The sequence below is a fragment of the Brevibacterium iodinum ATCC 49514 genome (genome assembly GCF_900169265.1).
In the GTDB taxonomy this organism is placed as follows: Bacteria; Actinomycetota; Actinomycetes; order Actinomycetales; family Brevibacteriaceae; genus Brevibacterium; species Brevibacterium iodinum.
Window position 1 is genome coordinate 1 of record NZ_FXYX01000001.1, and the last position, 115,343, is coordinate 115,343.

97 protein-coding genes, 1 pseudogene and 1 riboswitch (1 of these 99 running past the window's edge) are annotated in these 115,343 nt (G+C 65.8%); of the genes and pseudogenes, 28 read left to right on the forward strand and 70 right to left on the reverse strand.

Going from position 1 to position 115,343, the window contains the following annotated elements:
* Positions 1-146: 146 nt before the first annotated feature.
* The 7 genes from deoC to BI49514_RS00035 all read right to left on the reverse strand — a co-directional run bounded on the left by deoC (position 147) and on the right by BI49514_RS00035 (position 8,060).
* Positions 147-794 carry a deoxyribose-phosphate aldolase gene (gene deoC / locus BI49514_RS00005; protein ID WP_101543250.1) on the reverse strand — a complete coding sequence of 216 codons (648 nt, stop codon included), beginning with the start codon at positions 792-794 and terminating at the stop codon, positions 147-149.
* A gap of 154 nt (positions 795-948) precedes the next feature.
* Entirely contained in the window at positions 949-2,280 is a 1,332-nt protein-coding gene (locus tag BI49514_RS00010) for a thymidine phosphorylase (protein ID WP_101543252.1), read from the reverse strand.
* Positions 2,264-2,770 carry a cytidine deaminase gene (locus BI49514_RS00015; protein ID WP_101543254.1) on the reverse strand — a complete coding sequence of 169 codons (507 nt, stop codon included), beginning with the start codon at positions 2,768-2,770 and terminating at the stop codon, positions 2,264-2,266. The genes BI49514_RS00010 and BI49514_RS00015 overlap by 17 nt, the downstream gene beginning before the upstream one ends.
* 74 nt (positions 2,771-2,844) lie before the next feature.
* Positions 2,845-4,128: an ABC transporter permease gene (locus BI49514_RS00020; RefSeq protein ID WP_101543256.1), complete on the reverse strand. Its 1,284-nt coding sequence runs from the start codon at positions 4,126-4,128 to the stop codon at positions 2,845-2,847.
* 1 nt (position 4,129) lies between these two features.
* On the reverse strand, positions 4,130-5,362 hold the full coding sequence (locus BI49514_RS00025; protein ID WP_101543258.1) for an ABC transporter permease: 1,233 nt from the start codon (positions 5,360-5,362) through the stop codon (positions 4,130-4,132).
* Entirely contained in the window at positions 5,359-6,918 is a 1,560-nt protein-coding gene (locus BI49514_RS00030; RefSeq protein WP_101543259.1) for an ABC transporter ATP-binding protein, read from the reverse strand. Before BI49514_RS00030 ends, BI49514_RS00025 begins: the two co-directional genes overlap by 4 nt.
* A 74-nt stretch (positions 6,919-6,992) precedes the next feature.
* Positions 6,993-8,060, reverse strand: a complete 1,068-nt coding sequence (locus BI49514_RS00035) for a BMP family lipoprotein (RefSeq protein WP_244195172.1) — start codon at positions 8,058-8,060, stop codon at positions 6,993-6,995.
* 326 nt (positions 8,061-8,386) lie between these two features.
* Between BI49514_RS00035 and BI49514_RS00040 the strand changes: the two genes are divergently transcribed.
* The 4 genes from BI49514_RS00040 (at position 8,387) to BI49514_RS00055 (ending at position 13,419) form a co-directional block, all read left to right on the forward strand.
* A complete protein-coding gene (locus BI49514_RS00040; protein WP_101543260.1) occupies positions 8,387-10,243 on the forward strand; it encodes an ABC-F family ATP-binding cassette domain-containing protein in 1,857 nt (618 codons plus the stop codon).
* 64 nt (positions 10,244-10,307) lie between these two features.
* Complete coding sequence (locus BI49514_RS00045; RefSeq protein WP_101543262.1) at positions 10,308-10,817, forward strand: TraR/DksA family transcriptional regulator; 510 nt, start codon at positions 10,308-10,310, stop codon at positions 10,815-10,817.
* Entirely contained in the window at positions 10,772-12,148 is a 1,377-nt protein-coding gene (locus BI49514_RS00050; RefSeq protein ID WP_101543263.1) for an acyltransferase family protein, read from the forward strand. Before BI49514_RS00045 ends, BI49514_RS00050 begins: the two co-directional genes overlap by 46 nt.
* A gap of 221 nt (positions 12,149-12,369) precedes the next feature.
* Positions 12,370-13,419 (forward strand): homocysteine S-methyltransferase family protein, encoded by a 1,050-nt coding sequence (locus BI49514_RS00055; RefSeq protein ID WP_101543265.1) that lies wholly within the window; start codon positions 12,370-12,372, stop codon positions 13,417-13,419.
* Positions 13,420-13,874: 455 nt separating this feature from the next.
* Here BI49514_RS00055 and BI49514_RS00060 read toward each other — a convergent pair whose 3' ends face one another.
* From BI49514_RS00060 to rsmA, 3 genes are all read right to left on the reverse strand, one after another.
* Positions 13,875-15,017 carry a pyridoxal-phosphate-dependent aminotransferase family protein gene (locus BI49514_RS00060; protein ID WP_101543266.1) on the reverse strand — a complete coding sequence of 381 codons (1,143 nt, stop codon included), beginning with the start codon at positions 15,015-15,017 and terminating at the stop codon, positions 13,875-13,877.
* Between the two features lie 464 nt (positions 15,018-15,481).
* Positions 15,482-16,429, reverse strand: coding sequence for a 4-(cytidine 5'-diphospho)-2-C-methyl-D-erythritol kinase (locus BI49514_RS00065; RefSeq protein WP_244195173.1), 948 nt, complete (start codon positions 16,427-16,429; stop codon positions 15,482-15,484).
* Positions 16,426-17,361: a 16S rRNA (adenine(1518)-N(6)/adenine(1519)-N(6))-dimethyltransferase RsmA gene (gene rsmA / locus BI49514_RS00070; protein ID WP_101543267.1), complete on the reverse strand. Its 936-nt coding sequence runs from the start codon at positions 17,359-17,361 to the stop codon at positions 16,426-16,428. The genes BI49514_RS00065 and rsmA overlap by 4 nt, the downstream gene beginning before the upstream one ends.
* Before the next feature lie 114 nt (positions 17,362-17,475).
* On the opposite strand from rsmA, the gene BI49514_RS00075 reads away from it, so the two are divergent.
* The 3 genes from BI49514_RS00075 (at position 17,476) to BI49514_RS00085 (ending at position 20,887) form a co-directional block, all read left to right on the forward strand.
* Positions 17,476-18,693: a class I SAM-dependent methyltransferase gene (locus tag BI49514_RS00075; protein WP_101543269.1), complete on the forward strand. Its 1,218-nt coding sequence runs from the start codon at positions 17,476-17,478 to the stop codon at positions 18,691-18,693.
* 47 nt (positions 18,694-18,740) lie between these two features.
* Positions 18,741-19,574 carry a sulfurtransferase gene (locus BI49514_RS00080; RefSeq protein ID WP_101544001.1) on the forward strand — a complete coding sequence of 278 codons (834 nt, stop codon included), beginning with the start codon at positions 18,741-18,743 and terminating at the stop codon, positions 19,572-19,574.
* Positions 19,575-19,957: 383 nt separating this feature from the next.
* A complete protein-coding gene (locus BI49514_RS00085; RefSeq protein WP_101543271.1) occupies positions 19,958-20,887 on the forward strand; it encodes a C40 family peptidase in 930 nt (309 codons plus the stop codon).
* A 126-nt stretch (positions 20,888-21,013) separates the two neighbouring features.
* Here BI49514_RS00085 and BI49514_RS00090 read toward each other — a convergent pair whose 3' ends face one another.
* Entirely contained in the window at positions 21,014-22,651 is a 1,638-nt protein-coding gene (locus BI49514_RS00090) for a glycoside hydrolase family 3 N-terminal domain-containing protein (RefSeq protein WP_244195174.1), read from the reverse strand.
* 89 nt (positions 22,652-22,740) lie between these two features.
* Between BI49514_RS00090 and BI49514_RS00095 the strand changes: the two are divergent.
* Positions 22,741-23,373 (forward strand): annotated as a pseudogene (locus BI49514_RS00095) (ABC transporter ATP-binding protein); the annotation flags it as partial.
* Positions 23,374-23,471: 98 nt separating this feature from the next.
* The gene (locus BI49514_RS00100) at positions 23,472-24,599 is read left to right on the forward strand and encodes a glutamate--cysteine ligase (protein WP_101544005.1); all 1,128 of its coding nucleotides are present in this window, start codon (positions 23,472-23,474) and stop codon (positions 24,597-24,599) included.
* A gap of 160 nt (positions 24,600-24,759) precedes the next feature.
* Here BI49514_RS00100 and BI49514_RS00105 read toward each other — a convergent pair whose 3' ends face one another.
* From BI49514_RS00105 to BI49514_RS00120, 4 genes are read right to left on the reverse strand one after another with little or no spacing between them, the layout of a single operon-like run.
* Positions 24,760-25,353, reverse strand: a complete 594-nt coding sequence (locus BI49514_RS00105) for an NUDIX domain-containing protein (RefSeq protein ID WP_101543275.1) — start codon at positions 25,351-25,353, stop codon at positions 24,760-24,762.
* Positions 25,340-26,419 (reverse strand): tRNA (adenosine(37)-N6)-threonylcarbamoyltransferase complex transferase subunit TsaD, encoded by a 1,080-nt coding sequence (gene tsaD / locus BI49514_RS00110; protein ID WP_101543276.1) that lies wholly within the window; start codon positions 26,417-26,419, stop codon positions 25,340-25,342. Before tsaD ends, BI49514_RS00105 begins: the two co-directional genes overlap by 14 nt.
* Positions 26,416-27,009 (reverse strand): SRPBCC family protein, encoded by a 594-nt coding sequence (locus tag BI49514_RS00115; protein ID WP_101543278.1) that lies wholly within the window; start codon positions 27,007-27,009, stop codon positions 26,416-26,418. The genes tsaD and BI49514_RS00115 overlap by 4 nt, the downstream gene beginning before the upstream one ends.
* Positions 27,006-27,953: an aldo/keto reductase gene (locus BI49514_RS00120; RefSeq protein WP_101543280.1), complete on the reverse strand. Its 948-nt coding sequence runs from the start codon at positions 27,951-27,953 to the stop codon at positions 27,006-27,008. The genes BI49514_RS00115 and BI49514_RS00120 overlap by 4 nt, the downstream gene beginning before the upstream one ends.
* Positions 27,954-28,108: 155 nt before the next feature.
* On the opposite strand from BI49514_RS00120, the gene BI49514_RS00125 reads away from it, so the two are divergent.
* Positions 28,109-28,747, forward strand: coding sequence for a biliverdin-producing heme oxygenase (locus BI49514_RS00125; RefSeq protein WP_101543282.1), 639 nt, complete (start codon positions 28,109-28,111; stop codon positions 28,745-28,747).
* A gap of 18 nt (positions 28,748-28,765) precedes the next feature.
* Here the strand turns inward: BI49514_RS00125 and BI49514_RS00130 are convergent, their stop codons facing one another.
* From BI49514_RS00130 to alr, 4 genes are read right to left on the reverse strand one after another with little or no spacing between them, the layout of a single operon-like run.
* On the reverse strand, positions 28,766-29,272 hold the full coding sequence (locus tag BI49514_RS00130) for a GNAT family N-acetyltransferase (RefSeq protein WP_101543284.1): 507 nt from the start codon (positions 29,270-29,272) through the stop codon (positions 28,766-28,768).
* Positions 29,269-30,003 (reverse strand): tRNA (adenosine(37)-N6)-threonylcarbamoyltransferase complex dimerization subunit type 1 TsaB, encoded by a 735-nt coding sequence (tsaB, locus tag BI49514_RS00135; protein WP_101543286.1) that lies wholly within the window; start codon positions 30,001-30,003, stop codon positions 29,269-29,271. Before tsaB ends, BI49514_RS00130 begins: the two co-directional genes overlap by 4 nt.
* The gene (gene tsaE, locus BI49514_RS00140; RefSeq protein WP_101543289.1) at positions 30,000-30,605 is read right to left on the reverse strand and encodes a tRNA (adenosine(37)-N6)-threonylcarbamoyltransferase complex ATPase subunit type 1 TsaE; all 606 of its coding nucleotides are present in this window, start codon (positions 30,603-30,605) and stop codon (positions 30,000-30,002) included. Before tsaE ends, tsaB begins: the two co-directional genes overlap by 4 nt.
* Entirely contained in the window at positions 30,602-31,816 is a 1,215-nt protein-coding gene (alr, locus tag BI49514_RS00145) for an alanine racemase (protein WP_101543291.1), read from the reverse strand. The genes tsaE and alr overlap by 4 nt, the downstream gene beginning before the upstream one ends.
* Positions 31,817-31,968: 152 nt before the next feature.
* Between alr and BI49514_RS00150 the strand changes: the two genes are divergently transcribed.
* Positions 31,969-32,646 carry a L,D-transpeptidase family protein gene (locus tag BI49514_RS00150; RefSeq protein WP_101543293.1) on the forward strand — a complete coding sequence of 226 codons (678 nt, stop codon included), beginning with the start codon at positions 31,969-31,971 and terminating at the stop codon, positions 32,644-32,646.
* A gap of 15 nt (positions 32,647-32,661) precedes the next feature.
* Here BI49514_RS00150 and BI49514_RS00155 read toward each other — a convergent pair whose 3' ends face one another.
* From BI49514_RS00155 to glmS, 4 genes are all read right to left on the reverse strand, one after another.
* Complete coding sequence (locus tag BI49514_RS00155; protein ID WP_101543294.1) at positions 32,662-34,191, reverse strand: bifunctional ADP-dependent NAD(P)H-hydrate dehydratase/NAD(P)H-hydrate epimerase; 1,530 nt, start codon at positions 34,189-34,191, stop codon at positions 32,662-32,664.
* A gap of 106 nt (positions 34,192-34,297) precedes the next feature.
* Positions 34,298-35,605 carry a M20 metallopeptidase family protein gene (locus BI49514_RS00160; protein ID WP_101543296.1) on the reverse strand — a complete coding sequence of 436 codons (1,308 nt, stop codon included), beginning with the start codon at positions 35,603-35,605 and terminating at the stop codon, positions 34,298-34,300.
* Between the two features lie 76 nt (positions 35,606-35,681).
* Positions 35,682-36,152, reverse strand: coding sequence for a holo-ACP synthase (locus BI49514_RS00165; protein ID WP_101543299.1), 471 nt, complete (start codon positions 36,150-36,152; stop codon positions 35,682-35,684).
* Between the two features lie 73 nt (positions 36,153-36,225).
* Positions 36,226-38,100 (reverse strand): glutamine--fructose-6-phosphate transaminase (isomerizing), encoded by a 1,875-nt coding sequence (glmS, locus tag BI49514_RS00170; RefSeq protein WP_101543301.1) that lies wholly within the window; start codon positions 38,098-38,100, stop codon positions 36,226-36,228.
* Positions 38,101-38,361: 261 nt separating this feature from the next.
* On the opposite strand from glmS, the gene coaA reads away from it, so the two are divergent.
* Both coaA and BI49514_RS00180 read left to right on the forward strand, forming a co-directional pair.
* Positions 38,362-39,399 (forward strand): type I pantothenate kinase, encoded by a 1,038-nt coding sequence (coaA, locus tag BI49514_RS00175; RefSeq protein WP_025779539.1) that lies wholly within the window; start codon positions 38,362-38,364, stop codon positions 39,397-39,399.
* A gap of 249 nt (positions 39,400-39,648) precedes the next feature.
* Positions 39,649-41,511: an ABC transporter ATP-binding protein gene (locus BI49514_RS00180; protein WP_101543303.1), complete on the forward strand. Its 1,863-nt coding sequence runs from the start codon at positions 39,649-39,651 to the stop codon at positions 41,509-41,511.
* A gap of 81 nt (positions 41,512-41,592) precedes the next feature.
* Here the strand turns inward: BI49514_RS00180 and glmM are convergent, their stop codons facing one another.
* From glmM to rplM, 3 genes are all read right to left on the reverse strand, one after another.
* Positions 41,593-42,945, reverse strand: coding sequence for a phosphoglucosamine mutase (gene glmM, locus BI49514_RS00185; protein ID WP_101543305.1), 1,353 nt, complete (start codon positions 42,943-42,945; stop codon positions 41,593-41,595).
* Between the two features lie 493 nt (positions 42,946-43,438).
* A complete protein-coding gene (rpsI, locus tag BI49514_RS00195) occupies positions 43,439-43,948 on the reverse strand; it encodes a 30S ribosomal protein S9 (RefSeq protein ID WP_025779545.1) in 510 nt (169 codons plus the stop codon).
* Positions 43,949-43,980: 32 nt separating this feature from the next.
* Entirely contained in the window at positions 43,981-44,424 is a 444-nt protein-coding gene (gene rplM, locus BI49514_RS00200; RefSeq protein WP_101543309.1) for a 50S ribosomal protein L13, read from the reverse strand.
* 416 nt (positions 44,425-44,840) lie between these two features.
* Between rplM and BI49514_RS00215 the strand changes: the two genes are divergently transcribed.
* Positions 44,841-47,159, forward strand: a complete 2,319-nt coding sequence (locus BI49514_RS00215; protein WP_145996163.1) for an alkaline phosphatase family protein — start codon at positions 44,841-44,843, stop codon at positions 47,157-47,159.
* Complete coding sequence (locus BI49514_RS00220) at positions 47,156-49,408, forward strand: hypothetical protein (RefSeq protein WP_244195175.1); 2,253 nt, start codon at positions 47,156-47,158, stop codon at positions 49,406-49,408. Before BI49514_RS00215 ends, BI49514_RS00220 begins: the two co-directional genes overlap by 4 nt.
* Before the next feature lie 190 nt (positions 49,409-49,598).
* Here the strand turns inward: BI49514_RS00220 and BI49514_RS00225 are convergent, their stop codons facing one another.
* From BI49514_RS00225 to BI49514_RS00235, 3 genes are all read right to left on the reverse strand, one after another.
* On the reverse strand, positions 49,599-52,217 hold the full coding sequence (locus tag BI49514_RS00225) for a bifunctional metallophosphatase/5'-nucleotidase (RefSeq protein WP_101543316.1): 2,619 nt from the start codon (positions 52,215-52,217) through the stop codon (positions 49,599-49,601).
* 254 nt (positions 52,218-52,471) lie between these two features.
* Positions 52,472-53,326, reverse strand: a complete 855-nt coding sequence (gene truA / locus BI49514_RS00230) for a tRNA pseudouridine(38-40) synthase TruA (RefSeq protein ID WP_101543317.1) — start codon at positions 53,324-53,326, stop codon at positions 52,472-52,474.
* A complete protein-coding gene (locus tag BI49514_RS00235) occupies positions 53,323-53,943 on the reverse strand; it encodes a LemA family protein (RefSeq protein WP_115614084.1) in 621 nt (206 codons plus the stop codon). The genes truA and BI49514_RS00235 overlap by 4 nt, the downstream gene beginning before the upstream one ends.
* 242 nt (positions 53,944-54,185) lie before the next feature.
* Between BI49514_RS00235 and BI49514_RS00240 the strand changes: the two genes are divergently transcribed.
* Positions 54,186-55,328: a glycosyltransferase family 4 protein gene (locus BI49514_RS00240; RefSeq protein ID WP_101543320.1), complete on the forward strand. Its 1,143-nt coding sequence runs from the start codon at positions 54,186-54,188 to the stop codon at positions 55,326-55,328.
* Positions 55,329-55,340: 12 nt separating this feature from the next.
* On the opposite strand, the gene BI49514_RS00245 is transcribed toward BI49514_RS00240, so the two are convergent.
* The 9 genes from BI49514_RS00245 to BI49514_RS00285 form a co-directional block, all read right to left on the reverse strand.
* Positions 55,341-55,907 (reverse strand): cysteine hydrolase family protein, encoded by a 567-nt coding sequence (locus BI49514_RS00245; protein ID WP_101543321.1) that lies wholly within the window; start codon positions 55,905-55,907, stop codon positions 55,341-55,343.
* Between the two features lie 401 nt (positions 55,908-56,308).
* The gene (locus tag BI49514_RS00250) at positions 56,309-56,959 is read right to left on the reverse strand and encodes an energy-coupling factor transporter transmembrane component T family protein (protein WP_244195177.1); all 651 of its coding nucleotides are present in this window, start codon (positions 56,957-56,959) and stop codon (positions 56,309-56,311) included.
* Positions 56,956-57,684 (reverse strand): energy-coupling factor ABC transporter ATP-binding protein, encoded by a 729-nt coding sequence (locus BI49514_RS00255; RefSeq protein ID WP_420808566.1) that lies wholly within the window; start codon positions 57,682-57,684, stop codon positions 56,956-56,958. The genes BI49514_RS00250 and BI49514_RS00255 overlap by 4 nt, the downstream gene beginning before the upstream one ends.
* Positions 57,681-58,337, reverse strand: a complete 657-nt coding sequence (locus BI49514_RS00260; protein ID WP_101543323.1) for a biotin transporter BioY — start codon at positions 58,335-58,337, stop codon at positions 57,681-57,683. The genes BI49514_RS00255 and BI49514_RS00260 overlap by 4 nt, the downstream gene beginning before the upstream one ends.
* 184 nt (positions 58,338-58,521) lie before the next feature.
* Positions 58,522-60,105, reverse strand: a complete 1,584-nt coding sequence (gene guaA / locus BI49514_RS00265) for a glutamine-hydrolyzing GMP synthase (RefSeq protein ID WP_101543324.1) — start codon at positions 60,103-60,105, stop codon at positions 58,522-58,524.
* A 121-nt stretch (positions 60,106-60,226) separates the two neighbouring features.
* A complete protein-coding gene (locus BI49514_RS00270) occupies positions 60,227-60,664 on the reverse strand; it encodes a DUF3817 domain-containing protein (RefSeq protein ID WP_101543325.1) in 438 nt (145 codons plus the stop codon).
* Between the two features lie 2 nt (positions 60,665-60,666).
* On the reverse strand, positions 60,667-61,593 hold the full coding sequence (locus BI49514_RS00275; RefSeq protein ID WP_244195178.1) for an SURF1 family protein: 927 nt from the start codon (positions 61,591-61,593) through the stop codon (positions 60,667-60,669).
* 55 nt (positions 61,594-61,648) lie between these two features.
* The gene (locus BI49514_RS00280; RefSeq protein WP_101543327.1) at positions 61,649-62,782 is read right to left on the reverse strand and encodes a GuaB3 family IMP dehydrogenase-related protein; all 1,134 of its coding nucleotides are present in this window, start codon (positions 62,780-62,782) and stop codon (positions 61,649-61,651) included.
* 135 nt (positions 62,783-62,917) lie between these two features.
* Entirely contained in the window at positions 62,918-63,823 is a 906-nt protein-coding gene (locus BI49514_RS00285) for a LysR family transcriptional regulator (protein ID WP_101544011.1), read from the reverse strand.
* Between the two features lie 200 nt (positions 63,824-64,023).
* On the opposite strand from BI49514_RS00285, the gene BI49514_RS00290 reads away from it, so the two are divergent.
* The gene (locus BI49514_RS00290; RefSeq protein WP_244195179.1) at positions 64,024-64,779 is read left to right on the forward strand and encodes a LysE family translocator; all 756 of its coding nucleotides are present in this window, start codon (positions 64,024-64,026) and stop codon (positions 64,777-64,779) included.
* Positions 64,780-64,853: 74 nt separating this feature from the next.
* On the opposite strand, the gene panC is transcribed toward BI49514_RS00290, so the two are convergent.
* On the reverse strand, positions 64,854-65,765 hold the full coding sequence (gene panC / locus BI49514_RS00295; protein ID WP_101543331.1) for a pantoate--beta-alanine ligase: 912 nt from the start codon (positions 65,763-65,765) through the stop codon (positions 64,854-64,856).
* The gene (panB, locus tag BI49514_RS00300) at positions 65,765-66,751 is read right to left on the reverse strand and encodes a 3-methyl-2-oxobutanoate hydroxymethyltransferase (RefSeq protein ID WP_101543332.1); all 987 of its coding nucleotides are present in this window, start codon (positions 66,749-66,751) and stop codon (positions 65,765-65,767) included. The genes panC and panB overlap by 1 nt, the downstream gene beginning before the upstream one ends.
* A 329-nt stretch (positions 66,752-67,080) precedes the next feature.
* Here panB and nadA point away from each other — a divergent pair, with 329 nt between their 5' ends.
* The 6 genes from nadA (at position 67,081) to BI49514_RS00330 (ending at position 73,004) form a co-directional block, all read left to right on the forward strand.
* Complete coding sequence (gene nadA / locus BI49514_RS00305) at positions 67,081-68,364, forward strand: quinolinate synthase NadA (protein ID WP_101543333.1); 1,284 nt, start codon at positions 67,081-67,083, stop codon at positions 68,362-68,364.
* Positions 68,364-70,037 carry an L-aspartate oxidase gene (gene nadB, locus BI49514_RS00310; protein WP_101543335.1) on the forward strand — a complete coding sequence of 558 codons (1,674 nt, stop codon included), beginning with the start codon at positions 68,364-68,366 and terminating at the stop codon, positions 70,035-70,037. The genes nadA and nadB overlap by 1 nt, the downstream gene beginning before the upstream one ends.
* Entirely contained in the window at positions 70,031-70,885 is an 855-nt protein-coding gene (gene nadC / locus BI49514_RS00315) for a carboxylating nicotinate-nucleotide diphosphorylase (protein ID WP_101543336.1), read from the forward strand. The genes nadB and nadC overlap by 7 nt, the downstream gene beginning before the upstream one ends.
* Position 70,886: 1 nt before the next feature.
* Positions 70,887-72,104 (forward strand): cysteine desulfurase family protein, encoded by a 1,218-nt coding sequence (locus tag BI49514_RS00320; RefSeq protein WP_101543338.1) that lies wholly within the window; start codon positions 70,887-70,889, stop codon positions 72,102-72,104.
* A 128-nt stretch (positions 72,105-72,232) separates the two neighbouring features.
* Positions 72,233-72,448, forward strand: coding sequence for a hypothetical protein (locus tag BI49514_RS00325; RefSeq protein ID WP_145996164.1), 216 nt, complete (start codon positions 72,233-72,235; stop codon positions 72,446-72,448).
* A 31-nt stretch (positions 72,449-72,479) separates the two neighbouring features.
* Positions 72,480-73,004, forward strand: coding sequence for a DUF1648 domain-containing protein (locus BI49514_RS00330; RefSeq protein WP_101543341.1), 525 nt, complete (start codon positions 72,480-72,482; stop codon positions 73,002-73,004).
* A gap of 6 nt (positions 73,005-73,010) precedes the next feature.
* Here the strand turns inward: BI49514_RS00330 and BI49514_RS00335 are convergent, their stop codons facing one another.
* From BI49514_RS00335 to BI49514_RS00405, 15 genes are all read right to left on the reverse strand, one after another.
* Complete coding sequence (locus tag BI49514_RS00335; protein ID WP_101543342.1) at positions 73,011-73,751, reverse strand: TenA family protein; 741 nt, start codon at positions 73,749-73,751, stop codon at positions 73,011-73,013.
* A 101-nt stretch (positions 73,752-73,852) separates the two neighbouring features.
* Positions 73,853-74,719 (reverse strand): bifunctional hydroxymethylpyrimidine kinase/phosphomethylpyrimidine kinase, encoded by an 867-nt coding sequence (gene thiD / locus BI49514_RS00340; protein ID WP_101543344.1) that lies wholly within the window; start codon positions 74,717-74,719, stop codon positions 73,853-73,855.
* Positions 74,719-75,477 carry a thiamine phosphate synthase gene (gene thiE / locus BI49514_RS00345; RefSeq protein WP_101543345.1) on the reverse strand — a complete coding sequence of 253 codons (759 nt, stop codon included), beginning with the start codon at positions 75,475-75,477 and terminating at the stop codon, positions 74,719-74,721. Before thiE ends, thiD begins: the two co-directional genes overlap by 1 nt.
* Positions 75,474-76,388, reverse strand: coding sequence for a hydroxyethylthiazole kinase (gene thiM / locus BI49514_RS00350; protein WP_101543346.1), 915 nt, complete (start codon positions 76,386-76,388; stop codon positions 75,474-75,476). The genes thiE and thiM overlap by 4 nt, the downstream gene beginning before the upstream one ends.
* Positions 76,376-76,494, reverse strand: a riboswitch (TPP riboswitch). Its footprint overlaps the gene before it by 13 nt.
* Positions 76,495-76,645: 151 nt before the next feature.
* Positions 76,646-77,857 (reverse strand): sugar ABC transporter permease, encoded by a 1,212-nt coding sequence (locus tag BI49514_RS00355; RefSeq protein ID WP_101543348.1) that lies wholly within the window; start codon positions 77,855-77,857, stop codon positions 76,646-76,648.
* On the reverse strand, positions 77,854-78,678 hold the full coding sequence (locus tag BI49514_RS00360) for an ATP-binding cassette domain-containing protein (RefSeq protein ID WP_101543350.1): 825 nt from the start codon (positions 78,676-78,678) through the stop codon (positions 77,854-77,856). Before BI49514_RS00360 ends, BI49514_RS00355 begins: the two co-directional genes overlap by 4 nt.
* 96 nt (positions 78,679-78,774) lie before the next feature.
* Positions 78,775-79,869 (reverse strand): substrate-binding domain-containing protein, encoded by a 1,095-nt coding sequence (locus BI49514_RS00365; RefSeq protein ID WP_101543352.1) that lies wholly within the window; start codon positions 79,867-79,869, stop codon positions 78,775-78,777.
* Between the two features lie 92 nt (positions 79,870-79,961).
* The gene (locus tag BI49514_RS00370) at positions 79,962-81,080 is read right to left on the reverse strand and encodes a LacI family DNA-binding transcriptional regulator (RefSeq protein ID WP_101543354.1); all 1,119 of its coding nucleotides are present in this window, start codon (positions 81,078-81,080) and stop codon (positions 79,962-79,964) included.
* 110 nt (positions 81,081-81,190) lie between these two features.
* Positions 81,191-81,592 carry a hypothetical protein gene (locus BI49514_RS00375; protein ID WP_101543356.1) on the reverse strand — a complete coding sequence of 134 codons (402 nt, stop codon included), beginning with the start codon at positions 81,590-81,592 and terminating at the stop codon, positions 81,191-81,193.
* Positions 81,593-81,961: 369 nt separating this feature from the next.
* The gene (locus BI49514_RS00380; protein ID WP_101543357.1) at positions 81,962-84,592 is read right to left on the reverse strand and encodes a GNAT family N-acetyltransferase; all 2,631 of its coding nucleotides are present in this window, start codon (positions 84,590-84,592) and stop codon (positions 81,962-81,964) included.
* Complete coding sequence (locus BI49514_RS00385; RefSeq protein ID WP_101543359.1) at positions 84,589-85,989, reverse strand: lysine N(6)-hydroxylase/L-ornithine N(5)-oxygenase family protein; 1,401 nt, start codon at positions 85,987-85,989, stop codon at positions 84,589-84,591. The genes BI49514_RS00380 and BI49514_RS00385 overlap by 4 nt, the downstream gene beginning before the upstream one ends.
* A complete protein-coding gene (locus BI49514_RS00390; RefSeq protein ID WP_338063748.1) occupies positions 85,986-87,638 on the reverse strand; it encodes a pyridoxal phosphate-dependent decarboxylase family protein in 1,653 nt (550 codons plus the stop codon). Before BI49514_RS00390 ends, BI49514_RS00385 begins: the two co-directional genes overlap by 4 nt.
* Before the next feature lie 500 nt (positions 87,639-88,138).
* Positions 88,139-89,665, reverse strand: coding sequence for an IMP dehydrogenase (guaB, locus tag BI49514_RS00395; RefSeq protein ID WP_101543362.1), 1,527 nt, complete (start codon positions 89,663-89,665; stop codon positions 88,139-88,141).
* Positions 89,666-89,790: 125 nt separating this feature from the next.
* Positions 89,791-90,453, reverse strand: a complete 663-nt coding sequence (locus BI49514_RS00400) for a GntR family transcriptional regulator (RefSeq protein WP_025776861.1) — start codon at positions 90,451-90,453, stop codon at positions 89,791-89,793.
* Positions 90,454-90,462: 9 nt separating this feature from the next.
* On the reverse strand, positions 90,463-91,554 hold the full coding sequence (locus BI49514_RS00405; RefSeq protein WP_101543364.1) for a pseudouridine synthase: 1,092 nt from the start codon (positions 91,552-91,554) through the stop codon (positions 90,463-90,465).
* A 205-nt stretch (positions 91,555-91,759) separates the two neighbouring features.
* On the opposite strand from BI49514_RS00405, the gene BI49514_RS00410 reads away from it, so the two are divergent.
* Positions 91,760-92,212, forward strand: a complete 453-nt coding sequence (locus BI49514_RS00410; protein WP_145996165.1) for a hypothetical protein — start codon at positions 91,760-91,762, stop codon at positions 92,210-92,212.
* A 147-nt stretch (positions 92,213-92,359) separates the two neighbouring features.
* On the opposite strand, the gene BI49514_RS00415 is transcribed toward BI49514_RS00410, so the two are convergent.
* Positions 92,360-94,081, reverse strand: coding sequence for an acyl-CoA dehydrogenase family protein (locus tag BI49514_RS00415; protein ID WP_101543368.1), 1,722 nt, complete (start codon positions 94,079-94,081; stop codon positions 92,360-92,362).
* Entirely contained in the window at positions 94,078-94,680 is a 603-nt protein-coding gene (locus BI49514_RS00420) for a TetR family transcriptional regulator (RefSeq protein WP_101543370.1), read from the reverse strand. Before BI49514_RS00420 ends, BI49514_RS00415 begins: the two co-directional genes overlap by 4 nt.
* Positions 94,681-94,863: 183 nt before the next feature.
* On the opposite strand from BI49514_RS00420, the gene BI49514_RS00425 reads away from it, so the two are divergent.
* Positions 94,864-96,381, forward strand: a complete 1,518-nt coding sequence (locus BI49514_RS00425; protein ID WP_101543371.1) for a class I adenylate-forming enzyme family protein — start codon at positions 94,864-94,866, stop codon at positions 96,379-96,381.
* Between the two features lie 71 nt (positions 96,382-96,452).
* On the opposite strand, the gene BI49514_RS00430 is transcribed toward BI49514_RS00425, so the two are convergent.
* Both BI49514_RS00430 and BI49514_RS00435 read right to left on the reverse strand, forming a co-directional pair.
* Positions 96,453-97,874, reverse strand: coding sequence for an FtsX-like permease family protein (locus tag BI49514_RS00430; protein WP_101543373.1), 1,422 nt, complete (start codon positions 97,872-97,874; stop codon positions 96,453-96,455).
* On the reverse strand, positions 97,871-98,647 hold the full coding sequence (locus BI49514_RS00435; protein ID WP_101543375.1) for an ABC transporter ATP-binding protein: 777 nt from the start codon (positions 98,645-98,647) through the stop codon (positions 97,871-97,873). Before BI49514_RS00435 ends, BI49514_RS00430 begins: the two co-directional genes overlap by 4 nt.
* 150 nt (positions 98,648-98,797) lie before the next feature.
* On the opposite strand from BI49514_RS00435, the gene BI49514_RS00440 reads away from it, so the two are divergent.
* Positions 98,798-99,187, forward strand: coding sequence for an SRPBCC family protein (locus BI49514_RS00440; protein ID WP_101543377.1), 390 nt, complete (start codon positions 98,798-98,800; stop codon positions 99,185-99,187).
* Positions 99,188-99,482: 295 nt separating this feature from the next.
* Here the strand turns inward: BI49514_RS00440 and BI49514_RS00445 are convergent, their stop codons facing one another.
* From BI49514_RS00445 to BI49514_RS00495, 11 genes are all read right to left on the reverse strand, one after another.
* On the reverse strand, positions 99,483-101,051 hold the full coding sequence (locus BI49514_RS00445; protein WP_145996166.1) for a polysaccharide pyruvyl transferase family protein: 1,569 nt from the start codon (positions 101,049-101,051) through the stop codon (positions 99,483-99,485).
* Positions 101,052-101,334: 283 nt separating this feature from the next.
* On the reverse strand, positions 101,335-102,927 hold the full coding sequence (gene groL, locus BI49514_RS00450; RefSeq protein ID WP_101543381.1) for a chaperonin GroEL: 1,593 nt from the start codon (positions 102,925-102,927) through the stop codon (positions 101,335-101,337).
* 36 nt (positions 102,928-102,963) lie between these two features.
* The gene (gene groES, locus BI49514_RS00455; RefSeq protein ID WP_039209993.1) at positions 102,964-103,257 is read right to left on the reverse strand and encodes a co-chaperone GroES; all 294 of its coding nucleotides are present in this window, start codon (positions 103,255-103,257) and stop codon (positions 102,964-102,966) included.
* Between the two features lie 351 nt (positions 103,258-103,608).
* On the reverse strand, positions 103,609-104,910 hold the full coding sequence (locus BI49514_RS00460; RefSeq protein WP_101543383.1) for a resuscitation-promoting factor: 1,302 nt from the start codon (positions 104,908-104,910) through the stop codon (positions 103,609-103,611).
* Positions 104,911-105,188: 278 nt separating this feature from the next.
* Positions 105,189-106,160, reverse strand: a complete 972-nt coding sequence (locus tag BI49514_RS00465; protein WP_101543385.1) for a TatD family hydrolase — start codon at positions 106,158-106,160, stop codon at positions 105,189-105,191.
* On the reverse strand, positions 106,160-107,875 hold the full coding sequence (metG, locus tag BI49514_RS00470; protein WP_101543387.1) for a methionine--tRNA ligase: 1,716 nt from the start codon (positions 107,873-107,875) through the stop codon (positions 106,160-106,162). The genes BI49514_RS00465 and metG overlap by 1 nt, the downstream gene beginning before the upstream one ends.
* A gap of 164 nt (positions 107,876-108,039) precedes the next feature.
* Complete coding sequence (locus tag BI49514_RS00475) at positions 108,040-109,104, reverse strand: hypothetical protein (RefSeq protein ID WP_145996167.1); 1,065 nt, start codon at positions 109,102-109,104, stop codon at positions 108,040-108,042.
* A 298-nt stretch (positions 109,105-109,402) separates the two neighbouring features.
* Positions 109,403-110,275, reverse strand: coding sequence for a 16S rRNA (cytidine(1402)-2'-O)-methyltransferase (gene rsmI, locus BI49514_RS00480; RefSeq protein WP_101544014.1), 873 nt, complete (start codon positions 110,273-110,275; stop codon positions 109,403-109,405).
* A 128-nt stretch (positions 110,276-110,403) separates the two neighbouring features.
* A complete protein-coding gene (locus tag BI49514_RS00485; RefSeq protein WP_101543391.1) occupies positions 110,404-110,835 on the reverse strand; it encodes a DUF4190 domain-containing protein in 432 nt (143 codons plus the stop codon).
* A 142-nt stretch (positions 110,836-110,977) separates the two neighbouring features.
* Positions 110,978-111,535: a DUF4190 domain-containing protein gene (locus BI49514_RS00490; protein ID WP_101543393.1), complete on the reverse strand. Its 558-nt coding sequence runs from the start codon at positions 111,533-111,535 to the stop codon at positions 110,978-110,980.
* 239 nt (positions 111,536-111,774) lie between these two features.
* Positions 111,775-112,497 carry a DUF4190 domain-containing protein gene (locus tag BI49514_RS00495; protein ID WP_244195180.1) on the reverse strand — a complete coding sequence of 241 codons (723 nt, stop codon included), beginning with the start codon at positions 112,495-112,497 and terminating at the stop codon, positions 111,775-111,777.
* A 187-nt stretch (positions 112,498-112,684) separates the two neighbouring features.
* Between BI49514_RS00495 and BI49514_RS00505 the strand changes: the two genes are divergently transcribed.
* Positions 112,685-114,739 carry a dolichyl-phosphate-mannose--protein mannosyltransferase gene (locus tag BI49514_RS00505; protein ID WP_244195181.1) on the forward strand — a complete coding sequence of 685 codons (2,055 nt, stop codon included), beginning with the start codon at positions 112,685-112,687 and terminating at the stop codon, positions 114,737-114,739.
* Between the two features lie 440 nt (positions 114,740-115,179).
* A protein-coding gene (locus BI49514_RS00510; RefSeq protein WP_244195182.1) for an acylneuraminate cytidylyltransferase crosses the window boundary here: on the forward strand, positions 115,180-115,343 show its 5' portion. The gene runs 1,330 nt beyond the window's last position; the window shows 164 of its 1,494 coding nt (coding positions 1-164); its start codon is at positions 115,180-115,182; its stop codon lies off the right edge, out of view.

A 115,343-nucleotide genomic window follows, 5' to 3' on the forward strand; every position in this document is an offset into this window, starting at 1 on the left:
AGGGCAAGACACCACGGTGTGGGTCAGCGCGAGGTGGAGTCACGATCACTGGACGGAGAGGCCAACACCTACTCTGCCAGCCAGTCCCAGACCAGCCACTGTCAATACTCACAGCGCGAGGTTGCTGGGCCGCCGTGAGGTAGTAATTAGAGGGAGTTGAGGATTGCGGCGCTGCCGGAGAGGCCCAAGCGGGACGCGCCGGCGGCGATCATCTCCTCGGCGGCCTCGGCGGTGCGGATTCCGCCGGAAGCCTTCACTCCCAGGCGGTCGCCCACGGTCTCGCGCATGAGAGACACAGCATGAGCGCTGGCGCCTCCGGCCGGGTGGAACCCGGTCGACGTCTTGACGAATCCGGCTCCGGCGGCCTCCGAGCGGCGGCAGGCCTCGACGATCTGCTCGTCGCCCAGCGCCGCCGACTCGATGATGACCTTGACGAGGGCGTCCCCGCTGGCCTCGACGACGCCGCGGATATCGGCCTCGAGTCCGTCGAAGTCCCCGGCGACGGCCTGTCCGATGTTGATGACCATATCGACTTCGGCAGCACCGTCGGCGACGGCCTGAGCAGCCTCGGCGGCCTTGATCTCCGGCTTCACCTGGCCGGAGGGGAACCCGACGACGGTCGCCACGACAAGCTCACCCGGATCCGTGACAGGCAGCATGGACGGTGGCACGCAGATCGCGAGCACGCCCAGCTCCTTCGCCTCCGCCACGAGGGCATCGACGTCGGCGCGGGTCGCTTCGGGCTTGAGCAGGGTGTGGTCGATGATGTTCGCGACATCGGTGCGGCTGGTCATTCGGTCCTCCAGAAGTGGTCGTGCAAGGTTGCGTGGTCGAGCAAGGTTGCATGGTCGTGCATGGCTGCGCGTGCAGATGACGCGCGAAGAGTCGTCAGGTCCAGCGTAGCGAGGCCAGCGGCCGCGCGGCAGTGCTGAGAGTGTGCGATTCGGCTCAGGTGATCGTGTCGAAGACAATCGATTCCGGCACCGAGGCGGCATCCCCGCCGATCTCGACCGCGGACTCCAAAGCCTCGATGGCGCGCTCGAACCGTTCCGGGGTCGCCGTGTGCAGTGTCATGAGCGGCTGACCGGCCGTAACGGTGTCCCCGGGTTTGGCGTGCAGTTCGATTCCCGCGACGTCCTGGACCGGATCTTCCTTCCGTGCCCGTCCGGCGCCCAACCTCCACGAGGCGACTCCCACCGACAGCGCATCGAGCTTCGTCAGCACCCCGGAATCGGTCGCGGTGACGACCTCGGTGTGCTCGGCCACCGGCAGAGAGGCGTCCGGATCACCGTGCTGGGCTCGGATCATCTGCTTCCATTTGTCCATGGCCCGACCGTCGGCCAGGGCGGCTCGAACATCGACATCGGTCTTGCCTGCCAGGCGCAGCATTTCCTCCGCCAGAGCCACGGTGAGATCGACGACGTCGGCGGGTCCGCCGCCGGCGAGGACCTCGACGGATTCACGGACCTCGAGGGCATTGCCGACGGTCAGGCCCAAGGGCGTGGACATATCGGTCAGCAGCGCCGAGGTGTTGACGCCCGCGGACTTGCCGAGCTCGACCATCGTCTGCGCGAGTGTGCGAGCCTTCGCCAGGTCCTTCATGAACGCCCCGGAGCCGACCTTGACGTCGAGGACGAGCCCGGAGGTGCCCTCGGCGATCTTCTTCGACATGATCGAGGAGGCGATGAGCGGAATGCAGTCGACCGTCGACGTGATGTCGCGCAGGGCGTAGAGCTTCTTGTCCGCCGGCGCCAATCCGGATCCGGCGGCGCAGATGACGGCGCCGACGTCCTCGAGCTGGTCGACGATCGCCTCGTTGCTCAGTCCCGCCTGCCAGCCGGGAATCGATTCGAGCTTGTCCAGGGTGCCTCCGGTGTGGCCGAGGCCGCGACCGGACAGCTGCGGGACGGCCACGTCGAACACGGCGACGAGCGGAGCCAGTGGCAGGGTGATCTTGTCCCCGACTCCCCCGGTCGAATGCTTGTCCGAAGTGGGCCGGGACAGGGACGAGAAGTCCATGCGCTCACCGGAGTCGATCATCGCCTGCGTCCAGTGCGCGATCTCAACCGGTGCCATGTCGTTGATGAAGATCGCCATGGCCAGGGCCGCCATCTGCTCTTCGGCGACAGCACCCCGAGTGTAGGCGTCGATGACCCAGTCGATCTGCTCCTTGCTCAGGGCTCGGCCATCTCGCTTCGCGGCGATGACGTCGACGGTGTCGAATGCTTCTACGCTCACGGTCTCAATCCTTCGTTGTCGTCGATCAGTGCTTGGCCTCATGGCCGTCGCGCGCCGCTGCCAGGTGGTCGGGTCCGAAGGCTTCGGGCAGGACCACGGACATCGGGGCGCGTCCGCTCGGCATGTTGATGAGGAGGTCGTTGCCGCCGTGTTCGAACAGCAGCTGTCGGCATCGCCCGCAGGGAACGAGGGTGTTGCCCTCTCCGTCCACGCAGTCGAAGGCGACGAGGCGGCCCCCGCCGGTCATGAACAGCTCGGACACCAATGAGCATTCCGCGCACAGCGTCATCCCGAACGAAGCGTTCTCGATATTGCAGCCGCCGACGATGCGACCGTCGTCGACGAGTCCGGCGGCTCCGACAGGGTAGTCCGAGTACGGCACATAGGCGCTCGCCATCGCCCGTGTCGCTTCGGCTCGCAGCAGCTCCCAGGTGCCTTCGCTGAGGTCTTCGGGGCTCACCGGGGTGGGTTCCTCGCTCCAGACCGGGTCGGTCGACTCGGGTGCGGATGCGCGGGGTTCGGGGGCAGTCATGGGGATATCTCTTCCTTCGGGTGGTGACTGTGGGATGTTCGAGGGGAAATGCAGATGCATCGCCGAGGCGGGGCTCACTTCACGTAGGGCACACCTTCCGCGGCCGGCGGGCGGACCCGACCGACGAATCCGGCGACAGCGAAGACGGTGACGATGTAGGGCAGCATGAGCAGCAGCTCGTTGGCCACCGGGGTGCCGATGGACTGCAGAGTGTTGCCGAGGCTCTTGGAGAATCCGAACAACAGGGCCGCGAACAGCGCACCCTTCGGGTTCCACTTGCCCAGGATCATCGCGGCCAGGGCGATATAGCCCTGTCCGGCCGACATCTCCTTGCCGAACGCCAGTCCGGAGCCGACGGTGAAGAAGGCACCGCCGAGGCCGGCGATGGCACCGGCGAGCAGCGTATTGCGCACGCGGGTGAAGTTGACCTTGATGCCGACGGTGTCTGCGGCCTTCGGGTGCTCACCGACGGCGCGCATCCGCAGACCCCACTTCGAGCGGAAGACGAAGATCTGCAGGGCGATGACGACGACGTACATGATGTAGACGAGGATGTTCTGGTCGAACAGCACCCGTCCGAGCACCGGAATGTCCGAGAGCAGCGGGATCGGCAGGTTCGGCAGCTTCTGGCGGGAGTTCCACAGTCCCGGGTCCTGGGTGAGAACCGTCGAGTAGAGGAAGCTCGTGATGCCGACGACGAGGACGTTGAGGACCACGCCGATGATGATCTGGTTGACCCAGTACTTCACCGCGAAGAAGGTGAGCACCACGGCGACCAGGGCACCGGCGATGGGAGCGGCGAGCAGTCCCGCGTACGGGTTCTTCACCACCGAGGCGACGACCGCAGCGAGGAACGCACCGGCCAGCAGCTGGCCTTCGATGGCGATGTTGATGATGCCCGAACGTTCTCCCACGAGACCGCACATGGCGCCGAAGATCAGCGGCACGGACAGTGCCAGGGCACCGGCGAGCAGCGTCGTCAGCGGGATGACGCCACCGGATCCGCCGCCGGCCCAGGCAAGGAATGAGAGGACGAAGATGACGCCGAAGAGCATCGGGAACCAAGAGCCGAGATCGATGCGCTTGATTGCCACGTAGATGGACATGGCGGCCATGATGACGAGCAGGATGCCCAGCGTCAGCCCCGCCGCGGTCGAGGATACGGCGAAGTCGGGGATGGCGAAGAAGTCTCCGCCGGTGGCCACCCGGAAGGTAGTCTCCCCGTCACGGCCGATGAGGCCGAAGAAGATGAGCGAGACAAGAGCGAGGATCGTATAGACGATCGGGAACTTCCAGGCGATCGGCGCAAGCGCCTTGACCTGGGTCGAAGGTGTCTTATCCATGGTCTGAGCAGTCATCTCAGTCCTCCTTCCGCTTGAGCACCGGTGAGGGCAACCGGAAGATCGACCTCACCAGGGGCGCGGCCGCGATGAGCAGCACGATGACGGACTGGACGACGAGGACGATGTCGATCGGCGTACCGGTCTGGGACTGCATGAGGTAGCCGCCGGCCTTGAACGCGCCGAAGAGCAGGCCCGCGAGAAACGTTCCCAGCGGTTTCGACCGACCCAGCAGGGCGACGGTGATGGCGTCGAAGCCGATCGATCCGCTGATTCCGCCGGTGAGTTTGTATTCGGTGCCGAGTACCTGAGCGGCTCCGCCGAGTCCGGCCAGGGCACCGGCGACGATCATGACGAGGATCGTCACCTTCGACACGGAGATGCCTGCGGTCCGGGCCGCGTGCGGGTTCGCGCCGACTGCCTTGAACTCGAAGCCGATCGTCGAGCGCTCAAGCAGCCACCACACGAAGATCGTGGCGAGGATGGCGGTGACGAACCCGAAGTGGAGACGGAACGGCGGCGGCAGCAGCAGGAACATCTGTGCGGAGTCGTCGATGACGCGGGACTGCGGGTTCGCCGAAGTCGTGTGCGTGAACCAGTTCTGCTTGAGCAGGTAGCCCAGTGCGTAGCCGGCGATCGAGTTGAGCATGATCGTCACGATCACCTCGTTGGCACCGGTGCGTGCCTTGAGGACACCGGCGATTCCGGCCCAGATCGCACCGCCGATGATTCCGCCGATCGCGGCCACGAGCATGTGGACGACGGGAGGCAGCGGCAACGCGTAGCCGAGGAATCCGGCGATGGTCGCGCCGAGGATGACCTGACCCTGTCCGCCGATGTTGAACAGACCGCAGCGGAAGGCCAAGGCGATGCCGAGACCGGTGAGGATGAGCGGGGTGCCCGAGACCATCGATTCGGTCAGGGGGCGGATGGCGCGTTCGGTAGTGCGTGCGTCCCAATCGAAGACCGCTCCGCGGAACAGCGCCGAATAGGCGTTGCCGACGGTCTGGAAGAGCGTGGCGAAGAACTCGCCGGGAGCGGCGAAGAAGTTCTCGGCCGCCGCGACGACCTCCGCATTCGACACGGCGATGAGGACACCGCCGAACAGAAGTGCGAGAACGATCGCCAGCAGCGAGACCAGCCAGGATCCCGACATGATCTGCTGGAGCAGAGTCTGTTCCTTGCCGTCCTCGGTCTCGGACTCCGGCGGCGGTGCCGCTGAAGGAGCGGCCGGTGAGATATCAGTCGTCATTTGGTCTCCTCCGCCGAGGTGGTGGCTGAGTCGTCGTCCGTTGCTTCGAGGGCTTCGTCGGCGGGAACGCCGGCCATCATCAGGCCCAGTGCCTCGCGGGAGGTCTCGGGCCCCACGATGCCGACGATGCGCCCGGCGTACATCACGGCGATGCGGTCGGCAAGGCCGTAGACCTCGTCGAGTTCGGTCGAGACGATGATGCAGGGGGTGCCGGAATCGCGTTCGGCGATGACGCGCTTGTGCACGAATTCGATCGATCCGACGTCGAGTCCGCGGGTGGGCTGGCTGGCGATGAACAGTCGCAGATCGCGGCCGAGCTCGCGGGAGAGCACCACTTTCTGCTGGTTTCCGCCGGAGAGGGTCGAGATCGGGTCGGAGACGCTGCCGAGGCGGATGTCGAACTCCTCGACCTTCTTCTTCGCCTCTTCGCTGATGACCTTCGACCGCATATTCAGGCCCTTGGCATAGGGCTCACGATCGTAGACGTCGAGGATCATGTTCTCCCGGATCGCAAACTCCGCGATGATGCCGTCGGTCGACCGATCTTCGGGAACGAACCCGATACCGGCACCGAGGCGGTCCTTGACCGAATCCCCGACGAGCTTCTTCCCGTCGAGGGTGATCGTGCCCAACCGCGGTTCGGTGAGACCGATGATCGTCTCGGCCAGTTCGGTCTGCCCGTTGCCCTGAACGCCCGCGACGGCGAGGATCTCGCCGCGACGGACGTCGAAGGACACATCGTCGACGACGACGTTCTCAGCCTTGTCGACTACGGTCAGTCCGCGCACCTGGAAAGTGGCATCGCCGGGATCGGCGGCCTCCTTCTCGGTCGTCAGAGACACGGCTCGGCCGACCATCTGGCTGGCCAGCTCGGTCTCGGTCGACTCCGGCGAGGCCTCTCCGACGATCTTTCCGCGGCGGATGACGGTGATCGAATCAGCGATCGCACGGACCTCACGGAGTTTGTGGGTGATGAAGACGATCGATGTGCCCTGCTCCTTGAGCTGGCGCATGATCGAGATGAGTTCGTCGGTCTCCTGCGGGGTCAGCACGGCCGTGGGCTCGTCGAGGATCAGGATCTCGGCATCGCGCGACAGGGCCTTGATGATCTCCACCCGCTGCTGGGCGCCGACCGGCAGGTCCTCGATGAGGGCGTCGGGGTCGATATTGAAGTTGAAGCGCGACGAGATCTCTCTGACCTTCTTGCGCGCCTCGTTGATGTCGAGGAGTCCGAGGCTCTTCGTCGGTTCGTAGCCCAGCGCCACGGATTCGGCGACGGTGAACACGGGCACGAGCATGAAGTGCTGGTGGACCATGCCGATGCCCGCGGCGACGGCGTCGCCCGGCCCGGAGAACTTCACCGGCTCGTCGTCGATGAGGATCTCTCCCCCATCGGCTTCGTAGAGTCCGTAGAGGACATTCATCATGGTGGATTTGCCGGCGCCGTTCTCACCGAGCAGAGCGTGGATCTCGCCCGGCTGGATGGTGAGATCGATGTGGTCGTTGGCCACGAACGATCCGAACACCTTGGTCATCCCGCGAAGCTCGAGTTTCACTGCTTCCGGTTCTCCTCACAAACTTGAAAACTGCAGGGCCGAAAGAACTCGGCCCTGCAGTTTAACCGACGAGCTTACTTCGGTGTGCTCTCAGACTCGACGACCAGGCTGCCGTCGACGATCTGCTTCTTCAGATCCTCGACCTTCTTCTTCACGTCTTCGGGAACCTTGTCTTCGAAGTCGTGGTACGGAGCGAGGCCCACGCCTTCGTTCTCGAGCGTGCCGACGTAGGGCTCATTAGAGAAATTGTCCTCGGTGCCTTCCTTGATGGTGTCTTCGACGGCCTGCGAGATCTGCTTGACCACCGAGGTGAGGATGATGTCTCCGTATTCGGTCGACTCGTAGCCGTCGGAGTCGACCCACACGAGGTTGACGTCGCCGGCTTCCTTCGCCGCCGCCGCGGCACCGAGGCCGACGGGTCCGGCCACGGGCATGATCACGTCGGCGCCCTGCGAGATGAGCTGCTTGGTCAGCTCCTGGCCCTGGCCCTGGTTCTCGAAGTCACCGGAGAACGATCCGTCCTGCTTCTCCTTGTTCCAGCCCAGCAGCTTGACGTCCTTCTTGTTGTCCTCGTTGAACTTGTCCACGCCGTCGGCGAAGCCGTCCATGAAGATCGTCACCGACGGAATCTGGATGCCGCCGAAGGTGCCGACCTTGCCCGACTCCGAGGTCGCGGCCGCAACATAGCCGGCCAGGTACGCGGCCTCGGCGGTGTTGAAGACGACTGCCTTGGCGTTGTCGATCGTCACCGGCTTGCCGTCGGCGTCGGAGAATGTGGAGTCGATGAGCGCGAAGTTGAGGTCCGGGTTCGCTTCGGCGGCTTCCTGGATCGTGTCCTCGAGGAGGAATCCGACGCCGAAGGTGAGGTTGCAGCCCTGCTGCACCATGTTGTCGACGTTCGGCCCGAAGTCCGCGTCGCCCTGCGATTCGGCGAGCTTCTCTTCGATTCCCAGGTTCTTCTTCGCGTTCTCCATGCCCTCCCGACCGGACTGGTTGAAGGACTGATCGTCCCAACCGCCGGAGTCGGAGACCATGCAGGCGAGGTAATCCGAACCGGATGCGCCTCCTTCGCCTGAACCGCAGGCCGAGAGGACGAGGGCGGATGCGGCGATCATCGACACCGCTGAAGCGAGCTTCTTCACGTTTTCTCTTTTCTGATACAGACAGTGCACACGGATGAGGGCCCTGTCTGCCCCTACCGAAAATGTGAAACCACTGGACGAACTGTCATATTTTAATGAGTTTCGGCTAGTCTAATGTACCGAAATCGTTTCAGCGGCTCCGCTAGCACCGCAAACGCGGACACCGATATGAAAAAGAAATAATCCGTCATGCATGACCCTTTTCGGTCCGCGATGCGAACGCGGAGGCCTCTGACTTTGAGACAGAAAGACGACGAACGAAGTAGGTGGACCGCCGGACCGACGGCGAAGAAGACGAACCGCGGTGAACTAGGCTAGAGACTGCTATGGCACATCTCCTCGGGGCAGAAGCCCTCCACCTCGAATACCCCACGCGCGTCGTCTTCGACTCGGTCACTCTCGGCGTCGAGTCCGGCGACATGATCGGCATCGTCGGCCGCAACGGCGACGGCAAGTCGAGCCTGCTCGGCATGCTCGCCGGCACCATCGAACCCGATTCCGGACGCGTGACATATCGCGGCGGGCTGCGACTGGGCATGCTCGGCCAGCGCGATGACCTCGATGACGAGGCGACCGTGGGCTTCTCCGTCGTCGGTGATGCCGCCGATCACGAATGGGCAGCCGATCCGCAGGCCCGTGACATCATCTCCGGCCTCATCGCCGATCTCGATTGGGATGCGCAGATCTCCTCGCTCTCCGGCGGTCAGCGCCGCCGGGTGGCCCTGGCGGCTCTGCTCATCGGCGACTGGGACATGCTCATCCTCGACGAGCCGACGAACCACCTCGATGTCGACGGCATCGCGTGGCTGGCGAAGCATATGCGCACCCGGTGGCCGAAGAACTCCGGCGCCCTGCTGCTGGTCACCCACGACCGGTGGTTCCTCGACGAGGTGTGCACGAAGACCTGGGAGGTCCACGACCGCATCGTCGAGCCCTTCGAAGGCGGTTATGCCGCCTACGTCCTCCAACGCGTCGAACGCGACCGGATCGCCGCCGCCACCGAGGCGAAGCGACAGAACCTCATGCGCAAGGAACTCGCGTGGCTGCGACGCGGCGCTCCCGCCCGGACGTCGAAGCCGAAGTTCCGCATCGAGGCGGCCAACCAGCTCATCGCAGACGTGCCTGAGGTCCGTAATCCGATCGAGCTGAAGAAGATGGCCACGGCCCGCCTGGGCAAGGACGTCGTCGATCTGCTCGACGTGTCCAAGCACTTCGGTGAGACCACGATCCTCGACGATGTCACCTGGCGCATCGGTCCCGGCGAACGCACCGGAATCCTCGGCCCCAACGGCGCCGGGAAGTCCACCCTGCTGGGTCTGATCTCGGGAGAGCTCGACCCCGATGCCGGACGGGTCAAGCGCGGCAAGACCGTGCAGATCGGTGTACTCGATCAGCAGTTCAAGGATCTGGCCCGCATCGCCGACTCCCGTGTCCGCGAAGTCCTCGCCGAGTCGAAGACCTCGTTCACCATCGAAGGTAAGGACTTCACTCCGGCCCAGCTGCTCGAACGGCTCGGCTTCGCGAAGGAACATCTGTCCGCACGGGTCAAGGAGCTCTCCGGCGGACAGAAGCGCCGCCTCCAGCTTCTGCTGCTGCTCATGGCCGAACCCAATGTCATCATCCTCGATGAGCCGACCAACGACGTCGATTCGGACATGCTCGCGGCTATGGAGGATCTCCTCGATTCCTGGCCGGGCACCCTCATCGTCGTCTCCCACGACCGGTACCTGCTAGAGCGCGTGACCGATCAGCAGTACGCGATCCTCGATCACGGACTGCGCCATGTTCCCGGCGGCGTCGAAGAGTACCTGCGACTGCGCGCCGAACAGGAACGCCGGGGTGCCGCCGGTGCGAACAAGGCGTCCGGCGGTTCGAACGGGGCCGCGACGCGATCCGGCGGGGACGGTTCCGGTGGGGCCGCCTCGGCGAGCGAGGGATCCTCGTCGGCTCCGAGACTGTCCGGTGCGGAAGCCCGGGCGGCGAAGAAGGAAGTGTCCGCGATCGAACGGCGGATGGACAAGCTGAACACTCAGATCGCGCAGAAGCACGAGGAGATGGCCGCCCACGACCAGACCGACTTCGAAGGACTGGCGGAGCTCACGGCAGCGATCCGCGAGTCCCAGGACGAACTCGACGAGCTCGAGATGCGCTGGCTCGAAGCGTCCGAGGCGCTGGAAGCCTGAGGGTTCGAGGCGACGAACGACGATAACGCAGGACGACGGACCAGTCGAAGCCGAGGAGACGACGATGATCGATGAAGCGACGATGCGGCAGCGGCTAGAGGATGAGCGGGCGGAGACGCAGGCGCTCATCAGCCGCCTGACTCAGGGAATCGATGAGGTCTCGGCCGCTCGCCAGGGCGACAACAGCGACGACGAACACGATCCGGAAGGGGCGACGCTCGCCTTCGAACGGTCGCAGGCCGCGACGTTGCTCGAACAGTCCGAGGACCGTCTCGAGGAGATCGCCGAGGCGGTTGACCGCCTGAACGCTGGCACGTTCGGGACCTGCATCGGCTGCGGCAGACCCATCGCCGAGGCGCGGCTGGAGGCCCGCCCCTACGCGGCGAAATGCGTGAATTGCGCCGCCCGCGACTATTCGTTTCCATCCCTGGTCGCACACGCGAGGCCAGCGTCCCATATGACCGGGCGACCACCTCGGCGATGGTGTGATCTTTCCCCAAAGCCTGCCGGGTGCGGTAGTGTATCGGCGTGTCAACACGGGACTATCGCATCGACCGCGCCAAGGGAATACTGATCTTCCTGGTGGTTTTGGGCCACCTTCTCGCTCGAACCTCTCCGTGGGAGTCGCCGATCCTGGGCGCACCGATGTACTTCATCTACATGTTCCACATGCCGGCGTTCGTCTTCCTCGCCGGAATCACGGCGAAGTCGAACAAGCTGGCCGAGCGGGTGCTCACCTACTTCGTTCTCCTCGCCACGGTGCTGCCGCTCATGTGGGGGTGGATGTGGCTCTTCGGGCTCAATCCCGACTACGACTTCCTCAGACCGTTCTGGTACACGTGGTTCTTGCTGTCGATGGCGTGGTGGATGATCACGGTCCCCTTCATCGAGCGCTTCCCGCGCACGATGCTCGTCGCCTCGCTCGTCGTCGGTCTCTTCGGCGGACTGCTGCCGATCCTCGACACCGAACTCTCCGCGGCTCGGACGATGGCGTTCTGGCCGTTCTTCGTCATCGGCAAGCTCTACGGCAAGCAGATCATCGACTGGGCGGGCAGCCTCGCAATCTGGCAGAAACTCTGCCTCAGTGCCGCAGCCCTCGCGGCCGTCGGATATTTCTTCCTCGACCAAGTCGACTACAACTGGCTCTACGGCAGCCTCAACTTCGCCCACTTCGACGTCAGCGTTCCCGAAGGCGTGGGACTGCGACTCATCGTCGACATCGGAGCGGTGCTGCTGACACTGGCCCTGTTGTCGTGGCTGAGCAATACCAAGGACACGATCGCGACGATCGGCAAGAACAGCCTCGCTGTCTACATCCTCCACGGATTCGTCGTCCGCGGTCTTCAGCCGGTCCTCGACGACAGCCGCAACGTCCTCCACGACGCCGTCGTCCTCCTCATCTGTGTGGCCCTGGCCGTGGCGTGGACTGGTCTGCTGGCTTGGTCGCCCTTCGAACGCGCTCTGCGCTGGTGGTCCTCGACCGTCACGGGGCTGCTGCTCAAACCGTTCCCCTTCCTGTGGCGTGAAGAGTCCGACCGGCGCAGCGAGCGTGGCCGCGGCGAGCGAGGTCGCCGTGGAAATGCCGTCAATCCCGGCGACACCTATCACCCCGGGGACGCCTACAGCGAGGGCGACGGACCGGACCGGCAGGGACTCGGCCTGCAGCCCATGCCCGGAGTCGGCTACCAGCACTCCCCCGGCTACGAACAGCACCCGGGTCAGCAGCAGTCCTTCGCCTCCCCCGCGCCGGTTGCGGGCGAGCCGTATCCGCTGCCGGGTTCGCACGAGGTTCCGCAGAACAACGCCACCTACGAAACCACCCAGGAAGTTCCCGCCGGCGCCGCCCAGCGAGCAGTGCGCTACCGTCGGCTGCCGGTCTATCTCAGCGGCGACGAGGACCGCTGACGAACGGACCGCCTCGGCGGTCGCTTCTCCTACCGTGCCGCGGCGGAACCCAGCTATGCAGGCTTTCGGTCGGACCTCCTCGGCGTAGGTCGTGTCCTTTCGTGGCGATCAGCGTCGATTTATGTCGATGTGACGGACCTCGTTGCGCCGCTTGATGGTGTGATACCCAGGTTCGGGCCGTTTGCCCGGGTTCGGCCACATCATCGAATCGGAGAGCATCCATGACCGCGACCAACGCCCTGACCCAACGCCTCGATGCCGGCCCCGTGATCTGCGCGGAAGGCTTCCTGTTCGAGCTCGAGAAGCGCGGATATCTGTCTGCCGGCGAGTTCGTCCCCGAAGTGGCCCTCGAGTTCCCCGACGCCCTGCGCTCCCTCCACGTCGACTTCCAGCGAGCCGGCTCCGACATCGTCGAGGCCTTCACCTACAACGGGCACCGCGAGAAGATGCGCGTGATCGGCAAGGAAGATCTGCTCGAACCGCTCAACCGCGCCGCCCTCCAGATCGCCCGGTCCGTCGCCGACGCCAAGCCCGGGAACTTCATGGCCGGCAACATCTCGAACTCGAACATCTGGGACCCCGCCGACGAGTCCAAGCAGGCCGAGGTGCGGGCGATGTTCGCCGAAATGGTCGCCTGGGCGGTCGAGGAAGGTGCCGACCTCATCATCGGCGAGACCTTCTACTTCGCCGGTGAGGCCATCGCGGCCGCCGAGATCGCCAGGGCCAGCGGCCTGCCCGTCGTCCTCACCCTCGCCCCGATGGCCTTCCAGGAGATGGCCGACGGGGTCGGGATCGTCGAGACCGCGCAGCGCCTCGAGCAGCTCGGCGTCGACGTCGTCGGCCTCAACTGCTTCCGCGGTCCCGCGACGATGCTGCCGTGGCTGAGGGAGATCCGCGCGTCCGTGTCCTGTCACGTCGGCGCCCTGCCGATCCCCTACCGCACCACGGAGGAGGAGCCGACGTTCTTCAACCTCTCCGACCCCCGCGCCGAAGTGGCCTCCCCGCACGGACGCACGTTCCCCACCGCGCTCGATCCCCTGCAGACCAACCGCTACGAGATCGGCGCGTTCGCCAAGGAAGCCTACGACCTGGGCGTCAACTACCTCGGAGTGTGCTGCGGCGCGACCCCGATGCACATCCGCGAGGTTGCCGAGGCGGTCGGACTGACCACCGATGCCAGCCGCTTCTCCGAGAACATGGCCAACCACTTCATGTACGGCAGCAACGAACGGCTCGCCGACAACGTCGTCGCCCTAGGAGACACTGCCTGAGGCCCGTCCGTCTGCGGCTGGTGCGCGGCACTCACGCGGGCCACGGGACCGGCACTTCAGGTCATGAGCCACGGGCGGGCCACCGGCCATGAGCATTGTTGGGGCGATCCGCGGTGTTCTGAAGTCGAAAACCACCGTGGATCGACCCAACAATTCAGGCACAAGAGCCGCGCGAGACCGTTCAGTACCCGCGGCGACTGGTTCCGAAACGTGACCTCAGCCGATTTCCGTGTCCGGAGACGAGTGAGCATTGCTCACCGCTCGGCGGACGAGGGTTCTGAGCACCCCTCACCGTCAGGGCCACCACATACAGTCAGCGCCATAACCCCTCGCAGGAACGGGAGGGTATGGCGCTGATTGTATGTGCTGCGACTACCGGTAGGCAGTGGCACTGTCGGTGCGTGATGCTTCCCAGCGTTCTGCCTGTAGGCAGTGCCGGTTACGGTGCGTGATGCTCAGGCTTCGGCGGTCACGCCGATCGAGTCGAGAGCGGCCTCGAGGCGAGCGATCGTGCCGTCGATGTCGCCGAGCTTGTCGAGGCCGAACAGGCCGATGCGGAAGCTCGAGAAGTCCTCGGGTTCATCGCACTGCAGCGGCACGCCGGCAGCGATCTGCACGCCGACTTCCTTGAAGCCGGCGCCGGTGGCGAGCTGCGGGTTGTCGGTGTGGACGACGACCACACTCGGCGAGGCGAACTCGTCCGAAGCCACCGAGGGCAGTCCGCGTTCGGCGAAGACCGCGCGCACGCGCTGTCCGAGTTCGGCCTGCGCAGCGGCGAGCTTGTCGAAGCCGCGCTCCTCGCTTTCGGCCATGAGCTTGGCATTGTGCGCGAGAGCATCGGTGGGCATCGTCGCGTGGTACGGCGCACGGCCTTCTTCGTATTCGTCGGCGATGAACAGCCACTTCTTCAGATCCATCGCGAAGCTCGTCGAGGTCGAGGCTTCGACGGCGGCACGGCCGGCCTTGCTGAGCATGACGTATCCGGCGCACGGCGATCCGCTCCAGCCCTTCTGCGGAGCGGAGATGAGCACATCGACGCCGAGGTCGGTCATCGACGCCCACACCGCGCCCGAGGCGATGCAGTCGAGAACGAAGATTCCGCCGACCGCGTGCACGGCCTCGGAAACCTGGCGGACGTAGTCATCGGGCAGGAGCATCCCCGAGGCGGTCTCGACGTGGGGAGCGAACACGACAGCGGGCTTCTCGCGCTCGATGGCGGCGACTACCTCGGCGACGGGGGCCGGCGACCACGGCGACTGGTGCTCGGCACTGTCCGGGGAGGCCTTGAGCACGGTCGTCTCCGAGGCGATGGCTCCGGCGTCGAGGATCTGCGACCAGCGGAAGGAGAACAGACCGTTGCGCACGATCAGCGCCTTCTTGCCGGTCGCGACCTGACGGGCAACGGATTCCATGGCGTAGCTGCCGCCGCCGGGGACGATGGCAGCGGAATCGGCATCGTAGGCCGAGCGCAGGATCCGGTTGATCTCCTGCATCACGGACACGAACCGCTGCGACATGTGGTTGAGCGATCGGTCGGTGAAGACCACCGAGTATTCGAGCAGTCCGTCCGGGTCAACATCTTCGTGTGGCAAAGTCATGGCTCTAACATATCGACAGTCCGCCATCCGGGCCACCGGAGTCGATCAGTGAGATCGCAGTGACCCTCGCCGAGGCGGCCCATTCGGTGAGGTGCCCCGTCACCGAGGCGGCCCATTCGGTCAGGTGCCCCGTCACCGAGGCGGCCCGGCTATCAGATTCCGACTTCGATGCGATCCCCCGACCACAACGTATGGAAGGTCCCGGGACGCTCGGTGCGCACTCAGGTGTGCGAACCCAAGCGATGACGCTCGGCCCGGATGATACACCCCGCCCGCCAGATTCCTGCGAGCGCCCGAGGGCGATGCCCCAACCGGGTTCGACCGCCCCCACCGCGATCGCATGGAAGCCCTGGACATAGGCCATCCCCTTGCCCGGCAGCAGAGCGCCGCTCTCCTCGGTGATGAGCGGGTCGCGCAGCGTTTCATCGGGCCTGCCGCGATTCTCCGGGCCCGATTTTGGACGGTCAGCCTTCGTCCACGATATGCGCTCCGGGGGCGGGCCCGGTGGTGCGCAGCGCTTCGTTGACGCCTCTCGTGGCCTGCAGGAGCACGGCGAGGTCGAGGGCGTGGTGGGCGTCGCGGGCGAGGAATCCGATGGTCGGCCCCGACCCGCTGAGCAGGGGCAGGACGGCGCCGGCGTCCCGGCCGGCCTCCATCACCTCGGCGATTTCGGGCATGAAGGACACGGCAGCCTCGGTGAGATCGTTCGCCGCGGATTCCGCGAGCGTGTCCGGGTCACCGGCGGCGAGCGCCGTGAGCACCCGGTCAGGGACGGTCGCGGGCGCCGGGTCGGGGTTGAGTTCGTCGAAGCGGGCGTAGACGTCCGGGGTGGGCAGGGGCGACGCCGAGGTGGCCATCACCCAGTGGAAGGTTCCGCGGGTGAGCACGGGGCTCAGCTTCTCCCCGCGTCCGTGGCCGATGGCCGTGCCCCCGCGCAGGAGGAACGCGACGTCGGCCCCGACGGCGAACGCGCATTCGTGGAGGATCGCCTCATCGACTCCGCCGACGAGGTGAGCGGCTCCGACGAGGGCGGCGGCCGCATCGGCCGATCCCCCGCCCATTCCGCCGGCCACGGGCACCTGCTTGTCGATGACGATGTCGAGGTCGCGCAGCACATCGACATCCCGGTCGCCCTCGAGCGCGGCGATGAGGAGGTCGACGGCGCGTCTGGCGAAGTTCGAGTCATCACGTGGGACCGCGGCATCCGCGTAGCGGCCCTGGACGATGATCGTTCGTGTTCCGCCCGGAATGAGAGTGAGGGTCTCGCCGAGGTTGAGCGCTTGGAATACGGTCGCGAGTTCGTGATACCCATTGTTCGCCGCACCCACACCGAGGTGGATGTTGATCTTCCCCGGCGCCTGCACTTTCACCGGGGCCGGGATCGTCATGCGCGGATGCAGCGGGACGGTCATGGTGAGGGATCCTCGGCGGGCGGGGCCGGTGCAGCGGCATCTCCGTTTGCGGCGACGGCAACGGCGGCGAGGCGTTGGAAGTCGGCGACGGTGAGGGCCTCGCCGCGGGTCTTCGGGTCGATTCCGGCAGCTGTCAGCAGGTCTTCGGACCGCTGGGGGCTGCCGGCCCACCCGGACAGGGCTGCGCGCAAGGTCTTGCGGCGCTGAGCGAAGGCGGCGTCGATAAGAGTGAAGAGACGGCTGCGCACGGCCGGGTCGCGGTCGGTGCGGGTGACGTCGATGCGGACGAGTCCGGAGTCGATGTTCGGGGCCGGCCAGAACACGTTCTTGCCGATCTTGCCCGCGAGCTGCACGTCCCCGTACCACTGGGCTTTGACGCTGGGGACGCCGTAGGTGCGGGAGCCGGGTGCGGCGGCGAGCCGTTCGGCGACTTCGAGCTGGACCATGACGAGGACGGTTGTCAAGCTCGGGAAGGTCTCGAGGAAGTGCAGCAGCACGGGCACGGCCACGTTGTAGGGCAGGTTCGCCACGAGCGCATCGGGCTGGTTCGCGGCATCGGGCCGATCGTCCGCGGGTTCGGTGGTGTGCTGCGGCGCGGGCAGCGTCGTGACGCGCAGGGCGTCGGCGTTGACCAGCTGGAACGGGGCATCACTGCCGGCGAACCTGTCGACGGTGCTCGGCAGCTTATGCGCGAGCAGTTCGTCGATCTCGACCGCGGTGACCCTGTGACCGGCTTCGAGCAGGCCGAGAGTGAGCGAACCGAGCCCCGGACCGATCTCGACGACGTTAGAGTTCTCTTCGAGACCTGCGTCGGTGACGATCGAGCGCACGGTATTGGGGTCGATGACGAAGTTCTGGCCCTTCTGCTTCGTCGGGCGCAGACCGATGTCAGCGGCTAATCCGCGGATATCGCGGGCGGTCAATAACGTCACAGCCAACAACTTACCGCACCACCCAGCCGTCACAATCACCGCAGCGGCCCGGCGGTTCGGGTGGGCCGCCTCGGCGAGGGGAAGACCCCACCGTGCAGGCGATAGGGTGAAGCCATGGATCCGCAGACACTGACCGAACTGCTCGACGTCGCCGTCCTCGAACGTCTCGACCGCATCGACGACCTCGAAGGCGATGAGCTCGCCCGATCCACGGCCCTGCGCAAGGAGGGCTTCTCCGCCGAGGTGACTGCGGCCCTGCTCACTCAGGCCCGGCTGCGTCAGGAGGCGGCAGCGAAGCTCGGACCCTTCGCGGAGGACATGCTCTTCACCCGTGACGGACTGGCCCAGGCCACGCGGCTGCCGGTCGCCGCTCATCATGCGGGTCGCCTCATCGGCGACGTGGCCGAGGGTGAGTCCTTCCGCATCGCCGATCTCGGATGTGGGATCGGCGCGGATTCGGTCGCCTTCGCCGGAATGGGCGCGCAGGTCTCGGCCGTCGATGCCGACGAGGTCACCGCAGCCATCGCCGCCTTCAACCTCCGCCATCTGCCCGATGCCGAGGTCGAACACGCACGCGCCGAGGATGTCGACTTGGACGGATTCGATGCCCTCTGGTTCGATCCGGCTCGGCGGACCATCGGCAAGGCCGACAAACGCGGATCGACTTCCCGCATCACCGACCCCGAGGCGTTCTCACCTTCTCTGTCATGGGTGATCGAGCAGGCGAGCGCGGCGAAGGCGGCCGGGGTGAAGCTCGGCCCGGCGCTCGACCACGACCTCGTCCCCGAGGACGCCGAAGCCCAGTGGGTCTCCCATAACGGAGAGGTCGTCGAGGTCTGCCTCTACTTCGGTGCGGCCATGCAGCGACCCGGACGCGGAGCTCTCGTCATGGGCGAACGCACCCTCCTCGTCCACGAGGACAACCTGCCCGACGAGGACGAGTCGGGCATCGGGGAGCTCGGGAAGTATCTGCTCGAACCCGACGGGGCGATCGTGCGTGCCGGACTCGTCGAAGCGTTGTGCCCACCGTTGCAGGCCCGCAGACTCCACCCGAAGATCGCGTATCTGACCACCGACGTCGAACCGAGCGGCCCGGCCGCCGCAGGCGTCACCACCTACGAGGTCGTCGACGTACTGCCCGCGAAGGTCCCGAGCCTGCGCAAGGAGCTCGTCTCTCGCGGAATCGGCTCGGTCGTGATCAAGAAACGCGGGGCCGACATCGTTCCCGACCAGGTCCGACGCCAGCTCAAACTGCCCAAGGGCGACACAGCCACGCTCGTATTCACCCGGCTCGGTGACAAGCACGTCGTGCTCCTCACCCAACCTGTGTGACCCTTTCAACCTGTCCGTGAAGAAATCCGTCCGTGAAGGAGATCGAATTGTCCCGCTCCGACGTTCTCATCAGCGCCGATGAACTGCTCACCCGAATGGCCGACTCCCCAGCGCCGAGGCTGCTCGACGTCCGCTGGACCCTGCCGAAGCCCGATGGCCGCGACGACTTCGCCGCCGGACACATCCCCGGTGCCGTCTATGTCGATCTCGACACGGAGCTCGCCGACCACGGCACCACCGATCCGACGGCCGGTCGCCACCCACTGCCGAGCCCCGAAGCCTTCCAGGAGACGGTGCGCTCCTGGGGCATCGACGAAGGCACCGAGGTCGTGGTCTATGACGACAATTCCTCCCTCGGCGCGGCCAGGGCCTGGTGGCTGCTGCGCTGGGCCGGGCTGAGCGCGCGAGTCCTCGACGGCGGGCTCGCAGCGTTCCGTGACGCCGGCGGGACGCTCGAGACCGGCGGCTCCCCTGAGGTCACGCCGAGTGCGGTGGAGATCAGCCCGGGTCGACTGCCCGTCATCGACGCCGAGGCGGCAGCCGGTTTCGATGGAGTCCTGCTCGATGCCCGCGCCGGTGAGCGCTTCCGCGGAGAGACCGAACCGCTCGATCCGCAGGCCGGTCACATTCCCGGGGCGAAGAGCGCCCCGGCCACGGACAACGTTCCTGCGGGGACGTTCCTGGCCGAGGCGCTGCTGCGCGAACGCTTCGATGAACTGGGTGCCCTCGATGGTCCCGTCGGCGTGTACTGCGGTTCGGGAGTCACCGCCTGCCACAACGCTCTGGCGCTGGCGACCCTCGGTGTCGAGGCCAGCCTCTACCCCGCGAGCTGGTCCGGTTGGTCATCCGATCCCGACCGCCCCGTCGAGACCGGCAGCTGAGCGTCACCCGGCACCGCCGACGGACGCTCAGTCACCACCGCACGTGCGCACCACCGCATCCGCGCGCGATAAAACGCCGTCGGCATTCTTGGGTCGATCCACGGTGGTTTGGCCACGAATAACGCCGCGGATCGACCCAAGAATCACGTCTTGCGAATGCCACGAAACGTTATTCAAGGCTGAGACTGAGCTCTGAATCACAGTCACATCCAGGCGGAACCACAGCCCACTACCAGCCATTCTTGTCGAACCTGACCCTGTGACCTGCGATTATGCTCTCGAACCCGCCCGAGAATCCTTTTGTAACAAAAACGTGACAGAAGATCACGAATTCGTTACAGTGGAGGACATCGTCACACTCAGACAGGCAACGAGAGGAAATCGTGGCATCTAAGCAGCACGGCCGCCGCGCCGCGAACGCCAAGGCAAAGACCCCACTGACCGAGCTGAGCGAACTGCTCGCTTCGAACTCCGGCGCATTCGGCCGCCGTGCCGCAGTCGTCGCCGCCAGCGGCGGACTGCTCACCGCAGCGATCATGCCCGCGGCAGGGCAGGGAACCGACGACGAAGCAAAGGTCGCAGCCGAGTCCGAGAAGCAGGCACCCGTCGAATTCAAGAACCAGACGCCGACCATCGATGCCGGCGGTTCCTCGAAGAAGGGCGATCAGGAGGCTGAAGTCACCGTCGATACCGACGTGGTCACAGCCGAGGCCGCCCCTAAGCCGAAGCCCAAGCCGAAACCGAAGCCTCAGCCGAAGGAAGAGCCGGAGGAGACCGTCGCAGAACCGGCGCCCGCTGAGGAGCCGAAGGAAGAGCCGGAGGAGACCGTCGCAGAACCGGCGCCCGCTGAGGAGCCGAAGGAAGAGCCGAGCGACAACTCTGACGATGACTCCGACAGCCCAGACGCGGGCTCGAAGGATGAGAGCCCGAAGAAGGATACCGGCGGCTCCGACGACTCGGGCCCGATCGATGGGTCCAAGGCCGAGCAGGTCCTCGGCTGGGCAGAGAAGGGCGTCGGTACCCCGTACGTCTTCGGCGGAACGTCGCAGAGCGGCTGGGACTGCTCCGGCTACACCTCCTGGGTCTACAGCCACGTCGGCGTCGACCTGCCCCGTCAGTCGGGAGCTCAGAAGGAATCCGGAACGGTCGTGTCCGAGTCAGAGGCGAAGCCCGGCGACCTCATTTGGCACCCGGGACACGTCGGCATCTACGCCGGCGACGGAAAGATGTACGACGCTGGTTCGCCCGGATCCGGAACATCGAAGCGCAGCTACAGCTGGATGGGCGACGTCACGTTCATCCGCGTGCTCTGAGCCCCATCTCGGAACCGAACCACAGAGATCCCCTCGTCGGCACAGTGCCGGCGAGGGGATCTCTTATGTGCGCCGCTCGTTCACGGCCTTGGCTCGTTCACAGCCATAATCGCAGCTGCCTAGTTGTCACCCGCAGTCGGGAGCTTTGTCGCTTCCGTCGTATTCGGCAGGCAGCTGACCCGATGCCTCGAGGTCGCCTTTCAGCCACTTCGCCACGGCCCGCAGCGCGTACGGGTTCGAATCGTACGCGGTCACGGCGGACTTCGCCGCGGTGCTGCGCATCGTCCACGGAGCAGCGGTGCCCACGGCCACCTCGGCGGAGGTCGACGGGCTCAGGCTGACCGAGGTTCCACCGGATCCGACGGTGAGGTCCTCGGCTTCGGCCGCTTCCTTCAGAGCCGCCTTCTCCTTGTCGCTGCCGCCGACGATCGAGATCGAATCGGTCCCGGTGAAGGAGCATTCGCCCTTGAGCACGGTCAGCGACCGATCGGCGACCTCGGTGAGGACCTTCTTCGGATCCTTCGCATCCGAGTCCCCGGCCTGCACGCTCTTCTGAGCCTCGGCGGTGGCCAGCTGTGCGGCGACGACGCGTTCGGACTTCTCGACGAGGTCCTTCTTCTCCAGTGTCCCGTCCCCCATCGCCTTGACGATCGCCTTTTGCGCGGCCGCCGAATCCGGGGGCATGAGCGCGATATCGGCTCCAGCTGCGAGCGCCTTGACCGTCTCTCCGCCCCTGAGGTTCTGCGGCACGGCCTTCATATTCAGTGCATCCGTGGTGATGACACCGTCATAGTCGAGAGTCTCCCGCAGCGCCGAGTAGGCCTTCTTGTTCAGCGTCGCGGGCGTCGTCTTCGCATCGGGCAGACCGATATGACCCATCATCACCATCGGCACACCAGCCTTGACCGCGGACTTGAACGGCAGGAGATCCGTGTCCTCCATCTCCTCGATCGACTTCTCCGACACCGGCAGGCTCTCGTGCGAATCCACGCCGAGGCGGCCGTGCCCCGGGAAATGCTTCGCCGAGCTCGACACTCCCCCGGACCGGTACCCCTCGACGGCGTCGGCGACGACCTCGGCGACATCCTCGTGGTCGGTGCCGCCCGAGCGGACGTTGATCCCTTTGTCCTTCGGCCCGACCGTGACGTCGGAGTCCGGAGCGAAGTCGATGGTGAAGCCCAGATCGGTGAGGTTCTGCCCCTGCACGGTCGTGGCGTCGATGATGAGGTCGGAATCGTCAGTCGCGGCCAGGCCCATGAGCGGCGGGAACAGCAGCGCTGCGGTGCCGAGGCGTGACACCGGGCCGCCTTCCTGATCGACGCCGATCGACACTGGCTGACCCTTCGACCGTGCCCCGGAGATCTGACCAGTCAGTTCCGTGACCTGGTCCTTCGTCGGGTTCTCGGCCAGGTTGTAGCCCATGACGATGACCCCGCCGAGGTGGTTCTGCTTGACCATGTCCACCGGGGTCTGCGTGTCCGTGCCTTCCCAGGTGCCGATGATGAGTGACCCGGCGAGCTCCTCGTCAGAGAAGTCTCCGACGATGCCCGCGGCCTCGTCCTTGAAGTCAGCAGGATCGGCGTCGGCGGGGTCATCCAGGGACGATTCGGTCTGGGCCTCAGACTGCGCTTGGGTCTGAGAACCCGACTCGGCGGAGGACTTCTGTTCGGCCGTGGAGGATTCGGGGGCTGACGCTCCGCCGGAACAGCCGACGAGCGCGAGAGTCGTGGTCAGGGCCAGGAGGCTCAGGCGAGAACGCAACATGTCTCCATGCTAGACGTTCCCGCCTGCTCGCCGCCTGTTCAGAGTTCTTCGTGAGCGGCCAGACGGCGGGCGGTCTCCTTTACCCGTAGGTCTTCCTCATGGACGAGCCGCTGTCGAACCTCGATGCGAAGCTGCGGGTGCAGACCCGCGCACAGATCGCATCCCTGACCCGCCGCCTCGGCGTCACCACCGTCTACGTCACCCACGATCAGGTGGAGGCGATGACGATGGGCGACCGGGTCGCGGTCCTCGCCGATGGCAGGCTGCAGCAGGTCGACACTCCCGCGAACCTCTACGATCGACCGGCGAACCTCTTCGTCGCGGGCTTCATGGGCTCGCCGGCGATGAACCTCGTCGGGGTGCCGGTCGAGGGAACGTCGCTGCGCCTCGGCGATGTCGAACTGTCCCTGACTGCGCAGCAGCGTGAGCAGGTCACCGGTGAGACGGTCACCGTCGGCATCCGTCCGGAGGATCTGCAGGTCACCGAGGCCCAAGGCCTCGAGGTCACCGTCGATCTCGTCGAAGAGCTCGGCGCCGATGCATACGTCCATGGTCGAGCAGTCCTGGCCGCGGGCGAGAAGACAGTGGTGGCTCGCGTCGCCGGCCGCTCGACGATCCGCCGCGGGGACACCGTGCGCGTCGCTCCCGATGCCGCGCGCCTGCACCTCTTCGACACCGATTCGGGCAGCCGATTGGCCGAGGATGCACGCCGCGCCGCGTGATCGGCGGGGCCGCCTCGGCGGGGGAATGCGGGGCATCACACAGCTCGAAAGTCGCCGCTGAGTCAGGGGAATCGGGCGTGCGCGATTATGATCGGATCATGGTCGATTTCGCACGCTCTCCCCGCTCCACCCTCGGTGTCGAGTGGGAACTGGCTCTGCTGGATTCTCGCAGCCTGGATCTGACCCCGGCTGCCGAGACTCTGTTGGCGGATGTGGCCGAGCATGCGCCCGAGTACGAGAAGCACATCGTCGGAGAGATGCTGACGAACACCATCGAGCTCGTCACGGGCGTGCACAACCAGGTGTCGACCGTCGCTGAGGATCTGGCCACCTCGATCGGGGCGCTGCGGAAGCTGACCGAGGCACGCGGTGTCGAACTGATGTCGGCGGGCACCCACCCGTTCGCGCAGTGGCAGTCGCAGGAGGTCCGGGCGAAGGACCGCTATCTCGAACTCGTCGATCGCACCCAGTGGTGGGGTCGGAACATGCTGATCTTCGGCGTCCATGTCCACGTCGGCATCGACTCGCGCGACAAGGTGCTGCCGATCGTCAACGCACTGCTCGCCTATGTCCCGCACCTGCAGGCACTGTCCGCGTCGTCACCGTTCTGGGGCGGCACGGACACCGGCTATGCCTCGAACCGGGCGATGATGTTCCAGCAGCTCCCGACGGCCGGTCTGCCGTTCCAGTTCGGTCAGTGGGCGGATTACGAGAAGTACGTCGACGATATGCTCACCACCGGGATCATCGACAACATCAACGAGATCCGCTGGGACATCCGCCCCGCGCCGCACTGGGGCACCGTCGAGGTCCGTGTCTGCGACGGACTGCCGACGCTTGAGGAGATCCTCGCAGTCACTGCGTTTATCCAGTGCGTCGTCGATGACATGTCCGAGCGCCTCGACGCCGGTGAGACTCTGCCGACGATGCCCGATTGGTTCCACAACGAGAACAAGTGGCGCGCCGCCCGCTACGGCATGGACGCGATCATCATCGAAAACGCCGCGGCCGACGAGCGTCTCGTCACCGAGTGCCTCGCCGATGAGATCGAGCGCCTCTCGCCCGTCGCCGAACGTCTCGGCTGTGTCGACGAGCTGCACTCGATCAACTCGATCATCGAACGAGGCGTGCCCTACCAGCGCCTGCAGAAGGTCTTCGGAACCACCGGTTCGCTCACCGAGGTGACCCGCTCGCTCATCGGCGACCTCCGCAACTCCTACAGCTGAGGCTGTTCTCCCGGGTTCGATTGCGCCCACCCGCGGCCGCATCAGTCCCTCATGCGTCCTAGGGGTGGATCCACCACGATTCGCAAGGAGATTTCGAGACGGATCCACCCACAGGAGACACGTGGGCCCGCAGGCACGGCACCGCCGGCGGGGTGCCCACTCACAGGTGAGGTCGGAGCAGCTCCAGCAGCGTCGGCAGCGCGGAGGCGACTCCCGGGTGCAGCTCGTAGTCGCCGAGTTCATCGAGCGGCACCCACGACAGCTGGATGCTCTCGGGGTCATTGATGACAGCGTCGAAGCGGCGCAGGGTCTTCGCGATCACCGTCGTGTACGACCAGGTATCCAGGTCAAGGACATGCGTCTCGAGGATCTCGATGCCCGACCCGTCCTGGTCAGGCACCCCGGCCTCTTCCCACGACTCCCGGACCGCGGCCTCGACCGCCGACTCGCCAATATCGCGGGCACCGCCGGGGAATCCCCAGGTCCCACCTTCGACCGACCACAGCGCCCGGTGCTGCATGAGCACCCCGCGCTCGGGATCGACGAGCATGAGCCCCGCGGCCCCGTTGAGACCCCAATGCTTCTTCCCATCAGACCCATACGTCCACCCGTCACCCGATCGCCGAGGCGGCCGACCGTCGGGCAGGCGCGTGGACTTCGCCGCCTGTGCGTTCCGCTCGGCGGCGCTGTCGGAAGTTGCGCTTTCGGAGGCAGCACCTGCGGCAACATTCGGGTCGTTCTCAGACGAGGACATGATCAACATCCAATGAGGACACAGCGGCGAAGGACAGATCGCTCGGCCCGATTCCGCGGGAGACGAGCTCCGCACCGAGAGCTGCGACCATGGCTCCATTGTCCGTGCACAGTGTCAAGGGCGGCACGCGCAGAGTCACGCCCGCCTCGGCGCAACGAGCCGAGAGCACTTCACGCAGGTGCGAGTTCGCGGCCACTCCACCGCCGAGGACGACGTGGTTGATACCGGTGTCGGCGGCGGCGAGCAGAGTCTTGGTCACGAGCACGTCGACGACGGCGTCTTCGAAGCCGGCGGCGATATCAGCCACCCGCAGGTCCGCGCCCAGGGTCTCGGCCTTCGTCACCTCACGCAGGGCTGCGGTCTTCAGCCCGGAGAACGAGAAGTTATACCGACGCGCGGGGTCGCGCAGGTCCTGCTTCTTCGCGAGTCCGCGTGGGAATCTCACTGCCTTCCGGTCTCCGGGCACGCCGGTGCCATCGAGCAGGCCGAGAGCAGCCTTCGAGATGTTCGGTCCGCCGGGATAGTTGAGCCCCAGCAGGCGCGCGGTCTTGTCGAAGGCCTCACCTGCGGCATCGTCGATGGTGGCGCCGAGGAGTTCGATGTCCTCGACGAGGTCGCCGATGCGCAGAATCTCGGTGTGCCCACCGGAGACGAGCAGGGCGATGGTCGGTGTGGTCAAACCGTCGACATCCTCGGCGACGAGGTCGACGGCCACGTGCGCGGCCAGATGGTTCACTCCGTAGAGCGGTTTGCCCAGCGCCGCGGCAAGCCCTTTGGCCGCGCCGACCCCGACCATGAGTGCACCGGAGAGACCCGGTCCGGCGGTCACGGCGACGGCGTCGATATCGGACAGCTCCACCTCGGCGGTCTCACAGGCAGAGGCGATGGCCGGGCCGATGGCCTGCACATGGGCGCGGGAGGCGACTTCGGGCACGACCCCGCCGAAGCGCACGTGCTCGTCCATCGACGAGGACACGGTGTTCGTCAGCAGCGTGCGGCCGCGGACGATGCCGACCCCGGTTTCGTCGCACGAGGATTCGATGCCGAGGATGAGTGGGTCGCTCATGATCCGGCCCCATCAGCCGAGGCAGCGCCCGCGCCGTCCCCGGAATCCGCCATCTCGAGGTCAAGGTCGGAGTAGATGGACACGAGTTCCGGTTCGGTCACCTCGGCGATATCCATGCCGAGGGTGCGGGCGAACAGCCGCAGATGCGTGTCCCACATCGGCCCCACCTCGGCGGCCTGACCGCGGGCGGTATCGGCATCAGGCGCGGTATGAGTGAACACGAGCAGGGTCTCCTGACCGGTCTCCCCCTCGATCGGCAGCACGCGGATGCCGAGCACTCCGAAGTCGTCGAGCTCGAGCAGCACGTGATCGAAGTCCTCGCAGCTGAGGACAGATCCATTCAGATCGATGTCCTCGAGCGCGAACGTGATCGGCCGGGCTGCGGATCCGTCCGAATCAGCTTCGTCAGCCGCACCGGACTCCCCCGCAGCCGTCTCATCGCCGAGGCGGAACGGCGCGAACCAGGCCCGTGCGCTCTCGGCATCGGTCAGTGCGTTCCACACCGTTTCGACGTCACGCTCGAGGAGCACCTCGATGACGAGGTCGGTGCCGTTCTCCCAGGTGGCCAGGCGCGGGCTGGTCCCACTCATGCTTCCACCCAGGCTCCGTCGAGAGCGGCCTTCTCATCAGGACTCAGCTGCATCTGCGTTCCGGCGAGCAGCTCGGTGAGCTGTTCGGGCACGCGCGCCGAGGCGATCGTCGAGGGGATGAAATCGTGAGTGAGCTGCCAGGCGATGGCTGTGGCCGTCATCGTTGCACCGTGGTCGGCGGCGACGTCGTGGAGGACCTCGAGGGCACCGAGGGCCTTCTGGTCGTCGACGAAATCAGCCACGCGGTCACCGCGGACGCTGCCGGTGGCGTCGCCGCCGGTGTGCTTGCCGGTGAGGAATCCGGAGGCCAGTGAGTGGAAGGGCAGTTCGGCGATGCCCTCAGATCGCAGGTACGCCTGCTTCTGCGGATCGACGGCGGCACGGGAGACGAGATTGAACCGGTCTTGGACGACTCGATAGCAGGCAAGCGAGAACTTCGTCGAGATCTTCCGAGCCTTCTGCAGTCGCTCGAGGCTGAAGTTCGATGCCCCGAGGTAACTGACCTTGCCGGAGCGGACGAGCGCGTCGAAGGTCTCGGCGACGGCGACCTGGTCGACGTCGTCATCGTCTCTGTGGGCATAGTAGACGTCGATGTGGTCGGTGCCGAGCCGGCGCAGCGAGTCGTCGACGCAGTTGCGGATATTCGCCGGGTCAAGGCCCTTGCGCTTGGGATGCATGCCGACCTTGGTGGCGATGACCATCTCGTCGCGATTGCCGCGAGCCTTCATCCATTCGCCGATGATCGTTTCGGACTCTCCGCCCGAGTTCCCCTCGACCCAGGCCGAATACGCGTCGGCGGTGTCGATGAAGTTTCCGCCGGCCTCGGCATAGGCATCGAGGACAGCGAAGCTCTGATCCCGATCCGCACCCCAACCGAAGGGGTTGCCGCCCAGCTGAAGAGGGTGAACGAAGAGATCGGTATCTGCCAATTGCACACGTGTCATACCATACAGACTACCCGTTTGACCTCCACGGCTTCGGGGCAGGACCGTCTCCCGGAACTCAGGTTAGGCTAAGCTATAGATATGCAATGATGCCGATCACACCGCCTCGGCGGCAGACCAGCATTCGGTTGGCCGCACTCCCCCAAGGAAACATCATGTCTGAACCGTTCTCCGCTCGCCTCAAGGCCAGCACCGCCACCATCCACGACGAGGTCGAACACACCACGTTCATGGTCGACCTCATGGAAGGACGGCTCGACGCAAGGGCCTACGCTCTCCTGCTCAAGCAGTACGACGTCATCTACGGCGTGCTCGAGTCGAAGTCACGGGAGTTCGCCGAGGATCCGGTCTTCGCGCCGTTCTTCGACGCCCATCTGCTCCGGGCCGACCGCATCGCCGCCGACCTGGCCGCGCTCGACGGCACCGAGCTGCCTGTCATGCCCAGTGCCACCGCCTATGCTGCGCACTTGGCGGGGCTCGAACGGGCCGAGCAGGTCATCGCCCACCACTACACGCGCTACCTCGGCGACCTCTCCGGCGGTCAGGCGATCGGCACCCTCATGGGCCGCCACTACAGTCTGCCGGCGACCTCGCTGACGATGTGGGATTTCGCCGAGCTCGGCAAGACGAAGCCGTACAAGGACGCCTACCGCCGACTCCTCGACCAGGTTGCGGCGACCGGCGGCGATGAGCAGATCGTCGTCGACGAGGCGATGGAAGCGTTCCGACTCAACGGAGCGCTGCTCGTCGACCTCACCGAGGCGACCGAGCAGCGCACGGTTCCCGTCGCCTAGGGTGCCATTTGAGAAGGATCAGTCGCCGATCCGCAGGCGCATGAGAATTCCCGCGGCGCCCGGATAATAGTCCGGGCGCCGTCCCCATTCCTCGAACCCGAAGGATGCGTACATCCCCAGCGCCGCAGCATTGCGTTCGTCGACCTCGAGGTGGACGACCTCGCAGCCGCGTTCCTTCGCCCAATCGATTCCCGCCTGCAGCAGAGCACTGCCGATGCCGGTGCCGCGTGCCGCCTCGGTGGTGGCGATCGTCATCACATCGGCTTCCGCACCGGCGCCGGACATGACGATCCACCCGGCCAATTCCCCCGCCGAGGCGGCGAACTCACTGTTCGTGGCCGCGCCGTCGACATCCGTTCCCGCCGCCGAGGCAGTCCTGGCGGCGAGCATGACCGTGCCGTTCTGCGCCTTCACCGACCAGTAGTAGCCGAGCGTCCATGCGGTCGGACCGAAGATCGCCGCGTCGTGGTCGGCCACCTCGGCGAGGTCCCACCAGGGAAGCTCGGCGATGGTCAGGGAGGTCATTTCAATGAGCTCTCGCGTACCGGGGTCGCTTTCGCATCGGGTTCGCGCAGGTATTCGGGGATCGGGTCGGCTAGGTCTCGACCGGCGGCGAGTTCCCGTGCCGCGGCGAGGGCAAGATATTCGGCACGAGGATCGGTGATGGACTCGGTGCTCGACGCTCCGAGGACGTCCGGATAGAGGAGGCAGCCTCGGCCGAGCTTCTGATCGATCGTATCGAGCCGGTAGCCGTTGTCGGCGAGGACTGAAACGACCTCGGCCGGTTTCGCCACGAATGGTCCGGCGCTCAAGGTGGCGTCGACGGAGTCGTAGACGCTGAAATAGACCTCTTTGCGGCGGGCATCCGAGGCGATGAGGACGGGACCACCGGATGCGTCCGAGGCGGGCGACGCGAGCTTCGGCCCAGACGCCGAGGGGCCTTCTGCCCTGCGGAGGAACTCTTCGGCGATCGCGGCTTGGGACAGCAGTCCCTTGACGGGAATCCCGCGGGCCTGACCGACGGCGATTCCGGCGGCGATGCCCACCCGCAGACCGGTGAAGGGTCCGGGTCCGATGCCGACGACGACGAGTTCGGGTCGGGCATCCTCGGCGAGCACGCCGGCGAGCGCAGGACCGATGAACTCAACGTGTCGACGCTGGTCATCGGCCTGTTCAGCGGCGATGACCGAATCGGCGTCCGTATCCACGAGGGCTACAGAGGCCGACTGCGAGGTGTCGATGGCCAGAATGATCATGATACGTCTCCCTCATCCGCCGAGTCCTCGGCAGACAGATTCGCAGAGGCCGGGTCGTCGACTCGCACGCCTGCCAGCGCCGAGACAGCGGCCTCAACCGCCGGCATGCGTTCGATCCATGCATCCCCGCGGCCGGTGAGGTCAACGGTGCGCCGTTCGTCCTCTACCTCGTCCTCGTCGTCCACACCGACCGACTCATCGTCCCCCGCGGATTCATCCCACACCGGGGTGATGGTGATGTCGAGGTGATCGCTGCTGAGCTGCTCGGCCAAGCCGGCTCCCCACTCGACGACCGTGATCGACTCGTCCAGTTCGGAGTCGAGGTCGAGATCTTCGAGCTCCTCCCCGTCGGCCAACCGATACGCATCGACGTGAACGAGGGCGGGTCCGCCCGAGCGCGACGGGTGCTCGCGGGCGATGACGAACGTCGGCGAGGTGATCCGCCCGGCCACATCGAGGGCTTTGCCAAGCGACTGCGTGAACGTCGTCTTCCCCGCACCGAGGTTGCCCGTGAGGATGAGCAGGTCGCCGGCGCGCAGATGGTCGGCCAGGGCCGCAGCGAACGTGCGCATCTGCTCCAAGGACTCGAGATGGACCCTCATCGGTCGTCTCCCTTCCGGGCGACCCGGTCGACGCGGGCGCTGAGCTGGGTGACGATCTCGTAGTTGATCGTATTCGCCCAGGTCCCCCATTCGGCCGCGCTCGGCCCACCGGGACCGAAGATGACGACCTCGTCGCCGATGGCCACCTCATCGTTGCCGGCACCGATGTCGATGATCATCTGATCCATGGCGATACGCCCGACGACGGGATAACGACGACCCCGGATGGCCACCTCGGCGCGATTCGATGCCGCCCGCGGCAGCCCGTCCCCGTACCCACCGGGCACGAGCGCGAACCGGGTATCGGTCGCGGCGGTGAACGTCAGCCCGTAGGAGGCGCCGTGACCTGCGGGAATGTCCTTGAGATTGATGACGCTGGAAGTCAGCCGCATGACCGGCCGGAGCCCGAGAGCCGCCGGATCCCCGTCTTCGAGCGGGGACAGACCGTAGAGGGCGAGCCCCACCCTCGCCGAGGTGCCCGGGCACGGCCCCAGAGTGAGCGCTCCCGGTGAGTTCGCAATGTGCACATCCAGGTCATCCGATTCGCCGAGGCGGCCGTCCGCGGCGTCGAGCACGGCCCGAAGCTGCCCGTGGGCGGAGGAGAAGACCGCGCTCTGCGCAGCGGTCTCGGGGCGTTCGGGTTCGTCGGCGACGGCGAAGTGGCTCATGATTCCGACGATGCGGATATCGGCTCCGGCCTCGGGGTTCCCAGAGTCATCGGTGTGGCTGTCTTCGACGTGGCGGCGCAGCCAGTCGAAGGCTCGGACGAGTGCTTCCGGGGACAGACCGTTGCGGCCGAGTCCGGTGTCGATCTTGAGATGGGCTCGGGCTGTGACGCCGGTGCGGCGGGCCGCCTCGGCGAGCCGGTCGAGGGCGCCGACCGTCGAGATTCCCAGTTCGATGTCAGCGCGCACCGCCTCGTCGAGGTCGGTGGTCGGTCCGTAGAGCCAGGCGAGGATCTGCGCTTCGGGGCCGAGCAGGCTGCGCAGACGAAGGGCTTCGGGGATCGTGGCCACACAGAACTCGCGCCAGCCTGCCGAGAAGAGAGCGGGTGCGACGAGGTCGATGCCGTGACCGTAGGCGTTGGCTTTGACGACGCATTTGAGGCGGGCGGGTGAGAGGCGATCGGCAAGGACGGCGGCGTTGTCGCACAGGGCCGCCTCGTCGATCTCGGCCCGGACGAGAGCCTCGGGGATGTCGAAAGATGTCACTGGATAAGACTACCGCCGACCCCCGCCGACCAGCACCTTCGTTACGCTGATCCCCCGCGACGTTCGGCTCCGGTGCCGGTGTCGCAGGTGCAGCCGACGACGTGTTCGGCGAAGACCGGCTCGACGAGCCATTCGATGAAGAAGGAGACATCATGCACACCACACCAGCCCGCATCCTCGCGATGGTGATCGCGTCCGTCCTGTTTGCGATAGGCCTCACCGTGATCGGACAGACCGGTCCCGCCGAGGCGGCCGCGAAGCACTGCACCGGCGTCGAGTCGAACAGCTCGGTGACGGCTGCGAAGGCCATCGAGGTCAAGCAGCGGTCGACGATCACCGCCGATATCTACCTGTGCAAGAAGTCCGGCGACCGGTACGTCCGCGACAGCGGCCCGTTCAAGGCCCGCCTCGGCTTTGACGGCACCACGTCGGGCAAACGGGAAGGCGACGGCAAGACCCCGAAGGGTGTGTTCTGGATGCGCGATGGCTTCGGCACCTCGGCGAATCCCGGGCTGGGCAAGCCGTGGACGAAGGTCACCCGCGATCATGTCTGGGTCGATGGTGACGCGACGAAGGCCGAGGGGTACAACACGATGCAGCGGAAGTCCGAAGGGTACGAGGGCGAACCCCTCTACCAGCCGAAGCCGTACAAGTATGCCCAGGTCATCGGCTACAACGAGGCTCGCACACCGGGGAAGGGATCGGCGATCTTCCTGCATGCGAACACGGAGTCGATGAAGACCGCCGGCTGTGTGTCGATGTACGAGGCCAGTCTCGTCAAGGCGATGAAGTGGGAGGGCACGACGAAGACGCAGATCCTCATCCACTGAAGTGGATGAGCAGATTCAATCGGTGCCGTGGATGAGTTCGCCGACCACCTCGGCGAGGGCATCGGCGAGCCCGGACGCGGTCACCGCGCGCCGGCCGGCCTCGTTGTGCAGCAGCACTCCGAGTCCGGCCAGGCGAGCCCACTCGCGGGGTGGACGTGTCCGGTCCTCGCTGTCGTAGCGGCCGTGGGCGGCGGTGATCGCGGCGAGCGTGCCGAGGATCCCGGCGAGCACGTCCCCGGAGCCCGCCGTGGCGAGGGTGCCTGGCCCCGGTGCAGGCAGAACGACGTGCCCGTCGGGGGCGGCGATGACCGTGTGATGGCCCTTGAGCAGGACGATCGCGCCGGTCAGCTCCGCGGCTCGCTGCGCCCACCGCATCGGGTTCGCCCCGATCCGACCGGCGGTGATGATCTCGCCGAGGAGGCGGCTGAGCAGCCGCGCCAGCTCGGCGGCGTGCGGGGTGATGATGAGCGGGCGGTCGGCCAGCCAGGTGCCTGCCATCGATTCCGCGCGGGCGATCATGTCGAGGCCGCCTGCGTCGACGACGACCGGTGTGCGGTTGCCGGCCAGCGCCTCGGCGACGCCCTGCACGAATTCGGACTCGGGATCGCCCGGGCCGAGGACGACGGAGTCGATGCGGCCAGAGGCGTTGACGACCTCGGGGTGGAGACCGAGGACGTGTTCGGCGACGAGCGGAGAGCCGAGATAGCGGACCATCCCCGCTCCGGTGTTCACCGCCGAGGTGGTGGTGAGCACGCCCGCACCGGGGTAGTCCTCGGAGCCGGCGAGGACCCCGGCGACACCGCGGGAATATTTGTGCCCGGTCGCATCGGGGCGGGGGAATCCGGCGACGAGATCATCGCGATCGAGCAGCTCTGCAGCGGCCAAGCGGGGGTCGGGGCCGAGGCCGATATCGATGACGTCGATGGTCCCGGTGAACTCGTCCACGCGCGGATCGATGAGTTCGGTCTTGAGGCCGCCGAAGGACACAGTGTGGTCGGCGTGGAGTCGTTTCTCTGCACCCGTGTGGTTCGGGTCGAGGTCGGAGGGGACGTCGACGGCGATGAGGCGGCCGGTCCGGTGCGGTGCCCAGTCGGCGATGAGTTTGGAGATGTGGTCAGGCAGTCCGCGCCGACCGCCGGTGCCGAGGATGCCGTCGAGGACGAGGTGGGCGCGGGCGAGTTCGCGCAGAGCGTCGGCCCGGGCCGCATCGGCCTCTGGCGAGTCGAACGCGATCACCTGCGCACCTGCGCTGCGTGCCGCAGCCAGTCCATCGTCGTGAGTGCGATCGAAGAGGGTGATGACCGTGACGGCGGCGCCGCGCCTGCCCAATGTCGCCGCGGCGAAGAGTGCGTCCCCGGCGTTGTTGCCCGGCCCGGCCAGTACGCTCACGCGAGTGCCGGTGACCTGTCCGTGGTCGGCCTTCAGCATGGCGGCCGCACTGTTCGCGAGCGCTCGGGCCGCCCTGGCCATGAGCGGGATGCCGGCTTCGAGCAGCGGCTTCTCGGCCTCCCTGATGGTTTCACTCGGGTAGGCGAACACGCTCATCGACTGCTCCTCTGCACAAATCTGTTCCTGATACGACGTCGCCCTGCGCGGGGCCTGTCCCTGCACCGTATGCCGTTTCCACCGTCCGGGCCAGGGGTCGGGCGGATCAGCCCTCGGACAGCTGCGCCAGCCGGCGCCCCGCCAGATGGGCGAGGAACAGAGCCTGGTCGGCGAGGCCGTCGTCGCTGTGGCGGGCGCGAGGGGAATGATTGGCTTCGCGTTCTTCGACCGGCAGATTCGGCAGGGCGACTCCGAAGTGTCCATAGGCTCCGGGCACGGCGTCGAGCACACGGGAGAAGTCCTCGGAACCGGGCAGCGGATTCGCCTTGCGCACGGTCCGCTCCTCGCCGAAGAGGTCGGTGAAGGTGGAGAGGAAGAACTCGGCTTCGGCGTCGTCGTTGATCGTCGGCGGCAGGATCTGCTCGTACTCGACGTCGGCCGACTGGCCGTGGGCGGCGACGAGATCACGAACGAGCTGAGGCAGCTCCGCCTCGGCGCGGGAGGTCACAGCTTCCGAGAACGTGCGCACACTGACGACCAAGGTCGCGAAGTCGGGGACGACGTTGGGAGCGGTGCCGCCGTTGAACTGGCCGACGGTGACGACGAGCGGGTCGAAGATGTCGAAGCGGCGGGTGACGTATTCCTGCAGCTGGCCCACGAGCATGGCCCCCACCTGGATGGGGTCCTTGCCGGTGGCCGGGCGGGAGGCGTGCGTGCCCTTGCCGTTCACGGTGATCGTCATCTTCGAAAACGCCGCCATGTACGACCCGGGGCGGGAGCTGGCGACCCCGAGGTCGGCGTCGGCGGAGACGTGGATGCCGAAGGCGGCTTTGACGCGGGGACCCGCGGCGTCGAGGACGCCTTCGTCGATCATCTTTCCGGCCCCGTCATAGCCCTCTTCGCCGGGTTGGAACATGAACACGACGTCGCCGGTCAGGGAGTCGCGGTCGCGGTGGAGGAGTTTGAGTGCGCCGACTAGCCCGGCGGTGTGCAGGTCGTGGCCGCAGGCGTGCATCCTTCCCGAGGTGGCCGCGAAGTCGAATCCGGTCGCCTCGGTGACGGGCAGTCCGTCCATGTCCCCGCGCAGGAGCACGGCGGGCACGACCCCGGTGGAGTCCTCCTTGCGGGCACCGCCGCGCAGGACGACGACGATCGACGACAGCCTCTCCCCCGTGCTCACCTCGACGTCGAGGCCTTCGCTGGCGTCGAGGACGAGTTTCTGCGTCACCGGCAGGTCGAGTCCGACCTCGACTTTCTCGTGCAGGGCACGGCGCAGGGTGACCAGGCCGGGTGCGATGTCGTTCGCGTCATCGGCGGTGGGCAGGTGCACTTCGCGTGCTGCTGCAGCGGCTGTGGGAGTGTTGGTGTCGTTCGCGGTGGGAGTGACGTCGGCATCGTTGGGAAGTGAGCTCATGCCCTGAGTCTATTACCACCGGACACCGCAGCAGGATGGACGTCGATCCTGCTCACCAGCCTGCGCCCCGGAACAACTACTGCTCCGGCATCTCGCCGAGGCGCGCGCCCTTACCGTACATCGAGTGGGTGAAGTGCTCAGCGGCACCTTCGATGCCGGGGCTCAGGGACGGCCCCTCCCCCTCGGCGATGACGAAGGTCATCGTCAGGTGCGCATCGTGGGTGATCGACAGGTGGATGTTCGTCCCGCCGATGGCACGGAAGTGCTCGAGCACGAGCCCGCGCAGACGGAAACTCGGCGCACCGGACCTGGCGGGGACCACCTCGGCGGACTGCCACGGCAGCCATCCGGGGAAGCCGATCGCTTTCTTCAGCGCCTCCTTCGCGGAGAACCGCGCCGCCAAGGAGGCATCCGTCCGGCGTTTGCCGTTGCGTTTGAGCTGCTCACCGGGAGTAAGCAGACGATCGAGCAGCTCGGGCACGCGTTCGATGTGCTCGGCGAAGCGCGGCACGTCGGCAATGTCAGTTCCGATGCCTAAAATCGCCACAATCGAACCTCCTCAGATACCCGACCGACTCAGATGCCGGACCGACCATTGTCGTGCCCGGCACCGAGGCGGATCATTCGACAGTGACCGACTTCGCGAGGTTGCGCGGCTGGTCGACGTCGAGGCCCTTGGCCGTGGCCAGCTCCATCGCGAAGATCTGCAGCGGAACCGTCGTCAGCAGCGGAGCCATGAGCGTCGTCGTCTCGGGCACGTAGATGACCTCAGAGGCGAACTGATCGACCTCTTCGTCGCCTTCCTCGGCGATGACGACGGTGTTCGCACCGCGGGCACGGACTTCCTGGATGTTCGAGATGACCTTCGCATGCAGCGAATCCCGGCCGCGTTTGGACGGCACGACGATGATGACGAGCTGACCGTCGTCGATGAGCGCGATCGGTCCGTGCTTGAGCTCACCGGCGGCGAAGCCCTCGGCATGGATGTACGCGAGCTCCTTGAGCTTGAGCGCGCCCTCCATCGCCACCGGGTAGCCGACGTGACGGCCGAGGAACAGCACCGAATCGACGTCCTGATTGCGGTCGGCCAGGGCCAGGACCTGCGACTTCGTCTCGTCGAGGATGTGCTGGATCTTCGCAGGGATCGACTGCAGCTCGCCCAGGATCGTGCCGATCTCGTCGCGGAATTTGTTCCCCCGCAGCTGGGCGAGGTAGAGGCCGAGCAGGTAGCAGGCGACGACCTGCGACAGGAAGGCCTTCGTCGAGGCCACGGCGATCTCCGGGCCGGCGTGGGTGTAGAGGGCGGCATCGGATTCGCGTGGGATCGTCGAGCCGAAGGTGTTGCAGATCGCGATGACCTTCGCACCCTGCTGACGTGCGTGGCGGACGGCCATGATCGTGTCCATAGTCTCCCCGGACTGCGAGATCGCCACGACGAGCGTCTTCTCCGTGACCACCGGATCCCGGTAGCGGAATTCGTGGGCCAGCTCCACCTCGGTGGGGATGCGGCACCAGTGCTCGATCGCGTACTTCGCGACCTGGCCGGCGTACGCTGCGGTGCCGCAGGCGATCACGACGATCTTGTCCACGGACTTGAGCACGTTCTCATCGATGTGCATCTCGTCCAGCGTCAGGCGGCCCTCGGTGTCGAGGCGGCCGAGCAGCGTATCGGCCACGGCCTGCGGCTGATCGTGGATCTCTTTGTCCATGAAGGACGCGAAGCCGCCCTTCTCCGCCGAGGCGGTGTCCCAGTCGACCTCGAACTGCTCGCCCTCGACAGGGTTGCCTTCCGTGTCCGTGATCGTGACCGTCTCCGGGGTGATGGTGACGACTTCGTCCTGGCCGATCTCGACGGCTGTGCGAGTGTAGTCGATGAACGCGGCGACGTCGGAGCCGAGGAAGTTCTCCCCCTCGCCGAGGCCGATGACCAGCGGTGAGTTCCGGCGTGCGGCGACGACCTGACCGGGAGCATCGGCGTGGACGGCGAGCAGGGTGAACGCACCTTCGAGTTCGGTGGCGGTCTTGCGCATCGCGGCGGTGAGGTCGCCGGTCGCCTTGTAGTTCTTCGCCAGCTGGGCGGCGGCCACCTCGGTGTCGGTCTCAGAGAGGAACTCGACGCCCTCGGCGACGAGTTCCTTCTTCAGGTGGGCGAAGTTCTCGATGATCCCGTTGTGGATGAGCGCGAGCTTGCCGCCGTCGGCCAGGTGCGGGTGGGCGTTGAGGTCGGTGGGTCCACCGTGGGTGGCCCAGCGGGTGTGGCCGATTCCGGTCTGCGCAGCAGGCAGCGGGTTGGCCTCGATCTCCTCGGTCAGGGCGGAGAACTTTCCGGCCTTCTTCGCCGAGGCGAGCTGACCGTCTTCGGTCACGAGCGCGACACCGGCCGAGTCGTAGCCGCGGTATTCGAGCCTCTTCAGGCCGCCGAGCACGACATCGAGCGCCGAGTGGTCGGCATTGTCAACGGGGGCCTTTGATACATAGCCAACGATTCCACACATGAGGGAGATTTTACGCACTGATAGCCGATCTGGGGTATTTCGGCGAGTCACGATCGGGTCAACGTGACGAACTGCACGCGCACGCGGGCGCGGGAGTACGCGGTTGGGACCGGCAGACCCGACGGAGCCCGAGACGGAACGGCCTCCTCGGCGGGGTGGGGGGGGGGGCGCCTCGGTGAGGGTGGCGGACTTTCGCCGACCTGGGGCGGGTGGCGAAGACCTGACGCGGGTGGCGAACATGACGCATGACACAATGGGAGAATGAGCCATGTCGACCCTCAATTGGACCGTGCGCGCAAGCTCGCCGGACTCAATACCGCCCGGCGCAGCGAACCGGACACGACGTCCCCATTCTGGGAATTCGACCGGGAGGTGTGGGGCACGCTCGCCCAGGCCACGCCGCTTCCGCTGAAGCAGCGCGACATCGAACGGCTGCGCGGACTCGGCGATCGGATCAACCTCGACGAGGTGGCCCAGGTCTATCTGCCCCTGTCACGGCTGCTCAACCTCTACGTCTCCGCACGGAGAGCGAAGCACGACCTGACCAGGGAGTTCTTCTCTCCGCTGCACGAACGCGGGCTGGAACCGCAGGATGCCAAGCGCACGCCCTTCGTCATCGGCGTCGCCGGATCGGTCGCCGTGGGCAAGTCGACGACGGCACGTGTGCTGCGCGAACTGCTCGCCCGCTGGCCCGACACTCCGCGCGTCGAGCTCATCACCACCGACGGATTCCTCTACCCCAACGCCGAACTCGACCGTCGCCGCCTCAACGGGCGGAAGGGGTTCCCCGAATCCTACGACCGGCGCAAGCTGCTCAAATTCATCTCAGCCGTGAAATCCGGGGCTCCCGAGGTCCGTGCACCCGTGTATTCGCACCACACCTATGACATCGTTCCCGGCGCCGAGGTGGTCGTGCGCTCCCCCGATGTCCTCATCGTCGAGGGCCTCAACGTCCTCCAACCCGCCCGCCCCCGTCAGGACGGGACCGTGGGCTTGGCCATCAGCGACTACTTCGACTTCTCCGTCTACGTCGATGCGCGCTCCCGCGATATCCGCCAGTGGTACATCTCGCGGTTCCTCAAACTCAAGCACGGCGCGTTCCAGGACGAGGACTCCTACTTCCACCGGTACTCGCAGCTCGACGATGACGAAGCGATCACCTTGGCCACGGAGATCTGGGACTCCATCAACTTCCCGAACCTGCGCGAGAACGTCCAGCCCAGCCGCGGCCGAGCCGACCTCGTGCTCCACAAATCCTCCGACCACACCATCCGGAAGGTGCAGCTGCGGAAGCTGTGACGGGGGTCGCCGGGTCGGAGCATCAGGACTTGGCGGCCGCCTCGGCGAGCTTGTAAGCGGACCTGTGACGGGAGTCGCCGGGCGGTGGTGAAATAGTTTCACCGCTCTGGCGGTTGCACAGTATGCACTGAACTACTCACCGCCGGCAGGCCACCCGCCCACGGCGGCGACCGGATGCGAGCGATCCTCGCACCGTCACGGGATCCCCCGTGCATGCTCGGTCGTTTCGGCAGCAGAAAGGGACCCAGTATGAGCGTGCCATCCGCACATCACCTCATGTACTCCTCGGTCAAGAGCAAGAAGACCCCCGAGACGCGCATCCAACCGGGCATCTACAAGCGGATCGCCGGGTATGCGACCCGGCACAAGCGCAAACTCATCATCTTCCTGCTGCTGTCCGTGCTCACCGCGGGCATCGGCGTCCTCAACCCGGTGCTCGCCGGCGACGTCGTCAACGCGATCACCGGCGGCGGCCCTGTGTCCACGGTCGTGTGGCTGGCCGTGGCCATCGGCGGGTTGGCCATCGCCGATGCGGCCATCTCGATCACGAACCGGTACCTGTCCTCACGGATCGGTGAGGGACTCATCTTCGATCTGCGCACGGCCGTCTACGATCACGTCCAGTCGATGCCGATCGCATTCTTCAACCGCACCCGCACCGGCGCCCTGGTCTCCCGGCTGAATACGGACGTCATCGGTGCGCAGCGAGCGTTTTCGAACACCCTGTCCGGCATCGTGTCGAACTTCGTCTCCCTGGCCCTGACCGTCGGCGTCATGGTCACGATCTCCTGGCAGGTGACCGTGCTGTCGATCCTGCTGCTGCCGCTGTTCATCATCCCCACCCGAATGCTCAGCGGGAAGCTCGCATCCCTGCAGTTCGAAGCGGCCAACAATTCCGCAGACATGTCGACCCGCATGACCGAGCGCTTCTCCGCCGCCGGTGCCACCCTGGTCAAACTCTTCGGCAATCCTCGCCAGGAGAACGAGGAGTTCGCCGACCGCGCCGGCCAGGTCCGTGACATCGGCGTCAAGGTTGCGATGCTGCAGTCGACGTTCGTGTCCTCGCTGACTCTGGTCTCTGCCTTGGCGCTGGCTCTCGTCTACGGCGTCGGCGGTGCACAGGCCGTCGTCGGCAACCTCAACGCCGGTCAGGTCGTCACCCTCGCCCTGTTGCTCACCCGCCTCTACACTCCGCTGACGATGCTCGCGAATGCACGCCTGGACATCCAGAGCGCCGTGGTGTCGTTCCAGCGGGTGTTCGAGATCCTCGATCTCGTGCCCTACTTCAAGGAGCCTTCGCAGCCGAAGGCCCTGCCCACCGGTGGGTTGGATGTGCAGTTCGATCACGTCGACTTCGCCTACCCCAGCGCCTCGCAGGTCAGCCTGGCCAGCCTCGAAGACGTCTCCGTGCTCGACACCCGAGGCGGCGATCAGGTTCTCCACGATCTGAGCTTCACGATCCCCGCCGGGCACACCGTTGCCCTCGTCGGATCCTCGGGTGCGGGAAAGTCGACGATCGCGTCACTGCTGCCGCGGCTCTACGACGTCACCGGCGGCACGATCACCATCGGCGGAGTCGATGTTCGCGATCTGTCGTTCGCCGATCTGCGCGAGGCCGTCGGCGTCGTCACCCAGGACGGTCATGTCTTCCACGAATCGATCCGCGCCAACCTGGCGCTGGTCAATCCCGATGCCACCGAGGAGCAGATGCTCGATGCCATCGAACGGGCACAGTTGAGAAGCGTCATCGATGCGCTTCCCGATGGACTGGACACCGTCGTCGGCGAACGCGGGTACCGACTCTCCGGAGGCGAACGTCAGCGCCTGACCATCGCCCGGATGCTGCTGGCGTCTCCGGAGATCGTCGTGCTCGATGAGGCCACCTCGGCGCTGGATTCGACGAATGAGGCCGCGATCCAGCGTGCCCTGGCCCAGGCGATGCACGGGCGGACGGCTCTGGTCATCGCCCACCGTCTGTCGACGATCCGGCAGGCCGACACGATCCTCGTCGTCGAGGCCGGTCGCATCATCGAGAAGGGCACTCACGACGAGCTGGTCAGCCGCGGCGGCCGCTATGCCGAGCTCTACGCCACCCAGTTCGCCTCGAGCTGAGCGTCGATCAAGGGCCCGCCCGAATATGCTGCGGAAGACCGCGACATATCCGAGCGAGCCCTTGATCGAGCGATAGAACGCTTACAGCGCGAGGTGTTCCTTGACTGACGCGGCCAGGCGCTCGGCCTGGGCGGAGGCGGCATCCTCGGTGGCGGCTTCGACCATGACCCGGATGAGCGGCTCCGTACCCGAGGCGCGCAGCAGCACGCGCCCGGTGTCGGCGAGTTCGGCCTCGACAGCGGCCACCTCGGCGGCGACCTGCGGGTGATCGACGTTGTTCTTGTCCACGCCCTTGACGTTGACGAGCGCCTGCGGCAGCTGCGGGATCTCCGCGGCGAGGTCGGCCAGGGTGCGCTTGGCATCGGCCATCCGCTTCATCAGATGCAGGGCGGTCTGCACTCCGTCGCCGGTGGTGCCGTGATCGAGCATGAGCACGTGTCCGGACTGCTCCCCGCCGAGCGCATACCCGTCGGCGAGCATCCGCTCGAGCACATACCGGTCGCCGACAGCGGTCTGCACGGTCTCGATGCCGTATTTGTCCATCGCCTGCTTCAGACCCAGGTTCGACATGACGGTCGTGACGAGGGTGTTGCCGCGCAGTTCACCGAGCTCCTTGAGCCCGATCGCCAGGATGCCCATGACCTGGTCACCATTGACGACCCGCCCCAGCGAATCCACGGCCAGGCAGCGGTCAGCGTCACCGTCGAAAGCCACGCCCAGATCGGACTGGGTCTCGACGACGAGGCGCTGCAGCGGTCCGAGGTGGGTCGATCCCACACCGTCGTTGATGTTGAAGCCGTCGGGTTCGGCGGCGGAGACGATGACTTCGGCGCCAGCCTGGCGCAGGGCGGCGGGTCCGACGATGGACGCCGCACCGTGAGCGCAGTCGACGACGACCTTGAGTCCCGACAGCGGGCGCACATTGTCGGCGTCGACACAGCGCACCAGGTGTTCGGTGTACTCGTCGGCAGCGGCCGGGTAGCGCGAGATGCGGCCGACGTCCGCGCCGGTCGGACGGTCCCAGTCCTCATCGAAGATCGCGAGGATCTCGTCTTCGACTGCGTCGTCGAGCTTCGTGCCTCCCGCGGCGAAGAACTTGATGCCGTTGTCGGGCATGGGGTTGTGGGAGGCGGAGATCACGACTCCGAAGGCGGCGCCGGTGTCTTTCACGACCTGGGCGATGCCCGGCGTCGGCAGCATGCCCGCGTCGAGGACGTCGACTCCCGTCGAGGCTATTCCGGCGCTCAGTGCGGCGGAGAGGAATTCGCCGGACACGCGCGTATCACGTCCGACCACGGCGAAGGGGCGCTTCTCACCCGTCCAGCCGCGGCTGAGCACGCGTGAACCTGCGACCGAGAGCTGGAGCGCGAGTTTGGCCGAGATATCGTGATTGGCCAGTCCGCGCACTCCATCGGTGCCGAAGAGTCGAGACATAGTGGAGATCCTTTCGTCAATGTCGGAGTCGATCTTAGTCGATCCGCTGTGTGTCGCTCGTGATGTCGGCACCCTCGCCGAGGCGGCCGGCCGCAGCCACGACCGTTGTGATCGATCGCGGCGTCGCGAGTGTCCGTTCAAGGCCGAGCGCGCTTTTCGTGCCGTGCCCAGCTCGAAATATGTGCTTCGCCTTGAACGACGGGAACGAGCGGAAGGTGATCGGTTCGTTCAAGGCGGAGCGCACTTATCGTGCTGTGCACCATGCGATATTCGCGCTCACGCATGAACGACGGACTATGCGCCGAGGCGACACACCCGACCGCAGCCGCGGTCACGCGCAACGCCGGCCACGTCAGTGGCCGTGTGAGACGAGTCCGGATATGAGAATGCGGTCCCGAACCTGGTTCGGGACCGCATTCTCATGTTCATGATGCTGAACTGTCGATGACTGCGACTCAGTGGCAGACCAGCCGCAGTCGGTTCGCCAGCGAGATCAGCGCTTCGAGAACTGAGGTGCCTTGCGGGCCTTCTTGAGACCGGCCTTCTTGCGCTCAGGAACGCGAGCATCGCGGCTGAGGTATCCGGCCTTCTTCAGCTCGGCGCGGTTGGACTCCGCGTCGATCTGGTTGAGCGAACGAGCCACGCCCAGGCGGACGGCGCCGGCCTGGCCGGAGGGTCCACCGCCGGAGATCCGGACGATGACGTCGAAACGTCCGCCCAGGTCCAGCAGGGTGAAGGGCTCGTTGACGAGCTGCTGGTGCAGCTTGTTCGGGAAGTACTCTTCGAGAGTACGCCCGTTGATGGTCCACTCACCGGTGCCGGGGACGAGGCGCACACGAGCAATTGCCTGCTTGCGGCGGCCGACTCCGTTGCCGGGAGCGGTCAGGGACTGTCCACGTCCACCAGCGGTGCTTTCGCCCAGGCCAGCGGATGCGGGGGTCTCGGAAGTGTATTCGGTGATCTCTTCTTCGACAGTTTCTGTCGCGTTGGTGGTATCAGCCACGGTTCTCCTCGGTATGTCTAGGGCTCAGGCGCTTACTGCGCGACCTGGCTGAGTTCGTACGGCTGCGGATTCTGAGCGGCGTGCGGATGCTCGGCACCTGCATAGACCTTCAGCTTCTGCATCTGGGCACGTCCGAGACGAGTCTTCGGGACCATACCGGCGACAGCCTTTTCGACTGCACGCTCGGGGTGGGTGGCGAGGAGCTCGGCGTAGTTCACGCTCTTGAGGCCGCCGGGGTATCCGGAGTGGCGGTAAGCGCGCTTCTTCTCGAGCTTCGCACCTGTCAGCGCGACCTTGTCGGCGTTGATGATGATGACGAAGTCACCGGTGTCGGTGTTCGGGGTGAACGTGGTCTTGTGCTTGCCGCGCAGGAGGCGTGCAACCTGCGAAGCAAGGCGACCGAGCACCTGGTCAGTGGCGTCGATGACGTGCCACTGGTGCTCAACGTCACCGGACTTAGCTGTATACGTACGCAAAAGTAGCCTTCTTTTCGTATCTGTGTTCAGTGCAGCGCCGGATCCTCATCGGGTCGTGAGTCCAATGGGTCTCAAGCGCTGGTTGTCTTCAATCGGGTGAACCTATCGACGCATTCCCCTCACCTACGGGCCTGCAACGCATGAGGCTATGTAAGGGAGTGCGACAAGCACACACAACGACAATCAAATATACATGCCCTCAGGCCCGGGGAGCAAACGCCCAGAGCGGTCTCAGGGCCAGCTGAAACCCGAGCCGATAGTATTGATCTGTGCCGACTCACTCCAGCCTGCCCTTCCGACTTCCCGCATTGAGAATCCTGATGCTGGGTCTCCTGGTCGGGCTCCTGACAGTAGGCCTCGGACTCGGCCCCTCCTCCGCATCGGCATCGACCGACGGCTCGGCATCAACGGACAGCATGGCACCGACCGACGGTTCGGCCAACGCGAATGCGTCCTCCGCGCAGTCCACTGACACCACCAGGCCCCCGGCCGGGCAGACGGTCGTCTTCGGCATTCCGGGTCTGACCATCGATGATATCGACCCCGAGCGCACTCCGAACCTCTTTCATCTGCTCTCCGAGGGCGCGGCAGCGAACCTCAACGTGCGCACGATCGGCTCCGCCACCTGCCCCGCCTCCGGCTGGCTGTCTTTCGGCGCGGGCGCCCGCGCGCAGGCCGGCCCCTCCCCCATCGCCGAGGATGCCGACCCCGATGACTCGGCCCGCTGCCCTACGATGATCGCCCCCACCACGGACGGTTCCGTGGACGCCGAGGACGGGGCCGCCTCGGCGAAGGAGACCACGAACAGTGATGAAGCTCATGGCGACGAATCCGCGGCCAGCACGACGACGGCTCGGATCGAGGGCTTCGATGCGGTCAAGGAGCCCAATATCGGCTCCGGCTACTCCGTCGACTACGGCATGCTCGCGCGCGCCGTCACAGAAGCCGGCAGCACCGTGCCCGCCGGCACCGACGCGGCCGATGCGGACTCTCTGCTCGAACCCTGCGTCGCAGCCGAAGGTCCCGGCGCAGCCTATGCGGCCGCGGACGAAGACGGGGTGGTGACGAACTTCACGGAGGATGCGTTGGCCACGGACTGCCGCCTCGGCGTCGTCGACCTCGGCGCGATCGGCATCCGCTCCTGGCTGTTCGACCCGATCCCGAACTACTCCTATACCGTTCCGCCGAACTACGACCGGGAGACCCGCGTCGCTGAAGCCGACCGCCGCCTCGGCGTGCGTCTGCAGGAAGTGCGGGAGAACGCGAAGGACGGGGCCGCGGATCCGACGATCATCGTCGCCGGCCTCGGTGACAGTTCCGGTCTGCCGCAGCTGCGCGTGTTCATCGCGTCCGGGCCCGGCTTCGAACCCGGTTCCCTGTCCTCGGCGACGACACGCACCCCGGGGCTGTTGCAGATCACCGATCTGGCGCCGGGCATCCTCGATGTCCTCGATGTCGATTCCCCGCGCGCCGTCGGCTTCGACTCCACCCCGACCGATGATGATCCGCAGCAGCGCATCGACGATCTCGTCGCCGAGGCGCAGAAGTCGACGACGATCCGTCAGAATCTCTCGACGTTCTCCATCACCCTCGACGTCATCTTCTACATCCTCTTCATCGCGTGCGCGGTCCTGCTCAACCGCTCCATCCTCGGCCGCCGAGGCGGTGCCACCCGAGCGTCCCACGTCCACCGATTCCTCGGCTGGGTGTCCCTGGGCGTCGCGTCACTGCCGATGGGAGCGTTCCTCGCCGGGCTCCTCCCCTGGTCGAGGATGGCCGACCCCGGCCTCGGTCTGTTCCTCTCGGTCATCGGCACCGCCGCCGTTCTTTTCGTCCTCGCCCTCATCCCGCCATGGGGTCGGACCTGGCGAGGACGGGTCGGCGCCCTGGCCGGGGCGAACCTGCTCATCCTCGCCGCCGACCTGGCCACCGGGTCCCATCTGCAGGCGAACTCGCTGCTCGGCTACAACCCGATCGTCGGCGGCCGTTACTACGGACTCGGCAATCAGGGTGCGGCGATCTTCATCGTCAGCCTCTTCATCTTCCTTGGGCTGATGGTCTCGTGGCTGCGGGCGCGCGGCCACCGAAAAGCCGTGATCATCGTGCCGGTCGTCGTCGGGGTGGCCGCCGTGTTCGTCTCCGGCAACCCATCCTGGGGTGCGAAGTTCGGCGGCACGATCGCCATCCTCGCCGGTCTCATGGTCCTGCTGGCAATGCTGTCGAAGATCCGACTGACTCTGCTGCGCCTCGCCCTCATCGGTCTGTCTTCGCTGGCCGTGCTCATCGGCATCGCCTTCCTCGACTGGCTGCGCCCGGCCGGGGCACGCTCACATTTCGGCACGTTCTTCGACCAGATCGTCACCGGTGAGGCCCTGCAGGTCGTCGGCCGCAAGCTCGGCGCGAACCTCCACATCATCCAGGTCAACCCGGCGCTGGCCATCGTCACCCCGCTTGCGGCCGTCGCGATCCTCGTCTTCCTCCGCTACCTCCTCCACTTCCCCCGCGTCCACGCCGGCAGCCGGACCGGGCGCCTGGTCAACAAATGGCGCGGACGGCTCCCTCAGCTTTTCACCGATTCCGACCTGCACTTCGGTTTCCTCGCCGCCGTCACCGGACTGGGCGTCGGGCTCGTGCTCACCGATTCCGGGGTCGCCGTGCCCTCGACCGGAGCCATGGTTCTGCTGCCCTTCCTGCTGGCGCTCAGTGCTGAGCACGCCGAGGAGGCTCACCGATGAGAGCCCCCGTGACCTCCCCCGCCGCTCGGGTTCTGCTCGGGATCCTGGCCATCGTCCTGTTCGTCCTCGGCCTGCCCCAAGCCGGGCAGGCGGTCCCGGGCGCGGGCTCGAACACGGATGCTGCTGCGGGCGCGAATGCGGCCGCGGGTGCGTCGGCTCGAGCCGACGTTCAGGCAGCGGGCGGGAGCGGTGGCACGGCTCGGGCTACGGAAGACGCCGACGGTGGGGCCGCCTCGGCGAATCCCGGGGTCGTGTCGATCAACGTCTCCGGGTTCAGCTTCGAGGACCTCGATCCGCGCACCACACCGCACCTGTGGGTGATGATGAAGGGCGGGCAGATCGGGACGATCACGCCGCGCAGCGTGCGCTCGACGAGCTGCCCGGTCGACGGCTGGCTGGGGCTCGGATCCGGCCGACGCGCCGCCGACGAACCCCGTGACCAGTGCCGCGAACCGGCGCCTCCGCTCGACGGCTGGGTCGCCGATTGGGACGTGTACGCGCAGGTGGCACGCGGTGACAACTACGATGCCTCCCTCGGGGCGCTGGCCGAGGCAGTGCCCGATATCCGCGCATTCGGCAACGGTGCCGCCATCGCCGCGGCCACCCCGACCGGCCGTGTCGAGAACTGGTCGCCCGTCGGATCCGACCTGGGCGCGGACGTCGCGAGATCGACCGCAGACGGCGAGCTCGCGCTCGTCGACCTCGGCAATACCACCGCCGACGGCTACTCGCTGAAGAATCTCGACGCTCAGGTCGGGGACATCCTCGAATCGACCGGATGGATGAGTGCGGATCAGCCGAACCGCCTCGGCGAGGGTCGTGTTCCCGTGGTGTTCTCCTCGATCGCCGACGGAGCGCATGAAGGTTCGTCGATGCAGGCGACGATGATGGTCGCGCCGGGCGGGCAGGCGGGACTGCTCACCTCGTCGTCGACGCGGCAGCCGGGACTGGTGCAGGTGCCCGACCTGGCACCGACGCTCGTGGCACTGTCCGGTGCCGAGGAGATGGACAATGCGGCCGGTGCACCGATGACCTCGGGGGCGCACGGGTCCGATTGGCATTCGCGCTATCAGGCGGTGCTCGACCGGCAGGTTGCGGTGAAGACGCAGAACGATCTGTCGACGTGGTTCTTCCCCGTGGTCGCCGCGCTCATGATCGGACTGTTGGCCTTGGCGTGGTTCATGCGGAAGAACCACCGGGAGCTCGTCCATTCCGGGGCGTACCGCCTCGGTGTCGTGTTCGCGGCGATGCCGATCTCGACGTATCTGGTCAATACCGTGCCGTGGGAGCGGGCGACGAATCCGGACATCGCGATGCTCGGAGCCTTGGCCGGGTGGGCGCTGCTGCTCGGGGTGCTGGCGCTGCTCGGCCCCTGGCGGCGGCATAAGTTCGGGCCGGTGCTCTTCGTGTCCACCGTGACCGTGGCCGTGCTCGCCTACGACGTCGTCACCGGATCCCAGCTGCAGATGTCAACGCTGTTGGGTGAGCCTCTGCTCATCGCCTCCCGGTTCTACGGGATCGGGAACTCGGCGCTGGCGCTGTACTGCTGTGCGCTGCTTTTGGCGGTCGCAGGGTTCGCGTCTCTGGTGACCAAGCCGCTGCATCGGGTCCTCATCGTCACTGTTCCCGTGCTCACCTCCTGCGTCATCCTCGCAGCACCAGGTCTGGGCACGAAGTTCGGGTCCGTACCGACCCTCATCATCGGAGTCGCCTACCTCGTGCTGTCCGCGGCGAGCATCCGGTTCTCGCTCAAACGGCTGGGGCTGACGGTGGGCATCGCCGGGTTCGTCATGCTCACCGTGCTGTTCCTCGACTGGCTGCGCCCGGCTGATCAGCGCACCCATTTCGGGCGGTTCTTCGACTCGATCATCAGCGGTCAGGCGCTCAGCGTTCTGGCTCGAAAGATCGGGATGAACATCGACATCCTCACCCAGTCGTGGATGACTCTGGTGCTGCCGCTGGTCATCATCGGCGTGTTCTGGATGGCGCTCGACCCCGCGCGCTTCCGACTGCACGGACTTCAGGACACCTACCTGCGGATCCCACTGCTGAGGGCGGCGATGATCAGCCTCGCGATCCTGCTGGGAGTCGGCACTCTCATCAACGACTCGGGCATCGTCGTGCCGGCCGTCGGCATCCTCTTCCTAGTCCCGGTGCTCACTCACCTCGAGACCTTTCGCGCCGGTCGCCCGCCGGTCCCAGCGACGCAACGCAGCACTCCCGATACTGCGGGCAGCACGCACCGGTAGCGTCACCACCCACCCTTCCTCGCAAACCGCGCCCGCAGGGACAAGACGCCCCTTTGCATCGGTGCACATTGCGGCCACCGGGTGAGGATGACGCTACGGGCGCGGGATGGCTCCCCGAGAAATGTGCCTGTATACGACGGCGGGCCGGAGAGAAGAACTCTCCGGCCCGCCGGTCTGATGCCAGTCTGACTCAGCTCTCGAGGCTGAGCTTGCGGCGGCGAGCCACCGTCACTGCGGCACCGCCGGCCACGATGAGCGCGAGGGCCGCTGCAACGATGTTGAAGGTCTCGAGGCCGGTGCGCGGCAGGTCGCCGCCGTCCTTCGAACCGTTCGCGTCAGCCCCGGAGCCATCAGCCGAACCGCCGTCTGCCGAGGAATTCGCACCGCCGGCATTGCCACCGTCCGCGTTTCCGCTGGCAGCACTGTCGCCTCCGTCAGCTGCACCACCAGCTGCGCTGTCGCCGCCATCCGCGGCACCACCGTCGGCGCTTCCACCATCGGCAGAACCGTCATCGCCGGCACCAGCGTCCGCGTCGTCACCGACAGCAGCGGTCGCCTCGAACTCATGAGCCAGCGGCAACGGGTTGTCATCCCACCACGGACCATCGGCATTCGCCTGGACGCTGACCTTGACGGTCACGTCACCCGACGCATCCTTCGGCGCGGTCACGGTCACCGGGATCTCGGACTCCCCTGCCGGGATCGAATCGAGGGTGATCGTCTTCGCGGCCGCCTCGGCGCTCACTTCAGGGGCCTTGCCCTTGGCGGCCTTCGCGGAAGCCGACTGAGCTCCGGACTGCGGGGCCACCTCGGCGGTATAGCCATCCGGCAGATCGACGGTGACCTCGATCGGACCTGCGACCTCGGATTTCGCGTTCGTCTTGAGGGCGAACTCGGCGCTCTCACCCGGCTTGATGGTCTTCGGCCCGGTCAGTTCGGCCTTGAGATCACCGTTGTTGATGACGTCCTTGGCCGCATCGGCCTGACGCTCATTCTTGTCCGGGGTGACGTCCTTGCCCTCGGCCTGGTGCTTGTTGAAGTAGTTCTCCCAGGTCTCGAAGTCGGTGAGTCCCGATTGTTCGAAGTCGCCCTTGGCGAAGGAGGAGAAGTTGTCGCCGCCGGCGGCGAGGAAGCTCAGCGTCGCGACCCGGTAGTCCTTGCTCGGGTCGATGTCCTCGCCATCGACCTTGACGGACTTCACGCGCTCTCCCTTGTCGGCGTTCGAGTCGTAGACGACGTCGAGGTCATCGGAGATGCCCAGGTGGAGGAACGGCCGGGACGCGCCGTCGGGCTGCCACTGCTCCTCGAAGAGGCCGATGACGTCCTCACCCTTCATCGTCACCACGCCGTGGTCATTAGCGAAGGGAAGCACGCTGTTGAGCTCGGCGACGGTGACTTCGCACTTTTCTTCAGTGTTGTAGATGTCGTCGCAGAGCAGGTCGGTGCGCAGCCCGCCCGGGTTCGTGATGCCGAAGTCGGCTTCCTCGAGCTGGGTCTCCTCAACGCCTTCCTTGAGCGCATCGGCAACGAGGTTGCCGAGCGTGGACTCGGCACCGCGGTCCTCCGCGCCGTCCTTCTTCGCTCGGGTGATGTCCTCGCTGATCGTGCCGGTGACCTCGGAGCCGAGCTCCTTGGCATTGGCTTCTGCGTCGCTGACGATTCCGGCGACCTTGTCGACGACCTCGGAGTCATAGCTCTTGTCCGCGGTTTCGATGAGGTTGATGCCGCTCGCCTGCCACTCGCTGTTGCCGTCGACGCGCATGGTCACTTGGCCGACGTATTCGCCGTAGCTGCCGGCCTCGATGACGGGGCGGGTGCGGTCGGGTTCCCCGGGCACCGGTGCCTCGAAGGCGTACGGAATGTGAGTGTGGCCGGTGAACATGGCGTCGACCGAGGCATCGGCCTCGGTGACGAGCTTGTTGAACTCGGCATTGGACGCCTTCGCATCCTCGAGGCTCTTATCCGATGATGCGCCGAGGTGGGCCTCGACGACCGTCATATCCGGTCGTTCGTCTTCCGGCAGGTTCTCGAGATCCTCGGCGACGCGGTTGACAGCGTCCGTCGGATCACCGAAATCGATGTCGGCGATGCCGTCGGGTGAAACCAACGAGGCGGTGTCCTTGGTGACGACACCGATGACGGCGATCTTGACCCCCGACACGTCCACGATCGAGTATTCGTCGATGCCGTCGACGACGTTCTCGGTTCCCTTGTCGTAAACATTGGCACCCGAGTACGGGAAATCGGATTCATCGCTCACACGCCCGGTGAGATCGTCGAGGCCTTTGTCGAATTCGTGGTTGCCGACCGCTGAAGCCTCGACGCCCATGGCATTGAGGACATCCAAGGTAGGCGTGTCGTTCTGCGACGAGGAGGTGTAGGTCGATGCGCCGATGTTGTCACCGGTCGACAGCAGCGCGGTGCCCCTGTTGTCACCACCGGTGCCGAACTTCGCCCGTTCGTCCTCGACCACGGAAGCGACCTCAGTGCCGGCTTCGGAGATGCGTCCATGGAAGTCGGTGATATTGAGCAGCTGGACCTTGGTGCCCTCGGGCGCTGACTGCGCATCGCTGCCGGCGTCCTGTTCGCTGCCGGAGCCCTCTGAAGCCGCGGACTCGCCACCGGTGGTCGAGTCGTTCGTTGATTCTTCAGCGCCACCGGGAGCTGCTTCGCTCGGCGCAGCAGCGCTGTCTTCTGCGGAGTTTCCGTTGCCCAGAGAGGGTGCCGCGATGACGGACGAGAAGCCGGGCAGTGTCAGCATCGACACCGCGGCGCCCGTGGCCAGCACTTTGGTCACAAGTTTCGACATAGATTCGGTTCCTTCGATCGTTCAGTGAGGCGCACATCAACCGTGCTGGTGGGGACGAAGACGGATTCCATCCTGCAGTGCCAATGCGAACTGAAAGTTACTTAAGTGTGAATCTACACAGGATTCTCACACCTGGAAAGAGGAATTCTCACATGATCGCAACATTTGTCGCATAAAGACGGCTTGATGACTCTGCCGATGCGGCACTCGGCACGGCTGCCAGCGCCGGCCGCCCCACTCCCCGAACCGCCGACCTATTCTTGATCGCGGCGAGCCATCGTCTGAGCGTTCCGAGCCGCATACTCCTCTGGTGCCGGGTATCCGACGGCGATGAGGACGAGCCCTTCGGCGGGCGTGACGAACATGGGCACATCTGGGGTCAGTCCGGCGTCCGCCTCGGCGATGAGCTCGGCCGGGCGGGTCACCGCCCAATTTCCGGACCCGACCTTGATCAGCCCGCCGACCAACGCGCGGACCATGTGATGGCAGAAGGCATCGGCACACAGGTCGATGGTGATGACAGCATCCTGATCCCGCTCGACGCGCAGTTCGTGGAGGGTACGGATCGTCGTCGCCCCTTCGCGCGGTTTGCAGAACGGCAGGAAGTCATGGAGTCCCTGGACTTCGCGGGCCGCCTCGGCCATAGCGTCGACATCGAGCTCACCCTTGTGACGTGGAGTCACCTGGGTCAGCAGCGGATCGATGAACGAACGATGATCGGCCAACCGGTACTGGTACGACCGCCACAGCGCGGAGAACCGGGCATCGAAATCCTCGGGTACCTCGGTCACGGAATGGATGACGATATCGAAGAACTCACCGGCCGCGAGGACTCCGCGCAGACGCGACAGCAGGGCCACCTCGGCGGATCGATTCGACTGGCCCACCAGCTTCGCGATCGCCGCATCGCTGATATCGATGTGGACGACTTGGCGACGGGCATGGACTCCGGCGTCGGTGCGGCCGGCGACGACGGTGGCCACCTCGGTGCCGGTGATCCGCTGGAGCCCGGATTCGACGGCGGCCTGGACCGTGCGCAGCCCCGGCTGCTTGGCCCAGCCGTGGAAATCCGTGCCCCGGTAGCCCAGGTCGATGCGGAACCGGGTCACGGGGTCATCCTCGCCGAGGCGGGGCCCTCCACGGCGGGTCCCCCGTCGTCGTGAACCGCCTCGGTGAAGGGGACGCGGGACTTGAAGACCTTCTTGAAGAGGCGGGAGATCGGGCGGTTCCGCTGCCGGTGATAGCGCTCGACATTCGTATTGTAGAAGCGCGCACCCGCGATGATCCGCTCTGTCAGCACTTGCAGCTGACCGTGCAGGAGCTGGATCGTCGTGTCGATCTCCTCATTCACCGCCGCCTGCTGGGAACGGGCAAAGTCCGAGGTCAGAGCTCGTTCCGTGACGGCTGTAGGAATGAGAGCGGCATCGTCGATGGCTGCGGTGAGTGCGTTTTCGGCGGCAGCACCGCGATGATCGAAGGAGGCGCGTTCGGCTGAGGCGAGCGCGAGTTCGAGACGGGACAGATCCTGGCCCGGGCTCTGGCCCAGAGTGCCGATATAGGACGGCACGAGTGCGTGCCGGGCACGGATCTCACCGATGAGCTGACGTTTGGCTTCATCGCAGACGGAGCGCGCCATGGACAGCTGGTTGAACCGCAGCACGGTAAGGATGACGAGGACGATGACGAGGGCGGCGAGCACACAGCCGCCGACGATGAACCAGACCACGCCCACTCCCCTCGCTCGCTCAGCAGCGCACACGTTTTCGACACCTCAGTTTACGCGGGGTTCAGACTCGTCGCGAACAGGACACCGTCCGGACGTCGAGGGCGAGTGGCAGCGGCCGCGACCCGAGCGATTTCGGCCAGATGTCGCCGACCTGTCGCCTTCGGGTCACACAGCAGTCACCCTTCAGGCATTAGCTGGGGCATGTGAGAGTAGCGATCATTGCAGAATCCTTCCTCCCCAATATGAATGGGGTCACCCACTCACTCCTGCGGGTCCTCGACCATCTGGCCGACCGCGGCGACGAGGTCCTCGTCATCGCACCGGGCACTCGCAGAGACGGTCCGAAGGAGGTCGCCGGCGCTCGCATCGTCCGAGTCCCCTCGATCGCCTTGCCGAAGTATCGCCGCATCCGCGTCGCACCCGGTGGGGTCACCCGCATCCGGCGGCTGCTGCAGCGTTTCGCCCCGGACGTCGTCCACTTGGCCAGCCCCTTCGTCCTCGGTTGGCGCGGGGTGCTCGCCGCCCAGGCGCTCAACCTTCCGACCGTCGCGATCTACCAGACCGAGGTTCCCGCCTACGCCGCCCGGTACGGCATGCACGGCATCGAAGCCATGCTGTGGAACCACGTCCGCAACATCCACCAGCATTCCTCCCTCACGCTGGCCCCATCGTCGTACACGATCGATCAGTTGGAAGGGCTCGGAGTCGCCGAGGTGGCTCTGTGGGCCCGTGGGGTCGATTCCTCCCGCTTCGACCCCGGCCACAGGTCCGAGCCATGGCGGCGAAGCGTGGCCCCGAACGGGGAGAAGATCATCGGCTTCGTCGGTCGTTTGGCTGCGGAGAAGCAGGTCGAGGATCTCGCCGGACTGACCGATCTGCCGGGAGCGAAGGTCGTCATCGTCGGTGACGGTCCGTGGCGGGCACGGCTGCAGCGGCTGATGCCGAACGCTCATTTCACCGGGTTCCTCGGCGGGGATGCTCTGGCCCAGGCGGTGGCGAGCTTCGACCTCATGGTCGCCCCGGGAGAACTCGAGACCTTCTGCCAGACGATCCAGGAGGCGATGGCCTCCGAGGTTCCCGTCATCGCCCCTGCCCGAGGCGGCCCCCTCGACCTCGTCGATTCCTCGCGGACCGGGTGGCTCTACGCGCCGAAGGACCTGGGCGCGATGCGGGCCCACGTCAACGACCTCCTCGGCGATGAGGCGAAGCGTCGGGCGTTCGGCGTCGCGGGGCGCGAACAGGTGCAGGCCCGGAGTTGGAAGAGTGTGTGCTCGCAGCTCGTCGGCCACTATTCGCGGGCGATCGAGAATCCGGCCCCGCAGGTGCTCGGCCGCACGTTCAGCTCGATGATCCACACCGGCCTCGAAGACACCCTCCCCTACTGAAGCCTCACCGGCTCAGCCGAGGCCGGCGGTCCAGTCGGCGACAGTGACCACTTTCGCCTGCTTGGGAAAGACCTTCTCCGTGAGCACTCGGTGGACCTCGGGGTCGCGGTCGGCGCAGGCGTCGGAGAGCACCGTGAGTTCGAAGTCGAGGTCAGCGGCCTGACGCACCGTCGAGAGCACGACTCCGCTCGTCGCGACTCCGGCCAGCACGAGCGAACGCGCCCCATAACCGCGCAGCAGCACCTCGAGGTCGCTGCCGGTGAAGGCGCTGATGCGCCGCTTCGTCACAATCGGCTCTCCCGAATGCCGCCCGAGGGTTTCGTGGATACTCGTCGACGCGTGTGTCTCATCCACATCTCCATGGGCGGCGATCTGCGCGAACGAGGCGGTTGCCGCCAACTCCGGATGCCCCTCACGCAGTGCCACCCGCACCCACACGACGGGAATGCCGTGCTCACGAGCTGCAACGACTGCGTCACGGGCGCGTTCGAGCACACCGGTTGAGCCGAAGGCTTCGTCACCGGCGATGCCGTTCTGGAAGTCCATGGCCAACAGGACTGTGTTCTTCGTGCCCGTCATCATGTTTCCTTCGGTTCGGGCGGGGGTTCGTCCCCGCTGTCGCCGAGGCTACTCCTCCCACCAGGTGTTCTGCTGAGACCAGTCTTCAGATGCGCTGGGTCTCCGGGTTCACCGGCTGATTCCCCTCCGAGGCTGTTCCCTGAAAGCACGGATCTGGCGTAGGAGATCACGGCTCACAGACTGCCCTGATGCGAACAGATCACCTTCTGAAGCCGCATTGCAATACCTCCGGGAAAGGAGCACCCGCGGGTTCAAGATGCATACGCACTGATCACAATCACCACGTATGAACTTTGAAGCCGCTCATACGCGCTTCCCCTCGCCGACCGCTCAAGTCCTCATCGTTGCATCAAGCTATGCGATGAGCGATCGACGGCACCTCGAGCGGTCGATCGAGACGGTCAGTCCACGATGCCGCGGGCGTCGAGGGCTCGTCCCGTGTCCTGCGCGTATTTCACCGACCGCAGGATCGCCGGCACCACGCGGGCCTTGATGCTCGAATCCAATCCCCTGGCGCGGGCGGCACGTTCAGCCTCTCCGAGCAGTCCGGAGATATGCGAGATCGCCCGGACCATCAGACCCGCCGTCAACGCGATCGCTTCGGTGTTCGCCCCGAGGAATCGCAGAGGCGAGACGATCACCGTGAACGCATCGAGCAGCTGCCCGACCGAGGTCGTGAGCGTCAGCATCAACGCGGCCTGCACGCACGCGAAGATGGTCCCGCCGACGGCCAAACCCGACCCGGTGGACCCGAAGAGATACTGCAGCCCCATGATGATGGCCACGAGCACGGCCACATAGACCCACGTCACCAGGAAGTGCTTGAGCCGCAGTCGGGCAGTGAATCCGATGACGACGAGAACGGCGAACATCGACCAGTTGACCGTCGCGTCCCGGAAGATGAGCGCCACGATGCCGATGACGGCGATCATCGCCAGCTTCACTCCCGTCGGCACCGAGTGCAGCCATCCCCGAGGATGCGCTACCTTTCCGAACAGCTGCGGGCGGGCTTTGATGCCCGCCTTCTTCCGCCACGTCTCCTGCTGGGTCATGGCGTATCGCTCATGATGATGTTCCGGTAGGCGGCGACCGCCTCGGCGGGGGTGGAATCGGCTGCGATTCGACCGTCTTCGACGACCACGGCGCGCTGGGCGATCTGTGCGAACTCCAGATCATGGGTGGTGAGGATGATCCGCACTCCGCGCCGCGTGACGAGCTCCTGCAGATGAAGGCGCAGGCGCTCCTTGTTGCGCAGATCGAGCAGAGTCGTCGGCTCGTCGAGGACGAGGATCTGCGGATCCACGGCGAGCACCGCTGCCAGAGCAACGAGCTGGCGCTGACCGCCGGAGAGTTCGTAGACACTGCGATCGGCGAGGTCGGCGATGCCGAGCTCATTGAGGACCGCCAGCGCCGCGGCCCGACGTTCCCTCTTGGGCACAGATTTGCGCAGGGACAGTTCGATGTCCTCGATCGCGGTCGGCATGACCAACTGCGCGGCCGGATCGGTGAAGACGAAACCGACGCGCGATCGCACCTTCGCTGCCTGGCGGCGCGGGTCGAAGCCGTCGACGAGGACTTCGCCCGCATTCGCTGTGACCAAACCGTTGAACAGCTGCAGCAGGGTCGACTTGCCCGAGCCGTTCGCGCCGATGACGGCGACGATGTCTTCGGTGAGGGTGAGGTTGACGTCTTTGAGGATCGGGCGCACGACATCGCCGTCGGGTCCTTCGTCGAGGACTCCGACGCCGACGTCGTTCAGCCGGATCTCCCGTGTCACTTGGCGTCCTGCTCCTGACGCACCGACACCGATTCCACGCTGACGCCGCGACGACGCAGGATGTCGGGGAACGCACGGTGGATGAGGAGGGCCACCGAGGCGGCCAGAATGTTCTTCACAATGTCACCGGGCCAGTAGATGAGGTCCGCGGCCGCTGCCGCACTCAGCGGCAGGTCGCCGTTGATCGACATGCCGAGGATGCCCAGGGGGTGGTTGAGCAGGATGCTGCCGCCGAATCCGCCGACGAACAGTGCCACACCGAGCCTCATCCCCTTGAAGCGACGCACGGCCCAGTGAGCGGCAAGTCCGGCGACGAGGGCGTAGAGGGCGAAGGAGACGATGTAGCCGGCGCTCGGCCCGGCGAGGATGCCGATTCCGCCGCGCATCCCCGAGAAGATCGGCAGGCCGACGAGACCGAGCACAACGTAGAGCAGGGTGGCCGCGAATCCGCGCCACGGCCCGAGCACCATTCCACACAGGGCGATCGCGAAGGTCTGCAGAGTGATCGGCACACCGAGGGGCCCGACCGGGACCGGGGGCATCATCGCAAAGGCCGCGATCAGCGCCGCGAAGACCGCAATGAGAGCGATATCCGTGCCGGCAGAGCGGGGGCGGGTGATTCCCGCCGAGGTCGTGCTGTGAGTCGGTGTCATGAGTACTCCATTGTTCGTGGTTCGTCCGGCTCCGGACCGGGGAAAGCTCGAGGCGGCCCCGAGCGCCCCTCAACTGTAGCTGAACGGTGTTCAGGAGCAGTACTCGGGGGTCTTATTCGAAGCCGCCTCGGTGAGGGTGTGCCCACGTTTCCGTACGCAGGGACCCGTCAACGATCGTGGAGGATCACTCCCATTCGATGGTGCCTGGAGGCTTCGAAGTGACGTCCAGGACGACGCGGTTGATGTCGTCGACCTCGTTGGTGATGCGGTTGGAGATCACGGAGAGCACATCGTAGGGGATGCGCGTCCAGTCTGCGGTCATCGCGTCCTCGCTCGAGACCGGACGCAACACGACGGGGTGGCCGTAGGTGCGGCCGTCGCCCTGGACGCCGACGGAGCGGACATCGGCGAGCAGGACGACCGGGCACTGCCAGATCTCTCCGTCGAGGCCGGCCTTCGTCAGCTCTTCACGAGCGATCGCATCGGCCTTGCGCAGGATGGTCAGGCGCTCCTCGGTGACTTCGCCGATGATGCGGATGCCCAGTCCCGGTCCGGGGAACGGCTGGCGGGAGACGATGACCTCGGGCACGCCGAGTTCGCGTCCGATGGCGCGGACCTCGTCCTTGAACAGGGCGCGCAGCGGTTCGATGAGCTGGAACTGGATGTCGTCGGGCAGGCCGCCGACATTGTGGTGGCTCTTGATGTTCGCGGTGCCCGATCCGCCGCCTGATTCGACGACGTCGGGGTAGAGGGTGCCCTGGACGAGGAAGGCGATCTCTTCGCCGTCGCCTTCCTGGGCTTGAAGGACGAGGTCGGCGGCAGCGGATTCGAAGGTGCGGATGAATTCGCGGCCGATGATCTTGCGCTTCTCCTCCGGGTCGGTGACTCCGGCGAGCTCGCCGAGGAACTGCTCCCGGGCATCGACGGTGACCAGGCGGACGCCGATCGAGTCGACGTAGTCCTTCTCGACCTGTTCGCGTTCGTCCTGGCGCAGCAGACCGTGGTCGACGAAGACGCAGGTGAGCTGGTCGCCGATGGCTTTGTGGACGAGGGCCGCGGCCACGGAGGAGTCGACTCCTCCGGACAGGCCGCAGATGACCTTCTTGTTCCCGACGCGGGCGCGGATGAGCTCGACCTGCTCGTCGATGACGGATTCGTTCGTCCAGTCGGCGCTGAGCCCGGCGACGTTGAAGAGGAAGTTCTCGAGGATCTTCTGCCCGTTCTCCGAGTGGAGGACCTCAGGATGCCACTGCACTCCAGCGAACTTCTTCGCTGCGCATTCGAAAGCGGCGACCGGGGTGTCCGGTGTGGAGGCGAGGACGTCGAAGCCTTCCGGTGCCTCGGCCACGGAGTCCCCGTGGGACATCCAGACCTTGTAGGCCTCGGGGGTGTCGGCGAGCAGAGCGCCGGGCTGCGCCACGGAGACCGGGGTCGATCCGTATTCGCGCTTATCGGTCTTGGCCACGCGGCCGCCGAGGGCGGTCGACATGAGCTGGAAGCCGTAGCAGATGCCCATCGTGGGCACGCCGAGGTCGAACACTGAAGTATCGAAGCTCGGGGCCGCTGCGTCGTTGACGCTCGAAGGCCCACCGGAGAGCACGATGGCCACGGGGTTCTTCGCCGCGAACTCCGACGCCGGGGCGTCGTGGGCGATGATCTCTGAGTACAGACCGGCTTCGCGGATGCGGCGCGCGATGAGCTGGGCGTACTGGGCGCCGAAATCGACGACGAGGACAGGGGGCACCTGCGTGCTCTGGGTTTGCGTCATGCTCCAATTCTAAGCGTCGGCGACCAGAGCCTCGAATCGGCCCACCCGACCACGAGAGGACGGGTGCGCACGGACCGTGCGGCCGCCTCGGGGAGGGGATCCGGATACCGGATCCGGGCGGTCAGGACTTGGGGGCGACGACGACGGCGGCTTCGAGCTCCGCGTCGACCTGGCGGTGGATGCGGCGCTCGAGGATGAACGACATCACGGGCACGACGCCGGCGAGCGCGAGGATGAGGTAGCGGCCGAGGGACCAGCGCATCTGCTGGTTGAGCCAGAAGCAGCCGATGAGGTAGACGACGTAGCACCAGCCGTGGCAGATCGCGATGGCCGCGGCGAGGTTGAAGCCGCCGAAGTTCAGGGCCGTGGACGGGTCGGCGGCGATGAGGTACTTGTAGATCATCTCGACCGTGAGGATGAGCAGCATCGTGCCGGTGATGAACGCCATCACGCGGTAGAACTTCAGCGCATTCCGGGCGGAGGTGAAGCGTTTGACGCTCCACACGTTGTTCTCGTCGAAGTCGGGGCGGGAGTCCAAGGACTCGTGTTCTTCGCTCACGCTCAGTTTCCTCCGGTCGTGGATGTATCGGTGTTTCGGGTGTCGGCGGTCTTGCTTCGCTTCTTCCCCGGTTTGGCTCCGCCGTGGCGGTGGGCCGGCAGTCCGGTCAGCCCGGACATCACCTCGGGGTCGATCGTCGCATCGCCTGCGGGCTTGACGACAACATACTCGACGGTCTTCGCGGAATCCTGGGAATCCTCGCCGAGGCGGCGCCGGAGGTAATCATCGCGCAGCAGCTGGAACCACATGTAGAGGGCCATGGCTGCGAAGATGATCCATTCGAGAGCGTAGACCGCCGACTGCAGATCGAATCCGCCCTCGTCGCGGGTCGTCGTGGTCGGGACCTGTGCGAGTCCGTCGGTGCCCACCGAGGCGGCGGCGCCGGTGGCCTTCTCCGGGATGAGGAATCCGGAGTAGGTGAGCAGGTCGGGGAACATGTTGATGATCTGCGAGGTCGAGACCGTGTGCACCTGCCCCTCGGGCAGATCATTGCCCTCAACGGGGCCTTCGATCGGTCCGATGCGCGCGGTCAGCTCGACCTGGCCGTCTCGAGCCTCAGACGTCATCGCCGTGTCCTCGTCGGTGGTGAAACCGCGGACGACGGGAATCGCGATCGTCTTCTCGTCGGCGTTCGCGGCCTCGACGCCTTCACCGAGGTGACCGCCGTCCGGAGCGAACATCGTGACCACCCAATAGCCGGACTCATCATTCTGTATGCGGCCGGGGATGACGATCTGCGCCTCGGGGATCCAGTGTCCGGACAGGCTGACGCGCTGGTCGGCGAGGATGCCGGGCATCGGAGCCTGGGCATCCATGACGTCGTTGAAGTCCTTGAGCTCATCGACTCCGGAGGACGCAGCGACGTCGTTCTTGTGCTGGGCCCGGTCGACCTGCCACGCGGAGAGTCCGACGAAGCAGGTGACGAGCACCAGGACGAGGAGCAGGGACCCCAGCCATTTGGGAGTCAGCGCCAGGCGGAACAGTTCAGACCACCGAACCGGTCTGGTAGGGCGAGACGGTGACGTCGACGCGTTGGAATTCCTTGAGGTCGAGGTATCCGGTCGTGGCGAGCGCTCGGCGCAGGGCACCGGCGAGGTTGAGTTCGCCGATCGCGGTGCGGCCGGGGCCGAAGAGCACCTGCTCGAGGCTGCCGACGGTGCCGAGTTCCACGCGGTGGCCGCGCGGCAGATCCGGGTGATGAGCTTCGGCGCCCCAGTGCATTCCGAGGCCGGGTGCTTCGGTCGACCGGGCCAGGGCGGTGCCGAGCATGACGGCGTCGGCGCCGACCCCGAAGGCCTTGACGATGTCGCCGCTGGTGCCGAGTCCGCCATCGGCGATGACATGGACGTAGCGGCCGCCGGATTCGTCCATATAGTCCCGCCGGGCGGCGTGGACGTCGGCGACGGCCGTGGCCATCGGGGCGTGGATGCCCAGGGTCTTGCGGGTCGTGGCCGCCGCTCCCCCGCCGAAGCCGACGAGGACGCCGGCGGCACCGGTGCGCATGAGATGCAGTGCCGCGGTGTAGGTGGCGGCTCCGCCGACGATGACGGGCACATCGAGTTCGTAGATGAACTGCTTGAGGTTGAGCGGTTCGGTGTGGGTCGAGACGTGCTCGGCCGAGACCGTGGTGCCGCGGATGACGAAGATGTCGACTCCGGCGTCGACGACCGTCTTGTAGAACTCCTGAGTCCGCTGCGGGGTCAGGGCACCGGCGACAGTGACTCCGGCTTCACGGATCTGCTCGAGGCGGGCGGTGATGAGTTCGGCCTCGATGGGTGCGGAGTAGAGCTCCTGCATCCGGGCGGTCGCCATCTCAGACGGAAGCTGCGCGATTTCGGCCAGCTGCGGGGTGGGGTCCTCGTACCGGGTCCACAGGCCTTCGAGGTCGAGGACGCCGAGGCCGCCGAATTTGCCCAGAGCGATGACGGTTTCGGGTGACATCGCCGAATCCATGGGGGCGCCGATGAACGGCAGCTCGAACTGGTAGGCGTCGATCTGCCAGTTCAGGGACACGTCTTCGGGGTCACGGGTGCGCCGAGCGGGGACGATGGCGATGTCGTCGAGCGAATAGGCGCGACGGCCGCGCTTGCCTCTGCCGATTTCGATTTCAGAACTCACCCCAACAGCCTATCCCACCGCCCTTGGCACAAGGTCTCAGCCCACTATGAGGAACAGCGCATCTCCCCTCCCAGGACTACCTGACGGGGGCCCAGCAACCTGGCGCCAGGTTGCTGGTCCGCCGTCGGGTAGCAATTAGGGGGTGGTGAGGTGGGTTGCTACTGCCTCTTCCGTGGCTGTGGCGAAGGCGCGGACGTGGGGTAAGTGCGCGTCTCTGTCGCGGATGTGCATGACGACCCGGCGCATCGGGACGGGGTCGGTGAGGTCGACGGCGACGAGGCCGGGCGGCAGCTGCAGAGTCGAGAGCCGTGGGAGGACCGTGATGCCCATGTTTGAGGCAACGAGAGCCAATGCCGCGAAGTCGTCCTCGCAGGCGGCGAAGCTCCTGCGTTCGAATCCGGCCGCGGCACACGCATGGTCGACGACCTTGCTCGAGGGTCCGGCCCACATGTCGTAGTCGACCCAGTGCTCGCCCTCGAGGTCGATGAATGGCACGGACTCCCGGCCTGCGAACCGGTGCCCCTCGGGGACGACGACCCGGTAGTCGTCTTCGAAGAGCGGGATGCGCGTCATCTCCGGCAGATGGTTCTCACCGTCCTGCGGAACCTCGGCGCGGATCTCGATGAGGCAGTGCCCGCGCCGGTTCTTCGCCGGCTCGTTGAGTTGGATGTCGAACCGCAGATCCGGATGATCCAGGGCCACGGCATCGATGATGCCCGGCAGCAGACGCGCATTGAACGAAGTGAACGCCGCAATCCGCAGCCGGGGCCTGCTGATGGTGCGGAAGCCTTCGACCAGATCGTCGAGGCGGCCGACCGCGGTGAAGACCTCCGCCGAATCATCGGCCAGACGTCGGCCGAGCTCGGTGATCTCAATGCCGCGCCCCGACCGCCGGTAGAGCGGCGCCCCGACGGCCTTCTGCAGGGTGGTGATGTGCTGGCTGACGGTCGCCGGCGTGTAGTTGAGGTTCTTCGCGGCCGCGACCACGGAGCCGGTGGCGACGACGGCTCGCCATATTCGGAGTCGATTGAGATCCCACATGTGTGCATCGTAGCCGTTAACCATTCGGTTCTGCCTGATGATCGTTCACGATCAGTTGCTTTTCCCGATTGTTCGGCGCAGGCAGAATTGAAGAGCGGGACATCCACGTCGCCCGGCCGGCAGGTCCGATGACCGCGGCCGACGCCGCCCCGACCCGCGTATCTGTCAGAACCCGATCCCCAACCGTTAGAAGGAGTGCTGTGACCGGACCCGAGATCTTGACCATCACCGGCGCTGCCGCCGCTCTGGCGATCACCCCCGGCCCCGAGACGATCCTCACGATCCGTCTGTCCTCCCTGCGCCGCAAGGCCGGACTCGTCTACGCCCTCGGCACGGCCACGGGCACCGTGATCTGGATGGTGCTGGCGCTCACCGGGGTCTCCGCCCTGCTCACGGTTTTTCCGGCCGCCGTCCAGGTGCTCAAGATCGTCGGTGGGCTCTATCTCTGCCTCCTCGGGCTCCTCGCCGGGCGGCAGGCGCTGCGGCTGCGTCGCGAACTCCGCACCGCCTCCGCGGATTCCGATTCCACACAGGCGTCCGACCCCGGGGACACACTCGATCCCGCGTCGAGCGCCACCGCCGAATCCCCCGCCGAGGCGGCCGCCGGCCCGGTCAGCGAGATCGCCCACGTCATGGAGTCGACTTCGTGGGGCCACTTGCGCTCGTTCGTTTCCTATCGCCGCGGCATCATCTCTTCGCTGTCCAACCCGAAGGTCGGCCTGTTCTTCCTCGCGATCCTGCCGACCCTCGTCCCCGCATCCCCGACCGGCACCGACTACACCGTGCTCGTCGCGCTGATCCTCGGCGTGCTCCTGTCGTACCAGCTTGTCCTCGCATGCCTGGCCAGCCTCGCAGCGTCGGCGATGGCCCACCGCTGCGCTGATTTCTTCATCGAGGCCGCCTCCACGCTCATCCTGCTCATCATCGGCATCGCCGTCATCGCGATCCCCATCTGAGCCGCTCCGAACAACGAAAGGCCGGATGCCGAGGCTAATCGTCGCCCGGTGCGTTCAGAGGCGCACCTGCGTGATCAGAATTCCAGCGGCAGATTGTCGATGAGATGAGTCCCACCGACCGTCGCGGAGACGAGCAGCAGAGCCGGTCCCGTGAAGTCCGGTGGGCACGGCCGAAGGGTCGCGGCCTCGACGAGGCTGCAGTAGACGATCTCGAGATCCCCACGTTCAGCGGCCGGCTCCAACTCGGCGAGCGCGGCCGCCTCGACGGCAGCGGGCAAGCCAGCAGAAACATCACTGGGGCCGGCCCCAGAGTCAGAACTGCCACCGATGCCGGACTCCGCCGTCTCACGGCTTCGCTCGGCCACCTCGGCGGCGGCGTCGAGGGCCCGCGGAATCGCCAGGGCACGTTCCCGATCGGATCCGGTGAGGTATTCGTTGCGGCTCGACATGGCCAGGCCGTCGGCGTCCCGGACGACGGGCAGGCCGATGAGTTCGATATCGAAGTTGAGGTCGGCGATCATGCGTTTGACCAGGACGAACTGTTGGATGTCCTTGAGCCCGAATACCGTGACGTCGGGGGCGATGAGGGTGAAGAGCTTCGCCACGACGGTGAGCACGCCGTCGAAGTGCCCGGGCCTGGCCGCGCCTTCGAACACGGCCCCCATGCGCCCGGCGACGACCCGCACTTCGGGTGCGGACGGGTACATCTCGGCCAGCGCCGGGGCGAAGACGAAGTCGACGCCGGCCTCTTCGCACTTCCCCAGATCCTCTTCGATAGGCCGCGGGTACTGGACGAAGTCCTCGTCGGCACCGAACTGGAGAGGATTGACGAAGATCGAGGCCACGACGAGATCGGACTCTGCGCGGGCACGCGTCATCAGCGCCTGATGCCCGGAGTGCAGGGCGCCCATCGTCGGGACGAGACCGACACGGCCCGACTGCTCGGCCCGCCACCGGCGCAGTGCCTGGATGCCTCCGACCTCCATCAGTCGAAGCTCCTCTCGGGTTCGGGGAAGACCCCGGACTTCACTTCGTCGACATAGGTGCCGACCGCCTCGGTGAGCACGGAATGCAGGTCGGCGTAGCGCTTGACGAAGCGCGGGGCCCTCCCGGTGCGCAGACCGGCCATGTCCTGCCATACGAGGACCTGGGCGTCGCAGTCCGCACCGGCGCCGATTCCGACGGTGGGGATCGTCAGTTCGGATGTGACCTGGCCGGCCAGCCCGGAGGGCACCATCTCCATCACCACGGAGAAGGCTCCGGCTTCTGCCACGGCGCGGGCATCGTCGAGCAGGGCGCCGCCTGCGTCGCCGCGGCCCTGGACCTTGTAGCCGCCGAGGTTGTGCTCGGCCTGCGGGGTGAAGCCGATGTGCGCCATGACCGGGATCCCCGCCGTCGTGATCGCCTTGATCCGCGAGGCCATCCGCGCCCCGCCTTCGAGTTTGACCGCGTGGACTCCGGCTTCCTTCATGAACCGCACGGCCATGGCCACGGCCTGTTCATCCGAGATCTCGTAGCTGCCGAACGGAAGGTCGGCGACGATGAGCGCCCGGCTCGTCGCCGAGGCGACTGCTCTGGCCAGCGGGATGAGTTCGTCGACGGTGACCGGCAGGGTCGTCGCGTGGCCATAGACGTTGTTCGCCGCCGAATCGCCGATGAGCAGGGCCTCGACACCTGCCTGTTCGAACAGGGCCGCCGTGTACTGGTCGTAGCTGGTCAGCATCGCCCACCGCCGGCCTTCGGCCTTGGCCTTGATGAGGTCGAGGGTCCGGATTCGCCGAGGCGGCGCTGCCGGAGCGGACACCGGACCGCCGTACGGGGCCGGCTGTTCCGCCGAGGCGGCCCCCGCCGTCGCGCCGGGGCTGGCCGTCGCGTTGGGGCCGGCCGGGGCATTGCCACCGGCAGCAGCGTTGCCCGCAGCGTCGGTGGCGGAGGAGGACGTGAACTGGTTCGAGTGTGCCGCTTCGGGCATGAGAATCCTTCAGATATGCGATGTCGTCGGTGCCGGCGCGGGCGGGGCGAGACCGACGCTTCGGTCCGAAGCCTCGGCAACTCTCACGGGGAGTCCACCGCAGTGCGCATCGACTCGGATTGCGAGCCAGACCACAGCCTATTGCATCCCCGGGCACAGAGCCATCGACCGTCACAACGCAGAGCCATCGACCGCCGAGTTGTACATTGCCCACCCTCAGGATTAAGCTCAAATCTGCGCAAACAAATAAACGCACAAGTGCGCAAAACATTTCGGGCGGTTTCACCTCGCGCGAGGCGCGGGTCCCGCCCACCGAGCGAAGGACGATGATGACCACGACAGCTTCGATCGAACTCATCCTCAAGGACATCTCTGCCTCGGGAGCGAACGACGATATGTGCTCGACGGAGCTGCTCGATGCACCGTGGGACGTCGACGAACGCCCCGGCTACGGTCCCGGTTCCTCGATGGCCGACCCGATCCCGGTCGCCGCTCCACGTCAGGGCGACATTCCCGACGAATACAAGCAGGCATCGCCTGAAGAGCTCGACGCCCGCATCCGGGCTGCCAAGGCCACCCTCGGCGATCGCGTCGTCATGCTCGGCCACCACTACCAGCGAGTCGAGGTCGTCGAACACGCCGACTACATCGGCGACTCGTTCATGCTCGCCCAGGCCGCCCAGAACCATCCGGAGGCCGAGGCCATCGTCTTCTGCGGCGTCCACTTCATGGCCGAGACCGCCGACCTGCTGTCGAAACCGGAACAGTCGGTCATCCTGCCCAACCTCGCCGCCGGCTGTTCGATGGCCGATATGGCCAGCATCGATCAGGTCGAGGACTGCTGGGAGCAGCTGACCGAACTCTTCGGCACCGAACCCGATGTCGACGGTCGCGTCCCGGTCATCCCCGTCACTTACATGAACTCCTCGGCAGCGATCAAGGGCTTCTGCGGCCGCAACGGCGGCATCGTGTGCACCTCCTCGAATGCCGAGGTGGTTCTGGAATGGGCCTTCGAACGCGGACAGCGTGTCCTGTTCTTCCCCGACCAGCACCTCGGCCGCAACACCGCTGTGAACATGGGCATCGGTCTGGACGAGATGCCGCTGTGGAACCCCGCCAAGCCACTGGGCAACAACGACGAGCAGACGCTGCGTGAGGCTCGCGTCATCCTGTGGCAGGGATTCTGCTCCGTGCACAAGCGCTTCACCCCCGCCCAGATCGACAAAGCCCGCGCGGATCATCCGGATGTGCGCGTGATCGTTCACCCCGAATGCCCGCGTGAGACCGTCGAAGCCGCCGATGAGGCCGGATCGACCGCGTACATCACGAAGGCCATCGAACAGGCGACCGAACCGACGACGTTCGCCATCGGCACCGAGATCAACCTGGTCCAGCGGCTGGCCGCCGAACACCCTCAGCACGAGATCTTCTGCCTCGACCCCGTCATCTGCCCGTGCTCGACGATGTACCGCATCCACCCCGGCTATATCGCCTGGGTCCTCGAATCGCTCATCGACGGACAGGTCGTCAATCAGATCTCCGTCGACGCCGAAGTGGCCGAACCTGCCCGTTTGTCCCTGGAGCGGATGCTCGCCGCGAAGCCGCGGATCTGATGAGCCGCGTCATCGTCGCAGGCTCCGGGATCGCGGGGCTGACCGCGGCACTGCGCCTGTCCGGCCGTCACACGGTGACCCTCGTGACGAAGGGCCGCCTCGGCGAGTCGAACACCGAGTGGGCGCAGGGCGGCATCGCCGGTGTCATCGGCACCGACGACACGGTCGATTCCCATATCGCCGATACGCTCACCGCCGGCGCCGGGCACTGTGATCCGGAGGCCGTGCGCTGCCTGTGCGAAGCCGGTGGGGACGCGATCGTCTCCCTCGCCGAGGCAGGGGTGGACTTCGACACCGACCCGACCGGATCCTGGGCCAGGGGTATAGAAGGGGCGCATTCCTATCCGCGCATCTTCCATTCCGGAGGTGATGCGACCGGTCGGGCGATCAGCACCGCTCTGGCGCAGAAGCTGCGCATCGAGGTCGTCGCAGGGCGAGTCACCCTGCTCGAGGACACGACGCTCGTCGACATCCTCACCGACGATCACGAGCGTAGACCGGGTCGAGCCACCGGAGTCACCGTGCTCCGCGACGGCCGTGTCGAGGCCCTGGCTGCTGATGCGATCGTGCTCGCCACCGGCGGTGCCGGGCAGCTCTTCGCACACACGACGAACCCGGCGGCTGCCACCGGGGACGGTTTGGCCGCTGCCATTCGCGCCGGTGCTGTTATCTCCGATCTCGAATTCTTCCAGTTCCATCCCACCGCCCTTCCAGGTCCCGGCTTCCTCATCTCCGAGGCCGTCCGGGGGGCCGGTGCCCTCCTCCTCGACGAGCACGGCCACCGGTTCATGAGTGACATCGACGATCGCGCGGAGCTCGCCTCCCGTGATGTCGTCGCCCTCGCCCTGCATCGCCGCCAGGCGGCTCAGGACGGACGTCCCTGCTTCCTCGATGCGCGGGCCGTCCCGGATGCGACGGCAAAGTTCCCGAGCATCACCGCGGGGCTTGCCGCTCGCGGCCTCGATCTGTCCCGGGACCTCATTCCCGTCACTCCTGCCGCCCACTACTTCATGGGCGGGGTGGCCACGGATCGCGATGGTCGCACGAGTATAGAGGGACTCTTCGCCGTCGGCGAGGTCGCGCGCACCGGAGTGCATGGAGCCAACCGGCTGGCCTCGAACTCTCTGCTCGAGGGCGCGGTCTTCGCCGCCCGCGCCGCCGCAGCGATCGACGCACGCCCGACTCACACGACCGCAGCAGATCTCGCCACGCACAGAGCAGACCTCCGCTCCGAGGCCTCGGAGTCACTGAACCGTGAACATCACCTCCCACTCCCCCAGTTCGATCCATTCCACCAGACGGCACGGACACGGACTGAGCTGCAGGCTCTGACCTGGGCTCATCTGGGCGTGGAACGCACGGCCGCGGGCCTGCGGACCCTGCTCGACCGCCTCGGCGAAGACGGCACCGACAAAGGCCACACTGACAAAGGTGGCCCCGACGAACGCGACCACGGCAAGGATCGCAACTGCGACCCAGCAGTGAGGAGCGTCGAAGCACTCGAGACCGCGAACCTCGCCCTCATCGCCGAACAGATGGCTCGGCATGCCCTGGCCCGGGAGCACAGCCTCGGCGCGCATACCCGCACCGATACGACGCTCGCCTCGTCGACGACCGCGCCGTCCACCGCCACTTCGCCCACCGCTCTGCTTCAGGAGGCCACCGCATGCTGACCGCTTCAACCATCGATTCCGCACTGCGTGCCGCCCTCGACGAAGACGCTCCCTGGGGAGATATCACCGGCGAAGTCTTCATCCCCGCCACCGCCTCGGCGAGGGCCGAACTGCGTGCTCGCGAAGACGGGGTGCTCGCCGGAATCGAGGTCTTCGCCCGCGCTTTCACACTCGTCGACCAGAGCGTCACGGTCGACCTCGCCGCCGCCGATGGAGACGCTTTCACCGCAGGTCAGGTGCTCGCCACGGTCGCCGGCCCCGCTCGAGCAGTGCTGCAAGCCGAACGGATCGCATTGAACTTCTGCCAGCGCATGAGCGGAATCGCCACCCAGACCCGTGCCTATGTCGAGGCCGCCGCTGGGCGTGCTCGCATCGTCGACACTCGCAAGACGACGCCCGGGCTGCGCGCGTTCGAGAAGCACGCGGTCGTCTGCGGCGGCGGACACAATCACCGCTTCGGCCTCTCCGACGCGGTCATGGCCAAGGACAATCACCTCGCCGTGCTCACCAGTGAGGGACTCAGCGTCGCCGAGGCGATCCGCACCGCCCGTGCCCGTCTGCCACACACGACGATGATGATCGAGGTCGAGGTCGACCGGCTCGACCAGGTGCCCGCGGTGCTCGACGGCGGCGCCGATATCATCATGCTCGACAACTTCACCCTGGCTCAGCTGCGCGAAGGCGTCGAACTCGTGGACGGCCGCGCCGTCATCGAAGCCAGCGGCAACGTCACCCTGGAGACGATTCCGGAGGTCGCCGCCACCGGCGTCGACGTCATCTCCTCGGGCGGGCTGACCCACAGCGTCCGCGCGATCGACCTCGGTCTCGACCTCTCCCTCGAGGTCTGAGATGACCGGGCGCCTCTACCTCGACACCGCGGCCGCGGCCCCCGTGCGCAGGGAGGCCCTCGAAGCCGCTTGGCCGTATCTGGCCGGGGCGTTCGGCAACCCGTCGAGCCACCACGAATTCGGGCGCGGACCCGCCGAAGCCCTCACTGATGCCCGTGCTCGCGTGGCTAAGGTGCTCGGCATGCGCGCCACGGACATCACATTCACCAGCGGCGGCACCGAGGCGGACAACCTCGCGATCATCGGCATGGCCCTCGGCGCTCGGACTCAGGGTCGGGCTCAGTCCCAGGGTCGGGCCGGGACCGCGGTGCCGCCTCGGCGACATATCGTCACTTCCCCCATCGAACACGAAGCCGTACTCGCCTCGGTGGAGTTCCTGGCCCGCGTCCACGGATTCACCGTCACCGAGGTGGCCCCGACCTCCGATGGGACAGTGACCCCCGAAGCCCTCACAGCGGCGATCCGCCCGGACACCGTGCTCGTGAGCTTGGGATATGCGAACAATGAGATCGGCACCGTTGCGGACATTCCGACCCTGGCCGGCATCGCCCACGAGGACGGTGTCCTCTTCCATACAGACGCCGTGCAGGCGGCCGGGTGGCTGCCGCTGAGCGGGTTGGGCGTCGATGCGCTCAGCCTGGCCGGGCACAAGGTCGGAGCGCCGAAAGGCATCGGTGTGGCCGCGATCCGCGCTCGCGTCCCCGTCGAACCGCTCATCCACGGCGGCGGGCAGGAGTCAGGCCGACGCTCGGGCACGGAGAACGTGGCTCTGGCCGTCGCATTCGCCACGGCCCTCGAACTCGCCGAGGCGGAGCGGCATGAGGCCGCCGACCGTGTCCGGGCCATCCGCGATGAGTTCATCGCCGTGGTTCTCGGCAATGTGCCTGGGGCGTTCCTGACTGGCGCGCAGGGCACGGCCGGCCCCGATGGCCGGCCGGCTCGAACTCCGAACCATGCGTCGTTCTGCTTCTCGAACACCTCCGGTGAGGCAGTGCTGCTCGAGCTCGAACGCCGCCGGGTGACGGCCTCGAGCGGTTCGGCCTGTGCAGTCGGCTCCGATGAGCCTTCCCATGTGCTCACGGCCTTAGGAGTCGCGGCCGAAGTCGCCCAGACGAGTGTGCGCTTCACCTTCCCGTCCTCGATCACCTACGACCAGGGACGCGCGGCCGCCCGAGCCGTCATCAGCGCTGCCGAGAGCCTCGCCTCGTCCTTTGCATGAACGGCGTCTCACACCCGAGTTGATTTTGATCACCTTCACGCTCACCAAGTGGGATAGGCCTATCTTTCTCTGTAGTTTGGGGCGAGGCTGAAAGTGAGGCATTCGTATCAGGATGTGAGGGGGCCGCCATGGATCTTTTGATTCTGTTCATGATCGCAGTGATGTTTGCGACCGTTGTGTTCTTCATCGGTCGGTTCGCCTGCCCGAAGCACGACCGAGTGCCCCTCATCGAGGTCGATCACGTGCTTCTGTGGACGACTCTGCGCCGCGGCTGGCATGCGCTCGGATCGTTCGGTCCGCTCACTCATTACCCGGATGGTCCATCCGGAGCGTCTCGCGCCTGAGGCTGCTGACGGCTGTTGTTAAGGTGACAACATGCCTTCCTCTGCACAGCCGCACCGGAACCCACCGAGTGAGATCGCCGCGCTCGTCTTCGCGGTCGCCTCGATCCTCGTCTTGCTCGGGGTCTGCGTCTGGTTCTGGGTGCAGGCGCCCGCTAACGTGGCCACCCATTTCGACTCCGGTGGCCGGCCCGATGACTGGACGTCGAAGGCCGGTCTCCTCGGGATCTTCGTGCCCGTAGGCGTCGGTCTGCCCGCTCTGATGTCGATCAGGCCGCTGTTCGAGAAGCTGCCGGCCTCGCTCATCAATGCCCCGCACAAGGAGTATTGGCTCGAGCGCGGCGAGAAGACCTACCTCGTCGACTGCCTCATGGAGCTGCTGCGCATCACCGCGGGGCTCACCGCGCTGCTCATCGCAGCCATCCTCGTCATCATCGCCGAGGGGACGCGTTCGGCAACGATGCCGGAATGGCTGACGTTCGTGCCGACGGCCATCTTCCTCGCCGCCACGGGACTCGCCGTCTGGCGTTTCTACCGCCGGCTCACCCCACCGAGGTGACCGCGCTCAGACGGTGACTTCCTGGGGCAGGAACACGGAGACGTCCCAATTCTGCATGGCGTGTGCCGAGGCCCAGAAGTGGAGTTCGTAGACGCAGGCCTGTTCGAAGGCGGCGCGCATGCGGGCGGCTTCCTCGCTCGGGGCCTTCGCGAGTTCCTGTTCGAGGATCTGCACGGCGTGGCGGGTCGATTCGTCGAAGTCGGGAGAGTCGTAGGTCTGCACCCAGGTGCGGTAGGGGTGGTCGTCGGCCATCTGCCCGGCCCGGTCGACAAGCACCTTGCCCATATGGGCGTACACCCAGAAGCAGGGCAGCACTGAGGCCACGCCTTCGCCGTAGGATCGGCTGGCGGCGTTGGCGACGAGGAAGGACACGTAACCCAGCGTCGTCGGTGAGGCCTTGAAACGGGAGCCTTCCGCGGTGAGTTCTTCCAGCGCCGAGGCGAGTCGGGCGTCGGCGAGCAGCTCTGCGTGCATCTCCTCTTCGACGGTGATCGCCTCGGCGGCAGATCCGGCCCAGAATCGGGATTCGTCACGGTCGACGGTCTTCGCGGCCAGGAACGACATGGCCTTGGCATATCCGTTCAGGTAGAGGCTGTCCTGCGAAATGTAATTGACGAAGGCCTTCGGATCGAGGCTGCCGTCGGCGAGCTGGGCGAGGAACGGCAGCTCTTCGATCTGCTTGACGATGGGGCCGACGCGGTCCCACAGCTGGGTGGTCAGTGGGCCGGCGGTAAAGGTGACGGTCATGGGAACTCCTTTGTGCTGGTGTGACGTGGTGATTCGTATGACGTGGTGGTTCGAGTGAGTTGGCGGTTCCGGTGAGGTGGTGGTCAGGCGGGATGGATATCTCAGGCGGGTCGACCGCGGACGATGTCGACCTGGTGGTCGACCGGTCCGTGGGCGCCCTCCGGATTCAGGCTCAGCTGCCAGTCCGCAGCCGAGGTGAGAGCGCGAGCAAGATAGTCGAGGGCATTGCCGACGGCCTCGCCGAGGATGTCCGAACCGATCTCTGTGTGTTCGCGGCCGAGGACGGCCACCTCGGCGGTGATCGCGGCCGACAGGGTGCACCCGGTTCCGTGCGTATTCATCGTCGTCACCCGGGGGTGGGTGAACTCGCGAACCTGGCCATCGGCGGTGGCGAGGATGTCGATGACCTCTTCCTCGCTGCCGTGTCCGCCCTTGAGCAGGACCGCTCCGGGCCCGCGTTCGAGCAGACGCCGTGCCTGGTCACGCATGGCTTCAGTCGTCTGCGCTTCGGGTTCGTCGTCGGAGATCAGCAGGGCCGCCTCGGGGAGGTTGGGGGTGATGAGGTCGGCGACGGGCAGCAGGTGGGTGCGCACGGCGTCGACGGCATCGGTCTCGAGGAGGCGGTGGCCGGAGGTCGCGATCATCACAGGGTCGACGGTATAGAACCCGAGCCGGCCTTCGGCGGCGCGGGCGACGACGAGTTCGACAAGGTCACGGCTGCCGAGCATCCCCGATTTCGTCGCATCGACGGGCAGGTCGCCGAGCACGGAGTCGAACTGTTCGGCGACGAAATCGACGTCGATCGGATAGACCCGGGACACACCGTGCGTGTTCTGCGCAACGAGGGCCGTGATGACGGTCGTGCCCATGGTCTTACGCGCGGTGAAGGTCTTGAGGTCGGCGTGGATTCCAGCACCGCCGGAGGGATCTGTGCCGGCGATGGACAGGGTGATCGGCGGGCGGGTCATCACTCGCCGCTCCCGGTGAAAGCGGCGAGCAGCTCCTCGGCTGCCGTCTTCGGGTCGTCGGCCATGCAGATCGCCGAGACCACGCAGATCCCGATCAGCCCCCGTCCCTTCAGGTTAGGGGCACGGTCAGCGTTGATGCCGCCGATCGCGACCGCGGGGATGCCCGCTTCTGCCACCAGTTCCCCGAGGCGCTCCGGTCCGATTCCGTCGGGGGCGTCGGCTTTCGTGGAGGTGTCAAAGACCGGTCCGATGCCGACGAGGTCGACGACTCCGGAGTCGCGGGCGGCGGCGAATTCGTCGCTGTTCGCGGCCGAGAGACCGATAAGCGGTTCCGCACCCAGGGCGGCACGCACCTCGGCGACGGTGGTGTCAGTTTGGCCGACGTGGATGTGCACGTTCTCGCCTTCGTCGATGAGGCGGCGGGCCACCTCGACGCGGTCGTTGAGGACGACGGGGACCGTGCGGTCGGTGTCGCGGGTGGCGGCGTCGCCGGCGGCGATGACTTGGCGGGTGAGCGAGTAGAAGTCACCGTCGTCGATGTCTTTGTCGCGGACCTGGACGATGCCCACTCCCCCGGCGACGGCGGCCTGCACGGTCTCGGCGACGCTGCGACCGGCGGCCTCGCATTGCGCGGAGTCGGTGACAAGGTAGAGGCGCGTGTCGATTCCGGCGAAGCGGTCGGTCGAGCCGTCTCGGTCGTTCACGGTCGCGCTGTCATCAGCCGAGTTGTCAGCGATGTGGGCGGATCCGGCGGTCATGCCCGGACGCCTTCGCCGGCGGTGAGCGTGTCGAGGCCGATTCTCGCCTGTGCGAGTCGGTCACCGTCGACGGCGTGGAGTGCGTCGAGGAAGTTCACCGAGTAGCTGCCGGGCCCCTTCGCGCCATCGGCGGCGAGTTCCCCGGCGACCGCGAAGTGGGCGTGGGCGGCGACGACGGCTTCGAACTTCGCCGAGGCGGCCCCGCCGATCGCGGACTGCTCGGGGGCGCTGATTGCTGAGACGTCGGCGTCGGGGTCGGCCAGTCCGGCACGGGCGGCGGCCAGGTATGCGACGGTGACGGCGCCGAGTGAGCAGCCGGTGCCGATGACCAGCGGCATGAATTCGTGTCCGCCGGAGATCCGGGCGACGTGATCGGTGCCGTCGATGTGGGCGACGACGGCGTCGGTGGGTCCGGAGACCGCGACGATCGCGCCGGTCTTTCGCGACAGTTGAGCCGCGGCGGGAAGGACGGCATCGACTTCATCGGTGGATTCGACTCCACGACCACCGAGTCCGACTCCGGCGAGTGCTGCGATCTCGGAGGCGTTGCCGCGGATGGCAGTCGGGTGATCGGCGGCGGCACGGCGGATACGGGAGGTGCGGAAGTCGACGGCGCCGACGCTCACGGGGTCGAGGACCCAGGGCTTGCTGGCGGCATTCGCGACGTCGATGGCTGCGTCGGCGGCGAGCAGCTGATGGTTCGAGGCGGTTCCGAAGTTGACGAGGATTCCGCTGGCGATTCCGGCGAACTGTCCGGCGTCGGCTTCGTGGTCGAGCATCGCCGGGGAGGCGCCGATGGCCAGGAGCACGTTCGCGCTGAACTGCTGCACCACGGTGTTCGTGATGCACTGGATGAGTGGATTGCTTGCGCGCAGTCGCGCATTCGCAGAACGCAGGTCGAAGTCAACCATGACGATCCCTTCGCTAGTATGGCCCAGATCAGGTTCGATGGGTGTTCTCTCAGCCTCGCCGATCTCCGCCTGAGCGGATCGTCATGAGGCACCCCATGTCATTGGCTCCGACTGTATCAGCCCGGTCGGACACGGGCGACTCCATACTCTGCTTGGATGCTCAGCACCGACCGCTCGACTTAACGTCGCTGTATCAAGCTATGCATTGCGCGCTCGATGCTAAGGCGAGCGGTCGGCAGAGGGAGCTTCGCGCCCCACTACCCCCGTCCGACGTACCTCTGGCCGCGGCGGCTCAGCGCATCGATGACGACGGCGGTGAGCAGGACGAGTGCGGTGATGATCTGCTGTGCATCGGAGTTGAAGCCGATGAGGTAGAGACCGTTGTTGATCGCACCGACGACCAGAGCACCGAGCACGGCTGCCCAGGCGGTTCCGCGACCGCCGAACAGCGAGGTACCTCCGATGACGGCTGCAGCGATCGCATTGAGCAGGTCCTGCGTGCTCACCAGCGTCGATCCCGCATTCGTCGTCACTCCGGTCTTGATGAAGCCGAACAATGCGGCGAGCACTCCGGCTGCCATGAACACGCTGATGCGCACCCAGGTCACGCGGATGCCGGCGCGCCGTGCAGCTTCGACCTTGCCGCCGACGGCGTAGATCGACCGGCCGTAGCGGGTCTTTCGCAGCACGAGATCGATGATGATCGCGATGACGATCATGAGGAAGAAGGGCATCGCCAGACCGAAGTCCTGATTGACGAGGATGAGGAACCCGAACACGATCGCGGCCAGGAGCACGATCCGCACGATCACGGAGGTCCAGCTCGGAGCACTGAGACCCTCCCGGTGGCGGCGCAGCTTCGAATAGATGATGCCGCCGCCGAAGCCGATGATCGCGACGGCGCCGAAGATATAGGCCCAGATCGCCGGGAAGTAGAAGCTCGCAAAGTCGAACGCGAAGGTGTCCGACATCGATAGGTTCTTCTGCGTGCCAAGAGTCGTCAGGGTCAGACCGGTGAATGCGAGCAGACCGGCCAAGGTGACGACGAACGCCGGGATGCCGACGACGGCGAAGAACCAACCCTGAATCGCACCGACGACCAGGCCGAGCAGCAGCATGATGATCAGTGCCAGGGCCGGCGGCACACCTTGTCTCACCACCAGAACTCCGAGCAGCGAGGCGGCCAGACCGCCCAATTGCGCCAGAGACAGATCGATCTCGCCGAGGAGCAGGATGAGGTTGATGCCGAGAGCCAGGATCGCGAGGAACGCGACCTGAGTGGAGAGATTGACGAGGTTGGCCGGAGAGATGAAGTTCGAGTCGGCCGACTGGAACACGATGACGATGACGATGAGGGCGAGGATGACCGGGAACGACCCCAGCTGTCCCTCTTTGACCCGGCGGACGAAGGTGCCGATCACGCCTTCGGACGAGATCCGCTCATCGGTGATGAAGGAATTGCGGGTCATCGGCGCTCACCCCTTCGTGCGGCGCGTTTGGTCACGACATTGTCGCTGGCTCCTGTGATCGCGGCGACCAGCACATCGGTGCGTTCGTCACCAGGGAAGTCACCGGCATCCTTGCCCAGCCGCAGCACGTGCACCCGGTCGCACACCGCCTGCACATCGGCCATATTGTGGCTGACGAGCAGCACGCCGAGGTCGCGTTCCTTGAGCCGTTCGATGAGGTTGAGCACCTCTGCCGTTTGGGCGACGCCGAGCGCCGCCGTCGGTTCGTCGAGCATGACCAGGGATGGTTCGCTGAGGAGGGACCGGGCGATCGCGACCGTCTGACGTTGACCGCCGGACAGGGCAGCGATCGGTACGCGCACGCTCGGGATCTTTGCCGAGAGGCTGCGCAGCAGCTCCCAGGATTTGGCTTCCATCGTCACTTCGTCGAGGACGCCGCCGCGGGTCTTCTCATGTCCGAGGAAGAGGTTGGCTACCACGTCGAGGTTCTCGCACAGGGACAGATCCTGGAACACTGTGGCCACTCCGGCTTTCTGTGCATCCTTCGGGGAGGAGAATCTCTGCGCCGTGCCGTTCATGATGAGTTCGCCGTCATCGGCGGCGTGGACTCCGGCGATGACCTTGATCAGGGTCGATTTGCCGGCGCCGTTGTCGCCGACGAGGCCGACGACTTCGCCGCGACCGACGCTGAGATGGATGTCGGTCAGGGCTTGGACTGCACCGAACCGTTTGTTGATTCCGCGCAGTTCGAGCACCGGCTCGCTGTCGCTGCCCGGCGTCCGCGTCGCCGCGGAGGTCGGGTCGGGTGTCTCTGGTGTCATCTGTTCCTACTTGTCGCAGTCTTTGACCCCGGCAGTCGGCGACCGGTGACGGTCGCCGACTCGGGGTCGGTCACGTCAGATCGTGAACGCGCGCGCTCACTTCACGCCGGCATCGGCACAGAGCTTCTCCACCTTGCCTGTGCAGATGTCCTCGGCCTTGATCTGGTCACCGACGATGTCCTTGATGGTGTCGGTGGTGACGACCTTGGCTTCGACGAAGTCCGTGGGGGTGTCCTTGTAGGTCGTGCCCGCGTCGACGTCCTCGCCAGCGGCCAGGGCCACGGCGGCCTTGGCGGCGAATTCGGCCTGCGGCGGGATCGACTTGTAGATCGTGGCGTACTGGTCACCCTTGAGGATGTTCTGCAGTCCGTCGACCTCGGCGTCCTGACCGGTGACGACGGGTTCGCCCTTGGCCTTCTTCGTTGCGGCGATGACGCCGCCGGCGGTGCCGTCGTTGGCCGAGTAGATCGCGATCGGCTTCTCGCCCTTGCCCTGCAGCTGACCTTCGACCCACTGGCGGGCATCGTCGGGGTTCCAGTCGAGGGTGTCGTGGCTGGCGGCGATGTCCACGCCTGCGCCCTTGAGGGTCTCTTCAGCGCCGGCCTTGAAGTCCGCGGCGTTCGGGTCCTTCGGATCGCCGTTGACCATCCAGACAGGTCCCGACTTCGGGTCGACCCCGGCTTCCTTGAGTCCGTCGAGGACGGCCTGGCCCTGCAGGTTGCCGATCTTTTTGTTGTCGAACGAGGTGTAGTAGTCGGCACCTTCGAAGAAGCGGTCGTAGGAGATGACCGGGATCTTCTTCGCTTCGGCCTTCGACAGCGCGGATGAGACTGCGGAAGCGTCGACGGGGTCGAGGACGATGGCGTCGACGCCTTCGGTCACGGCCGCTTCAACCTGTTGCTGCTGCTGAGTCGCGTCCTGATTGGCGTTGCGGTATTCGACCTTCGCGTCTGGGTTGGCTTCTTTGAGGTACTTCTCGAAGTTCGGCTTGTCGAGCGACTCGTACCGGGTGGTCTTCGACTCGGGCAGCAGCAGCGCGATGGTGACGTCCCCGTCGCCGCCGGATCCGCTGTCGGCCTCGTCGTTTCCCTGGCCCTTCTGGTTGCCGCAGCCGCTGAGTGCAAGAGCACCGATCGCGACGGAGGCACCGAGGAGCGCCAGCTTCTTGTGGGACTTAAGGTTGTGCCTCATTGTGAACCTTTCAATCTTTCTGACAACGTTGTCAGGCTGTTGAATATGATTCGCTGAACGCCGCCTGCTGTCAACTGTTTCGATAAAAATCTTCAGCGGGTGTCCGGCGGCTCTTCACCGCTGCCACGAGCGATGACGCACACCGCATTGTCGAAATCGGGCACGCCGTCGTCGACATGATCGCGCCCGTTCGCCTCGCCCGCGATCGGGCCGTCCCCTTCGCCGAGGCGGCCCCCGCCCTCCCCGGAAACGTTGGGTCCGCCCCAGGAGACGCTGGAATCCGCGCTGTCGCGGAGTCGTCGGACCGCCTCGGCGGCAAGGGATTCGACGTTGCGATCGACGACGGTGACGTCGAGGAGTTCGGCCGTGGGGAAATCGTCGATGCCGACCAGGGCCGGCCATTCGCCGAGGCGGCGGCAGGCGTCGATGGCACCTTGGGTCACCGTGGCGGACAGGGTGATGAGGGCTCCGGGTGCGCTGCGCGAGCCGAGCCAGGCGGCGACGACGTTCTTCGCGCTGGCTTCGTCGTGGGCGTCTTCGCGCATATATGCGCGCCAGCCGACGCCGCGGCGGCCGACGATAGCGTCCTGGATTCCCTGCAGTCGGCGGGTGGTGATGAGGCTGGGCGAATGGTCGCCGATGACGCCGAGTGCCATGTGCCCGTGAGCGAGCAGCTGTTCAGCCGCGAGGCGTCCCGCTTCACGGTCATCACCTGTGACGATGCTGATTCCAGGGCCTTCGACGGCCGGGTCGAGGGACACGATTCGAGTGCCCGGCGCCGAGGCGGCCCGTGCGTAGGTCTCGGACGCCTCGGGGTGTGCGCGGATGACGATGATCCCGGTCAGGTCGTTGGCGAGGCATTCGTCGAGGAAGGCTTCCTCCCGGTCCGGGTCGTCTCTGACCACGGTCACCACCGGGCGCAGGTCGAGGGTTGCGAGCTCGACTTCCACTGCGGCGAAGGCACGGGCTTGGAAGGCATCACCGGCGTCGGAGAGGACAACACCGATATAGGGTGAGCGGCCTCCGGCACGGAGTCGGCGGGCCGTGGGGTTGAGGCGGAATCCGAGTTCTTCGGCGGCAGCTTCGACCTTCTCCGCAGTCGAGGCGGCAACGTGCTTTTCGCCGTTGAGGACGCGGGAGGCGGTTTTGATGCTCACGCCGGCACGCGCAGCGACCGTGGCCAGGGTCGGCCGATCGTTCTGCTTCGCCATGCGCACACCTTTGAGTCTGAGAACCGGTTCGTGAATCTGCGCATCGACGCACAGGCAACCGTTGGAATGATACTAGCCGCTCGCACGGCGGACTCAGTTGTGCTGGCCTGTCACCTTCCGGTCGCCTTGGATGCGACAAGTTCAGCGATCAGTGTGCCCAATGCCACCAGAACGGCGGCCACCGACAAGAGGCCGAGCATGGGCAACCCGAACATGACGGTGATGATTCCGAGATAGCCCGAGTCATCGGAATACGGAATCGACCAGGCGGCCACGGCTATCGACAGACCGACGACAAGGGCAAGGCCCCCTGTTGACTTTACAGCAACGCTCGCCGCGGATATCTGAGGCGGTGCCGCAATGATGAGCGTGCTGGCGATCAATGCGAAAGCCGCGCACATCGAATGGTGGGAGTTGACGGTTCCGGCCTCGAAATCGGAGCTGTCGAACAGAACATAGGCAGCATAGACGGCACCGCACGAGGCGAGGGCCGCACTCAGTCTGAGCATCATCGTCACCTTCTTGAATGCGCACGAAGTACCGTACTAAAGGACTGTCTAAATGGACTGACCGACGCCGAAGTTGACCGTCAGAATCGGGCTGTTCCTCTGGTTACTCTAAGCGCGTTCTCCCTGTTTCCACAGATGCGAACTGCAACGATCAGGTCTCAATACGCATCGCCGAGGCGGGACCCCTTTTTCGAGTCCCGCCTCGGCGAGTGGCGTGTTCCGCTGCGTCGATTCACCGACAGCACAGCGCAGCGGCGAGCGCACGCACTGGCTCAGTCCTCCTTCACTGAGCGCTCGAGTTACCGTCGCTGTATCAAGTTATGCGGCGAGCGGTCGACGCTGAGGTGAGCGGTCGGCGTGGCCCCCTATGGCTCAGCGCGCCACGGGGTTGGGCATGGTGCCCGCGTAGAGCAGTGATTCGGCTTGGTTTCCAATGTCGACCATCTGCTTCGTGTTCTTCAGCTGCAGCCGGTTGAGGCACGAATGAGCGAAGTGGTCGGCACGCAGATCGACGTCGCCACTGACACCCCGCGCAGCATCCGGGTGCTCCGCTTCGTAGTCGTCGAGGGTCTCGGCGACGATCGCCCAGAACCTCTCGGCCGGCAGCAGTCCATCGGCGTCGAGGATGCCGGACAGGTGCCGCAGGACCCCGTCGAACATATCGGTGAACACCGACAGGGCCTTCTCCTCCCCCGACACCACGGCGCGGATGCGTTCGACATCGGCAGGCAGTTCGCGGTGGCCGAGCACGGCGACCTCCTCACCGATGTCCTTCATGAATGCCCCGGTGACCACATGCTCGTCGAGGACGAGGATGAGGTTCTCCCCGTGCGGCATGAACACGAGATCGTGGGCCAGCAGCGCATGCACGAGTGGTTTCAGGTAGGCCCGCAGGTAGCTGCGCAGCCATGCCGCGGCACTCAGACCCGATGCGCTGATGAGCTCGCCGGCCAGCGACACCCCCTGGTGATCCCGGTGCAGCAGGGCGGCCATGGTGATGAGCTTCTGACCTGGTTCGATCTGCTCGACAGGGTTCTCCCGCCACAGGGCAGCCAGCATCTTCCGGTGTGGGTTCGTCTCCTTCGTCTGGTGGTAGACGTCCCCCGTGTAGCCGAGCGCGGCACGCTCCCGCAGGACTCGGAATCCCGCCTCGGCGAAGGTGGGGTCGGATCCGACCAAGCCAGCGATCCAGTCGTTGATGGACGGGGTGTCGCGCATGTACTTCGGCGACAGCCCGCGCAGGAATCCCATGTTCTGCACGGCAAGCGCAACCTTCACATACGGAGCTCCGGCCCGCGAATGGTTGAAGAACGTGCGCAGGGACTGCTGCGCCTGGTGCTTGTCGAGCCCAACACCTAACGGCAGCAGATCACCGCGAGCGATGTCCGCGGCGAAGGTGATCGCCAGACGGTGGTCGGCCTGCCAGGGATGGATCGGCATGAGGTGGAAGTCAGCAGGATTTTGTCCCGCCGCCCGGATCCGGGACCCGAAGAGATCCCGTTCGGCCTCGCTGAGAGCCTCACCGAGGTGGCTCTCCTCGTCGAGTCCGATGCCCAAGGACAGATGGCTGAGTTCGCGCCTCACTGCCACCCATTCGATGCGGTTGAGCTGTCCGTTCTCCGGTGCCCACTTGCGGAAGTCGCTGAGACCGAAGCCGATGCGACCGTTGTTCGCAAGGAACCCCGGGTGGCCATCGGTCATGGCCGCCTCGGTGGTCTGGAAATCCGCGTCGACGAGTGCCCGTGCATCGGGCCTGCGCCCGGCCCGAGCGTCCTCGAGTTTGAACGCGGCCCCGGCCAGGGTCGAGGCGAGTTCCTCGAGGTAGGTGGAGATGAGGTCCTCGGGAATGGCGAGTTCGTCTTGGAGTTCGACGACGAGTTCCTGCGCGTCGAGCGGAACCTCGGGTCCGTCACGCCACCGGGTGATGCTCGCTTCGTCGATCACCCAGTGTTCGAGCGGCAGCACACGCGCGGTGAATGTGTACCGACTGGCGCCGTCGATGCTCAGTTCCCAGGTCCGGCCCTCGCCATTCGCCGAGGCGACTCCCCCTAACGGATGTGCACTGCCGTTCGCGTCAGCTCCTTCACCCTCACCGAGGCTCACCGGTGCAATGAGTCGTTCGTGGGCGAATTCGGAGAGGGCTTTGGCGACGAGGTGGCGCTGCGCGACGGCGAACGCATCCCCGTTGAGGTGGGCGTACGGTGCCGGCGGGGTTGCGAACGTCCGACCCATGCGTGATGTGGTGGACCTCCGGTCACTGTCCGACTCGCCGGTCTCAGCCACGCGCGACTCCCGGGCTTCGACTGCGACGAACGGAGCCAGCGCGCTGGCCTCGAAATCCGCGCGAGTGCACACACTGACGAGCGCCAGCTTCTCGATCTCGCCCATCATGATGGTCGCCTCGGTGATGGGGGTGAAACCGGCAGCTCGGTTCTTCTCGATGATCGCGTCGTTCCTGGCATCGGGTTCGACGACGACGCGCTCGGCACCGCGTCCTCCCTGGTCAACCGGCTTCAGGCAGAAGTCGATGACCTCAGCCATGATGCGATCGGTGAGGCCGTGCACGGCCGGCCCTGCCGGCGGTGCGACCAGCAGGTGCATCCCGATGTCAGCAGGCTCGGTGGTCAGGACGTTCTGCGGGATGAGGCTGTCGGGAGTGTAGGTCTCGACGTAGAAGCAGTCGGTGCCGTCGACGGAGCCGACCCAACCGGCGTCGTCCGCGGAGTCGCGAATGCCTTCCAAGTAGGCCCGGACCTCGTTCTCGTTTAGGTCGGTCATCATCCAGTAGTGTGCGCGTGGGTGGGTCAGCCACTCGTGGATCCGGGCGGTGTCCCGGTCGACGTCGAGCGGACGGATGGTCACCGTCGCCGAGGCGGCCGGGAGCTTCGCAGGCGAGCTCGGTTCCGTGGTCGTATCGGTGGCGTTCGCACCAACCGCAGAATCGGTCGGGTCGGTTTCGTCCGCCTCGGTGGTGGTGAGGTTGGTGATGAGTTCGGTGGTCATGCGTGTGACATCTCCTTGGAGTCGTCGAGTGCGAAGGCGGCATCGGGAACGGCATCGGATTCGTCGGCCGGCACCCCGAAGGTCTGGAAGGCGATGGTCCGTTCGATCGGATAGGGTTCCCGGCCGGTGACTGCGGCCAGCACCACCGAGGCCCGCCACGGGCCGAAGCCGAGGTCGGGGGCGGTCACGCCGTGGGTGTGCTCTTCGCCGTTGAGGACGTGAATGGTCCCTTCGTCGTTGATCGTGTAGTGGCGGCTGACGTCGAGGCGGCCTCGGGAGTCCAGTCGGATGTCGTCGCCGAGAGGGCTGAGGAAGTCCGGGACCTGCGATTTGTATCCGGTGGCGGCGACCACGGACCCTGATCGCCGATTAAATGCCTTGTCCAGTGCCGTGTGGCGGAATCCGAGCAGGTATTCGCCGCTGATCGGGTCGATCTCGGCGCTCTCGAGTTCGGCTTCGGAGATGAGGTTCGTCAGCAGCTGCCGCCCGCCGCGGCTGAGTCGGTAGAGAGTGTCGTGGATGTCGTCGACGAGGTCGGCGGAGATGCCCTTGTACAGCGTGCGCTGTTCCCGACCGACACGTTCGCGCAGCTCATCGGGCAGGGCCCGGAAGTGGTCGGTGTACTCCGGGGAGGTCATTTCAAGGGTGAGCTTCGTATACTCCATCGGGAAGAACCGCGGCGAGCGGGTCACCCAGTCCAGGCGCACTCCGCGGTCTTCTGCGTCGTCGACGAGGTCACGGTAGATCTCAGCGGCGGACTGGCCGCTGCCGATGATCGTGATCGCCCCCGAGTCGAGCAGCGCTTCCCGGTACTCGAGATAGTCGGCGGTGTGGATGAGCGGGCCGGCAGCGGGCAAGCCGGCGGCTCCTCCCCCGAGCCCCTGCAGCGCAGGTGGCAGCACCGGCTGCGTTCCCACCCCGAGGACGAGATGCCGAGCGCAGTAGGTCTCGGTCGTCAGGATCGAGCCGGAGTCATCGACCACCTCGGCGAGGGCGGTGTACATACCGTCCTCCCTGGTCACGGACACGACGTGGCGATTCCATCGCAGCGTATCCAACTGGGCGGCGACCCACCGGCAGTATTCGTCGAATTCGGCGCGCAGGGGGTAGAAGGATTCGCGGATGTAGAACGGGTAGAGGCGCTTGCGCTCCTTGAGGAAGTTGAGGAACGAGTACGGCGATGTGGGGTCGGCCATGGTGACGAGGTCGGCGAGGAACGGCACCTGGATGGTCGAGCCTTCGATCATCATGCCTGGGTGCCAGCGGAATTCGGGGCGCTGGTCGAGGAAGATCGCGTCGACGTCGTCGAGCGGTTCCGACAGTGCGGCCAGTCCGAGTCCGAAGGGTCCGATGCCGACGCCGAGGATGTCATGGATGGGCGTGGAATCTGCGCTCATGCTGCGCCTCCTTCTGTCGCTGCGTCCTCGAGGTCCCGGCCGGCGAGGATGCCGTGCCCGGTGGCACGGACGAGGTCGAGCACGGCGGTGACGTCGTCGATGCGGGTGTCGGGGTTGAGCAGGGTGAGTTTGAGCCACGGCCTGCCGTCGATGATGGTCCGGGCGATGGCGGCGCGGCCGGCGCGGAAGAGGACTCGACGGATGAGCGGGACGAGTTCGTCGCAGGTGGCCTGGTCCGCGGTCGCCGGGGTGAATCGGAAGAGCACCGTGGACAGGTCCGAGGCGCCGAGCACTTCGAAGTCCGCCTGTTCCTCGAGCAGCGCCCGGACGTCGGTCGCGAGGTCGCAGATGGTGTCGAGCATCGATCCGATCTCGCCTGCCCCACGGGCGCGCAGCGTCGCCCAGAGCTTGAGCGCGTCGAAGCGGCGGGTGGTCTGCAGGGACTTGTCGACCTGGTTCGGTTCGGCGTCGGCTTCTTGCGCTTCGGCTTCGGGGTTGAGGTAGTCGTGGTGGTGGATCGTCGGTGCGAACAGGCTCGCGTCCCTGATGAGCAGGGCCGATGAAGACACGGGCTGGAAGAACGTCTTATGGAAGTCGATGGTCACCGAGGTGGCCCTGGAGACCCCGTCGAGCAGGTGGGCTCGTTGTGGGGCCCAGAGCAGTCCGCCGCCGTATGCGGCGTCGACGTGCAGCCACACGTTCGCTGATTCGCAGATTTCGGCGATGGTCTCGAGCGGGTCGATGACGCCGAGGTCGGTGGTTCCGGCGGTGGCGACGACGGCCATGGCGATCTGGTCGTTCGCCTCGATCGCGAGCAGGCTGGCATTGAGTGCTTCGGCATCCATGCGGCCGGACTGGTCGGTCGGGACGGCCACGACCGCCTCGGCGTCGAGACCGAGGAGGAACGCCGCACGGGACACGGAGAAGTGGGCCTGGTCGGTGGCGAGGATCCGCAGCCGCGACAGCAGGTCCCGGCGGTTGGGCGCGCCCAGGTCAGGGCCGCCTCCGCGAGATTCGGCGTCACCGGTGTCAACGTCTCGCGCCGCCTCGGCGAGCACGTTTTCGCGGGCGAGGAACAGTGCCTGGAGGTTCGACTGGGTGCCTCCGGACGTGAAGATTCCGTCGCCGTCGGCGAAGCCGAGGTGGCCGCAGGTCCAGTCGATGAGGCGGCGTTCCATCAGGGTGGCGACCTCGGATTGGTCGTAGGTGTCGACCGAGGTGTTGATGGCGGCGAGCATCGCTTCGGCGGCGACGGCGGGCACGGCGACGGGGCAGTTGAGGTGGGCGACGTAGCTGGGGTGGTGGAACCACACGGCATTGTCGGCGTAGAGGGCGTCGACTTCGCGCAGGGCCTCGTAGTTGCCGACGCCTGCGGTGTCGAGGTCGACGGCGTCGACGGCGGCCTGGAGTCCGGAGCGATCCTTCGCCGAGGCGGCCAGCTCAGTTGTGCGGAACCGTTCGCCGAGGCTGTCGACGACGTCGTGCATGAGCGATGTGTACTCGTCTGCGCTGTGAGCGCCGAGGAGGGCATCGGTGCGGGCATCACGATCGCTGACGGTGCCAACGGCGTCCGGGTGGGGGATTTCGGGGGTCTGAAGGGGTGCTGAGGTGGGTGTCGCTTCGGTGTCGTAGAGCAGAGAAGTCGTCACTGTGAGGTTTCCTCCTTCGATGATGCGCACCGCGAAGCGCGGCGCGCATTAGGGAAACCTACCCTAAGTTCTTTTGTTTCCGAAGGGTCTCCGGGTGGATTCGTTGACTACGGAAGTAGACCCCTCACTAAGGACGATGCCGCCGCTTCCCAGCGTTCACACGGCAAGGCGACCGTTCGCACTACGGGCGCATCGGCCGGAAAACGAGCGAGTGGCATTCGTCACATCGGGGTGTGTCATCCAGCATCGTGAGACCAAGTGCGTCCCGGTGACCGCGGATTGTTGGGTCGATCCACGGTGGTTTCAGACCGCAGAACACCGTGGATCGACCCAACAATCCGCGCAGGCGCTGCAGAGTCACAGCTTCCCGTTGAACAGCCAGGAATTCGCCCCGGGCCATCAGCCGGCCGCACACGCAAGAAGCCGCAGCTCCCGCGCAAACGCGGAAGCTGCGGCTTCTCACTGACCAGAGGCATCGCAGCCAGAGGTGCCTGCCTAAGTCACTTCACGACGTAGTTCGGGGCCTCGACGGTCATCTGGATATCGTGCGGGTGGCTTTCCTTCAGCCCTGCCGTGGTCAGGCGGACGAACTTGCCCTTGGCCTTGAGCTCACCGACGGTGCGTGCGCCGACGTAGAACATCGTCTGGCGCAGGCCTCCGGTGAGCTGGTGCGCGACCTGCTTGAGGTGACCGCGGTAAGCGACTCGGCCTTCGATGCCCTCGGGGATGAGGTCGGTGTCGGTGGCGATATCGGCCTGGAAATAGCGGTCCTTCGAATACGACTTGCCCTTGCGCGGCGCCATCGCACCCAGTGAGCCCATTCCGCGGTAGGCCTTGTACTGCTTGCCGTTGACGAAGATGAGTTCGCCCGGCGACTCGTTGCATCCGGCCAGCAGGGAGCCGAGCATGACGGTGTCAGCACCGGCGACCAGGGCCTTGCCGATGTCACCGGAGTACTGGAGTCCACCGTCGGCGATGACCGGCACCCCGGCGGCCTGAGCGGCCTGAGCAGCGAGGTGGACGGCAGTGACCTGCGGGACGCCGACACCGGCGACGACGCGGGTGGTGCAGATCGATCCGGGTCCTACGCCGACCTTGACGGCGTCGACTCCTGCCTCGACGAGCGCCTGCGCGCCTTCCTTCGTAGCGACGTTTCCGCCGATGATCTGCACGGCGGAGAACGCCGGGTCGGACTTGATCTTCTTGATCATGTCGGTGACTCCGCGGGCGTGGCCGTTGGCGGTGTCGACGACGAGGACGTCGGCGCCCGCCTCGGCGAGCATTCCTGCGCGCTCATAGGCGTCGCCGTAGAACCCGACGGCGGCACCGACGCGCAGGCGGCCTTCGTCGTCCTTGGTGGCCAGCGGGTATTCCTCGGTCTTGACGAAGTCCTTGACGGTGATGAGGCCCTGGATGACGTTGTTGTCATCGACGAGGGGCAGCTTCTCGACCTTGTGTTCGGCGAGCAGCTCGAAGGCCTTCTCGGCAGCCACGCCGACAGGCGCGGTGACCAGCGGCATCTTCGTCATCGTCTCGGCGACGGTGCGTGTGGGAAATTCGCTGCGGGTGACGAAGCGCAGGTCGCGGTTGGTCACGATGCCGACGAGCACATTGTTCTCATCGACGACGGGCAGTCCGGAGATGCGGTACTTTCCGCAGATCTCATCGAGCTCTTCCAGAGTCTTGTCGGCAGTGATCGTCAGCGGGTCGTTGATCATGCCCGATTCGGAGCGCTTGACGTAGTCGACCTGCTTCGCCTGATCCTCGGCGGAGAGGTTGCGATGGATGATGCCGAGGCCGCCGATGCGGGCCATGGCGATCGCCATCCGGGATTCGGTCACGGTGTCCATCGCTGCGGAGACGAGCGGGATGTTGAGCTCGATCTCCTTGGTCAGCCGGGAGGCGGTGGAGGCTTCGGAGGGGATGACATCGGTGTCGCCTGGCAGGAGGAGGACATCGTCATACGTGAGTCCCGTCAGCGAGAACGGATCGTTTGCGGCCTGTGATTCCTGCTCAGGGTTTCCCATGAAGACAGCCTTTCGACGCGAAGATACGGTGGCTCAATGCTATCGGAGCGAGAGAGTCGACCGCTATGGGTCCAAGCACCGGGCACTGTGAGACTGGCTACACAGGAATTGCCGTCGGGTTCGCCCTAGCGCCCCTCCCCCACTGACCGTGCAAGGTCGAGGGTCGAGGCTTCGGAGTCGTCGAGGTGGATGCGCAGCAGTCCTTCGGCTCCCTGCCGGTCCCCGGATTTCATCTTCTCGAGGATGTCCCGGTGCGGGTTCGCCCAGTGCGAGTGGTACTTGCCGGGTTCGGGCGAGCGCGAGAACGTCGTCGACAGCCGGGCCATCAGGTTGAGGTAGAACTCGTCGAGCAGCGGTGAACCGAGGAGGCCGACGATCGCGCGGTGGAACGACGCCGAGTGTTCCTGTGCGTCGGCCCACGTTTCGTTCTTCGGTGCGGTTTCGGCCCGGACGACGGAGGCTTCCACGGCGGCCATCGCCTCGTCGGTGGCATCCTGAGATTCCTGGACAGCGCGGATCTCGAAGACCCGACGGGCCCGGTAGAGGTCCTTGAGCTCGTCGATGCCGAAAGTGGAGACGAAGAAGCCCCGGTTGGGTTCCTGAGTGAGCAGCCCGGCGTGACGCAGCAGGCTCAGCGATTCGCGGGCGGTGTTGCGCGAAACGTTGAACTCCTTGGCCAAGGCACCATCACGGACCGGGCTTCCTGCCGGGTATTCACCGTCGGTGATGCGGGTGCGGACAAGGGCGACGATGGCCTCTGATGTGCATCCGGGGGCGTGTGGACTCATAACACCAGGCTACCGGGTTTCGCCTGGGTCGGAGCTGACCGCAGCAGGATCGAGTTCGAGTCCGCTCTCGAACCGTCGGCTCAGCCCCGTCAGCGGATCATCGAACGCGATCTCAGCGGCCAACAGCTGCAGCGGTGATGAGAAGTCGTAGGGGTCCGGGGCGAGGTCGACCGGATAGACCGGATCACCGAGGATGGGCAGCCCGAGCGCGTTCATGTGCACCCGCAGCTGGTGCGTCTTGCCCGTGACCGGGCTCAACTCGTATTCGGCAACTGCGTCCATTCGCCGAGGCGGTCCTTCGTCCCCGTCTCCCGCCCATTCGGACGGTGCACTGTCAGTTCCCCTTCGCCGAGGTGGCCCAGCTCCATCCGTATCCACTCGAGTCCCGCTGGGGCTGAGTCCCCGTGCTCCGATGGTGCGCACGAGGCGGATCCGACTGACCGCGTTCGGCTCCCCTGCGGCTTCGAGGACCTGCCGGCCGCCCACAGGTTTGACCAGGCGCGATTCGCGGACGAGTGGGAATTCGAGCTCCGGCGGCGGGGCCGGCGCCAGGGCACGGTAGGTTTTGCTGACTCGTCGGTCTTGGAACAGGCGCTGGTAGCGGCCGCGTGTCTCGGGCCGTTTCGACAGGACCAACAGTCCGGCGGTGATCCGGTCGAGGCGGTGGATGGCGACGAGGTCGGGCTGGCCGAGGTCGACGCGCAGACGGGTGACGACGCATTCGCGCACGAATCGCCCGTTCGGGGTGCTGGCGAGAAAATGAGGTTTGTCGACGACGATCAGGTCCTCGTCCTCGAACACGATCCCGACCTCGAACGGGATCCGCTCTTCGGGTGGGACCGGACGGTGGAAGAAGTAGAACCCGCCGGGAATGACCGGATCGTCCCAGGTCACCGGGAGCCCCGCCTCGTCGCGCATGTCCCCATCTGTCAGCAGCGCCCGTCGGGAGTCGGGGGCTGCCTCGGGGAATTCGGATTCGAGCCACTGACCGATCGAATCGGGAACGGGCAGGTGATTCTTCGCATGGGTGGCCTTGCCGCCGGGGGCGCGAAGCGCGGTCGCCGAGATTCCTTCTCGGGGCGGGAGCGGACTGCGCGGCATGGGGCCAAGTCTAAGCGGCAGGCTCCCGCAACCGTGCAGCCGATCCCACAATTCCGGAGGCAGGATCCGGAATCGTCGTCGCGGTCGCGAATGCAGTGGCGCGGAACCGCACGAAGTCTGCCGAATACCGCAGATCGGCCCCGGTTTCCGCAAAACTCCGAGACACCTTCGAATTCCCGACGAATCGGGGCCTATGGTGGGACACATGGACCGCATCGAACTCACGCAGGAAGTCCTCTGCGAGAAGGTCGTCACGCCGATTGTCCTCGGCATGTTCGCCAACTACGAGTGGGACAGCATCGCGTTGCTTCGCGACAGCGACGACGAAAGGCGGCTCATCGCGCGGATCGTCGTCGCCGGGGAGGCCATTGAAGTCCTCCTCGATTTCCCCGGAAATGATGAGAGCCTCTATGACATGCAGGAGCGGCTGGTCGAGGAATTCCGGGCGTTCATCGAAGCCTCCGAGTTCGGGGCCCGCCGCACTCCGGAGTGGGAGGCCGATTCGTTCGCTCTCGAAAACAAACCGGCTGTCGTCACCCGCACTCCCCGTCCGGACTTCGACGGCCCGCCGGACTGGGTTCAGCGCCGCCTGCGCAACCGCGGCCGGGTCATGCGCGTCGACCGCCGCCGGTGCGTCTCCGCGCACCGCCGCGACTGAACTCCTGCCTCGACGCCTGCGGGCGTTTCAGTTTCACCCGCGCTTGAGTCCCGCACCCTCTGCAGCCCAGTTCGCGTTGAATAGCCCATGTTAGAAACTGGGCTAATCAACTCAAACTGGGCTGTTCGCCAATGTTACCGCCGACTCTCACGCCCGGTTGATGAGGAAGTCGATGTCGACTCCGTCCGGCAGGGCGCCGTATTCGCGGCCCCGGTCGGCACCGAGTCGGGCCGCGGCAAAACTGGCCGCCACCTCGTCCGGGGCGGATTCGAACAGGATCGCCGCCTGCATGAGCAGCGCCATCTTCTCCACGAGAGCTCGGCCTCTGGCCTGCAGCGACGCCTGTGCTGCCGCATCCCCGGAGCCCAGATCCTGCGCCGCGTGCTGCAATGACCGGGCCAGCGACTCGTAAGCCGCGTCGAAATCAGCGTGTTTGCCCAAACCGGTCTCGAGGAAGCCGAGGAACGTCTTCGCACTCCGCGGCTCGCGAGCCAAGGCGCGCAGCACGTCGAGGACGATGACGTTGCCTGAGCCTTCCCACACCGCCATCACCGGCTGCTCCCGGTAGCGGCGGGCCAACGGGAAGGACTCTGTGTAGCCGTTGCCGCCGAGGCATTCGAGCGCCTCGTAGGCATGTTCGGGGCCGCGTTTGCAGATCCAATACTTGCCGACGGCCGTCGCCAGGCGGCGGAAGTCGGCCGCCTCGGCGCTGTCGTCATCATAGGCCGCGGCTAGGTGCAGCGCGGTGAAGGTGGCTGCCTCCGCCTCCAGTTGGAGGTCGGCGATGACGGCGCGCATGAGCGGCTGGTCGATGAGCTTGGCGCCGAAGGCCGCGCGCCCACGGGCGTGCCAGACCGCCTCGGCGACGCACTGGCGCATCCCCGCCGTCGAACCGAGGACGCAGTCGAGTCGAGTCTGAGCCACCATTTCGATGATCGTGCGCACCCCCTTGCCGGCCTGCCCGAGCAGCCACCCCTGGGTGGCGTCGAACTCGACTTCAGAGGAGGCGTTGGATCTGTTTCCCAGCTTGTCCTTGAGCCGCTGGATGCGCACCGAATTGAGGCCACCGCCGGGCAGCACACGGGGTACGACGAAGCAGCTCGGCCCCTCATCGAGTTGGGCGATGACGAGGAATGCGTCCGACTGCGGAGCCGAACAGAACCACTTGTGGCCGGTGATGAGGTAGTGGTCTCCGGACGGGACCGCAGCGGTGGTGTTCGCGCGGATGTCCGATCCGCCCTGTTTCTCCGTCATGGCCATACCGAACGTCGCTGCGGACTTCGTCGCCGGGTCGACCCTCCGCGGATCGTACCCGGCGGCGGTGGCACGCGGCACCCAGAAATCGGCGAGAGCGGAATCGACGCGCAGGGACGGCACGACCGCGTGCGTCATCGACACGGGGCAGGCATGGCCGGGTTCGATCTGGGAGAAGAGCATGAACCGCGCGGCACGCTCGACGTTGGCTCCCGGCCCGGGATGAGTCCAGGCATACGAGTGCGCCTCCGCGTCGAGTGCATCGCCGATGATCCGGTGGTAAGCCGGGTGGAATTCGATCTCGTCGACGCGATTGCCCCAGTCGTCGTGGGTCCGCAGCACCGGCCCGTGGACGTTGACCAAGCGTGCGTCGTTGATGAAATCGGCGCTGCCGACGAGCGCCCCGATGCGCTCAAGCTCATCGCGCGAGGCACCCGGCGCATAGTGGGCGAGCGCGTCTTTCAGGGCCGTATTCAGCGAGAACTCGTTGATATCTCGCCGAGGCGGCGCTTGGTTGAACACGGTATGCGTCGTCCGTGGGGTGGAGGGTTCCGACGTGGGTTCTGCGGAACGTGTGACTGCAGTGTTCGCGGTGGTGTCGGGCGTGGTGGTCATGGTTCTCCTAAAGCGGATCGGGTGAACGTGGTCAGTGCCCTGATGAGAGTCTCGATCTCCGTCGGGCTCGGATTCGGGGCCGCCGGGTCGAGGATGTCGACGAGGTTCTCTCCGACGCTTCCGACGATCGAACGGGCGACCACCTCGGCGGGGATCTGCGTGCCGCCCGCCCGGTCCAGGGCTGCCCCGATGGCGGCGACATATCCGCGGCGCAGCCGCAGTCGTTCGCTCTGCACAGGCTCGGGAACCTCTTCGAGCAGCAGCGCGTGGGCGAGCCTGCGGCCGGCCACGGCGCGGCGAACGAAGACCTCGACAGTCGATTCGGCGATCTGCGAGGCCGTGGCCGCCTCGGCGACGGTACCGGCGATGACCTCCAGCTCGTGGCCTGCCGCCTGCGCGAAGACCAGCCGCAGCAGCTCGTCTCGGCTGCTGAAGTACGTGTAGATCGACCCGGCACTGCAATCGGCCTCGACGGCAACCGCGGCCACACTCGCCGAGGCGAATCCTCCGCGGGCAATGACATGTCGAGTGGCGCGTTCGATGCCGGCCCGACGCGCCTCGGCATTGGCCCGAGTGCGCTGGGTTTCGCGATACGCCATCCTCACCTCGGATCGTCAGAAGGTCTGTCACCGACAGATGACCACCGAAGGGACACCAGCGGCGGACGGTCCCGGAAGTCATCGGCTTCTTCCACGTTTCATCACTGTGGTGACGTCGCTTCCACAAAGAAATGAATCGTGGTTCAATTGTTCTCAGTATGACACTCGTCACAAGGAGAAGCAATGAAGCTCGGAACCATGCTCGACACCACCGTCCTGCGGAACCCGGACAAGGAAGCCCTGGTCTATGAGGATCAGCGCTTCACCTACGCCGAGCTGCGGCACCGGGCGCTCAAGGCGGCGCAGGTGCTCAGCGACAACGGAATCCGGCCCGGCGACGCCGTGGGCATCATGACGGTGAATGTCCCGGGGTTCGTCTTCGGAGCTTTCGGCGCGTGGTACCTCGGTGCGACCGTCGTACCGGTCAATCACAAGTTCCAGCCCCCAGAGGTCAAGTACACGCTCGAGCATTCGGGAGCGAAGCTCGGCATCGTCAGCACCGAGCTCGCCGAAGTCGCGCGGGCCGGGGCACCGGACATCACCTGGCTGGAGACAGAACCCAGCGCCCCGGGCAGCTTCGATGTCCAGCTCGATGCCGCGACCGAGGCCGACCCCGGGGACTTCACCGATGAACAGGTCGCGCAGATCCTCTACACCTCCGGCACGACGAGCTCGCCGAAGGGATGCGTGCATTCGCACCGCAATATCTTCCAAGTCGGCACTCTCATCAACCTCAACATGGATTACCGCGACGACGACCGGTACCTCATCTGCATGCCGATCTGGCATTCGGCGCCGCTGAACATCGCCCTCATCCCCACCATCCAGATGGGTGGAACGGTCGTCCTCCAGCGGGCGTACCACCCGGTGGACTCGATGCAGATCATCGCGGCGGAACAGATCACGACGTTCTTCGGACCCACCGTCGCCTATGTCGCGCCGATCATGACCGCGAAGAAGCTCGGCCTCGACTTCGCCGACTATGACTTCTCATCCATCCGGCGGTGGAACTACGGCGGCGCCCCGATCGACCGCTCGACGGCCGCCATGCTCGTCGAGGCCTACGGCACGAACCAGTTCTACAACCTCTTCGGAATGTCCGAGATGGGTCCGACCGGATGTCTTCTCGGACCTGAGGACCAGCTCCGCAAGGCCGGGTCCGTCGGCAGGCATGCCATGGTCGGCAACGCCATGCGCGTGGTCACGGCCGACGGTGCCGAGGCAGGTCCCGGGGAGACCGGCGAGATCTGGTTCGCCGGTGACACCCGGATGCGCGAATACCTCCGCAATCCCCAAGCCACCGAGGCGGCCTTCGAGGGCGAGTGGTACAAGACCGGTGATCTCGCCCGGCTCGACGAGGACGGGTATCTCTATATCGTCGACCGCTCGAAGGACGTCATCATCGTCGGCGGCGAGAATGTATTCTCCCTCGAGGTCGAGGAGGCCGTCATCACTCACGAGCGGGTCGCCGACGTCGCGGTGGTGGCGAAGCCGGATCCGCAGTGGGGCGAGCAGGTCGTCGCCTTCATCACGACCACCGATGGTGAGGACTTCGGTGTCGAAGAGCTGCGCGACCACCTGGCCGACAAGCTCGCCCGCTACAAGCTGCCGCGCGAAGTACTGACCGTCGATGAACTGCCGCGCAACCCCTCAGGCAAGCTGCTCAAGCACAAGCTGCGCAGCGAGGTGGCTGCCGGCTGAGCGGCACCCCTCCGGTCCCGCCTCGGCGAGGCGATCCGCCAGGCTGCGGAACCGTCCTCGGTTCCCGGACCTCACACAGCTTCGAGCGCCTCGACGGGACTGATCGAGGTGGCCGCGCGGGCGGGTTCGCGGCTGGCGACGAATACGGCGATGAGGGTGCAGACGATGACGGCGATGACGACTATCCAGGGCACGCTCGGTGCGAAGAGGCCGAGCAGGGGCGAGAGCAGGGTCAGTGCGCCGACCCACCCGAAGCCGATGCCCAACGGGACGGCGACCGCGCAGGCGGTCAGGCTCAGCTGCAAGCCTTCAGCGGTGATCATCCGACGCACGCGCTTCGGGGTCTGGCCGAGCGCCATGAGCAGCCCGATCTCCTGAGTGCGCTGACGCACGGAGAGCATGAGTGTGTGCGCGACGCCGATGATGGCGATGATCACGGAGAAGAGGATGAGGGTCAGCGCGAACAGCATCGACTTGTCGATGACGGTGGCCAGCGCGTCCTCGAGGCCGCCCCACCCTTCCTCGCCGAGCGACCTGGCATACCGCAGCAGCTGATCGCGGAAGGTCGTCATGGCGGTAGCGAACATGACGATGAGCGTGATGCCGATGACGAGTCCGATGACCGTGCGCGCGTTCCGAGTGGGATGGCGGGCGATCGTCGAGGCGGCCAACCGGGACACCGCGGTGCGCCCGCACAGCCAGCCCATCGCCGACTGCAGGGGCGGCAGGATCCACGGATGGCCGATGATGACGCCGAGGAATGTCAGGCTCGAGCCGAATGCGGTGAGCACCACGCTGATCACGCTGACCCGATGATCGGCGGCCCCGATCACGGAATTGACGAGGAACGTCAGCCCCATGGACAGCAGAATCAGCGAGGCGGTGAGTCCGCCGAGTGAGGCCCGGGCATCCTCGGGCCGGAGCTCCACCGCCTGCGAGGTCGCCTCGATCGGTGAGATTCCGGTGATGCGGCGCGCACCCAGGTACGCCGACAGCCAGGTCACGATGATGGTGGCGAGCGCGGGAACGGCCATGGTCGGGGTGAGGAGGGCGACCTCCTCGGTGATGGCGTTGCCGAGGTAGTTCTGTGCCACACACGCCAGTCCGGTCGATGCCGCGAAGGCGAGCACCGCGGCGGGGACGGAGATGATCAGTCCCTCCACCGAGGCGGCCCTGCGCAGCCGTTTCGACGACGCACCGATGAGGCGCAGCAGAGCCAGCTGGCGGCTGCGACCGGCGATGATGATCGAGAACGTGTTCGCGATGACGATCGCGGAGACGAAGAGGGCGATGAGGAAGAAGGTGACACCGATCATCGAGAGGAAGTTCTGCGCGGTCTCGGACTCGGCGATGATCTTCTCTGACGACAGCCATGCCGTGAGAATCGCGATGCCCTGCATGATTGCGGTGCCGAAGAGGGCGGCGATGAAGACGACGAGGACGCTGGGGAAGAACTGCCGCGGGTTTGTCCTGATTTCGCGCAGCGGGTTCATCGGCTCACCGCAGTGTCGGCGCGTTCGTCGATGTCGAGCATGGTCGAGGCGATCGCTTCGGCGGTGATGGTGTCGTTCAGTTCCGTCACCGGGGTGCCGTCAGCGATGAAGACGACGCGGTCGGCGTGGGCGGCGACGATCGGGTCGTGGGTGACGAGCACGATCGATTGGCCGAAGTCGCGGACGGCCTCGACCATGATCGCCATGACTTCGCGGCCGGACTTCGCATCAAGATTGCCGGTCGGTTCGTCGGCGAAGAGGATATCGGGGCGGGTTGCGAGCGCCCGGGCGATGGCAGTGCGCTGCTGCTGGCCGCCGGAGAGTTCGTTGGGGTGGTGTTTGAGTCGGTCTTCCAACCCCAGGCGGTGAACGACCGTGGAGATCCAGGCACGCTCGTCGGCACCCGGCCGACGATCGTCGAGTTCGAAGGGCAGCCGGATGTTCTCCTTGACGGTGAGCGTGGGCACGAGGTTGAACGCTTGGAAGACGAACCCGATCCGGCGCCGGCGCAGGGCGGTGAGGTCGTCGTCGCGCAGCTTCGTGATCTCCTGTTCGCCGAGGTGGACCGTGCCCGATGTGGGTCGGTCCAGTCCGGCGAGGACGTGCATGAGTGTTGACTTCCCGGATCCCGAGGGCCCCATCACCGCGGTCAGCTTGGCCGGTGCGATGTCGAGGCTGACCCCGCTGAGAGCCGTGACCGCTGCCCCTTTCGGATCGAAGACCTTCGAAACGTCGCGAAGTCGGGCGATGGGCATCGTCGGGCCGGTGGTCATAGATTCCCCATGCGTCGGTGCAAGCTGTCATTTCCAGACTAACGAGGATCAGCGCTCAGAAACATGAAAAGCGACTGGCCAGTAGGTGTGAGCGAGCTGTGTACAGCGGGTGCTCTGGCCGCACGGCTTCTCTTGTGGTCCACTTGCGAGATGACGAATCCGGCTCTCCCCCTATCGAGGTCCATCGACGCCTCCCCCGCCGAGGTGGCCGCCTTAGCCCGCGATCCCGCGAACCTTCCGGCCTGGGCCGCAGGACTGAGCAACGGAATCCGCGAGGCGGGCGGTCACTGGATCACGGATTCCCCGATGGGTGAGGTCGAAGTCCGCTTCGGCCCGCACACGGAGCTGGGCATCCTCGATCACGATGTGATCTTCCCCGACGGCACGATCGTGCACAATCCCCTGCGGATACTCGCCAACGGCACCGGCGCCGAGGTGGTCTCCACTCTCTATCCCATGCCCGGTGTCGACGACGTCGAGTTCGACCGCGATGCCGACTTGGTTCGAGCCGACCTCGCCCCCTGCGCACTCAACTCGTGAGCGACCGCGCCTGAACATGCCCCCGCCTTCGCACTCGGCTCGAGAGCGACCGCGCTTGAACACGCCCCGCCTGAGCGCCCATCGTCCAGGCCTCGCGCGCGTGCACCAAGCCGACAACACCGACACAGCCCATGCCCGAGCACGCCCTAGACGGCACCAAGCGCGCAACCACGATTGGGTCACAGTGGCTTCAGGCTTTTTGTACACCTGTCTCTGAATTGCTCAGGTACTTCAGTGTGCATTTCAGAGCAGGGTGTGTCGAAAGTGGGATCCTGCGCGCAAGAGGCCCTTGAGCCTACCTGCGCGCGGAACGCAGCCGGCGATATGCGCGGCGGGCGAAGTCTGCAGACTGTCGGCTCGCACTCTCGACACGTCGCGCTGTTCGGACGGCAGGCTCTGCCTCGCGCCGCTCATCACGTCGGCGTGCCTCGTCGCGTTCGGTGCGTACGCGCTGCAGCTGCGACTTCACCGCCTGCACCTCTTCATTCAACCGTGCCGCCTTCCGGTCCTTGAGCGCCATCACCAGCCCATAGTTCTGGACGGCGTTGAGACGTTCGCGGACAACGCCGATGTTGTCGACGTAAGGGTTGTCGATCACATCGGCGTGAAAGAAGCCGGGTGCTTCGGACTCCGCCGCTCCGGGAGTGTCGCCCAGCGTCTTCGCCACGACGAAGTCCCACCACTCCCGATGCTCGGCGCGGCGCTTCTGCGACTGCGAACGCAGTCGGTTCGTGAGCTCGCCTCGGTCCTCCACCGCGCCGACCGCAGTTGCCACAATGTCGTCGACCGAATCGAGCGGCAGCACGTAGTCCTCCATACCGACGTTCTCCGCGGCTCCGCGCATGCGGATGGACGAATAGAGGTTGGGGGCCAACGAGATGAAGGGAACGCCCGCAGCTCCGGCGAAGATCGCCGCGTGGTACCGGGTCCCGACGACCAGTTGGGCCTGCTCTGTCAGGGCGATGAGCTCTCGTGCGGTGAGCATCCGGGTGGGAACGACCTCAGCATGGCCGCTGGCCCGAGCGATCTTCAGGTCGGTGAGCTGATCTCTCGTCTCCGGCGCTGGTGGCAGTGCCCCGCCGTGCGGCACAAGCAGCACCCGCAGGCCGGTATCCTCGGCGAGCCGACGGGTGAGTTCCGCCAGTCGTGCGTGATAGTCGTCATCGCTGAGCATCGGGGTCGAGGCCTTCTCGGCGAAGCTCGCCAGGATGAACGGATGCTCGGACAGATCCGATACGGTAAACCGGTCCTCGTCGCGCGCTGTCAATGAGAACGCGTCGTCGACCTGACGACGCACCGTGGCCGAACCTCGTCCGAGGTCGTCAACGAGGTGAGTCGTGTAGCTCTCTCGAGTTCCGACGAACTCCGCTTCGGCGAGGAGGTCGTGAACGATGTCCCGATCTTCGTCGTAGATGAGCGGGCCCAGCGTCTGACTGGTCAACGCATACGGTTTGCCGAGGGCGCGAGCGATCTTCGCCAGGGTCGCACGCTCATAGATGTGATGGGCGAACATCGAGTTAAGGTTGCCACCACCCGCAATGAGGACAGCATCGGACTCCCGGACTGCCTCAATGACGTCAATCGCTGGGTCGTCTGCCTTGAGCGCTTCCCGATCTCCACCGACATAGTCGAGTACTTTCGCCATCCGTGAGGCATTCGGACGCCGGTCGCGCTTGAACCCGATACGCTTGACAGCGTCGGCACCGTACATATCGATCGCGTGCTCAGGTTCACCGGCAATGAGCGTGATGGCGATGTCCGAACGGGCACGGAGCGCATCGATGGCCAGTTCGGTCATGGCCTCATCGCCGAGATGGTAGAACCGGCTCCAGCCTACGTCGCCGATCATCGTAATTCTCTTCATGGATCCCTTGTTCACGTCATGCACTGCAGAACTTCAATCGAATGTTCCGATCACTATAACGACAGCGATGCGTTCGCTCGTGAACAGCACCTGTCTCCGAGGTGAATACGTTCGCGTTCAAGCCGACGCCGAGGTCAGGCTCGGATACAGCCACTCAGAATGCGTTGAAAAAGCGGCGGCCGCCTCGGTGAGGGTGAATACGCCGATGAATACAACAGTGGCCCGGAACGTGATGTTCCGGGCCACTGTCGTGGTCAGAGATGACTCAGTCCGAGCGAATGGCTCAGTCCTCGTCCTCGTCTTCCTTCTTCTCGACGACCAGGGTCTCGGTGGTGAGAACCAGGGCGGCGATCGAAGCGGCGTTGCGCAGCGCCGAACGGGTGACCTTGACGGGGTCGATGATTCCGGCGCCGATGAGGTCGCCGTATTCGTCGATGGCGGCGTTGTAGCCCTGGCCGGACTCGAGGTCCTGGACCTTGGCGACGACGACGTAGCCGTCCTGGCCCGCGTTGGCGGCGATCCAGCGCAGCGGCTGGACGACTCCGCGCTTGACGATCTCGGCACCGGTGAGTGCGTCACCGGACAGTCCGAGGTCGTTGCCGTCGAGGACCTTCGCAGCGTGGATCAGAGCCGATCCACCGCCGGCGACGACACCCTCTTCGATGGCGGCTCGAGTAGCGGACACGGCGTCTTCGACGCGGTGCTTGCGCTCCTTGAGCTCCACCTCGGTGGCGGCGCCGACCTTGATGACGGCGACTCCGCCGGAGAGCTTGGCCAAGCGCTCCTGCAGCTTCTCGCGGTCCCAATCGGAATCGGTATTTTCGACCTCGGCGCGGATCTGAGCGACACGACCGGCAACAGCATCGTCGGCACCGGCACCATCGATGATGGTGGTGTTGTCCTTGGTGACGGTGATGGTGCGGGCGTTGCCGAGCTCTTCCAGGGTGACCTGGTCGAGCTTCATGCCCATGTCCGGGGTGACGACCTGGCCACCGGTGAGGACGGCGAGGTCCTCGAGGATGGCCTTGCGGCGGTCACCGAAGCCGGGAGCCTTGACGGCGGCGACGTTGATGATTCCGCGCAGCTTGTTGACGACCAGGGTCGACAGAGCTTCTCCCTCGATGTCCTCGGCGATGATGAACAGCGGCTTGCCGGCCTGCTGCACCTTCTCGAGGACGGGCAGGAGCTCCTGGATGTTGGAGATCTTGCCCTGGTTGATAAGGATGAGCGCGTCAGAGAGCACAGCCTCCTGGCGATCGGCATCGGTCACGAAGTGCGGCGACAGGAAGCCCTTGTCGAACTGCATTCCTTCGGTGATCTCGAGTTCGACGGACGCGGCCTGCGACTCGTCGATCGTGATGACGCCGTCCTTGCCCACCTTGTCGAAGGCATCGGCGATGAGCTTGCCGATCTCAGGCGACTGAGCCGACAGACCGGCGACGTGTGCGATCTCCGAGGAGTCGGCCACGTCGCGGGCGATCGTGCCCAGCTGCTGCGAGACAGCCTCGACGGCGGTCTCGATGCCGCGCTTCAGCTGTCCGGGAGCGGCACCTGCTGCAACGTTGCGCAGTCCTTCGTTGACGAAGGCCTGAGCGAGGACGGTCGCGGTGGTGGTTCCGTCACCGGCGATGTCGTTGGTCTTGGTGGCGACTTCCTTGGCCAGCTGTGCGCCGAGGTTCTCGTAAGGGTCGTCGACCTCGACCTCACGAGCGATGGTCACACCGTCGTTCGTGATCGTGGGAGCGCCCCACTTCTTGTCGAGCACGACGTTGCGGCCCTTGGGTCCCAGCGTCACCTTGACGGTGTCGGCCAGGGTGTTGACACCCTTTTCGAGTGCACGACGAGCTTCGTCGTTGAATTCCAGAGTCTTAGGCATTCGTCCTCCTGTCAGTGACGTAGTTGTTCAGGGGATTCAGCCGATGACGGCGAGCACGTCGCGAGCCGAAAGCACGAGGAACTCTTCGCCTGCGTACTTGACTTCGGTGCCTCCGTACTTGGAGTAGATGACCTTGTCGCCGACGGCGACGTCGACCGGCACGCGGTTTCCGTTGTCAGCAACGCGGCCCGGGCCCACTGCGACAACTTCGCCTTCCTGAGGCTTTTCCTTGGCGGTTTCGGGAATGACCAGACCACTGGCGGTGGTCTGTTCTGCTTCGACCTGACGGATGACAATCCGATCTTCGAGTGGCTTGATGGAGACCGACATATCGGGCCCTCTCCCTTCGCTGGGTTCTATTTCATCGAGTCAGACGGCGGCTTATGCCATGAACCTCTCGTCGTCGCGGGTGCCGAGCGATTCGACCGTCTCATGAAACTGGCACTCAATGAGTGCTAGTGCTAATTCTGACTCTAGAACGCTCTTAGCACTCGGTCAACTTGAGTGCCAGCAATTCGTCATGCTCTGGGCGAAAGTTCAGATTGGGCCCCGCGCAGAGGTGGTGCCAGTGCCGAAAAGCGTGGGCCCCGAGGATCTCTCCTCGGGGCCCACGCTCCTTGCTGACCGCCTCAGCTCAGTTGTCGATATCTGTTGTCAATGACGGCCAGAGTTTTTCGTCAATCAGGCGCAGGCCCACTGTCCCCAGCCGGCTGCGGCCTGGAGCTTCTTGGCACGCTCGAACTGCTCCCGCGGGCTGGCGTCAACCGGGTTGCCGCTGCCGCCCATGGACTGCCAGGTCTGGAGCTTGAACTGGAACAGACCGAAGTGTGCGTTGTTCGACTTGTTGACCGCACGGGGGTTGAATTCCGACTCGCACTTGGCGACCTGGTACCACTTGGATCCGGGCCCACCGAGCATGGCCTTGATCTCCGCGGTGCTCATGTCGCCGCCGCCGGAACCGGATCCGCCGCCGGTGCTCGAGTCACCGGAGTCACCCGAACCGGAGTCGCCCGAACCGGAGTCGCCCGAACCGGAGTCGCCCGAACCGGAGTCACCGGAATCGCCCGAACCGGAATCGCCCGAACCGGAATCACCGGAGGCACCCGAGTCGGAGCCGCCGGTGTCGGCCGGCGCTTCCTTCTTCTTGGTGCCCTGGATGACGACCTTGGCCTTGGGTTCGGAGACGACTTTCTCGTCCTTCTTCTCTTTCTTGACCTCTTCGCCGTTGATCGTCTTGACCTTGTAGGTGACCTGCTTCTCGCCGTCCTTGCCTTCGGTCTCGACCTTGGTCTCGCCCTCGTAGAGGGAGCCGGACTTCTTGGTCTCGACCTTGGCCTTGATGGCCTGCTTGTCCTTGACGGTGTCGTTCTTCACACGGTTGACGGTCAGCACCTGACCGTCGGAGACTTCTGCGGACATCGGCACGGACAGGAAGTCGTCTTTGTCGAGCTTGACGCCCGTGTCCTTGAGAGCTTCCTTCGCGGTGCCCACGGCGGCAGAGACCTTGTGGTCCTTGCCATCGGCAACGACGGTGAGGTCTTTCGACGTGGTCACCTCGATGTCATTGCCCTTGTCCTTCAGACGCTGGCTGGCCTTCGCGTTGAGGTCGGCGCCCTTCGCGTCGACACCGAGGTCGGCCAGAGCCTGACCCACGGTGTTCGCGTTGGTCCATTCGTTCGTCTCTTTGCCATCGACGGACAGCGCAACCTTCTTCGCCGTGTTGACGGTGATCGTCATGTCACGGTCGACCTTGGTGCCCACACCGGGCTTGACCTGGTCGCGCTTATCGACATCGATTTCGTGGCTGTCGAGGATGTCCCCGACCGTTCCACCGAAGGTTCGGATCTCTTCGGCCTGTCCGTTGACCTCCAAGGTCACGGGCTTGTTCATGGTCACAACCGCGCCCGTGCCACCGACGAGTCCGGTGATCACGACCGCCTGTGCAGCGATCTGAACCTTGCGGTTCTTCAGAAAATCAATCACAAAAATATCCCTGAGCAGAGTTTATTGACCCGTTCACTGTAACCGATTCGTTACACGGTTCGCAAAATATCACGGAAATGTAACGGTGTGAGTTTCCTGAGGGCGTGTCTGACCTGGAGTTCCCCATGTTTTAGGGGCATTCCCGACCGCGATATTTCCTCGCCGAGGCGGCGCACCGATTCGTTACCTCGCTCACTGAGCCTGAGGCTCGGGCCAGCCCGACGGTCGCTGTGCGACACGCGCCAACGGTCGGCTGCCTCATCGATCGGCTGGAGTTCTCAGTCCCAGCTGCCGAGAGCTTGCTCCGCGTTGGTCCACACGGCAGCACAGAGATCCTCTTCGCTCATCCCGCGCACCTCGGCGAGTTTCCGCGCCGTGATCGCCGTGAGGTAGGGACCTCCCGGCTTCCCGCGATGCGGGTGCGGGGTGAGGAACGGTGCGTCGGTCTCCGTCAGCAGCAACTCCAGCGGAGCCGCCGCCGCGGCCCGCCGCAGCTCATCGGCGTTCTTGAACGTGAGGTTGCCGGCGAACGACATGTAGTAGCCTTCCGCGGCACACTCGCGGGCCATCGCCTCGTCACCGGAGTAGCAGTGGAAGATCGTAACCTCCGGGGCGCCTTCCTCTTTGAGGATGCGCAGCACATCGGCGTGTGCCTCCCGGTCGTGGATCTGCAGGGCGCGTCCGGTGCGCTTGGCGATCTCGATATGGGCACGGAAGGAGCGCTGCTGCTCAGCGACGCCCTCCTCAGCTGTGCGGAAGTAATCGAGACCGGTCTCCCCCACCACACGCATGCGCTCATGCGAGCTCACGAGCGATTCGATCTCGGTCAGGGCGTCGTCGAGCAGGCCGCGTTCGGCCAGCCGCGGTGCCTCGTTCGGGTGCAGGGCGGCTCCGCCGATCATCCACGTCCGCCCCTCGGCGGGAGGAATGGGCACGGTGCGGGGGTCGGCCGCCTCGGCGGGGGTGCCTGAATATTGGGAGGCCACGAGCTCCGTCGTCCACCGGGCGGCCGGAAGGTCGCAGCCGATCTGGACGATGCGACGGATCCCCGCCTCGGCGGCGGTGTCATGGAAGAAATCCAGCGTCGGGAACTCTTCGTCCGACTCCGGGGTCACCTCGGGCTCGGGTTCGCCGGCGCCGAGCGGCAGCCGCACACCCGTGCAGATGTCTAGGTGGGTGTGGGTGTCGACGATGGGGTGAGCGAGCGGATCGGGCACCGGTGGATAGGTTCCGGCGGCGCGCGAGGCCATTATTCGGTCTCCTCCACGAACTTCGGGAACACGGGTTCGGGCTTCGGCAGGGGTGTGCCCGGCTCGAGCGGGAACCCGACGGCCGCGAACGACCGGTGATCCGCCTCGGCGGCGGCGATGCCATCGGCAGCGGCCTCGGCGACGTTCGGTGCCAGGGCGGCCGAAGCATAGGCGGCACCGGCGGCGACGCCGATGCCCGCACCCGCGGACACGGCACCCATCGCCTCGGCGCCGGATCCGGAATCGACGGCGGTCGGCAAGACCTTCGCCCCGGCCTCACCGCTGCCTTCGGGCACACCGAGGAGGTCGAGGATCTTGCCCGCGGAATCGGGCATGACCGGCTGGATGAGGATGGAGATGATGCGCACGACCTCGATCGTCACCCACAGCACGGTGGCCATGCGGTCGGGGTCGGTCTTCTTCAGCTTCCACGGCTCCTGAGCGGAGAAGTAGCGGTTGGCCTCGGACAGCACCTTCCAGCAAGCCTCGACGTAGAGGTGGAGAGCCTGGGTGTCGACGTGGCGTCGGGCGGTGTCGGGCACGGCGCGGGCGAGGGCGAGGAGTTTCTCGTCCGCCTCGGTGAGCTCGCCCGGCTGCGGGACCTGGGCGTCGCAGTTCTTCTGGATCATCGACAGCGAGCGCTGGGCGAGGTTGCCGTATTCGTTGGCGAGGTCGGAGTTCTTCCGAGTGATGATCGAGTCCTTCGTGTACGAGCCGTCGTGGCCGTAGGAGAACTCGCGGAAGAGGAAGAAGCGCAGAGTGTCCAGGCCGAAGGCATCAACGAGGTCGAGGGGGTCGACGACGTTGCCGACGGACTTCGACATCTTCTCACCGGAGTTGAAGAGGAAGCCGTGGGCGTGGACGCGCTTGGGCAACTCGATACCGGCACTCATGAGGAACGCGGGCCAGTAGACCGAGTGGAAGCGGATGATGTCCTTGCCGATGATATGGACGTCCGCGGGCCACCACTTCGCGAACTTCTCCTCGTCGTCGGGGTAACCGGCGGCGGTGATGTAGTTCGTCAGAGCGTCGATCCACACGTACATCACGTGCTTCTCGTTGCCGGGCACTGGCACACCCCAGTCGAAGGTCGTGCGGGAGACCGAGAGGTCCTTGAGCCCGGAGGCGACGAACGAGGCGATCTCGTTGCGGCGGGAGTCGGGGCCGATGAACTCGGGGTGGTTCTTGTACAGCTCGAGCAGCTTGTCCTGGTACTTCGAGAGGCGGAAGAAGTAGGACTCCTCTTCGGTCCAGGTCACCTCGGTGCGGGTCTCCTTGGACAGGCGCACGCCGTCGACGACCTCGGTCTCGTCGTCGGTGTAGAAGGCCTCATCGCGCACGGAGTACCAGCCGGAGTACGTGTCGAGGTAGATGTCGCCGGCCTCTTCGAGCTTGCGCCAGATGGCCTGCGAGGCTGCGTAGTGGTCTTCGTCGGTGGTGCGGATGAACCGGTCGAAGGTCGAGCCGAGGGCGAGTTGGGTGTCGCGGAAGTTCTTCGCGTTGTCGTCGGCGAGCTCCTTGGGCGTGATGCCGAGCTTGTTCGCCGCCTGCAGCATCTTCAGTCCGTGCTCGTCCGTGCCGGTGCAGAAGAAGACCTCGTGATTGTCCAGTCGCTTGAACCGGGCGATCGTGTCGGCCGCAATGTACTCATAGGCATGCCCGATGTGAATGGCCCCGTTGGGGTAGGCAATCGCTGTCGTCAAGTAGTAACCCATAGGGAACTCAGTCTAAGGGACGCGGCGCGACGGGCGCGCATGGGCTGGTGAGGGTGGACTTGCCGAGGATTCGTGAATAGCCCAATTTGCGGTGAGTAGCCCATGTTTGAAGGTGAGCTGCTCACTTCGGACTGGGCTGAAACAGTTCGCACCTGGACACCAGCTCACAGAACCAGCGGTTTCCCACATCGACGACGTAGTTCAGGTGCCTGAAAGAAGAGCTTCTGTCCGAAGGTCTTCGGGTCCAGAACTTCATTGAATTTGAAGCGCACGATCTTATAGCCCATCGCCAGCAGACGATTGTGCTGTCGGCTCTCCTTGTTCATGACGTCGAAGCCGCCATCAACGTACTTCTGCGTCCCATCGACGTAGAGTGCGACTCTATCGTCACGGAACAGGAAGTCGAGTCTCGTGAGAAGTCGGCTGCCATCGGCAATATTCACCTGCTGCACGAAGTCGTGCAGACCCAGAAGATGCAGATTGAAGGCGGCTCTGCTCTCCGCATAGCTTTCGGACAACGGTGATGCGAGTGAGACCAGTCTCGCGGCCACCTTTGCGCCCCGTGCCAGGCGATCAATGGGCGCTGCGAACAGAGCTGCGACTGCACCCGGAACCTCGTCCAGCAGATGTGCCGGATACCCGAGCCTGAAGATCAGATCCTCGTCGTCGCCGAGAAGATGCCATCTGACCACCTGCTCCATCGCGGCAAACGCCGCAGCGCTGCCGAGTTCCGCCCGCAGATCCAATGCAGTTCGAGCCGGAGTAGTGACGCGAAGCCCTTCCACCTCGGAGACGTCTTCAGCTGCGATTGTTCTGCGTCGCCTGATCAGCTCGGGTGATTTGGTGCTTGATACGGGGTGGAACACCGATACTGGTTCGTCCGGCTCATCGAACATACCGATTCTGTGCAGCCGGGCCGCCGAAATCCCGAACACGATGTCTCCTGCGCGGTAGTGGGGATAGTGGAGGACCTGCAGACGCTTCAGATTCGCCTCGTATCTGCGCTGCTGGGACCGCTCCTTGTCGCGTCCTTCCTCGTGATAGGTCATCCAAGCCGAGTCCGTGGCGAAGGGAGAGAGGAATCGGTGGGCACGGACTTCACAACGTCTGACGACTGTATAGACTCCACGAGAGAGCTTCCGCAGACAGCAGCCCAAAGCACTGCGGATGTCTGCCGTTGAGGCTCCAGCATTGCGAAAGTCCGTGAAATACACGACGTTGTTCTTCATGCCGGCACACTGCCGAAATCCACTTCGATTCAGCAATGCTCAATCCTGTTGCTGTGGAATCAACTCCGGGGTCCACACGGCGACAGCGCCTCAGTAAGGAGTCAATCAACAAGCCTCAGCGCTCGAGTCGAGTCGTCGACCGGCTTCAGCGGCTCGTGCCTTTCGCCCCAGGCTCGTTTGAGGAGTAGGTCAACCGCGCTGATGGCCCAGGTTGAGGTGAGTAGCCCACTTTCTGCCTTGGGCTATCCACCCGAAACTGGGCTGCCGGCTATCCACAGCCAGTTGCGCACGAGTCGTGTCACTCGCGGTGGAGCCAGGCCTCGTAGATATCGCGCTTGGACAGGCCGAACTTCTTCGCCACTTGTCCGGCCGCGTCCTTGGCACGTACTCCGGAGTCGACCAGTGCGCTGACCTCGCCGAGGTGGTCCTCCGGAGCCGTTTCGACCTCGGTGGCGCCGGCGAGCACAAGGGTCAGCTCCCCGCGCAGTCCTCCAGCGGCCTGATCCCGCAGGGAACCGACGGTTCCGCGCAGAGTCTCCTCGTAGGTCTTCGTCAGCTCGCGGCTGATGGCCATGGGCCGGTCGACGCCGATGATCTCGGCGAAGTCGTCCATCGCATCGGCGATGCGGTGCGGGCTTTCGAAGAAGACCATCGTCCGCTTCTCGGCCTTGAGCTCGGTCAGCAGGGTCTTGCGCTGCCCGGACTTGCGCGGCAGGAACCCTTCGAAGCTGAACCGATCGCTCGGCAGTCCCGAGACCGCGAGTGCCATGAGCACCGCGGACGGGCCCGGCGTCGACGTGATCGGAAGTCCCGCCTCGGCGCAGGCCTTGACCACGCGGTAGCCGGGGTCGGAGACGGCGGGCATTCCCGCGTCGGAGAGCAGGACGACGGTCTCACCTGCAGCGATGATGTCGACGAGTTCGGGGGCACGGTGGCCCTCGTTGTGGTCGAAGACGCTGATGACACGCTTCGTGTGCGTGAGGTTGAGCCGCTGCGCGAGCGATAGGAACCGCCGCGTGTCCTCGGCGGCGATGACATCGGCAGTTTCGATGGCCTCCCGCATCCGCGGGCTCGCATCGCCGAGGTTGCCGATCGGAGTCCCGGCCAGGATCAGTCGACCGCCGGTGAGGATCGGACCGATTCTTGGCCCCGCGTCATCGGTCAGGTCGATGTCGTCGGACGGCGCCGCCTCGGTGGGGTTGTCGTCGGCTCCGTGGCCGGCCGCCTCGGTGGGGTCCTCGTCTGAGGCCGGATCCGCGTCTGAGGTGAACTCAGAGTTCGGATTCGAGGAATCCTCGGTCACGAAGCGCCTTCAGCTGCGAAGATCAACGCGAACATGCCGAGATAGAGGAGGACGAAGAAGACCCAGAAGAGAATCCAAAGGGCGGTGCCTACGTAGCCGACCCACAGGGCTGCGATCGCCATGCCGTCGCCGCGTTCACCACGTTCGCGGATCTGTTTGCGGGCGATGTGGCCCATCACGATGCCGGCGATGCCGAGAAGGAAGAATGACGAGATGACGCCCAAGATCGAGGCGCACATTCCGATGATCGCGAGCACGTTCGTCGGCGGAAGCGGCTGGTAGACGTATCCGGGGCCGCCGGCGTACTGGGCGTTGGCTGCGTAGGCGTTGTTTTGGCCGTAGGACTGGGCACCGTATGAGCCGCCGGTGTTCGACTGGGGCTGCTGGTAGTACATGTCCGGGTTGTCCCAGTTGTTCTGGCTGCTCATAGCGAAGTCTCCTTGTGGTTGCCTTCAACGGTACAGAGTCGTCGGTGGCGGCAAAAGGCGGGGCGGTTACAGGTCAATCACAGTTGAAGGTGCGAGACCGTGGGGTGGGATGCCGGGTCTGCCTAGCTGCGGTGATGCGGCATCAGTTGACGGTTGCGTTTCCAGCGGCGATCGAGGCGCCGATGACGAGCGCGATGACGCCGAAGTAGATCAGCCAGAACACGATCCAGAAGATCACGCTGAGGTACCCCAGCCATAGCCCGGCGACGGCCATTCCGTTGCCGCGCTCTCCGCGGGCCTTGATCTGCGAACGGGCGATGTGGCCGAAGATGATGCCGACGAAGCCGAGGAAGAAGAACGAGGAGATGAACGAGATGAGGCCGAGCACCAGCGCGACGATCGACGAGGAGTTCGTCGGCGCCACCTGCTGGTAGACGACGACCGGTGCTCGGTTTCCGTACGTCACTGGTGCCTGAACCGGCGCCGGAACCAGGGCGGGTGTGCGCACCGGTGCCGGTGTGCAGTCCGGTGCGGGCGTGTGGACTGCGACGGGGGTGTGGACCGAACCGTTCGATCCGGTGTAGGTGTTCCCGAGTGGCAGTACGCGAGTGTTCATGTCCGTTCCGTTCCGCTGGCTGTCGTTGATCGTCAGGGCTGTTCCGGGGCCGTCCTCGACGGTCGTCCCGATGTCTGAGATCAACGCTACCCACCTGCGGCGAGTGCGGCGGCCGAATCGTGTTGCAGTCCTGCACCACAGGTTGCAGATTCCCCTCGCCGAGGCGGCCCGACCGTCCCGTACCCGTGTGGCCTTGGGGTGCACGCAGCGCCACGGGCAGGCGAGTCCCGGGTCGTGCCGAGCGGCCCGACCGTCCCGTACCCGGGTGACCTCGGCCGTCCGCCGAGGTCACCCGGGACTGCGCCGAGGTCACCCGGGGCAACTCAGTAGCTGCTCATCATGCCCAGGAAGCCGATGCCCAGGATGCCGATCATGACGATCGCCATGATGAGGCCCAGAGCGATCGTCACGTAGCCGATGATGAGACCGGCGATCGCCTGTCCGCGGCCTTCCTCGCCGGTGCGCTTGATCTGGCCGAGGCCGATGTGGCCGAAGATGACGGCGAGCACCGGTGCGATCCACAGGAACATCGCGATGATGCTGAAGATGATGCCGATGACCGGAATCATCGAGAGCAGACCGCAGACGAATCCGCCGCCGATTCCGGCGATGCCCATCCACATCGACCATACGGCCATCTTGTTGGGTGCGGGCCGAACGAAGACCGGCTGCGCGCCGTAGGTCATCGGCTGGCTGTACGCTCCCGGCTGGCTGTAGGCATCGTACGCTCCCGGCTGGCTGTAGGCACCGGGCTGGCTGTATCCGCCTGACCGTCCGTACGCGTTCTGCTGGCCGTAGGGGCCGGACTGTCCATAGGAGTTCTGCTGGCCATACGGCTGTCCCTGCGAATACTGTCCGTCGCCGGATCCGTACTGGCCCGCGCCGGATCCATACTGGCCCGCGCCGGATCCATACTGGCCCGCGCCGGATCCATACTGACCGGACTGTCCCTGACCGTACTGCGGCTGAGATCCGTAGTTGTTGTTGAACTGCTGCGAGCCGACCTGGGGAGGGTCGCTCGGGCGGTAGTTGGGGTTGTTCGACACGTTGTGCACCATTCGCTCTGACTCCGGCTGTCTCCCACTACTCTAGTGATGCGCAGTGGCGAATGCCCAAGAGTCCTGCTCAAGGTGCCGAACCTCATGCCCGGCCCGACTGCCCGTCAACAACCGCAGCCCTTCCCTGCGGGTCGCATGAGAGCCCCGCCCGCCGAGATCCCTAAACTGGACTCCGATGACACACACCGCAGACTCCCCGGCCCCCACGAGGCGCATCGCCCGCGAGCACCTGGCGAGGAAACGTGAAAAGGTGCGTGCCGGCGCCGCTGCGATGCGCCGCGAAACCTTCCACGCCGGCATGTGGGCCACCCGCGCACCGCTGTGGATGTGGCCAGCCCTGCTCGTCATCACCGGCATCGGTGCGGCCCTGCGACTCTTCCGCCTTGATTTCCCACACCGACTGGTCTTCGACGAGACCTACTACGTCAAGGACGGCTACTCGGTCTTCAACTTCGGCTACGAACGCTCCTGGCCCGAGAACGCCGACGATTCCTTCAACGCCGGCGACCCCAGCGTCATCGAACCCACCCCCGAATACGTCGTCCACCCGCCGCTGGGCAAGTGGCTCATCGGGTGGGGCATCGACCTCTTCGGCGCCGACGATTCGTTCGGCTGGCGCTTCACCGTGGCGATCATCGGCACGCTGACGATCTTCCTCCTCGGCGTCATCGCCTGGAAGCTCTTCCGCTCGGCATTCTTCGCCTGCGTCGCCGCCGGCCTGCTCGCCATCGACGGCGAGCACTTCGTCCACTCCCGCACGAGCCTGCTCGACATCGTGCTCATGGCCTTCGTCCTCCTCGCCTTCTTCTTCATCCTCCTCGACCGCGAGCAGGTGACGAAGCGCCTGGCCGCATGGACCCAGCGCACCGCTGAAATAGACAGCTTCGCACCGTCCCGCACCCAGCAGAATCCAGAACCCCTCCCCGAGGCGGCCGCCACTCCCACATCGACCACCACCGAGACGGCCGCTTCCTCCCCCGCCGACCCGGGTGCAGTCCCCCGAACCTTCCCGACCACGCTGACCGAGTCGATCTCCTCCGCTGCTCCCATCACCGAGGCGGCCCCGCCCACCGCGGAAGCCCGACGTCGGCGTCGGACGAAGTCCAGGGACCTGATCAACTTCGGGCTCCGCCTCGGCGCGCGTCCGTGGATCTTCGCCGCGGGGATCAGCCTCGGCTTGGCTACCGGAGTGAAGTGGTCGGGTCTGTATGCGCTGGCGGCGTTCGGGATTCTGCTCGTCCTGTGGGATGTGCATTCGCGGTATCGGGCCGGGGTCGTGCATCCGTGGCTGGGCATGCTCATCCGCGACAGCATTCCCTCGTTCTTCAAGCTCGTGCCGATCGCGCTCGTGACCTATGTGGCGTGCTGGACCGGGTGGATCCGGTCGGATGATGCCTGGGACCGGCAGTGGGCTGCGGAGAATTTCGGCTGGTGGCGTGCGCTGCCGGACTGGTTGGACTGGCTGCCGTCTCTGGCGCACTATCATTACACGGCGTACTCGTTCCATGTCGGGCTGGACTCGGAGCATCCGTACATGTCGAACCCGTGGGGTTGGATCGTGCAGTGGCGGCCGACGTCGTTCTACTACGAGTCCTACGACCGGGGCGATATGGGGTGCACGGTCGCGAAGTGCTCCTCGGCGATCACCTCGGTGGGCAATCCTGTGATCTGGGGCTTGGCCGCCTTGGCAGTGCTCGTCTGCCTCATCGTGTGGATCATCCGGCGGGACGTCCGACCAGCCGTCATCCTCGCCGGCCTGGCGGCAACCTGGCTGCCGTGGTTCGCCTACCAGGAGCGGACGATCTTCACCTTCTACACCATCGTCATGGTGCCGTTTGTGGTGCTGGCCGTGACGTACTGCCTGACCCTCGTCTGGGGCCGGGTGCCTGTGAGTGGTCAAGCGCCCGGGGGCGGGCAAGCGGCCGGGCACCGAGGCGATCCGCCGGCTGCTGGCCGTGGGCCGTCGGCATCGGCTGCGGCGTCGGCGGCCGACCGAACGCCGCCGGGGCCCGCAGCGTCAGCGTCGGCAACCGACCGAACGCCGTCGAGGCCCGCAGCGAAGCAGCGTTTCGCCCGGATCTCCGCGGCGCTGTTCGCCAGGCGGCTGAGCGTCGGCCTGTTCCTCGTCGCAGCGATCCTCGCCTTCGCCTATTTCTGGCCCGTCTACACCGGTGAGGTCATCCCGTTCTCGGCCTGGAACAACCGCATGTGGAACATCACGTGGCGCTGACCGGCTGACGTTGGCGTACACCCACGCGCCGCACCGGCTCCGTCGAATCACGCCGCCGGCAGCTTCGTACTGCGCGTCATCTAGTTCTGTTCCACTCGTCATCACCTTTTGATCAGATACTCGCCTTCGAACCCGATGATCCGTCCAAAAGGCGATGGAGCGATTCACAGGCCTACCCAAAAGGCGATGAGCCCGGCATAGGCAGCGTGCACTCAGAGGTGACCACCGCCCGAGCATACTGACACCGAGTTGTCTCCCGTGCACTTTCTGTGTGACGGCTACCGGTCGCGGGCACAGCGGATGGCTTGAACTTCGCCGCACGGTCCTACCCGCCGCCGACCAGCGGGCTTGGTCCGTCACGGGTCCGCCATCGAAGGGTCGCCTCGGCGACATGGCGTGTTCACCTTGAGGTAACACCCCGTCGTTAGCGTCGAATCATTGTGAATGACCAGTCGACGACCTACGAGCCCAACGCAACCGAGTTTCAGTCGGAGATGAAGCCGGATGCGCGCACCACCGTGGCCGCGAACCAGGCGGCAGAAAGCTCCTCCCCCACTCCCCACCGCACCGTTGCGATCATCCCCGCGCGCGGAGGGTCCAAGGG

Coding starts and splice junctions, on each gene's coding strand:
- deoC (WP_101543250.1), bottom strand. CDS start 794: ATGACCAGCCGCACCGATGTCGCGAACATCATCGACCACACCCTGCTC.
- BI49514_RS00010 (WP_101543252.1), bottom strand. CDS start 2,280: ATGAGGCCAAGCACTGATCGACGACAACGAAGGATTGAGACCGTGAGC.
- BI49514_RS00015 (WP_101543254.1), bottom strand. CDS start 2,770: ATGACTGCCCCCGAACCCCGCGCATCCGCACCCGAGTCGACCGACCCG.
- BI49514_RS00020 (WP_101543256.1), bottom strand. CDS start 4,128: ATGACTGCTCAGACCATGGATAAGACACCTTCGACCCAGGTCAAGGCG.
- BI49514_RS00025 (WP_101543258.1), bottom strand. CDS start 5,362: ATGACGACTGATATCTCACCGGCCGCTCCTTCAGCGGCACCGCCGCCG.
- BI49514_RS00040 (WP_101543260.1), top strand. CDS start 8,387: ATGGCACATCTCCTCGGGGCAGAAGCCCTCCACCTCGAATACCCCACG.
- BI49514_RS00045 (WP_101543262.1), top strand. CDS start 10,308: ATGATCGATGAAGCGACGATGCGGCAGCGGCTAGAGGATGAGCGGGCG.
- BI49514_RS00055 (WP_101543265.1), top strand. CDS start 12,370: ATGACCGCGACCAACGCCCTGACCCAACGCCTCGATGCCGGCCCCGTG.
- BI49514_RS00060 (WP_101543266.1), bottom strand. CDS start 15,017: ATGACTTTGCCACACGAAGATGTTGACCCGGACGGACTGCTCGAATAC.
- BI49514_RS00065 (WP_244195173.1), bottom strand. CDS start 16,429: ATGACCGTCCCGCTGCATCCGCGCATGACGATCCCGGCCCCGGTGAAA.
- BI49514_RS00075 (WP_101543269.1), top strand. CDS start 17,476: ATGGATCCGCAGACACTGACCGAACTGCTCGACGTCGCCGTCCTCGAA.
- BI49514_RS00090 (WP_244195174.1), bottom strand. CDS start 22,651: ATGTTGCGTTCTCGCCTGAGCCTCCTGGCCCTGACCACGACTCTCGCG.
- BI49514_RS00100 (WP_101544005.1), top strand. CDS start 23,472: ATGGTCGATTTCGCACGCTCTCCCCGCTCCACCCTCGGTGTCGAGTGG.
- BI49514_RS00105 (WP_101543275.1), bottom strand. CDS start 25,353: ATGTCCTCGTCTGAGAACGACCCGAATGTTGCCGCAGGTGCTGCCTCC.
- tsaD (WP_101543276.1), bottom strand. CDS start 26,419: ATGAGCGACCCACTCATCCTCGGCATCGAATCCTCGTGCGACGAAACC.
- BI49514_RS00115 (WP_101543278.1), bottom strand. CDS start 27,009: ATGAGTGGGACCAGCCCGCGCCTGGCCACCTGGGAGAACGGCACCGAC.
- BI49514_RS00120 (WP_101543280.1), bottom strand. CDS start 27,953: ATGACACGTGTGCAATTGGCAGATACCGATCTCTTCGTTCACCCTCTT.
- BI49514_RS00125 (WP_101543282.1), top strand. CDS start 28,109: ATGTCTGAACCGTTCTCCGCTCGCCTCAAGGCCAGCACCGCCACCATC.
- BI49514_RS00130 (WP_101543284.1), bottom strand. CDS start 29,272: ATGACCTCCCTGACCATCGCCGAGCTTCCCTGGTGGGACCTCGCCGAG.
- tsaB (WP_101543286.1), bottom strand. CDS start 30,003: ATGATCATTCTGGCCATCGACACCTCGCAGTCGGCCTCTGTAGCCCTC.
- tsaE (WP_101543289.1), bottom strand. CDS start 30,605: ATGAGGGTCCATCTCGAGTCCTTGGAGCAGATGCGCACGTTCGCTGCG.
- BI49514_RS00150 (WP_101543293.1), top strand. CDS start 31,969: ATGCACACCACACCAGCCCGCATCCTCGCGATGGTGATCGCGTCCGTC.
- BI49514_RS00155 (WP_101543294.1), bottom strand. CDS start 34,191: ATGAGCGTGTTCGCCTACCCGAGTGAAACCATCAGGGAGGCCGAGAAG.
- BI49514_RS00160 (WP_101543296.1), bottom strand. CDS start 35,605: ATGAGCTCACTTCCCAACGATGCCGACGTCACTCCCACCGCGAACGAC.
- glmS (WP_101543301.1), bottom strand. CDS start 38,100: ATGTGTGGAATCGTTGGCTATGTATCAAAGGCCCCCGTTGACAATGCC.
- coaA (WP_025779539.1), top strand. CDS start 38,362: ATGAGCCATGTCGACCCTCAATTGGACCGTGCGCGCAAGCTCGCCGGA.
- BI49514_RS00180 (WP_101543303.1), top strand. CDS start 39,649: ATGAGCGTGCCATCCGCACATCACCTCATGTACTCCTCGGTCAAGAGC.
- glmM (WP_101543305.1), bottom strand. CDS start 42,945: ATGTCTCGACTCTTCGGCACCGATGGAGTGCGCGGACTGGCCAATCAC.
- BI49514_RS00215 (WP_145996163.1), top strand. CDS start 44,841: ATGGCACCGACCGACGGTTCGGCCAACGCGAATGCGTCCTCCGCGCAG.
- BI49514_RS00220 (WP_244195175.1), top strand. CDS start 47,156: ATGAGAGCCCCCGTGACCTCCCCCGCCGCTCGGGTTCTGCTCGGGATC.
- BI49514_RS00225 (WP_101543316.1), bottom strand. CDS start 52,217: ATGTCGAAACTTGTGACCAAAGTGCTGGCCACGGGCGCCGCGGTGTCG.
- BI49514_RS00240 (WP_101543320.1), top strand. CDS start 54,186: ATGAATGGGGTCACCCACTCACTCCTGCGGGTCCTCGACCATCTGGCC.
- BI49514_RS00245 (WP_101543321.1), bottom strand. CDS start 55,907: ATGACGGGCACGAAGAACACAGTCCTGTTGGCCATGGACTTCCAGAAC.
- BI49514_RS00250 (WP_244195177.1), bottom strand. CDS start 56,959: ATGACCCAGCAGGAGACGTGGCGGAAGAAGGCGGGCATCAAAGCCCGC.
- BI49514_RS00260 (WP_101543323.1), bottom strand. CDS start 58,337: ATGACACCGACTCACAGCACGACCTCGGCGGGAATCACCCGCCCCCGC.
- guaA (WP_101543324.1), bottom strand. CDS start 60,105: ATGACGCAAACCCAGAGCACGCAGGTGCCCCCTGTCCTCGTCGTCGAT.
- BI49514_RS00285 (WP_101544011.1), bottom strand. CDS start 63,823: ATGTGGGATCTCAATCGACTCCGAATATGGCGAGCCGTCGTCGCCACC.
- panC (WP_101543331.1), bottom strand. CDS start 65,765: ATGGAGGTCGGAGGCATCCAGGCACTGCGCCGGTGGCGGGCCGAGCAG.
- panB (WP_101543332.1), bottom strand. CDS start 66,751: ATGCCCGAAGCGGCACACTCGAACCAGTTCACGTCCTCCTCCGCCACC.
- nadA (WP_101543333.1), top strand. CDS start 67,081: ATGACCACGACAGCTTCGATCGAACTCATCCTCAAGGACATCTCTGCC.
- nadB (WP_101543335.1), top strand. CDS start 68,364: ATGAGCCGCGTCATCGTCGCAGGCTCCGGGATCGCGGGGCTGACCGCG.
- nadC (WP_101543336.1), top strand. CDS start 70,031: ATGCTGACCGCTTCAACCATCGATTCCGCACTGCGTGCCGCCCTCGAC.
- BI49514_RS00320 (WP_101543338.1), top strand. CDS start 70,887: ATGACCGGGCGCCTCTACCTCGACACCGCGGCCGCGGCCCCCGTGCGC.
- BI49514_RS00325 (WP_145996164.1), top strand. CDS start 72,233: ATGGATCTTTTGATTCTGTTCATGATCGCAGTGATGTTTGCGACCGTT.
- BI49514_RS00330 (WP_101543341.1), top strand. CDS start 72,480: ATGCCTTCCTCTGCACAGCCGCACCGGAACCCACCGAGTGAGATCGCC.
- BI49514_RS00335 (WP_101543342.1), bottom strand. CDS start 73,751: ATGACCGTCACCTTTACCGCCGGCCCACTGACCACCCAGCTGTGGGAC.
- thiD (WP_101543344.1), bottom strand. CDS start 74,719: ATGACCCGCCCGCCGATCACCCTGTCCATCGCCGGCACAGATCCCTCC.
- thiE (WP_101543345.1), bottom strand. CDS start 75,477: ATGACCGCCGGATCCGCCCACATCGCTGACAACTCGGCTGATGACAGC.
- thiM (WP_101543346.1), bottom strand. CDS start 76,388: ATGGTTGACTTCGACCTGCGTTCTGCGAATGCGCGACTGCGCGCAAGC.
- BI49514_RS00355 (WP_101543348.1), bottom strand. CDS start 77,857: ATGACCCGCAATTCCTTCATCACCGATGAGCGGATCTCGTCCGAAGGC.
- BI49514_RS00360 (WP_101543350.1), bottom strand. CDS start 78,678: ATGACACCAGAGACACCCGACCCGACCTCCGCGGCGACGCGGACGCCG.
- BI49514_RS00365 (WP_101543352.1), bottom strand. CDS start 79,869: ATGAGGCACAACCTTAAGTCCCACAAGAAGCTGGCGCTCCTCGGTGCC.
- BI49514_RS00370 (WP_101543354.1), bottom strand. CDS start 81,080: ATGGCGAAGCAGAACGATCGGCCGACCCTGGCCACGGTCGCTGCGCGT.
- BI49514_RS00375 (WP_101543356.1), bottom strand. CDS start 81,592: ATGATGCTCAGACTGAGTGCGGCCCTCGCCTCGTGCGGTGCCGTCTAT.
- BI49514_RS00380 (WP_101543357.1), bottom strand. CDS start 84,592: ATGACCACCGAACTCATCACCAACCTCACCACCACCGAGGCGGACGAA.
- BI49514_RS00385 (WP_101543359.1), bottom strand. CDS start 85,989: ATGAGCGCAGATTCCACGCCCATCCATGACATCCTCGGCGTCGGCATC.
- guaB (WP_101543362.1), bottom strand. CDS start 89,665: ATGGGAAACCCTGAGCAGGAATCACAGGCCGCAAACGATCCGTTCTCG.
- BI49514_RS00400 (WP_025776861.1), bottom strand. CDS start 90,453: ATGAGTCCACACGCCCCCGGATGCACATCAGAGGCCATCGTCGCCCTT.
- BI49514_RS00405 (WP_101543364.1), bottom strand. CDS start 91,554: ATGCCGCGCAGTCCGCTCCCGCCCCGAGAAGGAATCTCGGCGACCGCG.
- BI49514_RS00410 (WP_145996165.1), top strand. CDS start 91,760: ATGGACCGCATCGAACTCACGCAGGAAGTCCTCTGCGAGAAGGTCGTC.
- BI49514_RS00415 (WP_101543368.1), bottom strand. CDS start 94,081: ATGACCACCACGCCCGACACCACCGCGAACACTGCAGTCACACGTTCC.
- BI49514_RS00420 (WP_101543370.1), bottom strand. CDS start 94,680: ATGGCGTATCGCGAAACCCAGCGCACTCGGGCCAATGCCGAGGCGCGT.
- BI49514_RS00425 (WP_101543371.1), top strand. CDS start 94,864: ATGAAGCTCGGAACCATGCTCGACACCACCGTCCTGCGGAACCCGGAC.
- BI49514_RS00430 (WP_101543373.1), bottom strand. CDS start 97,874: ATGAACCCGCTGCGCGAAATCAGGACAAACCCGCGGCAGTTCTTCCCC.
- BI49514_RS00435 (WP_101543375.1), bottom strand. CDS start 98,647: ATGACCACCGGCCCGACGATGCCCATCGCCCGACTTCGCGACGTTTCG.
- BI49514_RS00440 (WP_101543377.1), top strand. CDS start 98,798: ATGACGAATCCGGCTCTCCCCCTATCGAGGTCCATCGACGCCTCCCCC.
- BI49514_RS00445 (WP_145996166.1), bottom strand. CDS start 101,051: ATGAAGAGAATTACGATGATCGGCGACGTAGGCTGGAGCCGGTTCTAC.
- groL (WP_101543381.1), bottom strand. CDS start 102,927: ATGCCTAAGACTCTGGAATTCAACGACGAAGCTCGTCGTGCACTCGAA.
- groES (WP_039209993.1), bottom strand. CDS start 103,257: ATGTCGGTCTCCATCAAGCCACTCGAAGATCGGATTGTCATCCGTCAG.
- BI49514_RS00465 (WP_101543385.1), bottom strand. CDS start 106,160: ATGGCCTCGCGCGCCGCCGGAACCTATCCACCGGTGCCCGATCCGCTC.
- metG (WP_101543387.1), bottom strand. CDS start 107,875: ATGGGTTACTACTTGACGACAGCGATTGCCTACCCCAACGGGGCCATT.
- BI49514_RS00475 (WP_145996167.1), bottom strand. CDS start 109,104: ATGAAGAACAACGTCGTGTATTTCACGGACTTTCGCAATGCTGGAGCC.
- BI49514_RS00485 (WP_101543391.1), bottom strand. CDS start 110,835: ATGAGCAGCCAGAACAACTGGGACAACCCGGACATGTACTACCAGCAG.
- BI49514_RS00505 (WP_244195181.1), top strand. CDS start 112,685: ATGACACACACCGCAGACTCCCCGGCCCCCACGAGGCGCATCGCCCGC.